The organism is Micromonospora sp. NBC_00362 (genome assembly GCF_026342155.1).
Taxonomy (GTDB): Bacteria; Actinomycetota; Actinomycetes; order Mycobacteriales; family Micromonosporaceae; genus Micromonospora; species Micromonospora hortensis.
Genome location: NZ_JAPENH010000001.1, coordinates 6,691,159 through 6,805,997, shown reverse-complemented (window position 1 = coordinate 6,805,997; position 114,839 = coordinate 6,691,159). Strand labels below are relative to the sequence as shown.

At 71.5% G+C, this 114,839-nt stretch carries 103 protein-coding genes (2 of these 103 only partly in view); 51 read left to right on the top strand and 52 right to left on the bottom strand.

All coding sequences use genetic code 11. The annotated features are described in order from the left end of the window. A protein-coding gene (locus tag OG992_RS31445; RefSeq protein ID WP_238686704.1) for a nitrate- and nitrite sensing domain-containing protein crosses the window boundary here: on the bottom strand, positions 1-1,917 show its 5' portion. 621 nt of this gene lie to the left of the window's left edge; the window shows 1,917 of its 2,538 coding nt (coding positions 1-1,917); its start codon is at positions 1,915-1,917; its stop codon lies off the left edge, out of view. A gap of 99 nt (positions 1,918-2,016) precedes the next feature. Beyond that, entirely contained in the window at positions 2,017-3,429 is a 1,413-nt protein-coding gene (locus tag OG992_RS31440; protein WP_266305032.1) for an FGGY family carbohydrate kinase, read from the bottom strand. A gap of 204 nt (positions 3,430-3,633) precedes the next feature. Here OG992_RS31440 and OG992_RS31435 point away from each other — a divergent pair, with 204 nt between their 5' ends. Then, a complete protein-coding gene (locus OG992_RS31435) occupies positions 3,634-5,556 on the top strand; it encodes an anthranilate synthase family protein (protein ID WP_266305031.1) in 1,923 nt (640 codons plus the stop codon). 95 nt (positions 5,557-5,651) lie between these two features. On the opposite strand, the gene wrbA is transcribed toward OG992_RS31435, so the two are convergent. The 4 genes from wrbA to OG992_RS31415 form a co-directional block, all read right to left on the bottom strand. Further along, on the bottom strand, positions 5,652-6,269 hold the full coding sequence (gene wrbA, locus OG992_RS31430; RefSeq protein ID WP_238686701.1) for an NAD(P)H:quinone oxidoreductase: 618 nt from the start codon (positions 6,267-6,269) through the stop codon (positions 5,652-5,654). Positions 6,270-6,615: 346 nt separating this feature from the next. Then, entirely contained in the window at positions 6,616-6,984 is a 369-nt protein-coding gene (locus tag OG992_RS31425; RefSeq protein WP_266305030.1) for a DUF3037 domain-containing protein, read from the bottom strand. Then, positions 6,981-7,739 (bottom strand): HipA family kinase, encoded by a 759-nt coding sequence (locus OG992_RS31420; RefSeq protein WP_238686699.1) that lies wholly within the window; start codon positions 7,737-7,739, stop codon positions 6,981-6,983. Before OG992_RS31420 ends, OG992_RS31425 begins: the two co-directional genes overlap by 4 nt. Positions 7,740-7,802: 63 nt before the next feature. Next, complete coding sequence (locus tag OG992_RS31415) at positions 7,803-8,195, bottom strand: hypothetical protein (protein WP_238686698.1); 393 nt, start codon at positions 8,193-8,195, stop codon at positions 7,803-7,805. A gap of 138 nt (positions 8,196-8,333) precedes the next feature. Here OG992_RS31415 and OG992_RS31410 point away from each other — a divergent pair, with 138 nt between their 5' ends. Beyond that, entirely contained in the window at positions 8,334-9,443 is a 1,110-nt protein-coding gene (locus OG992_RS31410; protein WP_266305029.1) for a winged helix DNA-binding domain-containing protein, read from the top strand. Between the two features lie 10 nt (positions 9,444-9,453). On the opposite strand, the gene malQ is transcribed toward OG992_RS31410, so the two are convergent. From malQ to OG992_RS31385, 5 genes are all read right to left on the bottom strand, one after another. After that, a complete protein-coding gene (gene malQ, locus OG992_RS31405) occupies positions 9,454-11,454 on the bottom strand; it encodes a 4-alpha-glucanotransferase (RefSeq protein WP_266305028.1) in 2,001 nt (666 codons plus the stop codon). 177 nt (positions 11,455-11,631) lie between these two features. Next, a complete protein-coding gene (locus tag OG992_RS31400) occupies positions 11,632-12,840 on the bottom strand; it encodes an ABC transporter ATP-binding protein (protein WP_124858596.1) in 1,209 nt (402 codons plus the stop codon). 10 nt (positions 12,841-12,850) lie between these two features. Next, positions 12,851-13,687, bottom strand: coding sequence for a carbohydrate ABC transporter permease (locus OG992_RS31395; protein WP_238686695.1), 837 nt, complete (start codon positions 13,685-13,687; stop codon positions 12,851-12,853). Position 13,688: 1 nt separating this feature from the next. After that, positions 13,689-14,672, bottom strand: a complete 984-nt coding sequence (locus OG992_RS31390; protein ID WP_308193742.1) for a sugar ABC transporter permease — start codon at positions 14,670-14,672, stop codon at positions 13,689-13,691. Then, entirely contained in the window at positions 14,669-15,955 is a 1,287-nt protein-coding gene (locus OG992_RS31385; RefSeq protein ID WP_238686694.1) for an ABC transporter substrate-binding protein, read from the bottom strand. The genes OG992_RS31390 and OG992_RS31385 overlap by 4 nt, the downstream gene beginning before the upstream one ends. 213 nt (positions 15,956-16,168) lie before the next feature. Here OG992_RS31385 and OG992_RS31380 point away from each other — a divergent pair, with 213 nt between their 5' ends. The 4 genes from OG992_RS31380 to OG992_RS31365 are packed head-to-tail and all read left to right on the top strand — an operon-like array spanning position 16,169 to position 18,012. Then, entirely contained in the window at positions 16,169-16,546 is a 378-nt protein-coding gene (locus OG992_RS31380; RefSeq protein ID WP_238686693.1) for a PadR family transcriptional regulator, read from the top strand. Between the two features lie 3 nt (positions 16,547-16,549). Next, the gene (locus tag OG992_RS31375) at positions 16,550-17,245 is read left to right on the top strand and encodes a hypothetical protein (protein WP_266305027.1); all 696 of its coding nucleotides are present in this window, start codon (positions 16,550-16,552) and stop codon (positions 17,243-17,245) included. Between the two features lie 48 nt (positions 17,246-17,293). Beyond that, entirely contained in the window at positions 17,294-17,617 is a 324-nt protein-coding gene (locus tag OG992_RS31370) for a hypothetical protein (protein ID WP_266305026.1), read from the top strand. Next, positions 17,614-18,012: a hypothetical protein gene (locus OG992_RS31365; RefSeq protein WP_238686690.1), complete on the top strand. Its 399-nt coding sequence runs from the start codon at positions 17,614-17,616 to the stop codon at positions 18,010-18,012. The genes OG992_RS31370 and OG992_RS31365 overlap by 4 nt, the downstream gene beginning before the upstream one ends. A gap of 18 nt (positions 18,013-18,030) precedes the next feature. On the opposite strand, the gene OG992_RS31360 is transcribed toward OG992_RS31365, so the two are convergent. Beyond that, a complete protein-coding gene (locus OG992_RS31360) occupies positions 18,031-18,285 on the bottom strand; it encodes a flavin reductase (protein WP_266305025.1) in 255 nt (84 codons plus the stop codon). A 280-nt stretch (positions 18,286-18,565) separates the two neighbouring features. On the opposite strand from OG992_RS31360, the gene OG992_RS31355 reads away from it, so the two are divergent. The 5 genes from OG992_RS31355 to OG992_RS31335 all read left to right on the top strand — a co-directional run bounded on the left by OG992_RS31355 (position 18,566) and on the right by OG992_RS31335 (position 21,844). Beyond that, positions 18,566-19,366, top strand: coding sequence for a helix-turn-helix transcriptional regulator (locus OG992_RS31355; protein WP_266305024.1), 801 nt, complete (start codon positions 18,566-18,568; stop codon positions 19,364-19,366). Then, on the top strand, positions 19,360-19,542 hold the full coding sequence (locus OG992_RS31350) for a DUF397 domain-containing protein (RefSeq protein ID WP_112583309.1): 183 nt from the start codon (positions 19,360-19,362) through the stop codon (positions 19,540-19,542). Before OG992_RS31355 ends, OG992_RS31350 begins: the two co-directional genes overlap by 7 nt. A gap of 657 nt (positions 19,543-20,199) precedes the next feature. Continuing rightward, entirely contained in the window at positions 20,200-20,904 is a 705-nt protein-coding gene (locus OG992_RS31345; protein ID WP_238686686.1) for a VOC family protein, read from the top strand. 185 nt (positions 20,905-21,089) lie between these two features. Then, positions 21,090-21,521 carry a hypothetical protein gene (locus OG992_RS31340; RefSeq protein ID WP_210781928.1) on the top strand — a complete coding sequence of 144 codons (432 nt, stop codon included), beginning with the start codon at positions 21,090-21,092 and terminating at the stop codon, positions 21,519-21,521. 47 nt (positions 21,522-21,568) lie between these two features. Then, positions 21,569-21,844, top strand: coding sequence for a hypothetical protein (locus OG992_RS31335; RefSeq protein ID WP_238686685.1), 276 nt, complete (start codon positions 21,569-21,571; stop codon positions 21,842-21,844). A 13-nt stretch (positions 21,845-21,857) separates the two neighbouring features. Here the strand turns inward: OG992_RS31335 and OG992_RS31330 are convergent, their stop codons facing one another. Both OG992_RS31330 and OG992_RS31325 read right to left on the bottom strand, forming a co-directional pair. Next, positions 21,858-22,643, bottom strand: a complete 786-nt coding sequence (locus OG992_RS31330; protein WP_266305023.1) for a L,D-transpeptidase family protein — start codon at positions 22,641-22,643, stop codon at positions 21,858-21,860. Positions 22,644-23,052: 409 nt separating this feature from the next. Beyond that, the gene (locus tag OG992_RS31325) at positions 23,053-23,763 is read right to left on the bottom strand and encodes an HAD family hydrolase (RefSeq protein WP_238686683.1); all 711 of its coding nucleotides are present in this window, start codon (positions 23,761-23,763) and stop codon (positions 23,053-23,055) included. A 170-nt stretch (positions 23,764-23,933) separates the two neighbouring features. Between OG992_RS31325 and OG992_RS31320 the strand changes: the two genes are divergently transcribed. Continuing rightward, positions 23,934-24,578 (top strand): hypothetical protein, encoded by a 645-nt coding sequence (locus tag OG992_RS31320; RefSeq protein ID WP_266305022.1) that lies wholly within the window; start codon positions 23,934-23,936, stop codon positions 24,576-24,578. A 30-nt stretch (positions 24,579-24,608) separates the two neighbouring features. On the opposite strand, the gene OG992_RS31315 is transcribed toward OG992_RS31320, so the two are convergent. Then, complete coding sequence (locus OG992_RS31315; RefSeq protein ID WP_266305021.1) at positions 24,609-25,187, bottom strand: TetR/AcrR family transcriptional regulator; 579 nt, start codon at positions 25,185-25,187, stop codon at positions 24,609-24,611. A gap of 178 nt (positions 25,188-25,365) precedes the next feature. Between OG992_RS31315 and OG992_RS31310 the strand changes: the two genes are divergently transcribed. Next, positions 25,366-26,565 carry a low temperature requirement protein A gene (locus OG992_RS31310; RefSeq protein ID WP_238686681.1) on the top strand — a complete coding sequence of 400 codons (1,200 nt, stop codon included), beginning with the start codon at positions 25,366-25,368 and terminating at the stop codon, positions 26,563-26,565. Between the two features lie 41 nt (positions 26,566-26,606). Here the strand turns inward: OG992_RS31310 and OG992_RS31305 are convergent, their stop codons facing one another. Then, complete coding sequence (locus OG992_RS31305) at positions 26,607-27,500, bottom strand: RNA polymerase sigma-70 factor (RefSeq protein ID WP_266305020.1); 894 nt, start codon at positions 27,498-27,500, stop codon at positions 26,607-26,609. Positions 27,501-27,678: 178 nt separating this feature from the next. Between OG992_RS31305 and OG992_RS31300 the strand changes: the two genes are divergently transcribed. Together OG992_RS31300 and OG992_RS31295 are read left to right on the top strand one after the other, a co-directional pair. Further along, positions 27,679-28,062, top strand: a complete 384-nt coding sequence (locus OG992_RS31300) for a DoxX family protein (RefSeq protein WP_238686679.1) — start codon at positions 27,679-27,681, stop codon at positions 28,060-28,062. 53 nt (positions 28,063-28,115) lie between these two features. Beyond that, positions 28,116-28,505: a hypothetical protein gene (locus OG992_RS31295; RefSeq protein ID WP_238686678.1), complete on the top strand. Its 390-nt coding sequence runs from the start codon at positions 28,116-28,118 to the stop codon at positions 28,503-28,505. A gap of 58 nt (positions 28,506-28,563) precedes the next feature. Here OG992_RS31295 and OG992_RS31290 read toward each other — a convergent pair whose 3' ends face one another. Next, on the bottom strand, positions 28,564-29,163 hold the full coding sequence (locus tag OG992_RS31290) for a TetR/AcrR family transcriptional regulator (protein ID WP_266305019.1): 600 nt from the start codon (positions 29,161-29,163) through the stop codon (positions 28,564-28,566). A gap of 99 nt (positions 29,164-29,262) precedes the next feature. On the opposite strand from OG992_RS31290, the gene OG992_RS31285 reads away from it, so the two are divergent. The 3 genes from OG992_RS31285 to OG992_RS31275 are packed head-to-tail and all read left to right on the top strand — an operon-like array spanning position 29,263 to position 32,012. Continuing rightward, on the top strand, positions 29,263-30,420 hold the full coding sequence (locus OG992_RS31285) for an FAD-dependent oxidoreductase (RefSeq protein WP_266305018.1): 1,158 nt from the start codon (positions 29,263-29,265) through the stop codon (positions 30,418-30,420). A gap of 59 nt (positions 30,421-30,479) precedes the next feature. Further along, positions 30,480-30,941, top strand: coding sequence for a MerR family transcriptional regulator (locus OG992_RS31280; RefSeq protein ID WP_238686675.1), 462 nt, complete (start codon positions 30,480-30,482; stop codon positions 30,939-30,941). An 18-nt stretch (positions 30,942-30,959) separates the two neighbouring features. After that, the gene (locus tag OG992_RS31275; protein ID WP_266305017.1) at positions 30,960-32,012 is read left to right on the top strand and encodes an NAD-dependent epimerase/dehydratase family protein; all 1,053 of its coding nucleotides are present in this window, start codon (positions 30,960-30,962) and stop codon (positions 32,010-32,012) included. A 227-nt stretch (positions 32,013-32,239) separates the two neighbouring features. Here OG992_RS31275 and OG992_RS31270 read toward each other — a convergent pair whose 3' ends face one another. Continuing rightward, entirely contained in the window at positions 32,240-34,948 is a 2,709-nt protein-coding gene (locus tag OG992_RS31270) for a glucosidase (protein WP_266305016.1), read from the bottom strand. 42 nt (positions 34,949-34,990) lie between these two features. Here OG992_RS31270 and OG992_RS31265 point away from each other — a divergent pair, with 42 nt between their 5' ends. The 13 genes from OG992_RS31265 (at position 34,991) to OG992_RS31205 (ending at position 52,339) form a co-directional block, all read left to right on the top strand. Beyond that, positions 34,991-36,934, top strand: coding sequence for an amylo-alpha-1,6-glucosidase (locus OG992_RS31265; RefSeq protein ID WP_266305015.1), 1,944 nt, complete (start codon positions 34,991-34,993; stop codon positions 36,932-36,934). 136 nt (positions 36,935-37,070) lie between these two features. Further along, on the top strand, positions 37,071-38,408 hold the full coding sequence (locus tag OG992_RS31260; RefSeq protein WP_238686671.1) for a glycosyltransferase family 4 protein: 1,338 nt from the start codon (positions 37,071-37,073) through the stop codon (positions 38,406-38,408). 83 nt (positions 38,409-38,491) lie between these two features. Beyond that, positions 38,492-40,177, top strand: coding sequence for a serine/threonine-protein kinase (locus tag OG992_RS31255; protein WP_266305014.1), 1,686 nt, complete (start codon positions 38,492-38,494; stop codon positions 40,175-40,177). Between the two features lie 119 nt (positions 40,178-40,296). Further along, entirely contained in the window at positions 40,297-41,928 is a 1,632-nt protein-coding gene (locus OG992_RS31250) for a serine/threonine-protein kinase (protein WP_266305013.1), read from the top strand. A 103-nt stretch (positions 41,929-42,031) separates the two neighbouring features. After that, the gene (locus OG992_RS31245; protein ID WP_238686669.1) at positions 42,032-42,841 is read left to right on the top strand and encodes a metal-dependent hydrolase; all 810 of its coding nucleotides are present in this window, start codon (positions 42,032-42,034) and stop codon (positions 42,839-42,841) included. Next, positions 42,838-43,746, top strand: coding sequence for an amidohydrolase family protein (locus OG992_RS31240; RefSeq protein ID WP_238686668.1), 909 nt, complete (start codon positions 42,838-42,840; stop codon positions 43,744-43,746). Before OG992_RS31245 ends, OG992_RS31240 begins: the two co-directional genes overlap by 4 nt. Positions 43,747-44,057: 311 nt before the next feature. Beyond that, a complete protein-coding gene (locus tag OG992_RS31235) occupies positions 44,058-44,234 on the top strand; it encodes a hypothetical protein (RefSeq protein ID WP_238687083.1) in 177 nt (58 codons plus the stop codon). A gap of 134 nt (positions 44,235-44,368) precedes the next feature. Next, on the top strand, positions 44,369-45,400 hold the full coding sequence (locus OG992_RS31230; protein ID WP_238687088.1) for a LacI family DNA-binding transcriptional regulator: 1,032 nt from the start codon (positions 44,369-44,371) through the stop codon (positions 45,398-45,400). 75 nt (positions 45,401-45,475) lie between these two features. Next, positions 45,476-46,780 (top strand): ABC transporter substrate-binding protein, encoded by a 1,305-nt coding sequence (locus tag OG992_RS31225; protein WP_266305012.1) that lies wholly within the window; start codon positions 45,476-45,478, stop codon positions 46,778-46,780. Between the two features lie 67 nt (positions 46,781-46,847). Then, positions 46,848-47,816: a carbohydrate ABC transporter permease gene (locus OG992_RS31220; protein WP_266305011.1), complete on the top strand. Its 969-nt coding sequence runs from the start codon at positions 46,848-46,850 to the stop codon at positions 47,814-47,816. Position 47,817: 1 nt separating this feature from the next. Continuing rightward, the gene (locus OG992_RS31215; protein ID WP_238687081.1) at positions 47,818-48,705 is read left to right on the top strand and encodes a carbohydrate ABC transporter permease; all 888 of its coding nucleotides are present in this window, start codon (positions 47,818-47,820) and stop codon (positions 48,703-48,705) included. Beyond that, on the top strand, positions 48,702-50,933 hold the full coding sequence (gene yicI, locus OG992_RS31210; RefSeq protein WP_238687080.1) for an alpha-xylosidase: 2,232 nt from the start codon (positions 48,702-48,704) through the stop codon (positions 50,931-50,933). Before OG992_RS31215 ends, yicI begins: the two co-directional genes overlap by 4 nt. Then, on the top strand, positions 50,930-52,339 hold the full coding sequence (locus tag OG992_RS31205) for a GH1 family beta-glucosidase (protein ID WP_266305010.1): 1,410 nt from the start codon (positions 50,930-50,932) through the stop codon (positions 52,337-52,339). The genes yicI and OG992_RS31205 overlap by 4 nt, the downstream gene beginning before the upstream one ends. A 79-nt stretch (positions 52,340-52,418) precedes the next feature. Here the strand turns inward: OG992_RS31205 and OG992_RS31200 are convergent, their stop codons facing one another. Continuing rightward, positions 52,419-53,012 carry an NTP transferase domain-containing protein gene (locus OG992_RS31200; RefSeq protein ID WP_238687087.1) on the bottom strand — a complete coding sequence of 198 codons (594 nt, stop codon included), beginning with the start codon at positions 53,010-53,012 and terminating at the stop codon, positions 52,419-52,421. Positions 53,013-53,183: 171 nt separating this feature from the next. Then, positions 53,184-54,893 carry a bifunctional 3'-5' exonuclease/DNA polymerase gene (locus OG992_RS31195; protein ID WP_266305308.1) on the bottom strand — a complete coding sequence of 570 codons (1,710 nt, stop codon included), beginning with the start codon at positions 54,891-54,893 and terminating at the stop codon, positions 53,184-53,186. Between the two features lie 120 nt (positions 54,894-55,013). Between OG992_RS31195 and OG992_RS31190 the strand changes: the two genes are divergently transcribed. Together OG992_RS31190 and OG992_RS31185 are read left to right on the top strand one after the other, a co-directional pair. Next, positions 55,014-56,720, top strand: coding sequence for an ABC transporter ATP-binding protein (locus OG992_RS31190; protein WP_266305307.1), 1,707 nt, complete (start codon positions 55,014-55,016; stop codon positions 56,718-56,720). A 50-nt stretch (positions 56,721-56,770) separates the two neighbouring features. Further along, complete coding sequence (locus OG992_RS31185; protein ID WP_238687084.1) at positions 56,771-58,462, top strand: ABC transporter ATP-binding protein; 1,692 nt, start codon at positions 56,771-56,773, stop codon at positions 58,460-58,462. A 6-nt stretch (positions 58,463-58,468) separates the two neighbouring features. Here OG992_RS31185 and OG992_RS31180 read toward each other — a convergent pair whose 3' ends face one another. From OG992_RS31180 to OG992_RS31160, 5 genes are read right to left on the bottom strand one after another with little or no spacing between them, the layout of a single operon-like run. Beyond that, positions 58,469-59,398, bottom strand: a complete 930-nt coding sequence (locus tag OG992_RS31180; RefSeq protein ID WP_266305009.1) for a carbohydrate ABC transporter permease — start codon at positions 59,396-59,398, stop codon at positions 58,469-58,471. After that, entirely contained in the window at positions 59,398-60,306 is a 909-nt protein-coding gene (locus OG992_RS31175; RefSeq protein ID WP_091403976.1) for a carbohydrate ABC transporter permease, read from the bottom strand. The genes OG992_RS31180 and OG992_RS31175 overlap by 1 nt, the downstream gene beginning before the upstream one ends. 18 nt (positions 60,307-60,324) lie before the next feature. After that, on the bottom strand, positions 60,325-61,761 hold the full coding sequence (ngcE, locus tag OG992_RS31170) for an N-acetylglucosamine/diacetylchitobiose ABC transporter substrate-binding protein (protein ID WP_238687077.1): 1,437 nt from the start codon (positions 61,759-61,761) through the stop codon (positions 60,325-60,327). A 26-nt stretch (positions 61,762-61,787) separates the two neighbouring features. Beyond that, the gene (locus tag OG992_RS31165) at positions 61,788-62,537 is read right to left on the bottom strand and encodes a sugar isomerase domain-containing protein (protein WP_091403970.1); all 750 of its coding nucleotides are present in this window, start codon (positions 62,535-62,537) and stop codon (positions 61,788-61,790) included. Continuing rightward, positions 62,534-63,487, bottom strand: a complete 954-nt coding sequence (locus tag OG992_RS31160) for a MurR/RpiR family transcriptional regulator (RefSeq protein ID WP_238687076.1) — start codon at positions 63,485-63,487, stop codon at positions 62,534-62,536. The genes OG992_RS31165 and OG992_RS31160 overlap by 4 nt, the downstream gene beginning before the upstream one ends. A 206-nt stretch (positions 63,488-63,693) precedes the next feature. On the opposite strand from OG992_RS31160, the gene OG992_RS31155 reads away from it, so the two are divergent. Further along, positions 63,694-64,680 carry an N-acetylglucosamine kinase gene (locus OG992_RS31155; protein ID WP_266305008.1) on the top strand — a complete coding sequence of 329 codons (987 nt, stop codon included), beginning with the start codon at positions 63,694-63,696 and terminating at the stop codon, positions 64,678-64,680. Positions 64,681-64,867: 187 nt separating this feature from the next. Here the strand turns inward: OG992_RS31155 and OG992_RS31150 are convergent, their stop codons facing one another. The 3 genes from OG992_RS31150 to ngcE (OG992_RS31140) form a co-directional block, all read right to left on the bottom strand. Next, positions 64,868-65,767, bottom strand: a complete 900-nt coding sequence (locus tag OG992_RS31150) for a carbohydrate ABC transporter permease (protein ID WP_266305007.1) — start codon at positions 65,765-65,767, stop codon at positions 64,868-64,870. Next, positions 65,764-66,672 (bottom strand): carbohydrate ABC transporter permease, encoded by a 909-nt coding sequence (locus OG992_RS31145; protein ID WP_266305006.1) that lies wholly within the window; start codon positions 66,670-66,672, stop codon positions 65,764-65,766. Before OG992_RS31145 ends, OG992_RS31150 begins: the two co-directional genes overlap by 4 nt. A gap of 65 nt (positions 66,673-66,737) precedes the next feature. Then, complete coding sequence (gene ngcE, locus OG992_RS31140) at positions 66,738-68,153, bottom strand: N-acetylglucosamine/diacetylchitobiose ABC transporter substrate-binding protein (RefSeq protein WP_266305005.1); 1,416 nt, start codon at positions 68,151-68,153, stop codon at positions 66,738-66,740. A 192-nt stretch (positions 68,154-68,345) separates the two neighbouring features. Between ngcE (OG992_RS31140) and OG992_RS31135 the strand changes: the two genes are divergently transcribed. Next, complete coding sequence (locus tag OG992_RS31135) at positions 68,346-69,800, top strand: acyltransferase (RefSeq protein WP_266305004.1); 1,455 nt, start codon at positions 68,346-68,348, stop codon at positions 69,798-69,800. Here the strand turns inward: OG992_RS31135 and OG992_RS31130 are convergent. Together OG992_RS31130 and OG992_RS31125 are read right to left on the bottom strand one after the other, a co-directional pair. Beyond that, complete coding sequence (locus OG992_RS31130; RefSeq protein WP_266305003.1) at positions 69,772-71,259, bottom strand: CoA-acylating methylmalonate-semialdehyde dehydrogenase; 1,488 nt, start codon at positions 71,257-71,259, stop codon at positions 69,772-69,774. The genes OG992_RS31135 and OG992_RS31130 overlap by 29 nt on opposite strands. After that, a complete protein-coding gene (locus OG992_RS31125) occupies positions 71,256-72,554 on the bottom strand; it encodes an aspartate aminotransferase family protein (protein ID WP_266305002.1) in 1,299 nt (432 codons plus the stop codon). Before OG992_RS31125 ends, OG992_RS31130 begins: the two co-directional genes overlap by 4 nt. Before the next feature lie 240 nt (positions 72,555-72,794). Between OG992_RS31125 and OG992_RS31120 the strand changes: the two genes are divergently transcribed. Beyond that, positions 72,795-73,688 (top strand): glutamate cyclase domain-containing protein, encoded by an 894-nt coding sequence (locus OG992_RS31120; RefSeq protein ID WP_266305001.1) that lies wholly within the window; start codon positions 72,795-72,797, stop codon positions 73,686-73,688. Here the strand turns inward: OG992_RS31120 and OG992_RS31115 are convergent. Both OG992_RS31115 and OG992_RS31110 read right to left on the bottom strand, forming a co-directional pair. Further along, the gene (locus OG992_RS31115) at positions 73,672-74,484 is read right to left on the bottom strand and encodes a hypothetical protein (protein WP_266305000.1); all 813 of its coding nucleotides are present in this window, start codon (positions 74,482-74,484) and stop codon (positions 73,672-73,674) included. The two genes, OG992_RS31120 and OG992_RS31115, sit on opposite strands and share 17 nt — an antisense overlap. Before the next feature lie 31 nt (positions 74,485-74,515). After that, a complete protein-coding gene (locus tag OG992_RS31110; protein WP_266304999.1) occupies positions 74,516-75,388 on the bottom strand; it encodes a hypothetical protein in 873 nt (290 codons plus the stop codon). Positions 75,389-75,474: 86 nt separating this feature from the next. On the opposite strand from OG992_RS31110, the gene OG992_RS31105 reads away from it, so the two are divergent. Then, positions 75,475-76,443: a hypothetical protein gene (locus OG992_RS31105; RefSeq protein ID WP_238687066.1), complete on the top strand. Its 969-nt coding sequence runs from the start codon at positions 75,475-75,477 to the stop codon at positions 76,441-76,443. Between the two features lie 33 nt (positions 76,444-76,476). On the opposite strand, the gene murD is transcribed toward OG992_RS31105, so the two are convergent. After that, positions 76,477-77,823 carry a UDP-N-acetylmuramoyl-L-alanine--D-glutamate ligase gene (gene murD, locus OG992_RS31100; RefSeq protein WP_266304998.1) on the bottom strand — a complete coding sequence of 449 codons (1,347 nt, stop codon included), beginning with the start codon at positions 77,821-77,823 and terminating at the stop codon, positions 76,477-76,479. A gap of 82 nt (positions 77,824-77,905) precedes the next feature. Here murD and OG992_RS31095 point away from each other — a divergent pair, with 82 nt between their 5' ends. Continuing rightward, positions 77,906-79,255 (top strand): hypothetical protein, encoded by a 1,350-nt coding sequence (locus OG992_RS31095; protein WP_238687064.1) that lies wholly within the window; start codon positions 77,906-77,908, stop codon positions 79,253-79,255. Positions 79,256-79,701: 446 nt separating this feature from the next. Here the strand turns inward: OG992_RS31095 and OG992_RS31090 are convergent, their stop codons facing one another. Genes OG992_RS31090 through OG992_RS31080 form a run of 3 tightly spaced genes read right to left on the bottom strand, consistent with a single transcriptional unit; the run spans position 79,702 to position 83,977 of the window. Continuing rightward, a complete protein-coding gene (locus tag OG992_RS31090) occupies positions 79,702-81,582 on the bottom strand; it encodes a PucR family transcriptional regulator ligand-binding domain-containing protein (protein ID WP_266304997.1) in 1,881 nt (626 codons plus the stop codon). A 47-nt stretch (positions 81,583-81,629) separates the two neighbouring features. Beyond that, positions 81,630-83,081, bottom strand: a complete 1,452-nt coding sequence (gene argG, locus OG992_RS31085) for an argininosuccinate synthase (protein WP_238682615.1) — start codon at positions 83,079-83,081, stop codon at positions 81,630-81,632. Positions 83,082-83,128: 47 nt separating this feature from the next. Then, entirely contained in the window at positions 83,129-83,977 is an 849-nt protein-coding gene (locus tag OG992_RS31080; RefSeq protein WP_238682682.1) for an RNA methyltransferase, read from the bottom strand. A gap of 91 nt (positions 83,978-84,068) precedes the next feature. On the opposite strand from OG992_RS31080, the gene OG992_RS31075 reads away from it, so the two are divergent. Continuing rightward, a complete protein-coding gene (locus OG992_RS31075; RefSeq protein WP_266304996.1) occupies positions 84,069-85,916 on the top strand; it encodes a thiamine pyrophosphate-requiring protein in 1,848 nt (615 codons plus the stop codon). A 208-nt stretch (positions 85,917-86,124) separates the two neighbouring features. Here OG992_RS31075 and OG992_RS31070 read toward each other — a convergent pair whose 3' ends face one another. From OG992_RS31070 to OG992_RS31055, 4 genes are all read right to left on the bottom strand, one after another. After that, entirely contained in the window at positions 86,125-88,326 is a 2,202-nt protein-coding gene (locus tag OG992_RS31070) for a transglycosylase domain-containing protein (protein WP_266304995.1), read from the bottom strand. 211 nt (positions 88,327-88,537) lie between these two features. Continuing rightward, positions 88,538-89,305, bottom strand: a complete 768-nt coding sequence (locus tag OG992_RS31065; protein ID WP_266304994.1) for a hypothetical protein — start codon at positions 89,303-89,305, stop codon at positions 88,538-88,540. A 150-nt stretch (positions 89,306-89,455) separates the two neighbouring features. After that, complete coding sequence (locus OG992_RS31060; RefSeq protein ID WP_238682619.1) at positions 89,456-90,562, bottom strand: SPFH domain-containing protein; 1,107 nt, start codon at positions 90,560-90,562, stop codon at positions 89,456-89,458. Between the two features lie 5 nt (positions 90,563-90,567). Further along, positions 90,568-91,041, bottom strand: coding sequence for an NfeD family protein (locus tag OG992_RS31055; protein WP_238682620.1), 474 nt, complete (start codon positions 91,039-91,041; stop codon positions 90,568-90,570). A gap of 120 nt (positions 91,042-91,161) precedes the next feature. Here OG992_RS31055 and OG992_RS31050 point away from each other — a divergent pair, with 120 nt between their 5' ends. After that, positions 91,162-92,463: a serine hydrolase gene (locus OG992_RS31050; protein ID WP_266304993.1), complete on the top strand. Its 1,302-nt coding sequence runs from the start codon at positions 91,162-91,164 to the stop codon at positions 92,461-92,463. A gap of 36 nt (positions 92,464-92,499) precedes the next feature. On the opposite strand, the gene OG992_RS31045 is transcribed toward OG992_RS31050, so the two are convergent. After that, complete coding sequence (locus OG992_RS31045) at positions 92,500-93,312, bottom strand: DUF3097 domain-containing protein (RefSeq protein ID WP_238682622.1); 813 nt, start codon at positions 93,310-93,312, stop codon at positions 92,500-92,502. 184 nt (positions 93,313-93,496) lie between these two features. Between OG992_RS31045 and OG992_RS31040 the strand changes: the two genes are divergently transcribed. Next, the gene (locus tag OG992_RS31040) at positions 93,497-94,291 is read left to right on the top strand and encodes a hypothetical protein (RefSeq protein WP_091403871.1); all 795 of its coding nucleotides are present in this window, start codon (positions 93,497-93,499) and stop codon (positions 94,289-94,291) included. A gap of 290 nt (positions 94,292-94,581) precedes the next feature. On the opposite strand, the gene OG992_RS31035 is transcribed toward OG992_RS31040, so the two are convergent. The 4 genes from OG992_RS31035 to fabG form a co-directional block, all read right to left on the bottom strand. Then, the gene (locus tag OG992_RS31035; protein WP_091403868.1) at positions 94,582-95,361 is read right to left on the bottom strand and encodes an HAD-IIA family hydrolase; all 780 of its coding nucleotides are present in this window, start codon (positions 95,359-95,361) and stop codon (positions 94,582-94,584) included. A gap of 15 nt (positions 95,362-95,376) precedes the next feature. Beyond that, positions 95,377-96,405 (bottom strand): ferrochelatase, encoded by a 1,029-nt coding sequence (locus OG992_RS31030; protein WP_266304992.1) that lies wholly within the window; start codon positions 96,403-96,405, stop codon positions 95,377-95,379. A 100-nt stretch (positions 96,406-96,505) separates the two neighbouring features. Beyond that, positions 96,506-97,273 carry an enoyl-ACP reductase FabI gene (gene fabI, locus OG992_RS31025; RefSeq protein ID WP_238682148.1) on the bottom strand — a complete coding sequence of 256 codons (768 nt, stop codon included), beginning with the start codon at positions 97,271-97,273 and terminating at the stop codon, positions 96,506-96,508. Positions 97,274-97,300: 27 nt separating this feature from the next. Further along, positions 97,301-98,005 (bottom strand): 3-oxoacyl-ACP reductase FabG, encoded by a 705-nt coding sequence (gene fabG, locus OG992_RS31020; RefSeq protein ID WP_238682624.1) that lies wholly within the window; start codon positions 98,003-98,005, stop codon positions 97,301-97,303. A gap of 155 nt (positions 98,006-98,160) precedes the next feature. Here fabG and OG992_RS31015 point away from each other — a divergent pair, with 155 nt between their 5' ends. From OG992_RS31015 to OG992_RS30995, 5 genes are all read left to right on the top strand, one after another. Continuing rightward, the gene (locus OG992_RS31015) at positions 98,161-99,390 is read left to right on the top strand and encodes a sensor histidine kinase (RefSeq protein WP_266304991.1); all 1,230 of its coding nucleotides are present in this window, start codon (positions 98,161-98,163) and stop codon (positions 99,388-99,390) included. After that, positions 99,387-100,049 (top strand): response regulator transcription factor, encoded by a 663-nt coding sequence (locus OG992_RS31010; RefSeq protein ID WP_238682145.1) that lies wholly within the window; start codon positions 99,387-99,389, stop codon positions 100,047-100,049. The genes OG992_RS31015 and OG992_RS31010 overlap by 4 nt, the downstream gene beginning before the upstream one ends. 99 nt (positions 100,050-100,148) lie before the next feature. Further along, entirely contained in the window at positions 100,149-101,054 is a 906-nt protein-coding gene (locus OG992_RS31005) for an alpha/beta hydrolase (protein ID WP_266304990.1), read from the top strand. Then, complete coding sequence (locus OG992_RS31000) at positions 101,051-102,316, top strand: acyltransferase family protein (protein ID WP_266304989.1); 1,266 nt, start codon at positions 101,051-101,053, stop codon at positions 102,314-102,316. Before OG992_RS31005 ends, OG992_RS31000 begins: the two co-directional genes overlap by 4 nt. A 67-nt stretch (positions 102,317-102,383) precedes the next feature. Next, positions 102,384-102,599 carry a hypothetical protein gene (locus OG992_RS30995; protein ID WP_196925116.1) on the top strand — a complete coding sequence of 72 codons (216 nt, stop codon included), beginning with the start codon at positions 102,384-102,386 and terminating at the stop codon, positions 102,597-102,599. A gap of 92 nt (positions 102,600-102,691) precedes the next feature. Here the strand turns inward: OG992_RS30995 and OG992_RS30990 are convergent, their stop codons facing one another. The 3 genes from OG992_RS30990 to OG992_RS30980 are packed head-to-tail and all read right to left on the bottom strand — an operon-like array spanning position 102,692 to position 105,716. Beyond that, positions 102,692-103,642, bottom strand: a complete 951-nt coding sequence (locus tag OG992_RS30990) for a VWA domain-containing protein (RefSeq protein WP_091403838.1) — start codon at positions 103,640-103,642, stop codon at positions 102,692-102,694. Next, entirely contained in the window at positions 103,639-104,640 is a 1,002-nt protein-coding gene (locus OG992_RS30985; RefSeq protein ID WP_266305306.1) for a DUF58 domain-containing protein, read from the bottom strand. Before OG992_RS30985 ends, OG992_RS30990 begins: the two co-directional genes overlap by 4 nt. Next, positions 104,619-105,716, bottom strand: a complete 1,098-nt coding sequence (locus OG992_RS30980; RefSeq protein ID WP_196924350.1) for a MoxR family ATPase — start codon at positions 105,714-105,716, stop codon at positions 104,619-104,621. Before OG992_RS30980 ends, OG992_RS30985 begins: the two co-directional genes overlap by 22 nt. 241 nt (positions 105,717-105,957) lie before the next feature. Here OG992_RS30980 and OG992_RS30975 point away from each other — a divergent pair, with 241 nt between their 5' ends. The 3 genes from OG992_RS30975 to OG992_RS30965 all read left to right on the top strand — a co-directional run bounded on the left by OG992_RS30975 (position 105,958) and on the right by OG992_RS30965 (position 108,519). Then, positions 105,958-106,188, top strand: a complete 231-nt coding sequence (locus OG992_RS30975; RefSeq protein WP_238682628.1) for a hypothetical protein — start codon at positions 105,958-105,960, stop codon at positions 106,186-106,188. A gap of 242 nt (positions 106,189-106,430) precedes the next feature. After that, entirely contained in the window at positions 106,431-106,964 is a 534-nt protein-coding gene (locus OG992_RS30970) for a PH domain-containing protein (protein WP_266305305.1), read from the top strand. Between the two features lie 43 nt (positions 106,965-107,007). Then, positions 107,008-108,519: a PH domain-containing protein gene (locus tag OG992_RS30965; RefSeq protein WP_266304988.1), complete on the top strand. Its 1,512-nt coding sequence runs from the start codon at positions 107,008-107,010 to the stop codon at positions 108,517-108,519. A gap of 166 nt (positions 108,520-108,685) precedes the next feature. On the opposite strand, the gene OG992_RS30960 is transcribed toward OG992_RS30965, so the two are convergent. Beyond that, on the bottom strand, positions 108,686-109,774 hold the full coding sequence (locus tag OG992_RS30960) for a phosphatase PAP2 family protein (protein WP_266304987.1): 1,089 nt from the start codon (positions 109,772-109,774) through the stop codon (positions 108,686-108,688). A gap of 127 nt (positions 109,775-109,901) precedes the next feature. Between OG992_RS30960 and OG992_RS30955 the strand changes: the two genes are divergently transcribed. Further along, complete coding sequence (locus OG992_RS30955; protein ID WP_238682630.1) at positions 109,902-110,306, top strand: thioesterase family protein; 405 nt, start codon at positions 109,902-109,904, stop codon at positions 110,304-110,306. After that, complete coding sequence (locus OG992_RS30950) at positions 110,303-111,133, top strand: MBL fold metallo-hydrolase (RefSeq protein ID WP_266304986.1); 831 nt, start codon at positions 110,303-110,305, stop codon at positions 111,131-111,133. Before OG992_RS30955 ends, OG992_RS30950 begins: the two co-directional genes overlap by 4 nt. Positions 111,134-111,140: 7 nt before the next feature. Here OG992_RS30950 and OG992_RS30945 read toward each other — a convergent pair whose 3' ends face one another. The 3 genes from OG992_RS30945 to OG992_RS30935 all read right to left on the bottom strand — a co-directional run. Then, a complete protein-coding gene (locus OG992_RS30945) occupies positions 111,141-112,967 on the bottom strand; it encodes an alpha-galactosidase (protein ID WP_266304985.1) in 1,827 nt (608 codons plus the stop codon). A gap of 215 nt (positions 112,968-113,182) precedes the next feature. After that, positions 113,183-114,118, bottom strand: a complete 936-nt coding sequence (locus OG992_RS30940; RefSeq protein ID WP_266304984.1) for a carbohydrate kinase — start codon at positions 114,116-114,118, stop codon at positions 113,183-113,185. Between the two features lie 114 nt (positions 114,119-114,232). Continuing rightward, positions 114,233-114,839, bottom strand: the end of a protein-coding gene (locus OG992_RS30935; protein WP_323181929.1) for an XdhC/CoxI family protein. The gene runs 647 nt beyond the window's last position; 607 of the gene's 1,254 nt are visible here — the last part of the coding sequence; its start codon lies off the right edge, out of view; its stop codon occupies positions 114,233-114,235.

Below are 114,839 nucleotides of genomic sequence, written 5' to 3'. Positions count from 1 at the left end.
GCGGACGCCCAACCGGGCCGCCAGGTGACTGACCACGAAGAGCCCCATCCGCTCCACCGCCGCGACGTCCGCGGCCGGAGGGCTGGCCAGCACCTCGTTCGCCTGCACCAACGCGGTCGGGCTCATACCCAGACCCCGGTCGACGATCTCGATCAGCGCACCCCCCGCCTCGACCCGGGCGGTCACCACCACGACGGTGTCCGGGCGGGAGAAGGCAGTGGCGTTCTCCAGAAGCTCGGCCAGCAGGTGCACCGACTCCCCCACCGCGTGCCCGACCACGTGCACGTCGGCGACCGACTCGATCCGGACCCGCTGGTACTGCTCGATCTCCGCGGCGGCGGCCAACAGCACCGCGCCGAGCCCGACCGGCCGGTTCCACCGGCGGGTCGAGTCGGTGCCGGCGAGCACCAGCAGGCTCTCGTCGTTACGGCGCATCCGGGCGGCCAGGTGATCGAGCTTGAACAGGTTCTCCAGCTGGTCCGGGTCGCTCTCCTCGCGCTCCAGGTCGTCCAGCAGCTCCAGCTGACGCTCCACCAGCACCTGGCTGCGGCGAGCCAGGTTGACGAACATCGCGTTGACGTTGCGCCGCATCAGCGCCTGCTCGACGGCGACAGTGACCGCGCTGCGGTGCACCGCCACGAACGCCTCGGCCAGCTCGCCGATCTCGTCGAGTGAGCGGACCACCGCCGGCGCGACATCGATGCGCGGCACCCCACCGGTGACGGTCTTCAGGCGGTCCAGGGCGTCCGGCAACTCGACCTGGGCGATCCGCAGCGCCTGGCTGCGCAGCAGCCGCATCGACCGGGCGACCGATCGCCCGATCAGCAACGAGATCAGCAGGGCGGCCAGCAGGACCGTGACCACCCCGCCGACGACCAGCAGCGTCGTCCGCAGCTGATCGTCGCTGGCATCCTCGGCCTGCCGTACGGCGTCGTCGAGCACACCCGCCTCAAGCTGACGCAGCAGCTCCTGACGCTGCTGGCTGGCCGACCACCACTGCTCCGACGGCAGCACCTGCGGCGACGCGGCGCCGGAGGACAGGCTGCGCTCCTCCAACCCGGTGGCGACCAGGAAACTCGGCGACACCGAGGTCTCGTCGTAGCGGCGGATCTGCGCACTGGTCGCTGCCACCCGGAACGCGCCGAGCGCGGTGAGTTGCTGACCGCGCAGGTCGGCGAGGACCACCCGGTCCTCGGTGCCGTACGCACCGGCGCGGGCGGCGGCGTAGAGCTGGCCCCGCACCCGGGAGGAGAGCTCCTTGACCCGGGCCAACTGGACGTAGCGCAGCACCGCGTCGTTCAACGCCGGCTGGTTCTGCCCGGGCGTCGGTTCGGCGAGCAGGTCGAGCAACGCCCCGACGGCCCGGTGGTAGTTGCTCAGGATGGTCTCGGTGCTGAGCACCGCCGGCGGGATCGCCGAGCGGATGTCCACCACCTGGTCGTACGCCTCCAGCGCCTCGGAGAAGGCCACCCGCCAGGACGCGTCCGCGTCCGCCAGGGGCTCGGCGGCCCGGCTCAAATCCACGATGGCCTTGTCGGTGGCCGCCTGCAACGGCTTCAGGTCGTTCGCGGCGGCCTGTCGGTCACCACCCTTACGCAGCTCACCCAGCTCCCCGGCCGAACGGTCACGCTCCTGCTGGAGCTGGTGCACCGCCGCGGTGATCTGCCGGCCGATGCCGACCTGACTGGAGAAGTCGTTCAACGCCGTCGTCCGCCCCACCAGGGTGCTGGTCTGCACCCCGGCGAGCAGGAGGAACGCCATCGACGGCACCAGCAGCACGGTGGCGAGCTTCGTGCTCATCCGCCAGTCGCGCAGCCGGAACGGCGACCGCCGTCGATGCGGAACGACTCGGACATCGAAGCGGCGTCGGCGATGGTTCGACACCGCGCCGTTCGCCGGGTCGGGACCTGCCGCCACCCTGCCTCCTCCGTCCTACCGCGTCCACCGCGGTCGGGGGAGCGCAGTCCATCCAACCAGGCTCGGTACCGCTGTCAACGGCCCGGGCGAGGCCGAGGTTCAGGAAGGATACTGCGGGTGGGAACGTCCTGCCGTGGTCGGTAAAACCAGCTCGTCCGTCCGGCCGATGTCGGCGAGCTCGATCGCGTCACCGAAGCGCCCCAGCGCCACCAACGCGGCACCGGTGGCACCGATCTCCGGGTTGCGTTGATGCGACACCGGTCGCGGGGCGAGCGCGGTCGCGAAGGCCTGCCGCCACCACACCGAGGCGGCCACCGCACCGCCGCCCAGCACCACCCCGACCGGTTTGTCGATGGTGGACTCCAGCACCCCGAGATCCTCGGCGACCAGCTCGCACAACCCCTGCATCAGCCCGGCCAGGATGTCGACCGAGGTGGTGCTGAAACTCAGACCGCGCAGCTCGCCGCTGCCCGCCGGCGCCAGCCCGGGCGCCCGGTCGCCACCGAAGCGGGGATCCGACGGCCGGCCACCGCCCGCCGGCACCAGCGCCAGCGCCGCGTCCAGCTCGGCGCCCCGAGGCAACCGCAGCTCCCGGTCCGCCCAGGCGAAGAGGTTGCCGCCGTTGGCGTACGCGGCCCCGGTCACCACGTGGTCGTGGTCGACCCGGTACCGCCACAACCGTTCGGGCAGGCGCGGCATGGGCTCGCCCGCCGGAATCCGCTGCATCAGCCGTACGGCCGCGGAGGTACCCACAGTGACCGCGGCCCGGCTGGGGTCGACGCAGCCCGAGCCGACGTTCGAGGCCCCACCGTCGCCCACCGGAGGTGACCACCGGGCCTGCGCCAACTGCGGCCACCGACGAGCCAGGTCGACCCGGAGCCGGCCGTGCCAGTCCAGCTCGCCCAGCGGCGGCAGCTCCGCCTGTCGCGCCTCGGCCAGCGTCAGCGCCTCCTCGTCCCAGCGCAGGGTGCGCAGATCCAGCAGCCCGGTCCCGGAGGCCTGGGAGATCGACATGGGCGCCGAGTCGAGCAACTCGCCCAGCACGTACTCGGGCAGACCCACGAACCGGGCGATCGGGGTGCCGGACTGCTCACGCAACCAGGGCAACCGCATCGACCAGTACGAACGGTGCCACCAGCAGCCGGTGCGCTGGTGGAAGCCGTCCGGGTCGGCCGGCCCGGCGGTGCGCCCGACCGGGGCGGGCCGGGTGTCCAGCCAGGTGACCACCGGGCCCATGGGGGCGCCGTCGCGGTCCAGCGGGAGCACCGAGTGCCACTGGGCGGAGACCGCCACCAGGCCGACGTCGTGCAGGTGCCCCGAGTCGGCCAACTCGTCCAGGCACTCGACCAGGCTTGCCAGATAGTCCCGACCGGACAGCGTGCCGGTGCCGTCGTCGCCGATGGCGAGGTCGACCTTGCGGCGGGCCAGTGCGCCGGGCAGCGGCTGGGTGTCCGCGTCCAGCACCAGCCCGCGTACCGAGGAGGTGCCCAGGTCGAGCGCGAGAATGTTCATCGCCGGTCAAGTTACCCCGTGCCAGCCGGCCGACGGGCGCGTAGGGTGGATCACATGCTCGCGCAGTTGACCAGTTGGTGGCCCGCCGACCCGGCGGCCATCTCCCGCGCGTAGCTCCATCCACGCGGCCGCCATCGAGGCGGTCGCCGGATCTCCCGGCTCCGGGGCCGCCCGACGGCGGCACCCAGCCCGACGGAGACTCCGATGACCCACCTGACCGACCTGCTCGCCGCTGTCGCGCGCGGCGTCGACCCCGGACCCTTCGCACTGCTGCGCCGCGAGGGCGCGGACGACCTGGACCTGTTCACCGGCCCGGTCGGCACCGTCGAAGCGCTCACCGACCTTCCGCTGCCGGCGGGCGTGCCCGGGGCACGGACGCTGGCCCTGGTGCCGTACCGGCAGATCACCGAACGCGGGTTCGCGTGCGTCGACGACGGCGCCCCACTGGAGTTCCTCCAGGTCCGCGAGCACCAACGGATCACCCTGACCGACGCCCTCACCGCGCTGCCCGACGAACCGGTGCACACCACCGACGCCGGCTTCGACGTCAGCGACGAGGAGTACGCGCGGACCGTGCAGCGGGTGCTGTCCGAGGAGATCGGCCGCGGCGAGGGCGCGAACTTCGTCATCCACCGCGCCCTGCACGCCACGGTGCAGGGCCCACCGCTGGGGGCCGCGCTGGCCGCACTGCGCCGGCTACTGATCGCCGAACGCGGCGCGTACTGGACGTTCGTGGTGCACACCGGCACCCGGACGCTGGTCGGCGCCAGCCCGGAGCGGCACGTCAGCGTCGACGACGGACTGGTGATGATGAACCCGATCAGCGGCACCTTCCGCTGCCCCGGTGGCGTCGTGGACCGGGCTGCCCTGCTGCGTTTCCTCGCCGATGAGAAGGAGATCGAAGAGCTGTACATGGTGCTCGACGAGGAGCTGAAGATGATGGCCACCGTCGCTGAGCACGGCGGGCAGGTGATCGGCCCGCAGCTGAAGGAGATGTCGCACCTGGCGCACACCGAGTACCTGCTCGCCGGGCGGGGTACCCGCGACGTGCGGGAGGTGCTGCGCGAGACGATGTTCGCCCCCACCGTCACCGGCAGCCCGATCGAGAACGCCTGCCGGGTGATCGCCCGGCACGAACGCCGGGGCCGGGGCTACTACGGGGGCGTGCTGGCGCTGCTCGGCCACGACGAGGCCGGCCGGCAGACGCTCGACGCCCCGATCTTGATCCGGACCGCCGAGATCTCCCCCACCGGCCGTCTGCGGGTGCCGGTCGGCGCGACACTGGTCCGGCACTCGACGGCGGCCGGCGAGGTGGCTGAGACGCACGCGAAGGCTGCCGGGGTGCTGGCCGCGCTCGGTCTCGGGCCGGCGGCGTCCGTCGGCGACACCGGGCCGGTCACGCGGCTGGCCGACGACCCGGCGGTACGCGACGCGCTGGCCGCGCGCAACGCGCCGCTGGCACGGTTCTGGCTGGACCAGCGCTCACCGGACGCACCCGGACTGCCCGGACTGGTCGGCCGCCGAGTGTTGATCGTGGACGCCGAGGACACCTTCACCGGAATGCTGGCCCACCAACTGAGCGCGTTGGGCCTCGCGGTGACCACCCGTCCCTGGCACGCGAGCGGCCCGGTCGACGACTACGACCTGGTGGTCGCCGGTCCCGGGCCGGGCGATCCGGGCAGCGCGGACGAGCCGAAGATGGTGGCGCTGCGCAAACTGCTGACCGGGCTGCTGACCACCGGCCGCCCCACCCTCGCGGTCTGCCTCGGCCATCAGGTGCTGGCCGGGCTGCTGGGGCTGACACTGCACCGCCGGGACGCGCCCTACCAGGGGTTGCAGCGGGAGGTGACGCTGTTCGGCCGGATCCGCCGGGTCGGGTTCTACTCGACGTTCACCGCCCGCGCCGACGCCGATCGGCTGACCACCGCGTACGGGCCGGTGGAACTGGCCCGGGACCCGGACGACGGCGCCGTGCACGCCCTGCGGGGGCGCGGCTTCGCCGGAGTGCAGTTCCACGCGGAGTCGGTGCTCAGCCCGGACGGGCTCGCCGTGCTCAGCGAGCTGTTGACCGGGCTGTTGCCCGCGTCGCGTCCGGACGAGCTGTCCGCGACGCGCCCAGGCGCATAGTCGCCCCGGCCCGGGGGTAGGGCTGGATGGACCGGTGGCGCGGCCGGGTCGAGAGCCCCCGCCCGCGCCGCCGGTCGCCCTCGTCTGTCGGCCGGTCAGCCGGCGAGGCCCGCCTTCAGCGCGGCACCCAGCTGCACGGCACGCCGGGCGGTCAGCGCGCAGGCCCCGAGCGCCACGGCGTCCGGGGCGATCTCGCCGTTGTTGCTGGTGTGCGAGGCGCCATACGGGTTGCCGGCGATGAACTGGCTGGTGTCGGTGTAACCGGGGGTGACCACGACACCGCCCCAGTGGTAGAAGACGTTGAAGAGCGAGGTCAGCGTGGTCTCCTGCCCGCCGTGCGAGGTGCCCGTCGAGGTGAAGGCGGAGTAGACCTTGTTGACCAGCCCGCCCTGGCTCCAGAGCGGGCCGGTGGTGTCGATGAACTGCTTCAACTGGGCGGCGATCATGCCGTACCGGGTCGGCGCACCAAAGATCGCCACGTCGGCCCAGGTGAGGTCGTCGAGCATCGCCTCGGGCACGTCCTGGGTCTCCAGGTGGTGCGCCTGCCAGCCGGAGTTGGAGCGGATCGCCTCGTCCGGCGCCAACTCGCGCACCTTGCGCAGGCGCACGTCGGCGCCGGCGTCCCCAGCGGCCTCACACACGGCCTGCGCCATCTGGTAGGTGGTGCCGGTGGCGCTGTAGTAGATCACCGCTACCTTGGTCTGGGCAGCCATCAGAGTGTCCCCTCATCGTCTCGGATCAGCTCCCGCGACTACCCGCTGCGGACGCGCTCTAACGACCGCCTCCGGCGCTGCCGGCTACCGGTCCGCCGGCTCAAGTTTTCCGCAACTTCCCGGTCGTTCCGGCCCGACGTCGCGCCCGGACGACGATCCTGATGCCATCGGTGCCGGCGGGATCGAGCCGCCGCCCCGCACCGGGCACCTGAACGGGGGATCGCGCTCCGCCGGCAACGGCGCTGGCGTAGCGCGATCAGGGGACGATCACCGCTTCCGCACCCGCTCCGGCTCCGGCTCCGGCTCCGGCTCCGGCTCCGGCTCCGGCTCCGGCTCCGGCTCCGGCTCAGTGGACCAGGGTCGCCATCAGCCGGTCCAGTTCGGCCGCCGGGTCGGCGGTGAGACCGGTGTGCACCGGTCCCGTCTGGATCATCGTGCTGCGCGGCGCGGCCAGCCAGTGGAAGCGCTCACCGAGCCGCATCCGGGTCGCCGGCCCGTCACCGGAGCAGGTCCGGTCCCAGGAGTCGAGCACCGCGGCCACCGCCGGCAGGTCGACGTCGGGGGCCAGCGCGCGAACCCGGTCGGCGTCCAGGTGCGTCCGCGCGGCCAGGAAGTCGCGCTGCTGGCAGTAGAGCAACACCCCGACGTTGATCTGCTCACCGCGCTCGATGCGGGGCACGAGCCGGATCAACGCGTACTCGAAGGGTTTCCTCATGCCCCGCTCCCCGATGGCAGCCAGTCGGCCGTGCGGGCGACGCGGCGGGACAGGTGATCCAGGTACGCGCCGCGCGCCGCGTCGGCCGTCTCGAAGTCGGCGGCGGTCAACCACTCCCCCGGCACCAGGGCCAGCACCTCGGTGAGCAGCTCCGGGGTGACCTGGGGGGCCAACTCGGCGTCGGCCTCGGCCAGCCGCGACGCGTACGGCGCCAGCACGTGGTCCTCCGCGCGGTAGGCCCGGTGCACGGCGGCCTCAGCGCGCGGCCAGTTGTGGTGGAAGTACAGCGAGGCGCCGTGGTCGATCAACCACAGCTCCCGATGCCAGACGAGCAGGTTCGGGTTGCGCCAACTCCGGTCGACGTTCTCCACGTACGCGTCGAACCACAGCACCCGGGAGGCCAGCGCCGGGTCGACGGGGTGCGCCACCGGGTCGAAGCCCAGCGCCCCGGGCAGGAAGTCCATTCCGAGGTTGGCGCCGCCGCTGTTGCGCAGCAGCTCCTGCACCTCCTGGTCGGGCTCGGCCCGCCCGATCACCGGGTCGATGTCGAGGACCACCAGCGGCGGCACCCGCAACCCCAGCCGGCGCGCCAACTCACCGCAGATCACCTCGGCGATCAGCGCCTTGGGCCCCTGCCCGGCGCCTCGGAACTTCGCCACGTAGGTGCCCAGGTCGTCGGCCTCCACCACGCCCGGCAGCGACCCACCCTCGCGCAGCGGGGTGACGTAACGGATCGCGGTGACCTGGCGGAGCACGCCGCCCACCTTACTGTGGCCCTCCGGGCCGGGTGGCGGGCCGGCCCAGACCGGCACGCGCGGTCAGTCGATCTTGTCGCGCAGCTTGTCGACCTGGGTCTGCAGGCGGTCCACGGCGTTCTCGTTGTTGACGAACGTGGTGATGCCCGCGGCCAGACCGAGCCCGATCAGCACCGCCAGGATGCTGAGCACCAGGCCACCGATCGACACGCCACGACCGGTGACCCCGGGTCGGCGCGCCATCTTGAGGCCGACGATGCCGAGGATGATCCCGATGATGCCGAGCACCAACCCCAGCCAGGCGAGGATCGCCGTCAACACACTGAACAGACCGGCCACCCCGAACACCAGGGCGAAGGTCGCCGCGGCGCTCGTCTTCGCGCGGGCGTCCCCCCGATGGCCACGGGACCCGGCCGTTACGCCGGCGCCCCGCGCCGGCTCGCTTGCGGCAGTCATGAGATTCCCTTCCGTACGCGCGGCGCGCGCACTTCCGGCGAGGCGCATTCCCACGGCGACCGCCGTTACGCCTCCCACCAGCAGGAGTGTCGGTGGTCGGCCCTAGGCTGGCCGCCCGGTCACGAAAAGGAGCGCAGGATGCCTGTCGACCTCAGCGCTGCCGACGCGCTGGCGCTGCGGATGGCCAGCCTGCTGCTGCGCCCGCACCCGAGCACCCAACCCGGCACCGTCGCCGAGGTGGTCGAGTGGTTCGGCGCGATGCAGGCACAGGACCTGGCCAGCGGGCTGTGGTCGTTGGGCGCCCGGTTACCCGGTCGCAGCGTGGCCGACGTGCAGGCGGCGTTGGAGCGGCGTGAAGCGCTGCGCACCTGGCCGATGCGGGGCACAGTGCACCTCGTCCCGCCCGCCGACGCGCGCTGGATGCTGGAGTTGACCGGCGTACGATCCCTGGCCGGCGTGGCGACCCGGCGGGCGCAGCTCGGGCTCACCGAGGCCGACGCGGACCGGGCGGTGGACGTCCTCGGCGCCGCGTTGGCCGGCGGCGGTCGGCTCACCCGCGCGCAGTGCCTGACCACCCTGCGGGCGGCCGGCCTGGGCACCGACGGGCAGCGTGGCTACCACCTGCTGTGGTATGCGAGCGTTCGCGGCGTGACCTGCGTGGCGCCGAACGTCGGCACCGAGCAGACCTTCGCCCTGCTCGACGAGTGGGCGCCCACGTCCCACCGGCTGGAGCGGGACGAGGCGCTGGCAGTGCTCGCCCACCGCTACGTTCGCGGGCACGGCCCGGTCACCGACCGCGAATTCGCCGGGTGGAGCGGCCTCACCCTGACCGACGCCCGGCGCGGCCTGGCCGCCGCCGACGACGCCCTGAGCACGGTACGCGTCGAGGGCATTCCGATGTACGTCGACGCGACGGTGGCCGACGCGCCACGCACCGCGCCGGACGACGTGCTGGCGCTGCCCGGCTTCGACGAGTACCTGCTCGGCTTCCGGGACCGCACGTTGATGCTCGACCCCGCCCACCAGGCGGCCGTCGTGCCGGGCAACAACGGCATCTTCCAGGCCACAGTGGTCCGCTCCGGGCGCGTGGTGGGCGTGTGGAAACGCAAGGTCGGCCGCACCGCTGTCACAGTGACGATCCAGCCGCTCACGACCCTCGACGTCGCCACGCGGGCCCGGGTGGAGCAGGCGCTCGGGTGCTACGCCGACTTCCTCGGGCTGCCGGCCCGCTTCGACTGGCTGACCTGACCCGGCGGTGTCACTGCTGCGGCGGCGCCGGGTCGGCCGGTCGTGGGCGGGCGGCGCTGAGCAGGTCGACGATCCGGGCCACCCGGGGGTCAGCGCGGATCTGCGCCACGCTGGCCGGCAGCGGCAGACGCCAGTTCGGATACTCGTCGACGGTGCCCGGCATGTTGGGTTGGCGCACCTCCCCCAGCACGTCGTAGAGGGAGACGCCGAGCAGCCGGGTCGGGCTGGCCGCGAGCGCGGCGTGCATCGCCACCACCACCTCACCGTCGTCGGGTGTCTTCGCCGGTTCGGCAGGCTCAGACCCCGGCGTCGGCTCGGGCAGCAGGTTCTCGGCAGCCAACATCGTGAGCAGCCGGTCCCGGTCGGCGGCGGCGCGGGCCCGCTCCACCGCCACGTCGGTGCCGAGCAGCTTCAACTCGTCACGCACCCGCACGTGCTCACCGGTCAGGAAGCCCGGCGCGGTGGGCAGGTCGTGGGTGGAGATGGTGGCCAGGGCGTTTCGCGGCCACCGGGCCGGCGGGACGAAGTCACCGGCCTCGTCGCGTGCGAACCACAGCACTGTCGAGCCGAGCATGTTGCGCCCCCGCAACCCTCGGGTCACCGCGGGTTGGACAGTGCCGAGATCCTCACCGACGACCACCGCGCCGGCCCGGTGCGCCTCCAACGCGAGGATGCCGAGCATCGCCTCGGCGTCGTAGCGCACGTAGGTGCCCTCGGCCGCACCGCCGCCCGGAGGCACCCACCACAGTCGCCACAGGCCGGCGACGTGGTCGACCCGCAGGCCACCGGCGTGCCGCAGGACGCGGCGCAGCATGTCCCGGTACGCGGCGTACCCGGTGGCGGCGAGCCGGTCCGGGCGCCACGCGGCGAGCCCCCAGTCCTGACCGAGCTGGTTGAAGTCGTCCGGTGGCGCGCCCACCCGCACGCCCTGGGCCAGCACGTCGGCGAGCTGCCACCCGTCCGCGCCGCCCGGGTCGATGCCGACGGCCAGGTCGTGCACGACGCCGACCGGCATCCCCGCCGAGCGGGCCGCCGCCGTGACGGCGTCGAGTTGCTCGTCGCAGAGATGTTGCAGCCAGGCGTGGAAGGCGACCCGGTCGGCGAGACGCCGACGCTGCTCGGCGACCGCCGGCGCGTCGGGGTGGTGCAGCTCCGCCGGCCAGGCGCGCCAGTCGTTGCCGTGCCGCTCGGCGAGCGCGCACCAGGTGGCGAAGCTGGTCAGCGCCGGGTCCGCGGCAAGATCCACCGGCTGGGCGTACGGGTGCAGCAACTCCAGGGCGCGCCGCTTCGCCGCCCACACCTCGTCGTAGTCGATCAGGGGCCCCCGGTCGGGACGCAACGCGTCGACCACCGCCCGGGTGGCCGCGTCGGCCTCCCGGTACGCGGCGGTGTCGCTGACCCGCAGGTACAGCGGATTGACGAAGCGTCGACTGGCCGGCGAATACGGTGAGGTGGCCACCGGGTGCGCCGGCCCGACCGCGTGCAGTGGGTTGAGCAGCACCAGCCCCGCCCCGGTGGCACCGGCCCACCCGGTGAACTCGGCGAGGTCACCGATGTCGCCCATGCCCCAGGATCGCTCCGAGGTGAGCGCGTAGAGCTGGAGCATCCACCCCCAGCTCGACGGCGGCACCGGCAGCCGGCGCGGCACCACCACCAGTGTCACCTCGCGGTCGGCGCAGGCCAGCCGATGCCAACCCAGCGGCAGGTCGGCCGGCAGCTCACCGTCGACCGCGCGGCGGCCACCGTCCTCCAGGGTCACCACCCCCGGGCCGGGCAGCGCCCGGCCGCGACCGTGGGTGAGCACGACCGTCTCCGGCAGGGCGCTCCGGTCGACCGCACGGGCCGCGGCGAGTGCGTCGGCGATCGCCGACGGGCTGGTGGCGTCCACGCCGAGCAGCCCCAGCACACCCACCACGGTCTCCGGTGCGACGGCGACGCGGCGGTGCCGCCAATCCTCGTACCAGGTGGAAACACCGTGCGCGTTTGCCAGCGCGGCCAATCGTCGATTCATCCCGCCCCCGCTCCACGACGAAACCTGCGACCACCCTGCCACGCCAGCCCCCACGCCGCAGGACACGGCGCCCCGCGCGCCCTCGCCGCGCCGATCTTGCACTTTCTGTCCCGACAGAAGGGGCAATCCATCTCATGCCGACAACCGAAAGTGCAAGATCGGCGCGAAAATGGGGCGTCAGTCGGCGAGCGCGCCGGCGGCCCGACCCTCGTGCAGGGTCAGGTTGCGGCCGTTGGCCGGGTCGAACAGGTGGATCTTCTCCAGGTTGAACCAGACTCGGCGCGTCTGCCCCTCGGCTACCGGGGACTCGGCGGACAACCGGGTCACCAGGTTGCCGCCGGCGCCGGCGAAGTCGGCGGCACCCGCGTCGGCGGCCAACTCCTCCAACTCGGCGGCGCTGGCCTTCTCCCCCTCGACGGTGAAGTAGACGTACTTGTCCGAGCCCATCGACTCGACGATGTCCACCGGCGCCTCGAACTCCATGCCCCGCCGACGGGTGTCGTCGTCGACCAGTTCGGCGTCCTCGAAGTGCTCGGGTCGGATGCCGAGGATCAGCTCGCGGGGCGCGTCGGCCGCCTCCAACTCCCGACGGACCCGGTCACCGATCGGCACCGTGCCCAGGGCGGTGTGCAGCTCGCCGTCCTGCACTGCGGCGTGCAGGAAGTTCATCGACGGAGAGCCGATGAAGCCGGCCACGAAGAGGTTCTTCGGGTGGTCGTACAGCTCCTGTGGCGGCCCGACCTGCTGCACCGCACCCCCGCGCATGATCACCACACGGTCGCCGAGGGTCATCGCCTCGGTCTGGTCGTGGGTGACGTAGACGGTGGTGGTGCCGAGCTGCTTCTGCAGGCGGGACACCACTGTGCGCATCTGCACCCGCAGCTTGGCGTCGAGGTTGGACAGCGGCTCGTCCATCAGGAACGCCTTCGGCTGGCGGACGATCGCCCGGCCCATCGCCACCCGCTGACGCTGGCCACCGGAGAGGTTGGCCGGCTTGCGGTCCAGCAGCGAGGTCAGCTCCAGCACCTTCGCCGCCTCGTCGACCTTGCGGTCGATGGTCTCCTTGTCGAGCTTCGCCAGCCGCAGCGGGAACGCCATGTTCTCCCGCACTGTCATGTTCGGGTACAGCGCGTACGACTGGAACACCATGGCGATGTCCCGGTCCCGGGGGGCCTTGTCGTTGACCCGCTGCCCGGCGATGCGTAGCTCACCGGAGCTGATGTCCTCCAGCCCGGCGATCATGTTGAGGGTGGTGGACTTTCCGCAGCCCGAGGGCCCGACCAGGATCACGAACTCGCCGTCGGCGATCTCCAGGTCGACGTCCTGCACGGCGACGGTCCCGTCCGGGAAGCTCTTGCTCACCTTGTCCAGCACGATGTCAGCCATGACTACCCACCTATCCCTTGACCGCGCCGGAGGTCAGACCGGACACGATGCGACGCTGGAAGAAGAGAACGAACAGGATGATCGGAACGGTGATCACCACGGCGGCGGCGCAGATCGCCCCGGTGGGGTCCTCGAACTGCGACGCGCCGGTGAAGAACGACAACGCGGCCGGCACCGTGCGGGACCGCTCGGTCGAGGTCAGCGAGATGGCGAACAGGAAGTCGTTCCAGCAGAAGATGAAGACCAGGATCGCGGTGGTGAACAGCCCGGGCGCGGCCAGTGGCGCGATCACCCGCCGGAACGCCTGGGCCTGGGTGGCGCCGTCCATCTTCGCTGCCTTCTCCAGATCCCACGGGATCTGCTTGAAGAACGCCGACAGCGTGTAGATCGCCAGCGGCAGCGCGAAGGTGATGTACGGCAGGATCAGCCCCAGCCAGGTGTCGAAGATCTTGAGCTGACGCTCGATCTCGAACAGCGGCGACACCAGTGACACCTGCGGGAACATCGCGATCAGCAGGGAGACGCCGACCAGCAGCTTCTTACCGGGGAAGTCCAGCCGGCTGATCGCGTACGCGGCCATCGCGCCGAGCACCACAGCGATCAGCGTGGCGATCAGCGCGACGCCGATCGAGTTGACCAGCGCCCGGACGAACTGGTCGGTGTCGAAGATGGTCCGGTAGTTGTCCAGCGTCCATTCGCGGGGGATGAAGTTCCCGTCGGTGAGGGTGGCCGGCGTCTTGAACGACAGCGACGCGATCCACAGCACCGGGACCAGCGCGAAGACGACCACGAGGACGTCGAGCAGACCCCAGCGCAGCTTTGCCCTGGTAGTGGTTTCGACAGCCATGTCAGCGCCTCTCTCCGTCGTCGCTGCCCGGAGCAGCGGTGCCGAACAGCTTCACGAAGACGAAGGCGATGATCGCCACGGTGATGAAGATCAGCACCGACATCGTCGAACCGATGCCGAGGTTGAGGCCCCGGATCAGGTTGTTGTAGGCGAGCATCGACACCGACGACGTCTCGTTGCCTCCGGCGGTGAGCACGAAAATGTTGTCGAAGACCCGGAACGCGTCCAGGGTGCGGAACAGCAACGCGACAAGGATCGCCGGCTTCATCACCGGCAGCATCACCTTGGTGAACTTCTGCCAGGCGGTCGCGCCGTCGGTGGAGGCCGCCTTGAGCAGGTCCTCGGGGACCAGCGCCAGGCCGGCCATCAGCAGGAGCGCCATGAACGGGGTGGTCTTCCAGATCTCCGCCAGCATGATGATCGCCAGGGAGCTGGCCCGTTCGGTGAGCGGCGCGCCGTCGCTGAACAGGTCGGCCAGGTAGCCGGTGCCGGGCGTCCAGGCGTACCGCCAGGAGAACGCGGCGACCACTGTGACGATCCCGTACGGGATCAGCGCCGAGGTCCGGACCAAACCGCGCCCGATGATGGTGCGGTGCATGATGATCGCCAGGCCCATGCCGAGCACCAGCTCGATGGCCACGGTGACCACCGTGATCAGCGTGGTCACCCCGAACGCGGTCCACCAGAACTCGTTGGTGAGCACAGTGACGTAGTTCTCCAGCCCGATGAACTCACGCTGGTCGGGGAAACGCAGGTCGAAGCGCTGCAACGACAGCCAGACCGAGTAGATGATCGGGTACGCGGTCACCGCGATCATGACCAGCGCGGCCGGCGCGCAGAGCAGCAGACCGAGCCGGCGTTCGGCCTTCTTGTTCTCGCTCAACGGGGGCTTGCGACGGCCTCCGCGTTGCTTCGGTACGGCGGCGGGCCGGCGGGTCTCTTCTGCGGCGACGTCGGCGCCGGTCGGCGTGGCGTTGATGCTCACGGCAGGACCCCCTTGGATTGGAGGGCGTCGGCGATGGCGTCGCGCAGCTCGTCGGCGGTCTGCTGCGGGCGGATGCCGGACGGCGGCGACAGGATCGCCGACATCACTGTGGAGATGCTCTGGTAGGCGGGGGTCAGCGGACGCGTCGCCGGTTCCTTCAGCTCCTCCAGGATGGTGTCCTTCATCGGGTACGCCTCGGTCATCTCCGGGTCGTCGAAGACCGCCTCGATGGTCGGCGGCACACCGTCGTTGATGGCGGAGAACTTCTGGTGCTCGGCGCTGCGGATGCACCGGGCCGCTTCGAAGGACTGCTCCGGGTGCTTGGAGTAGGAGCTGACCGCCAGGTTGACCCCACCGATGGTGACCTTGCTGGGGGTGCCCTCGTCGATGCCCGGAATCCGAGCCCAGCCGACCTGCTTGGCCAGCTCCGGGTTCGCCTCCTGAAGAGCCGGGTAGACGAACGGCCAGTTCACCTGGAACGCGCCCGCGCCGGACTGGAACTCCAGCCGAACCGGGTCCTCGGTGGCGTTGCTGAACGACGGCGAGGTCACGCCCGACGTGGCGAACGTCTTCAGTTGCTCCAACGCCCGGACCGTGCCCTCGTCCATCACGGCCTTCGTACCGTCGTCGTTGAGGATCTTCCCGCCGGCGCTCTCGGCCAGGGTGTTGTAGAGGACGACCAGACCCTCGTACTGCGCGCCCATGGTGAGCACCTGGTACGGCTTGCCCTGGTCCTTGAGCTGCTGGGCCGCGCTGATCATCTGGTCCCAGGTGGTCGGCGGCTGCGGCACCAGGTCCTTGCGGTACCAGAGCAACTGGACGTTGGTGTTCTTCGGCGCCGCGTACAACTTGTCCTCGTACCGGGCGGTGTCCAACGGCCCGGCGAGGGTGCCCTGCTCGACCTCGGCCTTGTCCTGACCGGTCCACTCGCGGATCCAGTCGGCGCTGGCGAACTCCTGGGTCCAGGTGACGTCCAGCCCGAGCAGATCCATCCCGCTGTCCTCGGCGGCCAGCCGGCGCACCATCTGCACCCGCTGGTCGTCGGCCTGCCGGGGCAGCACCCGGTAGGCGATCTCGTACCGTCCCTGGGCCTGCGCGTTGCAGTCGTCGACGACCTTCTGCAGGTTCTGCTCGGGCGGGTAGTACAGGTTGATCGTCGGTGGGCCACCAGCGTCGTCCGCGCCGCACGCGGCCAGCGGTGCCACGAGTGCCAGCGCGGCAGCCGCCGCGCCCAGCCGAACAACTGGCCGGCGTCGGTGTCGAGCCGTTTCGGGGTCCGTCATCGCCCTCCCCCTCTCCTCGGCGAAAGACCGGGGAGGGCATCCGTGCCCCGGCGCACGGCGAGCCGGTTCCGAGTCGGCAAGCTGCGGAAACTCCGGCCCGGATGCTCTGTAGCGGCTACTCTGCCCCACCCGTGAAGTCGCGAAACCTGGCTGTCACAGCGGAAGTCGACGCCGGTATATCGTGACGCCGAATAGCAAGGTAGTATGTGTCGCATGGTAGCGGCGGAGAGCCAGTCCATCGACGACAACGACCGGCAGACCCAACTCCTGCGGGGCGCGCTGGACATGTGCCTGCTGGCGCTGCTGGCACGCGAGCCAGCGCACGGCTACGAGCTGGTTCGGCGAATGGAGACGGCCGGCTTCGGCGCCATCAGCTACGGCACCATCTATCCCCTGCTGACTCGCATGCGCCGACTTGGCCTTGTCGCTCACGAACAGCAGGTGAGCCCAACCGGCCCACCCCGAAAGGTCTACGCGCTGACCGGGTCCGGTCGGATCCACCTGGATGCCTGGCACAACCAGTGGAACCGCTTCACCGACACCGTCGACGCCGTTCTCCGCCCGCTCGACCACACCCCCACGAGGAGTTGACCCATGGACACCATCGACCGCCTTCTGGGCGAAGCCGACCAGGCGTGGCGCGGGGACGGAGTCGGCTCGGCCGATCGGGCGGCACTCGCCGCGGACCTGCGCCTCGACCTGCGGGCAGCGGCTGCCGACGGGGGCGATCCCGCACAGTTGATCGGCGGTGACGTGGCCGGCTTCGCGCGGCGGCTCGCCGACGAGGCTGGCGTCCAACGGGTGCGTGGCGACTACGGCCGCATTCTCGGCACCGCGCTGATCGGCGCGGTGCTCGGTGTCGTGCTCGGCTACGGCCTCCTGATGGCGGCCTACCCGGTCTTCGTCCGCATGGTCGACATCCCCCGCTCGATCGACGTACCGGTCCAGCTCGCCGTCGCCGTCTACTACGGCATACCGGCCGCCGTGGTCGTCACGGGAGCGGTCATCGCGGTGCGGACCCGGCTCCGCGACCTGCCCAGGATCCGGCGGACGGCTCAGTTGATGAGCGTCCTCCTGCCGGTGGCCGGCATCGTCATCACGCCGATCACCGTCACCTTCGCCTGGACCACCGACTACAGCGCGGCACCACCGGTGGTGGTCACGGAGATCGCCATGGTCCTGGCCGCGCTCGCGGGCGCCACGGTGCTGGCGCGTCGCTTGTCACTGCGCGAGGGCCGGACCGCCGCCGACAGCCCGCACCCGGACGCCACCAGAGTCAAACCCGCCTGACGGTACGAGCAGCGCCAGGCCGGAGTATGACAGGTGTAAGCTGCGCGTATGACAGAGCCCCAGCGCCGCTTCACGATCTCCGTCCCCCCAGACGTGAGTCAGATCCTGGAGAGCCAGGGCAACCGCATGGCCAGTGCCTACGTCACCGAGTCGGTGCGTCGGCGCAAGCGGGTGGAGCAGCACAAGGAGTTGTTGCTCGCCGCCGGCATTCACATCACTGAGCAGGGTGTGGCCGAGGCTCGGGCCCGCCGCCTGGGCGTGGAGGCTGAGTGGCCTGCGGAGCGGTTCGAGGCGGAGCGCGCCAAGATCCGCGCCGCCATGGAGGCCGAGATGAACGGTGACGACACCGCGCCCCGCGCCGACGCCGCATGACCTCGGAGACAACACCACCAGTTCGGCTCATCCTGGACCGGTCGGCCCTGCTGGGATACGCCGTCCTCCGGACGGTGCACGTGGGCGAGCCCGTCCACGAGGTGATTGAGGACGGGGTGCGGTTCGGGGTGCCGGTGGTGGCAGCGACCGAAGCGTTGACCATGGCGACCGGCAAGGACCTGGCCCTGCTGCACAAGCTGCTGGCCTTGACTTCCTGCGCGCTTCTGCCCGAGCAGGCGGAGGATCTACCGGAGCTGACCTTCTGGCAGCGCAGGACCCGCCGTTTCGACCTGGCCGCAGCCGCCGTGGCGGGCCTGACCCACGACGCCGCGGTGCTGACCAGTGAGGGGCCCGGATACTCCGACGGGGTGCCACTGATCCCCTTTCCGGGATGAACGACGGCTGCCCGAGCGTCAACCCCGGGCCCTGGCCCAGGAGAGGAAGCGCTCGGTCATCCCGGTCGGCGGATGATCCGGGTGGAGTTGGGTGAGCTGGTTCGTCGCCTCGTGCATCAGAGTGCCGAGGTAGATCAGCAGCGCGGTCCGGCTGGTCCGGTACTCCGTCAGCAGGGCGAGCTTGGCCGGTTGGCAGGGCCACTCGGCGCCACAGTTGCGGCACCGCCACAGCGGGCGCATGGCGACATGCGGGACGGGCGGCCGAACCACCATCACCGCCACCACGTCGAGGGCTGCTGGCCTGTCGGGGTGAGCACATCGACCTCCTCGGGGACGGGGACGGGGCCGCTCCCGCAAGGGGGAAACGGGAGCGACCCCGGAGGGCAGGGCCCACCGCCGCCATTCCGGCCACCAGCGGACCCGCCACTGGTGACAGTCTGGTGATGAGGCGACTACCGTCGATACGTGCTCGCGCCATTTGTGCAGCTCAGCGGTCCAGGTGAGCACCCATGACGGACACGCCGAGCCAGACCGAGCGAAGGTTGGGGAATCGATGGGGACCGTCACCGACTACGTGCTGGAGGAACTGCGTCTGTTCCGGACGGGGTCCGGGCTCAGTCAGGACGACTTCGGCCGGGGCATCGGCTATTCGGGTTCGCACGTCAGCTCGGTGGAGACCGGCGGGCGACCGCCCACGAAGGAGTACATGAGGGCTGTCGACACGCACCACCAGACCGGCGGACGCTTCCTCCGCATGCTGGACGGGTTGGCCCGGCTCGACGCCGAGCCGGCCTGGCTGCGCGAGTGGATCGAGTTCGAACGGGAGGCGACCACGCTGCGCTGGTTCGAGTTGGCGTACGTGCCGGGCCTGCTCCAGACCGAGCGGTACGCCCGCGCGACGTTGGCCGGTGGCCGGTTCGACGCCGAGGACGTGGACCGGATCGTCGCCTCCCGGCTGGAGCGGCAGGCGATCCTGCACCGCCCACGCCCGCCGCAGCTCATCGCCGTGCTGGACGAGGCGGTGCTGCGCCGGCCGGTGCTCGACCAGCCGGGCCTCATGGTCGAGCAGTGCGAGCACCTGGTCCAGTTGGCGACGGCGGAGCATATCCAGGTGCACATCGTGCCGGTGGATGCTGGGATGTATCTGGGGCTGGCCGGTCAGTTCATCATCGCCGAGATGCCGGACGGTGAGCGGGTGGCTCACGCCGACAACCAGCTCACCGCGCAGTTCGTCGATGCGCCCACCGACGTCGCTAAGCTGGCGAAGACGTGGGAGATCGTGCGGAACGAGGCGCTCCCCCGCCGGCAGTCAACCGAGCTGATCAAGGAAGTGGCGAAGTCATGGGCATGCTGACCCCACAGTGGCGAAAGTCGACCCGGTCCGGCGGCAACGGCGGATCCTGCGTCGAGGTCGCCGACAACCTGCCGAGCGTCGTGCTGGTGCGCGACACCAAGGACCGCGACGGCGGCACCCTGCACGTCGACCCGACGGCCTGGAAAGCGTTCGTCGCGTACGCCAAGCAGCACTGAACACGAAGCTCGGAGAAGACCCCTCGACCTAGGGCACTCTGAGATCTTGGACAGTTTCCGTTATGACAGAACGGAAACTGTCCAAGATCTACCCGGAAAGGTCCCGCGACCGCCGGCAGTCAGTTCGATGACGAACTACCGCCCCGGCCATCGGACAGCGGCGGCCTGACCTCAGCTTGCTATCGCTGCTTCCTGCGTTTCCGGCTGGGTGCCCGGACGGGCGAGCCGGGTCGCGGCACCCGCGAGTACGGCACCGGCGATGGCCAGGGCGAGAATCTGCCAGGCCGGCCCCAACGGGTAGGAGGGGCCGGGTGTGAATGCGCTTGCACGGTGAAGACCGGACCGACGTCGCCGTGATCTCGGAATGTCCGCAACACGTTGCCGTACAGGGCTACTGCCGGCAGAGCGAGCGCGATCAGAGCGACGGCCCAGAGCCCGGCGGAGGCGCGTCGCCGTTCGGCCGACGCCTCCACGATCCGGTAGGCGAGTGCCGCTGCGAACAGCCACCCAACGACAAGTCCGATCAGGATGCCCATCACGATCAGAGGTAGGAACAGGGGCCTGCTCTGCGCCCAGCCGTCGTTGAGTTGCGCAACGGAAGGTCGGCGAAGGACCTTCTGCCCGGACACGTTCGCCCGGACCAGGCATGCTGGGACGATGATCGCGCGCTTCAAGGACCTCTGCCTGGACGCCACCGACCCGCTCGCGCTGGGTGCCTTCTGGGCCCGGATACTCGACGGCGACGTGGCCGATGCCGGTGACGACGACACCCGGGTGGACCCGCGCTCGGCGCGCTCGAACGCCGAGTCCATCTGGGTGAACAAGGTGCCCGAGCCACGGGTCGGCACGACCCGCGTACACCTGGATCTGCGGTTGGCCGGCGCGGACCCGGCGGCGTTGCTCGCGGACGGCGCCCGGCTGGTCCGCGAACCGGGCGGCGAGGCGACCTGGTGGGTGCTCGACGACCCGGAGGGCAACGAGTTCTGCGCGTTCCCGGCCCGAGAGGGCACCCGACCGGGCCCGTTCGAGCTGGTGGTGGCCTCGACCGACCCGGCGTCGCAGGCGACCTGGTGGGCCGGGGTGGTCGGCGGCACCGTCGAGCACGAGTCGAGCACCTCGTCGGTGGTCGGCGCGTCCGGGTTCCCGTGGGACTACTGGGTGTTCGTCGGGGTGTCCGAGCCCAAGGTGGTCAAGAACCGGCTGCACTGGGACGTCGACCTGGTCGACCCGGAGCCGATGGCACTGATCGCGGCGGGCGCGACGCTGCTGAGCGAGCCTCTCGACGAGGCGCACTGGTGGTGGGTGCTGGCTGACCCCGAGGGCAACGAGTTCTGCGCCTTCGCCCCACGCCCCACCGGGTGAACGACCGACTACCGAGCGCGGGCGTCGTCGGCTAGCGTTTTCCTAGCGCCGTAGCCGGCGCGTTCGCCGCCGCCGTCGACACGCCTCCGGCCGGCCCATGCCTGCCCGATCGGTTGGTAATCGCGGGAACGTCCCACCGCCGCTCCCCCGGTTCGGCAGGATCGTCCCAACGAGGAGGTGCCGTCGTGCAGGACACCCGCGCTCTCGCCCTGACGTTCGAGGTGAGCGGCCTGCCACCGGTCAAGACCGAAGCGTTGTCCATCTTCGCCGCCGGGCACCGGCAGGCGACGAGGGTCCGCACCCTGCTCCAGGCCGCCCTCGCCGCGGCCCAGCGCACCGGCTGGACGCCGTTGCCCGGGCCGATCGAGGTGGACCTGGTGTTGCGTTGCCCGCCGGGGCACCGTACGTCCGACGCCAGCACCCTTCTCGGCGGCGTCTGCGCGGTGTTGCAGGACAAGAAGCGGGTGTCGAACATCGGCCTCGCCCACCTCGGCGTGCTGGTGGACGTCGCCCTCTACGACGACGACCGGCAGATCCGCCGGCTATCGTACCACGAGGAGCCGGCGGAGGAATTCTCGTACCAGGTGCGGGTCGCCGCCGTACCGACCGGGGTTTGACCGACGTCCGCGGTGGGGTATCGCGGACGCCGACGAAGGGAGCACCGATGTCGGAGCCACATGTCACGCTCGACCCTCGCGGGCTCGATCCTGTGCAGCAGAAGCTGCGCGGCCCGCTGGAGGAGCAGCTGACCTCGGCGCTTCAGGCGGCCACCGATCGGGTCCGCTCCGGTTACGCCGGCGAACCGGTCGAGCAGGTCTGCCAGCGACTGTTGGAGGAGACCCGCTCCGGGTTGCACCCCGACATCGCTGCCGGGTTCAACCCGGACATGGACGAGTTCTGCCGGGTCGCGGTGGCGATCGTTCGACGCGAGGCCGGCTGAGCCGGGGCGGCTCTCAGTATCGGCTGAGCTGGGCGTACGGGCTGAGCACGATGCGGGGTGACAGCGCCGGGTCCAGCCAGTTGAGCACGTCGACCAGGTGATCGTGGGCGAGGGAGACGCAACCAGCCGTGGCGTTGCCGGCGCTGGTGCTGAACTGGTGCAGGAAGATCCCGCTGCCCGCGTTCGGCACCGGCTTCGGCACGTTCGGCGGCATGTTGTAGGTGATCACCGCGAAGTGCGTGTACGCGGGGATTTCCTTCCACAGTGCCTCGCTGGCCCCGCCCGGGTTGGTCGCACTCTGCTGGAAGGTGTTGTAGAGCGGAGACGATGGGTTCTCGTTCCACCAGTCACCGCTGACCAGCCGGTGGTAGGGGAATCGCAGGCCCGGGTTGGCGGCGATGCCGTACATGGTGGGGCCGATCGAGTAGACGCCGGTCGGCGTGGTCGGCACACCCTCCACGTGGTTGTCGCTGAAGCCCTTCGAGCCGATCCGGGCGGGCAACGACGCCGAGGCCGGCCACCAGTTGCTCCGGACCCGCACGAACGCCTCCAGCGTGGCGTAGGTGGTGGTGTAGCTGCTGGCGCCGACGATGATCACCTGCTTCGTCTCCGCCGGCAGCGTGGTCAACGCGCTGGCGCGGGCCCGGGGCTGCCACTTCGGCAAGGGTCGCTTCGCCGAGGCCGTGCCCCAGCCCGGCCGCAGCGGCCGGTCCGCCGCGAGCGCGGGCGCGGGCGGGGTGAGCACGGCCGGGGTGACCAGACCGGCCGCCGCGCCGAGCAGGAGAGATCTGCGCTTCATGCCGCCATCCTGACAGTCGAACCGGCGTGCGGTCTGCCCCGCTCGCAGCGGTCGAACGATTCGCGGGCCGGGTCAGGACCGGGTCCGCAACTACCCGGCCCTGACCCTCGGCCGTCCGGCAGGGAAGCGGACAGCTCCGGCACCCCGCCGCGCGGGCGTGGCACGACGCCACGCGCGAGAACGGGGTGAGCCAGCCACTTCGCACTCAGCTCCACGGTGCTCACCCGCCGAACGCCGACGCGCCCCGACACACCCCGAGGGGCCGTGAGCGCCGGACCAGGTTAGGCGCGCTCCTACCGGCCGGACAAGCCGCGGCGGACGAACGGCGGCAGGACTGATCCCACGCTGAAAATCGGGCAGGTTGGCGTAACGCGACCATGATCGCCGACGCTGTTTGCCTTCGGTACGGTCAGAAGTGGCGCAGCAGGTCCCGGAACGCGGCGAGCCGCAGTACCCCGCCGTCTGTCGGGTCCAACTCGTCGTCCTCCAGCACCCAGGTGTTCGCGTTCGGAATGAACACCGCGTTCAACCCAGCGGCCCGCGCCGGCAGGATGTCCGACTTCGGAGAGTTGCCGATCATCCAGGCGCCGTCCGGAGCGAAGTCGTGCTCCCGAGTGAGCCACCGGTACGTGTCGACGTTCTTCTCGGCGACGATGTGCGCGGCCCCGAAGTGGTGCAGGAGACCGCAGGCGTCCAGCTTGCGCTGCTGCTCCTCCCGGTCGCCCTTGGTGAGCAGCAGCAACTCGTGCCGGCCGGCCAGCTCGTCGAGCGCGTCGGCCACCCCGGGCATCAGCTCCACCTGGTGCTCGACGAGGGCAACCGCCAACCGGTCGATCTCCTGACGCTCGGAGTCGGTGGCCGGCCGCTCGCGCAGCCGCTCCAGGCACTCCGCCAGGCTGCGCAGGAAGACCTTGCTGCCGTACCCGTGCGCCACCGCGTTGGCCCGCTCGATGTCGTCGAGGACGGCCCGCAGCGCGTTCCGGTCCAGGGTGGGGTGGTCCAGCCAGCCCAGGAAGTCGTCGATCACCCGCTCGAAGACGACGTTGTTCTCCCACAACGTGTCGTCCGCATCGAAGATCAACACCTGCGCCTGTCGTCGCGCCGCCACGCCAACCGTCATGCCATGCCCTCCCCGTGCCACCGCCTCCAAGGCCGAGAGACAGGATAGGTGGGAGATCGATGTGAGATCTTCCGGATTTTCGTGAACCGCTCCAGAGCGGCCGTCGTCAAGCGGAGGCGACATCCATGATGATTCCCGCCAGGTTCGGGACGGCTCTTGAGGAGTACGGCATGGTCACCATGAAGTGGGTCACCGGCGCGGCGATGCTGGCCTGCACCAGCGCGCTGATGGCCTGCCAGGGCGGTGCGGACAAGGCGCCGGACACCGCGGCGGGCACGCCGACGCCGTCGGGCACCGTGACCGGCGCGCCGACGCCGACGGCAGCGGCGCCAACCACGTCATCGGCAGCGGCGACCGACCCACTGCTGTCCGGCAAGCGCGAGGTCACGATCACCCGGGTGCGGGGTTCGGGGCAGCCGTTGGAGATCAGCGGGCGGCTCGAGGAGGGCGGCGACACGGGCGGTCGCATCCTGTTCGTGCCGACACCGATCGGCGGTGACCGATACGTGATCCGGGCCTTCGGCACCAGGGACGACCACCCCGCCAATGACGACCCATCCTGCTGGCAGGTGAACGGCCTGGACATCGAACCCGAGCTGACCATCGGGGCCGTCGTCTGCGACCAGGACGACCCGATCCAGCGGTTCACCATCATCGCCAAGGGCGACGGCACGTACGCGATCGGCAGCGAGACCCGATTCCTCCAGCACCTCCCCGGCAACGGCCTCGTCCTCAAGGAGTTGGGCAACGCCAAGCTGAACACCACGTTCCGGTTCACCGACAAGGGCCCGGCCGACCGCCAGCCCATCAACTGACCACGACCGGGGGCGTCGGCGGTGGCCTGGTCAGGGCCACCGCAGCAACCGTTGCGCGATCAACGCTTCGCGGTCCTCCTGCCCCTCGGGTCGCAGCCGGCCGCCACGGGTGAGCATCACCACGCCGTGCAGCAGGCTCCAACCCACCTCGGCCAGGGTGTCCGGGTCCCGCCCCTCGGCCAGCGGGGTCAGGGCCGCCCGCAGCTCGGCGAAGACCGCCCGCGGCGCGGCCGGCACACCATCCACGCCGAGGGCCAGGTCAGGGGTCAGCGCGAGCATCGCGTCATAGACCTCAGGATTCGTGTACGCGAAGTCGAGGTACGCGGTCGCGACCGCCGGCCAGACCCCCTCGGGGCTCCCGGCGGTCTCCGCGTGCGCCTCGGCGAGGTCGGCGGCCAGATCGGCGAAGGCGCACACCGCGACGGCGGCGATCAGCGCCTCCAGGTCGGCGAAGTTCCGATAGATGTCGCCCATGTCGATCTCGGTGCGTTCGGCGAGCCGTCGGGTGGTCACACCCGCCCAGCCCTCCGTCTCGGCCAACTCTCGCGCGACAGTGACGATGAGGTCACGCCGGTCCTGTTCAGTGGCCTTCTCGGCAGGTCCGGGCACGCCCACGAGCGTAGAGGCGTACACCTGCCGTAGCGGTCGGGTGACGGATTGGTGACTCATGTGGTGGGCCGGCTGCCTCGCTCCACGTGCCACAGCCGCCCCCTGGCTCGTTAGGCGAGGAGATCACCGCGACGGGAGGGCCCGTGATCGTTCGGCGGCACCGGCGCGTGACGAGCCGATGAGGAACACCCCCGACAGACTGTTGCGCAGCGAAGTCACTCGCCAGCGGGCCACCTTCCTGGAGCTCTTCCTCGACCTGGTCTTCGTCTTCGCCCTCACCCGGATCTCCGCGCGGCTGATCGCTGACTTCACCGACGGCCAACGCGGCGTGTACGCGGGCCTCGGCCAGGCTCTGCTGCTGTTCCTGGCGCTGTGGGCGGTCTGGTCGGTGACGGTCTGGTCGACAAGTTGGCTGGACCCGGACGCCCCGATTGTCCAGACCGTCATCATCATGACGTTGGTCGGCGCCATGACGATGGCCGTCGCCGTGCCGCACGGCTTCGGCGCACGGGCCTCCCTTTTCGCCATCACCCTGGTGACCCTCCAGATCGGCCGAGTGGTGTTCTTCCACGTCGCCGGGCACGGCCGGCCGGACCCCCAACAGTCCATCCGGATCCTGTTCTGGTTCGGCCTGAGCGCACCGCTCTGGGTCGTCGGCGGGCTGGTCAACGACGGCACTCTTCGCGGGGCACTCTGGACCCTCGCCATACTGACCGACTACACCGGGCTGTTCCTCGGCTGGCCGACCCCCCGACTCGGCGCGCACCGGCTCGGCGTCCAGATGATCGCGGCCGAGCACCTGGCCGAGCGGTACCAACAGTTCCTCCTCATCGCTCTCGGCGAGGCGATCTTCGTCATCGGCCTCGCCTTCAGCGGCAGCGAGTTCCACACCGACCAGACCTGTGGGTTCGTCCTGGCGCTGGCGAGCACCGTCCTGCTCTGGCGGATCTACTTCCACGTCGCGGGAGGGATGCTGAGCACCGCCGTCGACCGTTCCCGTAACCCCGCCCGACTCGCTACCGACATGGCGTTCGCCCACATGGTCATGATCGCGGGGATCGTGCTCACCGGCGTCGGCTTCGAGCTGTTCATCGCCGAGCCGCTCGGGCACCTCCCGGCGACCTGGCTCATCGCCATCTTCGGCGGCCCGGTGCTCTTCCTCGCCGGACGATCGGCGCTCGAATACCAGGTCTTCGGTCGGGTCTCCCGGTCCCGGCTGGCCGGCCTGGTGGCCTTCGGCCTGCTGATCCCGGCAGCACTGCACCTCCAGCCGCTCAGCGCCGGCGCGGTCGCCGCCGTGGTGCTGCTCGGCGTCGCCGCGGCGGACGCGCGACGCTCCCGCCACCGGTCGCCGGAGACGCCCACGCCCCCGTACTAGGAGCTGCGTCAAGGCGAGAGTCAGCGGAACCCAGCGGTCAATCAGCGGCGCAGGGCCGCTTCGCTTCGCATGTGCGACAACTTCTCGGGGTTCCGCACGGCGTAGACCCCGCTGATCAGACCGTCGTCGATACGCAGCGCGAGGACCGTGTCGACCGCGCCGTCGAGCCGCAGAACCAGCGCCGGGTGTCCGTTGACCTGGGCTGGGTGCAGCGACATGGTCGCGACCCTGGCGTGTGTGCTGCACAGTAGGCGGGCCACCTTGTCGGCCCCGGCGACAGGCCGCAGCACGACCTGCTTGATGCCGCCGCCATCGCCGAGGAGCACGACATCCGGCGCGAGGACGTCGAGCAGGCCCTGCACGTCGCCGGTCTCGACCGCCAGCCGGAACGCGTCCAACGCCCGCCGGGTGTCCGCCGGGGAGACCATCCCGCGCGGCCGGCGCGCGGCGACATGCGCCCGCGCACGGTGGGCGATCTGACGGACCGCTGCCGAACTCTTGTCGACCGCCCCGGCGATCTCGTCGTATCCAATGTCGAAGACCTCACGGAGGACGAACACCGCCCGCTCGGTCGGCGCCAGCGTCTCCAGCACCAGCAGCATCGCCATCGAGACGCTCTCGGCGAGTTCGACGTCGTCGGCGACGTCGGGCGCTGTCAACAGCGGCTCGGGTAGCCAGGAGCCGACGTAGGACTCCCTGCGCCGGCCGACCGCACGCAGCCGGTTGAGCGACAGTCGGGTGGTGATCCGGACCAGGTACGCGCGCTGGTCCCGCACCGTCGTGAGGTCCGCGTCCGCCCACCGCAGCCAGGTCTCCTGGAGGACGTCCTCCGCGTCGGCAGCCGAACCGAGCATCTCGTACGCGACGGTGAAGAGGAGGTTGCGGTGGTTGACGAACGCGTCGACCGCGCCGTCCCCCCGGCCGTCCTCACCCACGATTCCGCCTCCCGCATCCATGCGTCCTCCAGTCTCGCCGAACTCGACCGCGTCGCTCACCAGACACCGGCCTCCCGACTTCTGTGACACCGGGCGTCGGTGCTCCTCGTCACTTCATGAGCTGTCACAGCGCACCGGCCGGCGGTGTCTCCTGTGCGAACCGATACGGAGGCAAATCATGAACCTGGCACTGTGGATCGTGGCCGGCCTGTTGGCCACAATTGCCTTGGCCGGCGGCATCACCAAGACATTCGTACCCAAGCAGAGGTTGTCCGCCGCCAACGGCGGCGGGTGGACCGGCGACGCCAGCGTCGGCTTCGTCAAGACCCTCGGAGTTCTCGAACTCCTGGCCGCTGTCGGCCTCATCCTGCCCGGCGTGCTCGACATCGCACCGGTGCTCGTGCCGGTGACCGCGATGTGCTGGATTCTGCTGATGGTCGGCGCGATGATCACCCACCTGCGCTACGGCGAGGCGAGGTTCATGGTGCTGAATCTCGCCTATCTCGCGCTGGCCGCGTTCGTGGCCTGGGGTCGCCTCGGACCCGAGCCCTTCACCGGCTGACCCGGGCCCACTCCCGCTCCGGCTGGCCGACGGTGCCCCGCTATCCTCGCGCGATGACGTCGCGGACCGCGCCGAGGAGGCGCACCAGGCGCACCCTCGTGGCCGTGTCCGTCACGCTGGGCCTGCTGTCGTGCCTGTGGTGCCTGTCGTTCCTGTGGTTGCAGATGTCCAAGACCGAGGGCGCGTTGCCACCGGAGTCACGGACGCCGCGGGTGCCATCCGGAGCGACGGTCGCCGACGAGAGCATGGAGTGCGCCTCGGGCGGATGCTGGCGGACGATCACGCTGGTGCCGGCGGCGGGGCAGTCTCCGGAGGACCTGGCACACGAGATGGGTCTCTCCGAGGGCCTGCGCCTGCCGCCGACACTGCTCGACCCGGCGACCGTCTACGTGGGGGCCCGCCCCAAGGAGGGCAAGCTGATCGTCCACGTCGGTTATCAGTGAGTCCTTCCGGGCCTCGGCGGTGCCGCTGGATGGGCGAGCCCGCTCCACCGCGCGGCGCTCAGGAGGGTGCGGCGGCGGGGAAACCGTCGGTGAGCGCGCCGATCACCCGCTGGATCCGGTGCTCCGCTGTCGAGTCGGTGGGGCCGGTCAGCGCGACGTGGTGCAGCACGCTGACCACCGCCAGGGCCAGTGCCTCGGTGTCGACGCCGGCCGGCACCCGCCCACGGCTTTGCTCGGCGGCCAGGTAGTCGGCGACCGCGCGTTCGACCCCCCGCAGCCCCGACATCCCGCTGCCCAGGACTGCTTCGACGTTCGCCGTCAACTCCGGGCGGAAGGCGGTGAGCCGGGTCAACGCCGTCAGCGTGCCCAGCGGTGTCGCCAGGACGGCCTGGCGCAGGTTGTCCGCGACAGTGCCGGACCCGGCGCGCTCCGGCAGGTTGGCCACCTCGCCGGTGATGTGGAAGACGCGGTCGACAGCGAACCCGGTCAGGAAGTCGTCGAAGTTCGCGAAGTGCGCGTAGAGCAGGCCGGTCGCGACGCCGGCCTCGCGCGTGACGGCTCGGCCGGTGAGCCGGCTCGGCCCCTCTTCCACGATCAACCGCTCGACGGCAGCGAAGAGCTGCTGTCGAAGCGCTGGGATGGCGACTCCGCGCGGCATGGCTGAAGTCTAGGCGGTTCCGCAGCCGCCGTTTGCGCCAGTATGAACACACGCTCATACTGGTTTGAGCAGCTGCTCATTCCAGTGGTGAGGTGCAGGATGAAACGTGCGGTGATCGTGGGCGCGGGGATAGCCGGGCTGGCCACAGCCCTCCGACTCGACCAGGACGGGTGGCAGGTCCTCGTGGCCGAACGGGCGCCGGCCCGGCGCAGCAGCGGCTACATGGTGAACCTGATCGGGCCGGGCTACACCGCCGCCGAACGCCTCGGCCTGCTCCCCGCGCTGTCCGCCACCGACCTGGGGCTGTTCACCACAGTGCTGGTCCACGCCGACGGACGGCCCAAGTTCACAGTGCCGTCCGCCATCGCCGAGGCGGCACTCGGCAAGCGAGCCCTCTCGGTGTTCCGCGGCGACCTGGAATCCAGCCTCTACGAAGCGGTGCGGGACCGAGTCGACATCCGCTTCGGCACCACCGTCACCTCCGTCGACCAGGACACCGACCAGGTACGCGTGGAGTTGAGCGACGGCACCGTCGAGCAGGCCGACCTGCTGGTCGGGGCCGACGGGGTGCACTCGGCCACCCGCACCGCCGTGTTCGGCCCCGACTTCCGGGTGGACCTCCCGTACCTCGTGGCCGCCTTTCCGCTGCCCCACCCGGTGCCCGGCGTGCCCGAGTCGTCCGCCACCACCTACATCGGCCCCGGACGCACCGCGGCGATGGTCAACCTGGGCCCGAAGCGGTCATCGGCGTTCTTCACCTACCGCAGCGCGGAGCCCGCCGCCGACCTGGGTCGCGGGCCGGTCGACGCGCTGCGGGCCGCGTTCGGAGATCTGTCGGGTGGCGTGCCCGACGCGATCGACCACCTGGAGGCCGACCCGGCCAGCGCCTACTTCGACGCGGTCAGCCAGGTGGTCATGCCGCGCTGGAGCAGCGGACGCGTCGTCCTGCTCGGAGACGCGGCGTGGTGCGTGACGCTCTTCGCCGGACACGGCGCGGCCCTCGCCCTGGCCGGCGCCGACCAGCTCGGCGCCGCCCTACGCCGACACGCCGCCAACCTCCCGGCCGCACTCGCCGAGTGGGAGACCGGACTGCGCCCGGAGGTCAGCAAACGACAGGCACTCGCCCGGCGGGGAATGGCCCAGTACGCGCCGCCCAGCCGATTCCACGTCTGGATGGGCGATCTGACCATCCGGGCGATCACAGTGCCCGGCGTCAGCGGCCTCGTCCGACGAGGAATCGAACGGGCGAACCGCTGAGTGGTGCTCCGCGCCACATCCCTTGACTTGAAGCGCTTGAAGTTGGGGACGCTTCACCCATGGCAGCGACGAAGGAAGGCCATGAGCAGGCCGAAGGGCCTCTGACCATCCAGGAGATGGCCCAGCGGTCAGGCTTCAGCGAGCCGACGCTGCGCTACTACGAGAAGGCCGGGCTGCTCGGCGCGGTGCCCCGCGACGACAGCAGCGGCCACCGCCGTTACGACACCCCACTCGCCGAGCGGATCGACGCCCTGGCCTGCCTGCGGTCCGCCGGGATGAGCGTCGCGGACATGCGCCGGTACCTGACGCTGCTCGACGAGGGCGACCTGGCGGCCGCCGCCGAACAGCGCGACCTCTTCGCCCGGCACGCCGACCGGCTCTCCGCCGAGATCGAGCGCCTACGGGTACGCCAGGCGTACCTGCGCGCCAAGGCGGACATGTGGGATGCCCGACACCGAAGCGACACCGCTGCGGAGACCCGCGCGCTCACACACGTCAAGCGCGCTCTTGAGAAATTCTGAGCAACGATGGGACACACCATGCCAAACGATCTACAGCTTCGCTCCACCGACGATGCCCTGGTGCTGGTGACCGGTGCGACCGGCCATCTCGGCGGGCATTCCGTCGCCCGACTGCTCGACGAGGGCTACCGGGTACGGGTCACTGTCCGCGAGCCGGGCCAGGGCGACGAGGTGCTCGACCGGATCCGGCAGTCGGGCGTGAACCCGGACGGCCGGGTCGAAGTCCGCACCGCGGCCCTCTCCGCCGACGAGGGCTGGGCCGAGGCGGTCGCCGGGGCACGGTACGTGCTGCACCACGCGTCGCCGTTCCCGTTCACCCCGCCCGCTGACGACGACGAGGTGGTCCGGCCGGCCCGCGACGGAGCGCTGCGCGTCGTGCGGGCCGCCCGCGAGGCCGGGGTACGGCGGGTGGTGCTGACCTCGTCGTACGCGGCGGTGGGCTACACCGTCAGGCCCGACGGCCGCTACAGCGAGGCGGACTGGACGAACGTCGACGACGACATCCCGGCGTACCACCGGTCGAAGACGCTCGCCGAACGTGCGGCCTGGGACGACGTCCGAAACAACGGTGGGGTCGAGCTCAGCGTCGTCAACCCGACCGGCATCTTCGGGCCACTCCTGGGGACGCGGACGTCCGCGACCATCGGCCTGGTGCAGGGGTTCCTCCAGGGGGCGACGCCGGTCGTACCCCGGATGTACTTCGGGGTGGTCGACGTCCGGGACGTGGTCGACCTGCACCTACGCGCGATGCTGCACCCGGACGCCGCCGGTGAGCGGTTCATCGGGGTCAGTGGCAAGTCGATCAGCTTCCTCGACATGGCGAAGATGCTCGCGCGGCACCTGCCGAGCCTGGCCGACCGGGTTCCGGCCCGAGAGTTGAACAACGAGGAGGTCCGGGAGGGCGCGAAGACCGAGCCGGCGCTGCGTGAGGCCGCCGTCCTCGGTGGTCAGGTCCCGGTGATCAGCAACGACAAGGCCCGCACCGTTCTCGGCTGGCGGCCCCGCCCGGTGGAGACGACCATCACCGACACCGCGGACAGCCTCATCAAGCTCGGCGTAGTCACCACCTGACCGTCGCCCGTCGCCCGTCGCCCGTCGCCCGTCGCCCGTCGCCCGTCGCCCGTCGCCCGTCGCCCGTCGCCCGTCGCCCGTCGCCCGCATGATCGTGCTCGATCCAGGATCGAGTGGCCTCCCGATGCCAGCGACACCACTACACCAAGGATCGAGCACGATCATGCGGGCCTGAGCCACAGGCCGGGCTCGGGCACGCCCGCGAGCGAGGGCGTGAGCGGGCGGGGTCAGCGGCGCAGGGTGAGGATCAGGTCGGCTACCAGGGCGGTCCAGCCGGTCTGGTGCCAGGCGCCCAGACCGGCCCCGTTGTCGCCGTGGAAGTACTCGGGGAAGGCGATCAGGTCGCGCCAGTCCGGGTGGGTCTGGAACATCTGAGCGGCGCCGTAGATCGGCCGTCGACCCCAGTCGTCCTGGGTGAAGAGCGAGATCAACCGGGCGGAGAGGTCGTCGGCGATCTCGTCCAGTGTGTGCTTCACCCCGGAGCGGGTCGGGTACTCCACCTGGAGGTCGTCGCCGAAGAAGGCCGCGTAGTCGCGCAGCGCGCTGATCAGCAGGAAGTTCGTCGGCATCCAGATCGGACCCCGCCAGTTCGAGTTGCCTCCGAACAGCCCGCTGGTCGACTCGGCCGGCTCGTAGCCGACGGAGAACTCCTGCCCGCCGAGGGTGACCGAGAACGGCTTGTCCAGGTGCGCGCGCGACAGCGTACGGAGGCCGAAGTCGGAGAGGAACTCGTCGGGGTCGAGCATCCGGGCGAGCAGGCGGACCACCTGCTCCGGGCCGACCATGGACAGCAGCCGCTGCTGCCGGCCGTCGGGGCCGAGTCGCCGGGTGCCGATCACCTGGGCGTACTCCGGGCGGTTGGTCAGGAACCAGCGCAGCCGAGCGCCCAACTCCGGTAGGTGGTGCAGGGTCCGGGCGGTGAGCCGGGTGGTGGCGGCCAACGGCAGCAGCCCGACGACGGAGCGGACCTTCAGTGGCACCTTCGTGCCGTCGGCGAGGCGCAGCACGTCGTAGAAGAAGGCGTCCTCCTCGTCCCACAACCCCTGCTCGTACGCGGCTGCGGCGATGTAGGCGAAGTGCTCGAAGAACTTGGTGGCGGTGTCCACCCAGGTCCGGTCGTGTTCGGCGAGCACGATCGCCATGTCCAGCAGGTTGAGCGCGTACATGCCCATCCAGCCGGTGCCGTCGGACTGTTCCAGCACACCGGCGACCGGCAGCGCCGCCGAGCGGTCGAACGGCCCGACGTTGTCCAGCCCGAGAAAGCCGCCCTCGAAGACGTTGTTGCCGCCGGTGTCCTTGCGGTTGACCCACCAGGTGAAGTTGAGCAGCAGCTTGTGCATCACCCGGGCCAGGAACTCGTAGTCCCGGCCGCCGTCGATCTCGAACACCTTCAGCGCGGCCCACGCGTGCACCGGCGGGTTCACGTCGCCAAAAGCCCACTCGTACGCCGGGATCTGCCCGTTGGGGTGCAGGTACCACTCGCGGAGCAGGAGCAGGATCTGCTCCTTGGCGAAGCCCGGGTCGACCCGGGCGATGCTCACGCAGTGGAAGGCCAGGTCCCAGGCCGCGTACCAGGGGTATTCCCACGGGTCGGGCATGGAGATGACGTCGAAGCTGGTCATGTGCCACCAGGCGCTGTTGCGCCCGTGCCGACGTCCGGCCGGCGGCGGGGTCGAGCCCGGGTCGCCTTCGAGCCAGCGTTTGACATCGAAGTGGTAGAACTGCTTGCCCCACATCAGCCCGGCGATGGCCTGCCGGGCGACCAGCGCCTCGTCGGGTGTGGCGGCCGGCGGGATCACGCCGGCGAAGAACCGGTTCGCCTCGGCCCGCCGGGCCCACACCACTGACTCGAAGCCGTCGCTGAGGTCGGCCGGGGGCGGCGGCGCGGCGGCCGGCGGCGACGCGGTGCGGGTCAGCCGCAACCGGATCTGGCGCTGCTCGCCGGCGGGCACGTCGAGCACGTAGTGCAGCGCGCCCTTGGTGCCCTCCCGGGCCGGGTTGACGGTGGCCGCGCCGTTGACGACGTGGTCGTTGATGCCGTCCTTCGGGTACGGGGAGCGGCCGGGCAGGCCCCACAGCCGTTCGGCGTTGGTGTCGTTGTCGCAGAGCAGCGGCACCGGGCCGCCGTCACCCTCCAGCAGCAGTTGGCCGAGCACCCGGTGCTCGCCGACGAGTCGGGTGCCCTGGCCGGTCAGCCGGGGGATCCGGTCGCCGCCGGGCAGGCCCCAGGACCAGGTGTTACGGAACCACAGGGTGGGCAGGACGTGCAGGGTGGCCGCCTGGTCGCCCCGGTTGGCGACGGTCACCACCATGCAGAGGTCGGTCGGGGACGCCTTGGCGTAGTCGACTGTCACCGCCCAGTACCTGTCGTCGTCGAAGATCCCGGTGTCCACCAGCTCGTACTCGGTGTCGTCGCGGCCGCGCAACGCGTTCACCGCGACGAGTTCGTCGTACGGGAAGGCTGCCTGCGGGTAGTGGTAGCGCCAGCGCATCCAGGAGTGGGTGGGTGTGGAGTCCTCGTACCACCAGTACTCCTTGACGTCCTCGCCGTGGTTGCCGCCGTCGCCGCCGAGGCCGAACATCCGCTCCTTGAGGATCGGGTCCTTGCCGTTCCAGAGGGCCAGGGCGAACGCGAAGGTCTGTCGTTCGTCGCAGACGCCGGCCATCCCGTCTTCGTTCCACCGGTAGGCTCTGGACCGCGCGTGGTCATGCGGGAAGTAGTCCCAGGCCGTACCGTGCTCGCTGTAGTCCTCACGTACCGTCCCCCACGCCCGTTCGGACAGATAGGGACCCCATGCACGCCAGTCCTGCTCCCCCGAGTCGGCCTGGGCGAGCCGGAGCCGCTCAGCGTCGGGTGGCGAGGCGTCGGAGGACGATCGGTCAGTGATCACGTGCACATCTTTGACGTCGCCGCGGTACTTGACCACAGCGGCCATTCTCGTCGTGGCGTGTTACACCCCGCCGCCGGTGGAGGAAAGTTGATCGACATTCACTTCGGCCCGCAGATCTGCGGCGACCTGACCAGCGCGGCCAGCCGGGAGTGGCTGGTCCCCGACGGCCTCGGCGGCTATGCGATGGGCACTGTCGGCGGGCTGCGGACACGTCGCTACCACGGTCTGTTGGTGGTTCCCGGCGAAACGCCGGCGTCCCGCCAGGTGGGACTGGTCAGCCTCGATCCGGCGGTCACAGTGCCGTCCGGCGCGCGGGTGCGCCTCGGCGCGCACGAGTGGGCCTCCGGCGACGTGGACCCGCGCGGCTTCGAGCTGTTGGAACGCTTCGACCTGGTCGACGGGCTACCCCGGTGGCGGTGGCGGATCGGCGCGGTCGTGATCGAACGGGAGCTGGCCATGCTGCCCGGCCGCTCCTGCGTCGCCGTGGTGCACCGGCTGGTCGCCGGTGGTCCGGTCCGGCTGGAGCTGTCGGCCGCCTGCACTTGGCGGGACGCGCACGGCGAACGGCGGGCCGACGGCCCGATCCCGCAGGTCGAGGCGGTGGCCGACGGCGCTGTGGTCGAGGGCGCGTACCGGCTCGCCGGCCCGGGCTGGGCGCCCGAGGGGCAGTGGTGGCTGGGCGTGCATCACCGCGAGGAGGCCAACCGTGGCCTCAACGCCGACGAGGACCTCTGGTACGCGGGCCGCTTCTCCGGTGAGCTGGAACGCCCCGGCGACACGGTGTCGGTGCGGGCCTGGGCCGGTCGACTCGACGAGGAGCCTCCGCCGGCGGAGGAGATCGTGGCGACCGCGAGGCGGCGTAACCGGCGGGTGATGGCGACGGCGAAACCGGCCGACGACGTGGACGCCACACTGGCGCTGGCCGCCGACGCGTTCGTGGTGCGCACCAACCAGGCGGCGGTGGACGTGGTGGCCGGCTACCCGTGGTTCGGGGCGTGGTCGCGGGACACGATGATCTCGTACGAGGGGTTGTTCCTCTGCACGGGTCGCGTCGACGAGGGTCGGGAGCTGCTGCGGGCGTACGCGGCGACGCTGTCCGAGGGGATGCTCGCCAACACGGCCGACACCGGTCGGGTGGAGTACAACACCGTCGACGGGACGCTGTGGTTCCTGCACGCGGTGAGCCGGCACGTCACCGTCACCGGCGACACCGACCTCGGCGACGAGCTGCTGCCGGCGCTGCGCGCCGTGATCGACGCCCACACCGCCGGCACCCGGTACGGGATCCGGGTCGACCCGGCCGACGGGCTGCTCACCCAGGGCGCCGCCGGCACCGCGTTGACCTGGATGGACGCCCGGGTGTACGGGGTGCCGGTCACCCCCCGGACCGGCAAGCCGGTCGAGGTCAACGCGCTGTGGATCAACGGGCTGGCCGGGCTCGCGGAGCTGACCGAGCTGGCCGGGCAGGACGCCGACGAGCTGTGGCGACACCACCGGCAGGCCAGCGTCTCGTTCCGGGAGCGGTTCCCGGCCCCGACCGGCTGGCTGCACGACGTGCTGGACGCGCCCGCGCCGGCGTACCCGTTGGGTGGCGCCGCCCTGCACGACGACGACGCGTTGCGCCCCAACCAGTTGCTGGCCTGGTCGCTGCCGTACGCGCCGTTGGAGCTGGACGAGGCGACGCTGCGGCGGGTCGGGGGCGGGCTGCTCACCCCGCTCGGGCCGCGCAGTCTGGCCCCGGATTCCGCGGAGTTCGTGGGCCGGCACCGGGGCGGCCCGGCGGACCGGGACGGGGGCTACCACCAGGGCACGGTCTGGCCGTGGTTGCTCGGCCCGTATGTGGACGCCGCACGCCGGGGAAAGATGTCCGTCGATGACGTTTTCGTCGGCATTGAGGCCCATTTGATGGAATATGGGTTAGGCTCGGTAAGCGAGACGGCCGATGGCCTCGCGCCGCACACCGCTACCGGGTGCCCGTTCCAGGCATGGTCGGTGGCCGAGCTGCTGCGGGTGCGGCGAAAGAGCCAGTAGCGCTTTACACGACCGCAACGGTGGTGTCGCCGCTGGTTATCGCGATCCCGGCAGGATTGGCCTCGATCCAGACGCGACGGCGACATCGATTCGGTGTCGGTCGGCGCGCGCCCGGGGACAACTCAAAGGGGGCCGCATGTCACTCGATGCCCACGTGATCGACATCAACCCCGCCCGACAGCTGCGGGTGCTGATGCTCTCCTGGGAGTACCCGCCGGTGCTCGTCGGCGGTCTCGGTCGACACGTGCACGCCCTCTCCGTCGCCCTCGCCGCCGCCGGCCACGAGGTCACCGTCGTCACCCGTCACAGCGACGGCGCACCCCTGGAGGAATACGCCGAGGGCGTGCGCATCCTGCGCGCCCCCGAGGACCCGGTCACCTTCCCCCTCGCCACCAACTCGCTGCTGGCCTGGACGATGGCCTTCAACCACACCCTCACCCGCACCGCCCTACGCGCCACCGAGGCCGGCTCCTACGACGTCATCCACGCCCACGACTGGCTCGTCGCCCACACGGCCGTCACCCTCGCCGAGCACCTGGATCTCCCCCTGGTCACCACCATGCACGCCACCGAGGCCGGGCGGCACCAGGGCTGGCTGCCGGAGGAGATGAACCGCACCATCCACGGCGTCGAGCACTGGCTCAGCAGCTCGTCCATTCGGGTGATCACCTGTTCCGGGTACATGCGCGACCAGGTGACCGCCCTGTTCGACGTACCGGCCGCCCAGGTCGACGTGGTGCCCAACGGGGTCGACGACAGGGCATGGCGGGCCCGCCCCCGAGCTGTCGCGTCGGCCCGAGCACGGTTCGCCGGGGACGGCCCGCTGGTCGGGTACGCCGGACGGCTGGTCTACGAGAAGGGCGTCCAGCACCTGGTACACGCCGTACCCCGGCTGCGCGAACGACACCCGGGGCTACGCGTGGTGATCGCCGGCGACGGCCCGTACCGCGCCGAGTTGGAGGCCGAGGCCCGGCGGCTGGCGCTCAGCTCGACCGTCCGGTTCACCGGGTTCCTCGACTCCACCCAACTACCGGCGATGCTCGGCGCCACCGACGCGACAGTGGTGCCCAGCCTCTACGAGCCGTTCGGCATGGTGGCGCTGGAGGCGGCGGCCGCAGGAGCGCCCCTCGCGGTGGCCCGTACCGGCGGCCTCGCCGAGATCGTGGAACCCGGCGTGACCGGGGTGACGTTCCCGCACAGCGACCCGGACGCGCTCGCCGGCGCGGTCGGCCAACTGCTCGGCGACGAGGTCTTCGCCCGGCGGTTGGCCCGCCGAGCCCGCACGATGGTCGGCGAGCGGTACGGCTGGGCCACCATCGCGGCCCGCACCGCCGCCAGCTACGCCACCGCTCGCCGCGAACACGGCCCGGTGCAGGCCAGGCGCGCCGCCGCCCGACTGAGCGGCGGGCGGACCCGGATCGCCATCCCGGAAGGGAACCTGCTCGCCGCCGCCGCCGACCACGCCGCCTGCTGAGCCGAGTCGGACGACCGATAGGTGACTTCCGATCCGCTGGTTAGGGTGTAGCCCGGACAGCGGCTGAGGAGGAGCGTGCACAGGTGCTGATCGCCGGTCGGTACCGACTGCTCGACCTGGTGGGTCGCGGGGGCATGGGTCGGGTGTGGCGCGCCCGCGACGAGATGCTGCACCGCGAGGTGGCGGTCAAGGAGATCGTTCCACCGAGTTGGTTGGCCGATCATGAACGGGCCGAGGTGCGCTCACGCACCATGCGGGAGGCGCGCGCCGCGGCCCGACTCAACCACCCCTCCGTGGTCCGGCTCTACGACGTCGTCGCGGTCGAGGGCAGCCCATGGATCATCATGGAGTACGTCCCGTCCCGCACCCTGCAGGACGTCGTGGACGCCGAGGGGCCGCTGGAGCCGGCCCGCGCGGCCCGGATCGGGCTGGCCGTGCTCGACGCGTTGCAGGCCGCGCACACCGCCGGGGTGCTGCACCGCGACATCAAACCGCAGAACGTGCTCGTGGCGCACGACGGGCGGGTGATGCTCACCGACTTCGGGCTCGCCACCTTCGACGGTGGCGACGGCGCGATGACCCGCCCCGGCATGGTCTTCGGCTCCCCGCAGTACGTGGCCCCCGAGCGGGCCGCCGAGGGGGTGTCCACGGTGGCCGCCGATCTGTGGTCGCTCGGGGCGACCCTGCACGCCGCAGTGGAGGGTCAGTCCCCGTACGCCCGCAGCACCGCGATGGCCACCCTCAGCGCGCTTGCCGCCGGCCCGCCGGACCCCGCCCCGCACGCCGGGACGCTCGCACCGGTGCTGGACGGGTTGCTGCGCCGCGACCCACACGAGCGCCTCGACCACGAGACGGCCCGTCGGTTGCTCAAGACGGCCGCGACCGGCCGCGCCGACCCGCCGTCGGCGACCGACCGTCCCTCGGCCGACCGGCCGGGGCTGGTTGGCCAGCCCGCCACGGGGGACGACCCCGACGACCAGGACCCCACAGTTCCGCTGCCCGACCCGGCCGCACCCGGTGGCGCCTCCCCCACGCCGGCCCCACATCCGGCGGCCGCCGGGCGTACCGCGCGTCGGGTGGCGGTGGTCGCCGTGGCGCTGCTGGTGGCCGTCGTGGCCGGCGTCGGCACCGCGCTGACCCTCGCCGGCGACAAGCCCAGCAACCCCACCGGCTGGTCCACCCCGCCGCCGAACCGTCCCCCGAACGAAGGGCCGTTCGGCCCGGGCCCGCCGCCCGGCCCTCCGCCGAATGGGCGCAACGTCCCGCCGCCCCCGTTCGCCTGTGTCCGCCCGGACGTCGGCGGTTCACCGGTGCGGGCCGGCACGCCGAGCCCGGGCGAAGAACTCCGGCCGCCGCCCGGCTGGGTCTGGCACGCCGACACCGCCGGCTTCCGGGTCTCCGTACCGGCGACGTGGCTGACCTCCCGCGACGGCACTGTGGCGTGCTTCCAGGACCCGGCGACCGGCCGGGCCTTCAGCGTCGCCGAAGGCGGCGCCGCCGATCCCCTGGAACTCCTGCGGACCGCCCGCGACGCGGCGGCCGGGAAAGGCTCCCTGCCGGGGTACGACGAGATCCGGCTCGCCGCGGGTGACGGCGGAGCCGAGTGGGAGTTGCGCTGGCAGACGCCGCACAACACGTGGCTGCACGCCCGACAACAGGTCCTCGGCGCCGATCGCTGGACGTTGGGTTGGATCACCCGGGACGAGGACTGGGCCGGGGCCGCCGCCGACTGGGAACTGGTGCGAAAGAGTTTCCGACCACCCCGCTGACCTGCACCGTATGGCCATGATCGGGACCACCGTCCGTCGTGGATCGAGGCCGCTCAGTGGATGAGAAAGCCGGCATTGGTGGCTATCGTGGATCCCGGGGTGACCGAGGGGGAGCGACCGTGCATCAGTTGCTGATCGCGGGTCGGTACCGGCTGCTCGACCTGGTCGGCACCGGCGGGATGGGCCGGGTGTGGCTTGCTCGCGACGAGATGTTGCATCGCGACGTGGCGGTGAAGGAAGTCGTGCCGCCGTCCTGGCTGGCCGAGACCGAGCGTGAGGAGTTGCGGCTCCGAACCCTGCGTGAGGCACGCACCGCCGCCCGGCTCAACCATCCCAACGTGGTCCGCCTCTACGACGTGGTCCACGACCGGGAGAGCCCCTGGATCGTGATGGAGTACGTGCCGTCGCGGTCGGTGCAGCAGATCATCAGCGCCGAGGGGCCGCTGAGCCCACAGCGCACCGCCCGGATCGGGCTGGCGGTGCTCGCCGCGTTGCGGGCCGCGCACGCCGCCGGGGTGCTGCACCGCGACGTGAAGCCGCACAACGTGCTGGTGGCCGACGACGGACGGGTGGTGCTCACCGACTTCGGGCTTGCCACCTTCGATGGCGGTGAGGGTGTGATGACCGGGCCCGGCACGGTGCTCGGCTCGCCGCAGTTCGTCGCCCCCGAACGGGCCCGCGAAGGGGTGTCCGACGCCCGCACCGACATGTGGTCGCTGGGCGCGACGCTCTACGCGACGGTCGAGGGCCAGTCACCGTACGCACGGTCGAGCGCGATGGCGACGCTCAGCGCGCTGGCCACCGAACCACCGGATCCGATGCGTCGAGCAGGCCCGATGCGTCCCGCCATCCTCGGCCTGTTGCAGCGCGACCCCTGGCGGCGGTTGACGGCAGCCGAGGCGGAGCCGCTGTTGCGCAGCGCCGCGGCGAGCGACGAGGAGCCCGCCGGGTCGGTCCGCTCGTCGGCGGTCGCGGCGATCCGCAGCGCCGGGCGGGCCATCGCGCCGCACCCGGTCGCACCGGTGGCCCCGTCGGGCGAGCCGGCCACGCCAGCCCGGAGCCCGCGCCCTCGGCGCCCACCTGGCCGGCGAGGGCGCCTGATCGCCCTGGGCTGCGTGACCACCGCTGTGCTCGCCGCGGGTGGCGTCGCGCTGGCGCTTGTCAACCGGCACGACGACCGGACCCCACCGTCCGGCGCGGGCGGTGGCGCCCCGACCTCCCGTCCGGCGGCGTTCGCCTGCACGTCGTCCCCGCCACCGTCGGCGACCCCGGTGGTGGCGGTGTCACCGCCACCCGACGTGAAGTACGGGCTGCGCGAGGGCTGGACCTGGTACGACGACCCGACCGGGTTCCGGATCGCCGCGCCGGTCGGGTGGGCGCGCTGGACCGAGGGCTCGGTGACCTGCTTCCGGAAATCCGGCGGGTCCCGGGTGCTCAGCGTCGAGGTGGGGCCGGCCCGCCCGGATCCGGTGGCGCACTGGAAGGCCGAGGAGGCTCGGCTGACAGCGAGTGCCGCTCTGCCGGACTATCGCAAGGTGGACATCTCCGCCATGGACATCTTCGAGGGTGGCGCTGTGTGGGAGTGCGGCTGGCAGAACGCCGCCGGCGTTCCGGTGCACAGCTTCCGGCTGTTGGCCAACACCTCGGCCGACCGCTCCTACACCGTCTCGTGGTTGACAGAAGAGTTCGACTGGCAGGTCAACGCGGCATACTTGCCGATGATCCGGCAGAGCTTCACCCCCACCCAGTAACACAGTCCGATGTGGACTTCCCGGGTGATGCCCCTGCGGCGCCGACGCTGACTACAGTGGCGTAGTTTTGGGCGCTCAAGATCCCTGGGGAGGGTGAGCCGAGATGATGGGACCGCAACACGCGCTGTCCGGCGCGGCGGTGTGGCTGGCTGGCTCCTGGGCACTGGAGCAGTTCGCCGACTACCACCAGTCGCCGCTCGCGTTGGCGGTGGGCACCGCTGTGTGCGCCGGCGGCGCGCTCTTTCCCGACCTCGACATGTCGGGCAAGGTGACCAAGAACCAGGGTGGGGCCACCGTGGCCCGCACCTTCGGAGTCTTCTCGCTCTTCGCCGCCGAGGTGATGGAGAAGATCTCTCTCGGGGTCTACTACGCCACCAAGCTCAGCAGGGACCCACGCCGCAGCAACGGGCACCGGACGCTGACCCACACGCTGCCGTTCACACTGCTGGTCGGCTGGGGCACCACGGCGCTCTGCGCCGCGTACGGCAAGTGGGCGGTCATCACCATCCTGTTCTTCATGTTCGGCCTGGCGCTGCGCGGGCTGTTCGACGAGTGGGCCGAGCGGGCCGGGTGGGTGATCATCACTCTCGCGTCGGCCGGGGCGGCCTGGTTCACCTTCGCCAACCTGCCGGGCGGACGCGGCTATCCGCTGATCGGCACCGCGCTGGGCGTGGGCTGCTTCGTGCACATCCTCGGCGACATGATCACCAGAGCGGGCGTGCCGATCCTCTGGCCGATCCCCATCAAGCGGCGCATGTGGATGATGATCGGCCTGCCGAACAGCATCGCCCTACGCGTCGGCAGCAAGGCCGAAGTGGTCGGGATGCGCATCGCGCTGACGGTCGTCTCCGCGCTCGCCACCGTCGGCCTGATCGCGCCCTCGGTGCTGAGCCGTTTCGACATCGACATATGACCGATCCGGCGTCGGCGATCCCGCCGGCTGAGGACGACCGCGTACCGGAGTTCTGCCGCGCCCTGGGGCTGCCCGGCCTCGCCGACGTGCACGTGCACTTCCTGCCGCCGCGCCTGCTGCGCCGGGTGTGGGCCTACTTCGACGCCGCCGGGCCACTGGTCGGCACCGAGTGGCCGATCCGCTACCGGTGGAGCGACGCCGACCGGGTCGCGCACCTGCGCCGGCTCGGGGTGCTGGCGTTCAGTGCCCTGGCGTACGCGCACCGACCGGGCATGGCGGCGGAACTCAACCGCTGGACGCTGGACTTCGCCCGCGACACCCCCGGGTGCCTGGCCTCGGCCACGTTCTACCCCGAGCCGGACGCCCCCGGGTACGTCGAGGCGGCCCTCGCCGAAGGCGCACGGGTGTTCAAGTTGCACCTACAGGTCGGCGGTTTCGCGCCGACCGATCCGGCGCTGGACCCGGTGTGGGGGATGCTGTCCGACGCGAATGTGCCGGTGGTGGTGCACGCCGGGCACGCCCCGGTGGGAACCGCCAACACCGGCCCGGACCCGTTCGCCGCCCTGCTCGCCCGCCACCCTCGGCTGACCGCAGTGGTGGCGCACATGGGCGCCCCGGACTACCGGGCCTTCCTGGCCCTCGCCGAGACGTACGAGCGGGTCCGGCTGGACACCACAATGGCCTTCACGCCCTTCTTCGACCAGTTCGTGCCCTTCCCGGCCGAGGAGTTGCCCCGGTTACGCGAGTTGGGGCTGGCCGGCAAGGTGCTGCTGGGCAGCGACTTCCCGAACATCCCGTACCCGTACGCCGACCAGGTGACCGGGCTGGCCCGACTGGACCTGGGCGACGACTGGCTACGCGCGGTCTGCTGGACCAGCGCCGCCACCCTCTTCAACCTGCCCTGACCCGCGCCCCGCCCCACGGCGCCGGGCACTCACCCGCGCCCCGCGCCCCGCGCCCCGCGCCCCGCGCCCCGCGCCCTGCGCCCTGCGCCCTGCGCCCTGCGCCCTGCGCCCTGCGCCCTGCGCCCTGCGCCCAAGATCGTGCTCGATCCTTGATGTAGTGGCCTCCGCGACGATCCGAGGGAACTACATCCAGGATCGAGCACGATCTTGCCGTCGCACCCCTTGATCGGCGGCCAAGATCCGCGCAACTTCCCGGATGTAGCTGCCTGCGGCGGCTGGGAGGCCGCAACATCCCCGATGTTGCGCGGATCTTGGCCGCGACCATCACCGACCGACCGAACCGGGCGCAGCGCGGCGCGGCGCACCGCGGCGCGGCGCACCGCAGCGCGGCGCACCGCGGCGCACCGCACCGCAGCGCGGCGCACCGCAGCGCACCGCAGCGCACCGCGGCGCGGCGCGGCTGGATGAGCGCCGCACGCGCCCGCTGAATTGTTTTCGACATCGGCTATTGACGTCGCCGTAACAGGTGGCCTAGCGTCCTGTCGAACCGCTTCGTCGAAACGCTTCGACGACGTTCGGGAGCGGTCCCACCCCAGGCCGGAGGAGGTGCGCGGTGGCCACCATGCACGACGTCGCCCGCCTCGCACAGGTCTCGGTCAGCACCGTCTCGTACGTGCTCACCGGCACTCGGCCGATCTCGCAGGCCACCCGCAACAAGGTGCTCGCCGCGATGGCGCAGCTCGACTACCAGCCCAACGCGATGGCCCGTGGGCTGGCCAGTCGTCGCAGCCGGATCCTCGGCCTGCTGATGCCGATGGACGAACGCGGCCTCGGTGCCACCGAAACCGCCTTCGTCACCGGTGCCGCCGCGGCGGCCAGCGTCGCCGGCTATCACCTGGTGCTCTCGCCGGTTGGCGGGGGCGACCTCGACGACCTGCGTCGGCTGGCCAGTCAGCGGATGCTCGACGGCGTCGTGCTGATGGAGGTCCAGTTGGCCGACAAGCGGGTCACAGTGCTCCAGGAGACGGGGGTGCCGCTGGTGCTGATCGGCCGTACCGGCGACACCAGCACGCTCTCCTACGTCGACATCGACTTCGACCAGACCGTCCGGGAGGCCGTCGCGCACCTGGTCGACCTCGGGCACCGGCGCATCGTCTACGTCAACCACTCGGCCGCCACGCTGGCCAGCGGTTACGGGCCCGCGTTGCGTACCCGGGACGCCTTCACCGCGGCGATGACCGGACACGGCCTGGAGCCGGTGATGATCGCGGCCGAGGACAGCGCCGCCGGCGGGCGGGCCGCCCTGGCCGCCGCGTTCGCGCAGGCCCCGGAGCTGACCGCGGTGCTGGCCATGAACGAGACGGCGATCTTCGGCATCCTCGGCGAGCTGACCGGCCGAGGGTTGTCAGTGCCCGACGACGTCTCCGTCGTCTCGATGGTCACCTCGCCGCAGGTCGCCGAGTTGGCCACCCCGGCGCTGACCGCCATGACGTCGCCCGGTTCGGCGCTCGGCCGGATCGCGATCGAGGCGCTGACGCGCCACCTGGACGGCCCCGCAGACCTTCGTCACCAGCAACTGCTGCCGTGCGCGTTGGAGATCCGGGGGTCGACCGCCGCGCCCCGAAGCCGCCAGCCAATGGGGGCCGATCAGTAAATGGCCCGCCGCCGCGCTGCAACGCGACGACGGGCCCCGTGAAGTACCGGCTAGTACTCAACGAGGAGGATGCTAATGCAGCGATTCCGCCGGCTCGTCGCCGCGATCGCCCTGGCGGCGACTGCGACGACCACCGTGGCCGCCTGCGGCAGTGGTGACAACGGGGACAACAGCGACGCCAAGGTTCTCAAGCTCTGGCACTACGAGAGCGAGAACAGCGCCATGGGCATCGGCTGGGACCGGGCGATCGAGATCTTCAAGTCCGAGCACCCGGGCGTCGAGGTGCGCTTCGAGCGCAAGGCGTTCGAGCAGATCCAGCAGAACGCGGGCATGATCATCAACTCGTCCGAGGGCCCGGACATCATGGAGTACAACAAGGGCAACGCGACCGCCGGGCTGCTCTCCTCCCAGGGCCTGCTGGCCGACCTGAGCAGCGAGGCCGACAAGCGCGGCTGGGCCGGCAAGCTCAGCTCCAGCCTGCAGACCACCGCCCGGTACAGCGACAAGGGCGTGATGGGCTCCGGCAAGTGGTTCGGTGTGCCGAACTACGGCGAGTACGTCACTGTCTACTACAACAAGGACCTGTTCCAGAGCAACGGCGTCAAGGTCCCGACCACGATGGCCGAGATGACCGCCGCGATGGACACCTTCGTCGGCAAGGGCGTCACCCCGCTGGGCATGGCCGGCGCCGAGTACCCGGCCGGGCAGCTCTTCTACCAGCTCGCCCTCTCCAAGGGCGACCGGCAGTTCGTCGACAACTACCAGCTCTACAAGAACCCTGTCGACTTCAAGGCCGATCCGCTCAAGTACGGCGCGGACACCTTCGCCCAGTGGGTGCAGAAGGGCTACGTCGCGAAGAACTCGGCCAGCCTCAAGGCCGAGGACATGGGCACCGCCTTCATCGGCGGCAAGGTTCCGATGATCGTCTCGGGTAGCTGGTGGTACGGCCGGTTCAAGACCGAGATGAAGGCCAACTGGGACACCTTCCTCTTCCCCGGCAACACCCTGCAGGCCGGCTCCTCCGGCAACCTCTGGGTGGTCCCGGAGAACAGCAAGGCCAAGAGCCTGGCGTACGACTTCATCGACATCACCCTGCGTCCGGAGATCCAGGACCTGATCGGCAACAACGGTGGCGTTCCGGTCGCCGCTGACGCGTCGAAGATCAGCGACCCGAAGGACCGCAAGCTGATCGAGGACTTCAACACGGTCAGCAAGGCCGACGGGCTCGCCTTCTACCCGGACTGGCCGGTCCCCGGCTACTACGACGTGCTGGTCTCCGGCTTCCAGGGCCTGATCAACGGCTCGAAGTCGCCCGACCAGGTTCTCGACACGATCGCCAAGCCGTACGCCGATGGCGTCAAGGAGATCACCGGCAAGTGACACGGCGAGCGGCGGGCGCGACCGGCACCACCGGCGCGCCCGCCCGCCCCGCCGGGAAGGATCTTCCATGGCAGTCTCCGAGACGGTCGCCGCCCCACCGCCGGCCGCGACCCCCACCCCGCCCGCGCCCAGCCGCGGACGCCGCGGCCGCAACGCGGCGTACTGGCTCTACCTGCTCCCCGGAGCTGTGCTCTTCCTCCTGGTCATCGGCGCGCCGCTGGTCGGCACCCTCTACCTGTCGCTGACCAAGTGGTCCGGCATCGGCGACCCCCGGTGGGTCGGCCTGGACAACTACCAGCAGTTGCTGCAGGACGACGTGTTCTGGGCGTCGTTCCGCAACACCGTCTGGATGCTCGTCGCGATGGTGGTGGTGCCCACAGTGCTCGGGCTGCTGCTCGCCGCTGTGCTCTTCGACGTCATCGGCCGCCGGTTCAAGCCCCGCACCGCCGCCGCGCTGCGGGCCGCGTTCTACCTCCCGCAGGTGCTGCCCGTGGTGGTCGCCGGCATCGTCTGGGGTTGGATCCTGCGCCCCGACGGCGCGTTCAACAGCCTCCTCGACGCGGTCGGTCTCGGCGCGTTACGCCACGACTGGCTCGGCGACCCGGGCACCGCCCTGCCGGCCGTGATGGCGGTGATGATCTGGGTGCAGATCGGCTACCCGGTGGTCGTCTTCATGGCGGCGTTGCAGCGGGTCGACCCCGAGCTGTACGAGGCAGCCGAGGTCGACGGCGCGAACTGGCTGCACCGGTTCCGGGCGATCACCCTTCCGCAGATCCGGCCGGAAACCTTCGTGGTGGCCCTGACCTGCACGATCGCCGCGTTGAAGGTGTTCGGGCCGATCTTCGCCCTGACCCGGGGTGGCCCGGACAATGCCACGAACGTGCCGTCGTACTTCGCCTACTACACGTTCTTCAAGAAGCTGCAGGTCGGCTACGGCTCCGCGATCTCCATGGTGCTGACACTGATCATCGTGGTGGTGGCCGGGATCTTCATCTGGATGCAGGCCCGCAGCGAGCGCCGGGACCGGGGGTTCTGACATGGCCGTCACGCTCACACCGAGCACCGCGCCGGTGCGGCCGGCCCGGCCCGTACGCGATCGACACCACCGCGGCGTCAGCCGCTGGGTGGTGCTCGCCCTGGTCACCCTCGGCGCGCTCGTCATGCTGGTGCCGTTCGCGTTCATGCTGCTCAACGCGTTCAAGTCGCCCGGCGACTACTCCTCGGGCGGCCCGCTGAGCTGGCCGACGGAGTTCTACACGAAGGGCCTGCGCACGTACTGGACCGAAGTGAACTTCCCGCTGAAGTTCTGGAACTCGGCGATCATCGCCGGCTCGGTGGCAGTGTTCGGCGTCGCCGTGTCACTGCTCAACGCGTACGCGCTGGGTATCGGCCGGGTCCGGGGCCGGCTGTGGATCGTCGGTCTGTTCCTGCTGGCCAACATGCTGCCGCAGGAGGCGCTGATCTACCCGCTGTACTACGCGGCGAAGCAGGTCGGCCTCTACAACACCCAGCTCTCGGTGATCATCATCTTCACCGTGATCCAGAGCGCGTTCGGCACGTACCTGCTCGCCTCGGTGATGGGCACGTTCCCGCGCTCGCTGCTGGAGGCCGCCGCGCTGGACGGCGCCGGCAAGTGGACGGTGCTGTGGCGGGTGGTCTTCCCCAACCTGCGACCCACCCTCGCGGTGCTGCTCATCTTCTTCTTCATCTGGACGTGGAACGAGTTCCTCATCCCGCTGGTCATGCTGATCGACAACCAGACGCAGACCATTCCGGTTGCGCTCGCGTCGTTGCAGGGCGACCGGCTGATGGACGCTCCGACCACAAACGCCGGCGCGCTGATCAGCCTGGTGCCGGCCATCCTCTTCTTCCTCATCTTCCAGCGCACTCTGGCGCGCGGCATCACGGCAGGAGCCGAGAAGTGAAGTTCACCGACGGGTACTGGCAGCTGCGCCCCGGCGTCAGCGTCCTGCGGCCCGGCACCGTGGAGTCGGTCGAGCCGGACGAGCGCGGCTTCACCGTCTTCGCACCGACCGGTCAGATCACCGGCCGCGGCGACACCCTCAACCGCCCCCTGGTCACCGTCCGGTTCTTCTCCCCCGCCCCCGGCGTCATCGGGGTGACCGTCGCCCACCACACCGGAGGGCTGCCCCGCGAGCCGCACTTCGGGCTGAGCACCGACGAGACGCACCCGGTCACCGTCGACGTCACCGGGCTCAGCGCGACCCTGACCACCGGCGAGCTGACCGCGCGGGTCGCGCTCATCGACGGGTGGCGGGTCGACTTCCTGCACGGCGACCGGCTGCTCACCGCGTCCACCGCCCGCAGCATCGGCGTCGTCACCGACGCCGAGGGCCGCCGGCACGTACACGAACGGCTCGCCCTCGGTGTCGGTGAGACGGTGTACGGGTTGGGCGAGCGTTTCGGCCCGTTCGTCAAGAACGGGCAGACAGTCGACATCTGGAACGCCGATGGCGGCACCGCCAGCGAGCAGGCGTACAAGAACGTGCCGTTCTACCTGAGCAGCGCCGGCTACGGGGTCTTCGTGGACCACCCGGAGCACGTGTCGTTCGAGGTCGGCTCCGAGGTCGTCACGCAGACCCAGTTCAGCGTCGAGGGCCAGTCGCTCACCTACTACGTCGTCGACGGGCCCCAACCGAAGGACGTGCTGCGCCGGTACACCGCCCTCACCGGCCGTCCGGCCCGAATTCCCGCCTGGTCGTACGGCCTGTGGTTGTCCACCTCGTTCACCACCTCGTACGACGAGAAGACGGTGACCGAGTTCGTCGACGGGATGGCCGAGCGCGGGCTGCCGCTGTCGGTGTTCCACTTCGACTGTTTCTGGATGCGTCAGTTCCACTGGGTCGACTTCATCTGGGACCCGGCGACCTTCCCCGACCCGGAGGGGATGCTGCGCCGGCTGCGCGAGCGCGACCTGAAGGTGTGCGTCTGGATCAACCCGTACATCGCGCAGCGCTCGTACCTCTTCGAGGAGGGCCGCGAGGCTGGTTACCTGGTGCGCAACCCGGACGGTTCGGTCTGGCAGTGGGACAAGTGGCAGGCCGGCATGGCGCTTGTCGACTTCACCAACCCGGACGCGGTCCGCTGGTTCACCGGCAAGCTCAAGGCCCTGCTGGACATGGGCGTCGACTGCTTCAAGACCGACTTCGGCGAGCGCATCCCTACCGACGTGGTGTGGCACGACGGCTCGGACCCGCAGCGGATGCACAACTACTACTCGTACCTCTACAACAAGGCGGTCTTCGAGCTGCTGGAGACCGAGCGCGGCGAGGGCGAGGCGGTGCTGTTCGCCCGCTCGGCCACTGCCGGCGGGCAGCAGTTCCCGGTGCACTGGGGCGGCGACTGCGAGTCGACGTTCGTCGCGATGGCCGAGTCGCTGCGCGGCGGGTTGTCCCTGGCGGCGTCCGGCTTCGGCTACTGGAGCCACGACATCGGCGGCTTCGAGGGCACTCCCGACCCGGCGGTGTTCAAGCGGTGGGTCGCCTTCGGGCTGCTCTCCTCGCACTCCCGGCTGCACGGGTCCGGCTCGTACCGGGTGCCGTGGGCCTACGACGAGGAGGCGGTGGACGTGCTGCGGCACTTCACCCACCTCAAGCTCGGCCTGATGCCGTACCTGGCGGCCGCCGCCCAGGACGCACACCGCGACGGGACTCCGGTGATGCGGCCGATGTTCCTGGAGTTCCCGGACGACCCGGCGACGGCGCACCTGGACCGGCAGTACATGCTCGGCCCGGACGTGCTGGTCGCCCCGGTGCTCAGCGCCGACGGCGACGTCACGTACTACGTTCCCGCCGGCACCTGGACGCACCTGGTCACCGGCGCGCAGGTCACCGGCCCGGCCTGGTTGACCGAGAAGCACGGCTTCGACAGCCTGCCGGTGCTGGCCCGACCGGGCGCTGTCATCCCGTTCGGCTCGCGCACCGACCGACCGGACTACGAGTGGGCCGACGATGTGCGGCTGCGGGTGTACGCACCGACCGAGGGGCAGCGGACCCGAGTACGGGTACCGTCACCCGGCAACGGGCCGGGCGCCGAGTTCGACGTGCGCTACGAGGGTGGGACGGCCAGCGCCGAGCTGGTAGCCGGCACCTCGACGGGTTACATCTGCGAGATCCAGGGGACGGAACGATGACGCAACACCACTTCCCGGAGAGCTTCGTCTGGGGCTCGGCTACCGCCGCGTACCAGATCGAGGGCGCGGCGACCGAGGACGGGCGCGGGCCGTCCATCTGGGACACCTACAGCCACACACCGGGTCGGACCCTCAACGGTGACACCGGTGACGTGGCCGCCGACCACTACCACCGGTGGGCCGACGACCTCGGGCACATCGCCGACCTGGGGCTCGGCGCGTACCGGTTCTCCATCTCCTGGCCCCGGGTGCAGCCGGGCGGCTCGGGCCGGTTCAACCAGGCCGGCATCGACTTCTACTCGCGGCTGGTGGACGGGCTGCTGGAGCGGGGCGTCCGCCCGGTGGCCACCATGTACCACTGGGACCTGCCGCAGGAGTTGGAGGACGCCGGCGGGTGGGCGGCGCGGGAGACCGCGTTGCGCTTCCAGGAGTACGCGGCGGGCATCGTCGGCGCGCTGGGCGACCGGGTGCACACCTGGACGACGCTCAACGAGCCGTGGTGCTCCGCGTACCTGGGCTACGCCTCCGGCGTGCACGCGCCGGGTCGGACCGAACCGGCGGCGGCGCTGGCCGCGGTGCACCACCTCAACCTCGCGCACGGCCTGGCCGGTCGGGTGGTCCGGGAGCTGGCCCCGTCCGCGGAGCTGTCGGTGACGCTGAACCTGCACGTCATCCGGGGCGCGTCCGACTCGGCCGCCGACCAGGACGCGGTCCGGCGGATCGACGCCCTGGCCAACCGGGCGTTCCTCGGCCCGATGCTGGACGGGGAGTACCCGGCCGACCTGCTGGCCGACACCGCCTCCGTCACCGACTGGTCGTTCGTCCGCGAGGGCGACGAGAAGCTGATCGCGGTGCCGCTGGACGTGCTCGGGGTCAACTACTACTCCAGCACCCTGGTCCGGGCCTGGGACGGGGTGTCGGCCCGCTCGGACGCCGACGGGCACGGCGCGTCGACCTGGACGCCGTGGGTCGCCGCGGCGAACGTCGACTTCCTGCCGCAGCCCGGCCCGTACACGGCGATGGGGTGGAACATCGACCCGCCGGCGCTGACCGAGCTGCTGCTGCGCCTCCAGCGTGAATACCCCCACCAGCCCATGATGATCACCGAGAACGGCGCGGCGTTCGACGATGTGGTGTCGGCCGACGGCCGCATCTACGACGAGCGGCGGATCGACTACCTGCGGCGACACATCGGCGCGATGGCCGACGCCCGCGCGCAGGGCGCGGATGTGCGCGGCTACTTCGTCTGGTCGTTGCTGGACAACTTCGAGTGGGGCTACGGCTACGACCGTCGCTTCGGCATCATCCGGGTCGACTACGACACCCAGGTCCGCACCTGGAAGGACAGCGCCCACTGGTACCAGCGCCTCGCCGCCACCGGTGAGCTGGACCAGGCACAGGACTAACTGAGGAGCGTGATGTCTGTGAGTCATCGTGGTGACTCACAGACATCACGCACTTCGGGGAGCCCGGCAGGACGCGTCCTCAGACCCCGACGCGCTGCGGCGGGACGGTGAGCCCGTACATCTCCATCAGCTCCGGAGTGTCGACCCGGCTGCCGTCGGCCACCGAGTCGCAGGCGATGTCGACGATCTGGTCCTTGTGCGCCAACAGGTACGGCCGGGCGCCCACGTCGGCGCTGGCCAGGGTGGCGATGCCGGGCCAGTGCCGGCGGCCGAACAGCATCGGGTAGCCGCGCAACCCGTCGTAGGTGGCGCAGACCAGCACGTCCGGGTACGGCAGCGCGGCCACCCGGCTGACCGCCTCGGCGGTCAGGCCCGGCATGTCGACAGGGACCACCACCACCGCCTCGATCCCCTCGTCGTCCATGGCGGCCAGGCCGGCCCGGATGGACGAGCCGACTCCGGTGCCCCACGCCTTGTTGATCACAACGGTCGCCTTGCCCAGGTCGGCGGTTTCCTGGACCTGCTCGGCGGCAGCGCCCAGGACGACCACGATCTGCTCGCAGCCCGCCTCGGTCATCGTGTCGATCATCTGATTCACCAGGGGCTTGTCACCCTGGTGCAGCAGCGCCTCGGGACCACCGATCCGTCGTCCCCCGCCTGCGGCGATGATCATTCCTGCGATCCGGTTCAGCTGCGCCCCCTCCAGCACGGGACGGACCGTGACCGTTCCGTCCCCTCCTACGGACACTGCAACGAGGACGGCCAGCCGGGGGTGGCGGGGCGAAAAGGAGAAATAGCACAACCGTTACACGACCGGCATCCGCCGCCACGGACACTGCGCAGGTCAGGCCGCGTCGGCGTAGCAGTCGACGATGGACAGGTCCAGTGGAAAGCGGACCGGCGTCGCACCGAAGAGCAACGCGGAGGCGCGCTCGCCCGACCGATTGACAGCCTCGGCGACCGCATCGGCCTGATCGGCGGGCGCGTGCACGACCACCTCGTCGTGCTGGAAGAAGACCAGCTCGGCGTCGGTGCCGGACAGCTCCGTGCGCAGCGTGGCCAGCAACGTGGAGGCCCACTCCGCCGCCGTGGCCTGAATGACGAAGTTGCGGGTGAAGCGCCCCCGGGACCGGGCGGCACGCGCCCGCGGACTGTGCGGGTCACCCGCCCCCTCCGGATCGGAGGGCTCGTCGTCGAGATCACCGAACCCGGCCGAGCCGGGCGGACACGTCCGCCCCAGCCACGACCGCACCAGCCCGCCGTTCTCACCGGTACGCGCCGCCGCCTCCACGTAACCGAACGCCGTCGGGTAGCTGCGCTTGAGCACCGCCAACGCGGGCACCGCGGCCCCGCCGGTCTGCCCGTACATCGCGCCGAGCAACGCCACCTTGGCCTTGGCCCGGTCGCCGCCGAACGAGTCCCGGGCCAGGGCCGCGTAGAGGTCACCGGCACCACCCGCCGCCGCCAACCGCGCGTCGCCGGAGACCGCGGCCAGCACCCGGGGCTCCAACTGGCCGGCATCGGCGACCACCAGCCGCCAGCCCGGATCGGCCACCACCGCCCGCCGGATCACCTTGGGGATCTGCAACGCTCCACCACCCCGGGTGGCCCACCGGCCGGAGACGACACCGGCCGGCACGTACTCCGGTTGGAACCGGCCGCCCCGCGCCCACTGATCGAGCCAGGACCAGCCGTGCGCCGTCCAGATCCGGTAGAGCTCCTTGTATTCCAGCACCAGCGGCACCGCCGGATGGTCCACCCCGCGCAGCACCCAGGCCCGGGTGTTGGGCAGCTCCACCCCGACCCGGGCGAACGCCTTCAGCAGCTCCGCCGGGGAGTCGGTGTGCAGGCCGCGTACGCCGAGCGCGTCGGCGATCCGGGCGGCCAGCTCGGCGAGTCGGCGTGGCGGACCACCGACCGGGGACGCCTCGCCGAGCAGCTCGTGCAGGATCTCGTTGTGCACGTCGGCACGCCAGGGCAGCCCGGCGGCGCCCATCTCCGCCGCGATCAGCGCGCCGGCCGACTCGGCGGCCACCAGCAACCGGAACCGGCCGGGGTGCTCGGTCGCGGCGACGCGGGTGAGCTGGTCGGCGTACACCTGGGTCAGTGCCTCGATGCCCGGGCCCGACGGACCGGGCAGTGTGTCGAAGAGCGCCCCCTGCCCGTGCCCGGGCGGCGCGGCGGCGCGCGGCGGCGGGTCGGGCGGCACCGCCGCGCCGGTCAGCCGGGCCCAGGCGGCGGCCAGCGAGCGGGGCTCACCCCAACGGCCGACGTGCCCGAGCAGCAACGCCTCGGTCAACTCCACGTCGTGACACCGATCGACCCGGACGCCGGCGCGCAGCAGCGTCGGGTAGATCGCCGTGGCGGTCGACCAGACCCAGCGCGGGTGCTCGGCGGCCTCGCGGGCGGCGACCGCGGCGACCAGATCGGTGACGACCTCGGGCGGGCCGGTCGGCCGGCCGGTGGCGTCCAGCGGGCACAGCACTCCCCCACCCCGCTCGTCGGACACCACCGCCACCAGCACGAACGTGATTCTGCCTCTCCCGTCCGACAGAAACGGAGGCGCACCTCACCATGATCGGGCCGGTGGGGTGTCAGGGCCGGTCGGTAGCGTGACCGGGTGCCTCCGCAGATCCCGCATCCCGATCCTGGCACCCCCGACGCCCGCGGTCCGATGCGCTACCTCTGGTGGCTGGTCCGCTGCCAACCCTGGCGGGTGCTGCGCGGCAGCCTGATCGGCACGGCCTGGATGATCGGGCTCTCGGTGCGGCCCTACCTGATCGCCCGCGCCGTCGACGACGGGCTGCGCGCACGCGACACCCAGGCCCTGGCGCTCTGGGTCGCGGCCATCGTCGTCGCCGGCGTGGCCCTGTCCTACCTCGGCATCATGCGGCACCGCACGATGACCTTCCTCCGGGAGGACGCCAAGGCCCGCTCGGCGGAGGTTCTGCTGCGTCACCTGTCCCGCATCGGCGCGGTCCTACCCCGTCGGGTCGGGGCGGGCGAGGTGTCCACCATCGGCGGCTCCGACATCGACTGGACGGCGCAGGTGCTGACGCTGACCGGGCCGGGCGTCGGCGCGGTCATCGCGTACGGGGTGATCGCCGTGGTGCTCTGGTCGATCTCCCCAATGCTCGCGCTCTGCGTGCTGGTGGGGGTGCCTGTCGTCGGTCTGATCGTGGGGCCGCTGCTGCGCCGCCTGGAGCAGGTCGAATCGGTCTACCGCCGGCAACAGGGCGCGCTCACCGCCCGATCCGGTGACATCGTGGCCGGGCTGCGGGTGCTCGCCGGGGTGGGCGGCCGGGACCTGTTCGCCCGGCGGTACGCGGCCCGGTCCCAGGAGCTACGCGCCGAGGGCTACCGGGTCGGCGCCGTCAACAGCTGGATCGACGCGGCGACGGTCGCCATCCCCGGGTTGTTCCTGGCGGCGGTGGTGTGGCTGACCGCCCGGATGGCGGTGACCGGTGACGTCACGATCGGCGAGTTGGTCGCCGTCTACGGCTACGTGGCGACCCTGATCGTGCCGGTCTGGTTTCTGCTGGAGGGCAGTTACCAGCTCATCCGCGGTCGGGTCGCCGCCCGACGGATCACGGACCTGCTCAACGTGACACCGGACGACGTCGGTGGCCCGGGCCGCCGGTGGCCGGGCGCCGTACCCGAGACACGCCGGCCGGACGACCCGGCCGGGCCGGAAGACCCGGCCGACCTGCACGACCCGGTGACCGGCCTGACAGTGCGCGCCGGCCAGCTGACCGCTGTGGCGGCAGACGACCCGGCGGCGGCCGTGGCGTTGGCCGACCGGCTCGGCCGATACGTCGCCAGCGACGTCACCTGGGGCGGCGTGCCGCTGCGCGAGGTCGCCCTGGACGAGGTCCGCGCGCGGATCCTCGTCGCCGACCACGACTCCTACCTCTTCGCCGGCACGCTGCGCGACATCCTGCGCGCCGGGGCCGACGGCGACGACCAACGGATCGGCGCGGCCCTGCGGACCGCCTCGGCGCAAGACGTCGTCGACGCCCTGCCCGCCGGGCTGGACACCCCGATCGACGCCCGAGCCCGGACGCTCTCCGGCGGTCAGCGCCAACGGCTGCGCCTGGCCCGGGCGCTGAGCAGCGAACCGGAGGTGCTGATCCTCGTCGACCCGACGTCGGCGGTGGACGCGCACACCGAGGCGCGGATCGCCGAGCGGCTGCGGGCAGCGCGGGCCGGGCGGACCACAGTGGTGATCGCCACGTCACCGCTGCTGCTCGGCCGGGCCGACGTGGTCGCGCTCCTGAGCGCCGGCCGGATCACCGCCACCGGCAGCCACGCCGACCTGCTCGACGACGACCCGGCCTACCGGCACCTGGTTGCCCGCGGCAGCGAGGAGGCGTACCGGTGAGCCGGCTGCCCGTCGCCGACCGGGGCACCGTACGCCGGGCCCTGCGGGACATGATCAGCCGGCATCGACGCGCCGTCGGGGTCGTGCTGGCGCTGCACAGCGCCGCCGCGGTCGCCGGGCTCGCCCCGCCGTGGCTGCTGGGCACCATCGTCGACCGGGTCACGGCGGGCGCGAGCGTGGCCACTGTGGACCGTCTGGCGTTGGCCATCGCCGGCTGCGTCCTGGTCAGCGCCCTGCTCTCCCGGTACGCCCAGTACGCCGGCCACCGCTTCGGCGAACGGGCCGTCGCCGAGCTGCGCGAGGAGTTCGTCTCCCGGACTCTCGGGCTGCCCGTCTCGGTCGTCGAGCGTGCCGGCTCCGGGGACCTGGCCACCCGCAGCTCGGTCGACGTGTCGACTGTCGGCACCACCGTCCGGGACGTGGTGCCCACCATCGTCATCGCCGGGGTGCAGTTGACGTTGCTGTTCGGCGCCGTCTTCCTGCTGCACCCGCTGCTCGGGCTGGCGGCGCTGGCCGGGCTCCCGTCGATCGTGGCGGTGACCCGCTGGTACCTGCGCCGGGCCAGCTCCGCCTACCTCACCGAGGGCGCAGCGGCGGCCGAGCTGACCGAGACGCTGACCACCACCGCCGAGGGCGCGCGCACCGTGGAGGCGCTGCGGCTGGCCGACGACCGGATCCGGCACGGCACCACCCGCGTCACGCTGGTGTGGCGGGCCCGTCGGGCGACCCTCGCGCTGCGTACCGTGTTCTTCTCGGTCGTCGAGGCCAGCTATCCGCTGCCGGTCGCCATGGTCCTGCTCGTCGGGGGCTACCTGCTCTCCCGCGACATGGTGTCGCTCGGCGCGGTGGTCGCCGCCGCGCTCTACCTGCAACAGGCGATCGACCCGTTGGACCGGCTGTTGCAGTGGACCGAGCAGGCGCAACGCGGCTTCGCGTCGTACGCGCGGCTGCTCGGCGTCGGCATGGTCCCGCCCGAAGCACCCGGCACGACCGCCTCGTCGCGAGGCGAGCGGCTCGTCGTCAGTGGCGCGCGGTTCTCCTACTCCGACGGGCCGGACGTGCTGCACGGCATCGACCTGGAGGTGCAGCCCGGTGAGCGGCTGGCCGTCGTCGGCCCGTCCGGCGCCGGCAAGTCCACCCTGGCTCGGCTGCTGGCCGGGATCGACGCGCCACGCCAGGGCGTCGTCAGCATCGGCGGCTGCCCGGTCACCGACCTCGACCCGGCCGAGCGACGCCGCCGGATCGCCCTGGTCACCCAGGAGCACCACGTCTTCATCGGCTCGGTACGCGACAACCTCTCCTTCGCCGCGCCCGACGCCTCCGACGACCAGATGCGCGCCGCGCTGCTCACAGTGGGCGCCGATTGGTTTGCCGAGTTACCCGACGACCTGGACACCCAGCTCGGTGACGGGGCCCGTCAACTCGGTGCGGCCGAGGCCCAACAGGTCGCGCTGGCCCGGTTGGTGCTCGCCGACCCGCACACGCTGATCCTGGACGAGGCGACCGCCGCGCTCGACCCGTCCACCGCCCGCCGGACCGAACGCGCGCTGGCCGCCGTACTGGTCGGGCGGACCGTCATCGCTATCGCGCACCGGCTCAACACCGCCCACGACGCCGACCGGGTCGCCGTGCTCGCCGACGGTCGGATCACCGAGGTCGGCAGCCACGACGAGCTGGTGGCGGCCGGCGGGGCGTACGCGGCCCTGTGGCGCTCCTGGCACACCCGCGTCGACGAGCGGTGAGACGCCCTACTTCACCGCTCCGGAGGTGAGGCCGGCCTGGATCTGACGCTGGAACACCGCGTACACGAGGATCATCGGGAGGATGGCGATGGTCAGCGCGGCGAACAGCCCGGACCAGTCCGCCTCGTAGCCGGCGTTGACGGAGATGTCCGCGATGCCCTGGGTGAGCACCCACTTGTCCTTGGCGTTGGAGAGCAGCACCAGCGGGAGCTGGTACTGCGCCCACTGGCCGATGATGTTGAAGATCGCGACGCTGATCAGACCCGGCTTCGCCATCGGCATCATCACCTGGAAGAACAGCCGGCTGTGCCCGCAGCCGTCGATCATCCCCGCCTCGGCCACCGACGACGGCAGCGTCTTGAAGAACGCGGCCAGGAAGAACACGGTGAACGGCAACGAGTACGCGGTGTAGACCAGCACCACGCCGGTGTGGGTGTCCAGCAGACCGAGGTTCTTCACCACGAAGAAGAGCGGCACCAGCGCCAGGAAGACCGGGAAGGCCAACCCCGAGACGAAGAGAAAGTAGACCGCCCGGTTGCCCCAGAACTTGTAGCGGGCCAGCACGTACGCGGCCATCGAGCCGAGCAGCATGGTGAGGAACGTGCTGCACGACACCACGATCACGCTGTTGAGGAAGTACCGCCCGACGTGCGCCTTGGTCCAGGCCCGCCCGAAGTTCTCCCAGCGCAGCTCGGCCGGCAGCGTCCACGGGCTGCTGAAGATCTCGCTGGTGTTCTTGAACGCGGCGAGGAAGGTCCAGAGGATCGGCACGATCACGATCACCGCCCACACGGCGAGCGCGACGTGCCCCAGGCCGGCGAACAGCTTGACCTCCGAGCGGGGGCCCTTGCTCCCCGACCCGGCGGGGCCGGACGGGTCACCGGTCTTCGGCGGCAGCGCCGCCGGCGTCGGCGGCAGCGTCGACTGCGGATTCATCAGTACTCCACGCTTTCCCGCTTGGTGAGCCGCAGCGTCAGCGCCGCGAACGTGAGGGTGAGGAAGAACAGCGCCACGCCCATCGCCGAGGCGTAGCCGTACTTCGAGTAGACGAACGCGTTGCGGTAGATCTCCATGGCGAGCACCGTGGTGGCGCCGTCCGGGCCGCCACCGTCCACCGAGAGCACCGCCACGATGGCGAACGCGTCGAACGCCGCGATCCCGAGGTACACCCAGGCCACCTGGAGGGTGTCCCACAGCAGCGGCAGGGTGACCCGGAAGAACAGGGTCACCTTCGTCGCCCCGTCCATCTCGGCGGCCTCGTAGATCTCACCGGGGATGGAGGCCATCCCGGCCGAGAAGAGCACCACGTAGAAGCCGACCGCCTGCCAGACCAGCACCGCGATGATCGACCAGAGGGCCAGGTTCGGCTTGACCAGGAAGAGGATCGGCTCGATGCCGAACTTCATCAACACGCCGTTGATCAGTCCGGACTCGTTCGGCCGGTACACCATCTGGAACAACACGGCGATAATGGCCACCGCCAGGACCTGGGGGAAGAAGAACACCACCCGGTAGAACTTCGCCCCCCAGACCCCCTGGCGTTGACCACCGCTGCTCTTGCCACCCACGTTGAGCAGGAAGGCGAAGAACAGGGCGATGGCAATGGTGATCAGCGGCAGGGCAAGCAGCAGTACGCCGTGGTGCTGGACCGCTTTCCAGAAGGCCCCGTCGTCGAGCAACCTCCGGTAGTTGTCGAAGCCCACCCACTGCGGGGCCGACAGCCCCCGCCAGTTGGTCATCGAGATCTGGAACGCCTGCGCGTACGGCCAGATCACGAATGTCACGTACAGCGCGACCGGGGCGAACAGGAACCCGATCACGAATGGATACTTGCCGTGCCGCATGACCCTAGCTCCGATCGATCAGCGCTTGAACTTGGTGACGGAGCTGTCCTTCTTGATGGCGTCGGCGCGCTTCTGGATCCGCTCCACGAAGGCGTCCGCGTTGATCCGGCCGAACATCAGCTCGTTGGTGGCGGTACGCGCCTCCGTGTCGAGCTCCTTGTACCAACCGTCGAAGTACAGGTTGAACACGTCCTGGCCGGCCGCCTTGAGCGCGGCCTGGGAGCTGGCCACACCGGGCGGGAAGGCGAAGCCCTCCGAGCCGGCGGTGACCACGGTCGGGGCCTTGACCACCTCGGTGAAGCCCTTCGCGCCCGCCGTCGAGAGCATCTGACGCATGTACTCCAGCCCGCCCTTGGGGTTCTTGCTCTTCGCCGAGACAAAGTAGCCCTCACCGGCGGTGGCGCGCAGCGCGGTGGCCGGCAGCTTGTCCGAGGCGGACAGGCTCGGCACCGGCATGAGCTGGTAGTCGAAGCCGGCCGGCGTGTCCTTCTTCTGCTCACCCTCCAGCCAGTCACCGCTGGGGTACATGGCCACCTTGTACTGGTTCTGCCGCAGCTGCACGTCGGTGTGCTTGAGACCCTCGAAGCTCTTGTCGCTGAACTTCGCGCCGACCTCGGCCCACGCCGCGGCAGCCTGCTTGACGGCGTCCTGCTTCCAGGCGCCGTCCTCCAGGTTGTCGATGTTCTTCAGCACGTCCGTGCCGCCGATCTTGGCGGCGTGGGTGAGGATCACGTTCCACTGGTAGTAGGCGGCGTTCGCCCCGGCGTAGCCGTACGGGGTGATGCCCTTGGCCTTGATGTTCGTGAGCAGGGCGATGAACTCGTCCCAGTTCTTCGCCGGCGCCCAGCCGTTGTCCTTGAACAGCTTGCCCGAGTACCAGATGCCGAAGACGGTGGAGACGTAGTACAGGACGAACGGCTTGCCGTTGAACGAACCGGCCTCGATGGTCCCCGGCACCACCGTGTCGCGGACCTTCTTCGTCGGGTCGTCGACCGACGGCGCGTCCCACAGCTCGGTGAGGTCCTGGAGCTGACCGTCGGCCACGAGCGCGCCGAAGTCCATCAGCTTCTCGCCCGAGTTGTTCACGAACTCCGGCGGGTTACCGGAGGCGAACCGCGGCTGGAGCACAGTGGAGACGGCCTGGGTGGCCTGGTGCTTGACCTCGGCCTTGGGGAACGCCTTCTTGTACAGCGGCTCGTGCACGTCGGTGGCGTACTTCTCGCCGTAGCCACCGTTGAAGATGACCACCTCGATCGCGGCGTCCTCCTTGACGCCCAGCGGGTTCTTCTCGCTCTTGGTGCCGCCGGCGACCTGCTCGTTGTCACCGTCGCTGCCGCTGGTGGCGCAGGCGCCGAGCAGGCCGATGGCCGGAGTGGCGAGCATGCCCACGGCGGCGGCGCGACGCAGCACCGTGCGACGGTCGAGTGCGGCCGGGTGTTCGGGGGTAATCGACATCGTCGTCTCTCCTTGTGGAATTCGGGTCATGCGGTACGCCGGAGACGTCCGGCGTACCGCGACTCGAGGGCGAGGTTGTGCTCGTCCCCGCCGGGGACGTTGGCGGAGAGGTAGATAGGGGGTACCTCCCCGGCCTGGTGGAACCGTCGTACGACCTCCGCGGTCAGCAACTGCGCCAGCAGCGCCGTGGTGACCGAGGAGACCGCACAGACCGCGCCGCCGCCCTCGAGCGGCAGCAGTGCATCGCCGTACGGCGCGCCGTTGTCCAGCACGACGTCGGCGAGGTCGGCGAGCCGGTGCCCGGACGGGTGCCGTGGGGCGACCCGCGCGGTGTGCTCGACCGAGGTGACCGCGATCAACGGGTGACCGCGCTCGGTGACCAGCGCCGCCAGCTCGACCACCGAGCCGTTGATGCCGGATTGGGACGCCACCACGAACACGTCGCGCGGCTGGGGCGCCGCGAGCGCGTAGATCTGGTGGGCGATGGAGGGATCACGTTCCAGCTTGGGGTCGGCGAGCACGTCACGCGGGGCGTCACCGTGCATCACCAGGTCCCGTACCGAGAGCCGGTTGGTGGGGACCAACCCGCCGGCCCGGGCGACCAGCTCGGCGGCGAACGCCTCGGAGTGCCCGGCGCCGAACGCCTGGAGCACGCCGCCGTCGCGCAGGCTGTCGGCGATCAGGTCGGCGGCTCGGGTGATCCCGTCGGCCTCCGAGTCGAGCAGCCGGTCGAGCACCGGGCGGACGGCGTCCGCGTACCCCTGGGCGCTGATCATGAGTGGACTCCCTTCGCTGCCTTGTGCCCGTCGACGGCCTGCGCTGTCCGCCGGAAGGCCGCGTGCGCGCGGTCGTGCGTGCGCTGGGCGACGGCGATGTAGAGCAGGTCGAGCACCACCAGTTGGGGGTGCCGGGCGGAGAGCGCGTCCGGCCGGAAGGTGGTCGCCTGGCTGGCCGTGAGCAGCACGATGTCGGCCAGCTCGGCCAACGGGGAGCGGGGGAAGCCGGTGAGCGCGAGAGTGGTGGCGCCCCGGCTGCCCGCCTCGGCGAGCATCTCGATCGTCTCCCGGGTCTGCCCGGTGTGCGAGATGCCGAGCGCCACGTCCCCCGATCGCAGCAACGCGGCGCTGGCCAGCCCCTCGTGCACGTCGTTCCACGCCCACGCCGCCACACCGATGCGGTGCAGGCTGAACTGCATCTCCTCACCGACCAGGGCGCTGCCGCTGGCACCGAAGATGTTCACCCTGCTGGCCCCGGCGATCGCCACCGCGGCCCGCTCCACCTCGGTGAGGTCGAGCAGGGTGGCGGTGTCGTGCATGGCCCGGGTGTCGGCGGCCATGATCTGGTCGAGCACCCGGGCGAGCGGGTCACTCGGTTGGATCTCCCGTCCGATGTCGACGGTCCAACCCGCCGAGCGGGCCCGGCCGGTCTCGGAGGCGATGCCCAGTCGCAGGTCGGCGTACCCCTCGAAGCCCATCGCCCGGCAGAAGCGGGTGATGGTCGCGGGTGACGTGCCACTGCGCTCGGCAAGCTCGACGATGGTCGAGCGGGCGGCGGCCTCCGGGTCGCTGAGCACGTGCTCGGCGACCCGGCGCAGGGCGCCGGTCAGCTCGCCGAGCCCGTTGCGAACCCGGGCCAACACCCCGTCGGAGGCCGAGCTCCGTCGCTCGATCACGTCGGCGTCGACCACCGCGGTCCCCGCGGCGGTGTCCACCTCGTGATCAACCATGAGACGCCTCAGCTTTCCGAAAAGACTGTTAACTGTTAGTGGTAAAAGTTCTTACTGAACGACCCTCTGTGTCAAGACTGTGGGCGAAGTTTTCAAACTGTTACCTGGCGCACTGCCCTCAACGGCCCCCACAACTTGCCCCGCACGACCCCGCCGACCAGCATGAACAAGCCAGATCGCCGTTTCGCCCAAGGAGACCCGTGCCGATGTCCGACAGCGTCGTGGTGGGTCTCGATATCGGCGGTACGTCCACCCGAGCGACCGTCCTCACCCTCACCGGGCACCGCGTCGGCACCGGCCGCGCCGGCGGCGGCAACCCCACCAGTCACGGCGCTGAACGCGCCGCCGCCGAACTGCTGACCGCGCTCCGCGAGGCGCTCGCCGACGTCGACCCCACGCGGGCGGCCGCGGGCACCATCGGGCTCGCCGGAGCCGGCCGGCTGCTCGCCGACCCCGCCGGGCGGGCCGCCTTCGACAGCGCCTGGCACGACGCCGGACTGCGCTGCCCGTACGAGGTGCACGGCGACGCCCTGGTCGCGTACGCCTCCGGCACCGCCGCCACCGACGGAACCATCCTCATCGCCGGCACCGGCGCGATCACCGCCCAGGTCCACGAACTGCGGCTCGACCGGATCGCCGACGGCCACGGCTGGCTCCTCGGCGACGCCGGCTCGGGCTTCTGGCTCGGTCGGGAAGCCGTACGTCGGCTGCTCGCCGACCTCGACGCCGGCCGTGGGCTGGGCGCGCTGACCACTACCGTGCTCACCGAGATTCTGGGCAGCGCCGACGTCGCCACCCGCCCCCGGGACACCGTCGACGCCACCATCCAGACGGTGACCCGTCGACCCCCCATCGAACTGGCCCGGCTCGCGCCGCTGGTCGTCGACGCCGCCACCCACGGCGACCCGGTCGCCACCGCGCTGATCACCGAAGCCGCCGGGCACCTCACCGAGAGCGTGAGCCGCATCCGCCCCGCCGGGGCGGTGACACCGATCGTGCTCGGCGGCGGGCTGCTCACCGCGGACACCCCGCTCGCCGTCGCCGTCCGGTCCGAGATCGCGCGACACTGGCCGGACGCGCCACTGCGCACCGCCGGAGACGGGGCCGCCGCCGCAGCCTGGCTCGCCGCCCGTGGCCTACCCGAGGTGACCGACCCGGCCGCCCTGCACGCCCGCCTCTTCCCCACCCCCTGAAGCCCTGGGCGCTGGGCGCGCTGCCCCGCCCCGCCCACGCGGCGACGCTTCCGGCCACGATCGTGCTCGACCCAGGATGGAGTGGCCTCGCGCCGCGAGGAGGGAACCACATCCAGGATCGAGCGCGATCAAGGCGCTGGTCGGCACGCCGGGGTGGTGATCGGGATCGGTCAGAGGTGGGTGAATCCTACTTGAGTTGACCTGCGGTGAGGCCGGACTGCACCTGCCGCTGGAAGGCCACGTAGACAGCGAGCACCGGCAGCACAGCGATACTCAACCCGGCGAAGAGCCGAGCGTAGTCGCCGGCGTACCCCTGGCTGACCGACAGCGCGAACAGCCCCTGCGCCAGCATCCACTTGGACTCGTCGCCCTGCAACAACACCTGCGGCAGCAGGAACTGGTTCCAGTGGCTGAGGAAGTTGAAGATCGCCACGCTGATCAGTCCCGGACGCGCCATGGGCAGCATCACCCGGAAGAAGAGCCGGAAGTGACCGCAGCCGTCGACCAGTGCGGCCTCCGCCACCGAGGTCGGCAGGGTCCGGAAGAACGCGGTCAGGAAGAACACGGTGAACGGCAGCGAGTAGGCCGCGTACACGAGGATCAGCCCGAGCCAGGTGTTGAAGAGACCGGCGTTGCGCACCACGAAGAACAGCGGCACCAGGGCGAGGAACACCGGGAACATCAGGCCGCCGACGAACAGGTAGTAGACGACCTGGCGGCCGCGGAACTCGTACCGGGCGAAGACGTACGCGGCGGTGGCGCCCATCAGCATGGTGAGGCTGACCGAGCCGGTCACCACCACCAGGCTGTTGATGAAGTACCGGCCGATGTGCGCGCCGGTCCAGGCCCGCGCCCAGTTGTCCAGGTGCAGCGCGCCGGGAAGCCCCCACGGGTCGGCGAGGATCTCACCGTTGGTCTTGAACGAACTGATGAACATCCACAACAGCGGCAGTACGGTGAGCAGGCCCCAGAGCAGCAGGAAGCCGTGCGAGAGGGCGTTGGCCACGCCGAGTTCCCGGCGTACCGGGCGGTCCCCGCTGGTGACCGGGGTCGGGGCGGTCGCGGTGGGCTGATCCAGAGTGGTCACGAGTACTCGATCCGTTCGCGCCGGCCGACCCGCAGCGACAGCACCGCCACCGAGAGGGTCAGGAAGAACATCACCACGCCGATCGCCGAGGCGTAGCCGAACTTGGTCTCGCTGCCGAAGGCGGTGTCGTACATCCGTACGCCGATCACGTCGGTGGAGAAGTTCGGCCCGCCGTTGGTCATCAACTGCACGAGGATGAACCCGTCCAGGGCGAAGATGGCCAGGTAGACCCAGGCGACCTGGACGGTGTCCCAGAGCAGCGGCAGGGTGACCCGGCGCAGGATGGTGAACCGGGACGCGCCGTCGAGCAGCACGGCCTCGTAGATCTCCTTCGGCACTGCCGACATCGCCGCGCCGAACAGCACCACGTAGAAGCCGACGTTGCTCCAGACCATCACCGCCAGCACGCACCAGAAGGCGGTCGCCGGGTCGCCGAGCCAGGTCGGCGCGGGCAGGCCGACCGCGTGTGCGGCGCTGGTGAGCAGCCCCTGGTTGGGGTGGTACACCTCCTTCCACAGCAACGCGATGATCACCACGGAGAGCACCTGCGGGAAGAAGTAGACGGTGCGGTAGAGCGCGCCGCCGCGTACGCCGGTGACGCCGGCGCTGCCCTTGCGCCCGCCCATGGCGAGCATGGTGGCGAAGAAGAGCCCGAGCACGATGGTCAGCACCGGGACCAGTCCCAGCAGGATCGCGTTGTTCTTCAGCGCGTTCCACACGTAGTCGTCGTGCCAGAGGGTCTTGAAGTTGGCCAGCCCGACGGAGTTGGCGTCGGCGGAGTAGCCGAGCCAGTCGGTGGTGGAGATCTGGAACGCCTGGAGGTACGGCGAGACGACGAAGAACACGTACAGCAGCACCGGTGGCACCAGGAACGTGACGATCAGCGGCCACTTGCCATGTTTCACGAGAGGGACCTCTCCGTTGGGGTACGGCCGGTGGGGGCGGATCTCTCCCCCACCGGCCGGGCGGGTCAGGCCGCTCGCTTGTACTTCTTGATCGAGCTGTCCTGGGCGATCGAGTCGGCGCCCTTCTGGCACTGGTCGAGGAACTCGGCGGGGCCGATCCGGCCGCTGAAGAACTCGCCGCACGCGGCGTCGACGAGGTTGCGCTCCAACTTGCGGTAGAAGTTGTTGTAGACCCAGTTGAAGCCGTTGGCACCGGACGCGTCGAGGGCCTTGACCACCGTGCTCAGCCCGTACGGCAGCTCGACGCCCTCGGTGGCGCCGGCGACAACGGTGAGGCTGGCGACCTTCTTCGTGAAGTCCTGGGCGCCCTTCTTGGAGAGCATGGTCCGGAAGTACTCCAGGCCACCGGCGACGTTGCGGGCCTTGGCGGGCACCATGAACGGCTCCCCGGCGGTGCCCCGGATCGCCTCGAACGGCAGTTTGTCGCCGCTGCCCAGGCTCGGCGTCGGCGCGATGGTCATGTTGAACCCGGCCGGGGTGACGTCCTTCTGCTCGCTCTCCAGCCAGGAGCCGCAGGAGATGAAGGCGGCCTTGCCCTGACACCAGGCGGTCTGCGACTGCTTGTGGTCCAGGCCGGGCGAGCCGTCCAGGATGTACTTGTCCTTGACGATCTGGTGCCAGGCGTCGGCGGCGGCACGCATGGAGTCGGACTTCCAGGCGTTCGGTTCCAGGTTGTCGATGGCGGTGGCCACGGACGGGCCGCCGAACTTGATGGCCGTGGAGATCAGCGGCCAGCTCATGTAGCGCGGGTGCAGGCCGGCGTACGTCCAGGGGGCGATGCCGGCGGCCTTGATCTGCTTGCAGAGCGCGATGTGCTCGTCCCAGGTCTTCGCGTACGACCAGCCGCGGTCGGCGAAGAGCTTGGCGGAGTGCCAGATGCCGTAGGCGGTGTAGGTGTAGTTGAGCACCAGGAACTTGCCGTCGTAGGAGCCGACCTCGACCGCGCCGGGCAGCAGGGTGTCCTTGACCGTCTTGCCGGGGATGTCGAGGCTCGGGGCGGCCAGCAGTTCGTCGAGGCCGGCGAGGGCGTTCTGGCTGACCAGGCCGTTGAAGTCGATCTGGCTGGACCCGGAGTTGTTGACCACGTCCGGCGGGGTGCCGTCGACGAAGCGCGGCTGGAGGGTCTTGCTGATCTCCTGGGTGGAGGAGTGCTTGATCTTCGCCTTCGGGTACTTCTCGGTGTACATGGCCTCGTGGGCCTTGGCGTACTCCTCACCGAACCCGCCGCCGAAGATCACCACCTCGAGTGGGGCGTCCTCCTTCACGCCGAGCGGGTTCTGGGCGCTCTTGGTGCCCTGGTAGGTCTCGGCATCCTTCTTGTCACCGCCACCGCTGGTGGCGCAGCCGGACAGCAGGCCGGCGGCGGGGGTGGCCAGGAGGCCGGCGGCGGCGCTGCGCCGCAGGATGTCACGCCTGTTCATGGGTTCTCCTCGGGTCGGGTCGGGCGGATCGCCGGTCTGTGGGGGAGGCGTCCGCCGCGCGAGGGACGGTAGTTCTCTTCAGTTCATGCTCTGTTGCTGAAGAATTTCTACGACAGCCGGGCTCGGACTTCAAGTCCTGAGGGCCGAACCGTTATCACCACCAGCCGCCGCCGGGTCGCCTAACCTGAGGCGATGCGCCGTCTGCGCCAGCTGGCCGAGCGCACCCCGGCTGGGCGGGAACGGTACGTCGACCTGCTCCGCGCGCTCGCCATCACCATGGTCGTTCTCGGACACTGGAGCGTCACGGTGGTCGGGCGCGACCCCGACGGGCAGGCCACCGGGCACTCCGCGCTCGGCGACCTGCGCTGGGCGTACCCGCTGACCTGGCTGGCCCAGGTGATGCCGGTCTTCTTCCTGGTCGGGGGGTACGCCAACGCGGCCTCGCTGACCCGGCTGCGGGCCCGCGGCGGCGACTCCGCCGGCTGGCTGATCGACCGCAGTGCCCGCCTGGTCCGCCCCACCAGCACGCTGCTGCTGGTGCTCACCGCGGTCGCGGCGGTCGCTTGGCTGCGCGGCGCCGACCCGACCCAGATTCGCGAGGTGTTCTGGTTCGCCACCATTCCGCTCTGGTTCCTGGTCGCCTACCTGGCGGCGGTCGTGCTCACCCCACCGATGTACGCGCTGCACCGCCGCCTCGGCCTGGCCGTGCCGCTGGCGCTCGTCGCGGTGGTCGGCCTCGGCGACCTCGGCCGACTGAACGGGCCGGAGGAGCTGAGTTACGGCAACTACCTGTTCGGTTGGCTCGCCGTCCACCAGCTCGGCTTCGCCTGGCACGACGCCCGCGCCACGCCACCACCTGCCGACCCGAAGACGCCACCGCCCGCGAAGGCCGGCGCAACCGCGCCACCACCTGCCGCGACCGACGCTGCCGGGCCGCCGACTCCCGACCGTCCGGGGGTACGCCGACGGCGGCTGCCCACCTCCCACCGGGCCGGTCTGGCCTTCCTGGGCGGCGGGCTGGGCGCGGTGCTGCTGCTCACCGTCCTCGGCCCCTGGCCGGTGGCCATGCTCAAGGTGCCCGACGAGCGGCTCGACAACGCCGCACCACCCAGCCTCGCGTTGCTGGCCGTCGCCGCCGGCCAGCTCGGTCTGATCCTGCTGCTGCGCGGCCCTGCCGAACGACTGCTGCGCCGCAGCGGGCCGTGGCAGGTGGTGATCGGGGTCAACCTGGTGGTGCTGACCGTCTTCCTCTGGCACCTGACCGCCGCGATCCTGCTGATCGGGTTGCTCGACGCGGTCGGGACGCTGCCCACCCCGACGGTCGACACGGCCGCCTGGTGGGCCTGGCGGGTGCCCTGGTTGCTGCTGCTCAGCGCCGTTCTGGCGGTGCTGGTCGCCATCTTCGGAACGGTGGAGGCGCGCAGCGGCCGCCACCGCACCGGACGGGGGACCCCTCGGGGCACCCCGGCCCGGGCGGCATTGGCGGTGGCCGGCTACGCCGCCGTGGTGGCCGCGCTGCTGATCAACAGCACCACGCCGCAGCAGGCCCCGGAGCCGCTCGGCACGCCCGTCCCGGCGCTGGTGGCGTACCTGGCCGGGGCGGGCGTGCTGCGACTGCTCAGGTCTGGGTGGGGAACCCGAGGTTGACCCCGCCGTGGCGCGGATCCAACCAGCGGCTGGTGACGACCTTGCCCCGGGTGAAGAAGCGCACCCCGTCCTCGCCGTGCGCGTGCAGGTCACCGAAGAGCGACGACTTCCAGCCGCCGAACGAGTGGTACGCCATCGGCACCGGGATGGGCACGTTGATCCCGACCATGCCCACCTCCACCTCGTGCTGGTAGCGCCGGGCCGCCCCACCGTCGTTGGTGAAGATCGCCGTGCCGTTGCCGTACGGGCTGGCGTTGACCAGGTCAACCGCCTCGTCGTACGAGCCGACCCGCACCACGCTCAGCACCGGCCCGAAGATCTCGTCGGTGTAGATCGACATGTCAGGGGTCACCCGGTCGAACAGCGTCGGGCCGAGCCAGAAACCGTCCGGGTCGCCGTCGGGCGTCACGTCCCGCCCGTCCACCACCGGCACCGCGCCGGCGGCGACACCAGCGTCCACGTAGGAGCGCACCTTCACCGCGTGCGCGGCGGTCACCAACGGGCCCATGTCGCAGCCCCGTCGGCCGTCGCCGATGCGCAGACCGGTCACTCTCGCCGCGATCCGCTCGACCAGCGCGTCCGCCACCGGCTCCACAGCCACCAGCACCGAGATGGCCATGCACCGCTCCCCCGCCGAGCCGAACCCGGCGTTGACCGCCGCGTCGGCGGCCAGGTCCAGATCGGCGTCCGGGAGCACCACCATGTGGTTCTTCGCCCCACCGAGCGCCTGCACCCGCTTGCCGGCGGCAGTTCCGCGTTGGTAGACGTACCTGGCGATCGGGGTGGAGCCGACGAACGACACCGCCCGCACCTCCGGGTGATCCAGCAACGCGTCGACCGCCTCGGAGTCGCCGTTGACCACGGTGAGCACCCCGTCGGGCAGGCCCGCCTCGGCGAACCACTCGGCCAGCAGCAGCGCCGCGCTCGGGTCCTTCTCGCTCGGCTTGAGCACCACCGCGTTGCCGCAGGCCACCGCCACCGGCACGAACCACAGCGGCACCATCACCGGGAAGTTGAACGGGGAGATCACCGCGACCACCCCGAGCGGCTGCCGGATGGTGTACGAGTCGACCTCGGTGGACACGTTCTCGCTGAACGCGCCGCGCAGCGCCGACGGCAGGCCGCACGCGTACTCGATGACCTCAAGGCCGCGCTGCACCTCGCCGGCGGCGTCGGCGAGCACCTTGCCGTGCTCGGCGGTGACCACCTCCGCGAGCCGGTCCCGCCGGGTGTGCACCAACTCCCGGAAGGCGAACAGCACAGCGGACCGCCGGGCCAGCGACGCGTCCCGCCAGGCCCGCGCCGCGCGGACGGCGGCCCGCACCGCCACGTCGACGTCCGCTGCCGAGGCCAGCTCGACCTCGGCGGTACGCCGACCTGTCGCCGGGTCGAACACGTCACCGCGCCGCCGCGACGTGCCGTCGACCCGCTTGCCGTCGATGAAGTGACCGATGCTCATGCCGCCACCCCCGCAGCCGTTCGGATCGCGTCGACGAGGATCGCCAGGCCCTCACGGGCCTCCTCCTCGGTCAGCGTCAACGGTGGACCCATCCGCAGCACGTTGCCGTGGAGGCCGCCCTTGCCGGTGAGCAGGCCACCGTCGCGGGCGGCTTCGAAGACCCGGTTGGTCAGCGCCGGATCCGGCTCACTGCCGCCCGGCCGGACGAACTCGACGCCGAGCATCAGCCCCTTTCCGCGTACCTCGGCGACGCAGTCGAGCCCGCCCACCGCGGACCGCAGGCCGTCGGCGAGGATCACGCCGACGCGGGCCGCGTTCGCCTGGAGGTCGTGGGCGATCAGGTAGTCGAGCACCGCGTTGCCGGCCGCCGTGGAGATCGGATTGCCGCCGAAGGTGGAGAAGCTGATGGCCGGCACCGACTCCAGCACCTCGGCCCGGCCGACCACCCCGGCCAGGGCGAACCCGTTGCCGATGCCCTTGGCGAAGGTGAGCAGGTCGGGGGTGACGCCGTGCGCCTGGTAACCCCAGAAGTGCTCCCCGGTACGCCCCCAGCCGGTCTGCACCTCGTCGGCGATGAACAGGATGCCGTGCTCGTCGAGGACCTTCTTCCAGCCGGCGAAGAGCCCGTCCGGCGGGTGCACGAAACCGCCAACGCCCTGGATCGGCTCGGCGATGAGCGCTGCCACGTCACCGGCGGTCTGGGTGGCCAAGACCTCACGCAGGTCCTCCACCGCCGCGTCGACCTGCTCGTCGGCGCTGAGCCGGGCCAGCAGACCACGCACCCGGTCACCGGAGTGCAGCCAGGCCACCTGGAGCGGGTTGAGGCCGCTGGCCGACCAGTTGCGGTTGCCGGTGACGCCCATCGCCGCGTACGACCGGCCGTGGTAACTGTTGCGCACGGCCAGGATCTGGTGCGAGCGGCGGTGGTTGGTGGCGACCAGCAGCGCCGCCTCGTTCGCCTCCGTGCCGGAGTTGGTGAAGAACACCCGGGCGTCCGGGATGCCGGAGCGCTGGGCGATCTTCTCGGCCAGCTCCACCTGTTGGCGGATCAGGTAGAGCGTCGAGGTGTGCGCGATGCCGGTGGCGAGCTGCCGCTCGACGGCCTCCCGGATCTCCGGAATGTCGTACCCGATCATGTTGGTCAGCACGCCGCCGAAGAAGTCCAGGTAGCTGCGCCCCTGCGCGTCGGTGACCCGGCGGCCCGAGCCGGAGACCAACTCGAGCGGCTCGGCGTAGTACAACGGCATCCAGGACGGGAGCACGGCCCGGTGCCGGGCCAGCAGGTCGTCGGTCATCGTGGCAACCCTTCAGCGGCGTTCGTGGATACCGCACGCTCCCACCGCCGGTCGATGCGAACAACTGTCAGCCTGTAGCGCATGGGAGTCCCAACCTGACAGCACGTCAACGGTTTCCACGGCAAGGGTTGGCCTTGACCCATGATTTCCGCAGCACTCATGGGAAAATCCCACTGAATCCGCAGTATGGTCACCCGCCGCTACCCTGGGTCGGTCCACTGTCGCCGGGGAGGCCACACGGTGCGCATCGAAGAGACGGTCGCCGAACTGGAGCGCGTCGCCGCACGCGAGGTGGGCCGGGGCAGCGAGGCGCTGGCCGAACCCGCGGCCGGCGGACTGTTGGCCGCCGCCCGGTCGCTCGCCGCCGGGGCGCCGGACGCCGCGGTGTTCACCGGGTTCTTCATCCCCGGCGCCGAGCCACCCGCCGCGGAGACCGACGGCCCGCTCGGCGCGGTCCAGATCGCCGCCGCGCTGCGCCAGCTCGGTGGCCGGTGCCGGCTCGTCACCGACGAACCCTGCGCCCCGGTGGTCGAGGCGGCCGTCGCCGCCGCCGCGCCGGGCCTGCCGGTCGACGTCGCGCCGCTGCGGGGGTACGAGGAGTGGGCCGCCGCCCTGCTCCCCGAGTACGGCCGGCTGACCCACCTCGTCGCCTGCGAACGGGTCGGGCCCGGGGTGGACGGTCGGCCCCGCAACATGCGCGGCGAGGACATCGGCGCGCACACCGCACCCCTGGACCGGCTCTACACCTCCGGGTCGGCCTACCGGATCGGCATCGGCGACGGCGGCAACGAACTCGGCATGGGCCTTCTGCCGGCGGACCTGATCGGACGGGTGGTCGCCTCGGGCGAGCGGATCCGGTGCGTGGTGGGCGCTGACGCGCTGCTCGTCGGCGGCACGTCCAACTGGGCCGCAGCCGCCCTCGTCGGCGCGCTGTCACTGCTCCGCCCGGATGTGCCCCAGCTTCGGACGCTGCTGGAGCCCGCCTGGTCGTACGACCTGCTGACCGCGATAGTGCGCGCGGGCGCGGTGGACGGCGTACGCCGACGCCCCACGCTCAGCGTCGACGGCCTCGACTGGCCCGCGTACGCCGAACCGCTCATCCGGATCGCCGAGCTGGTCAGGGAAGCCCGGTAGGTGTCTGTGGCTCGGTAGCCGGCCGCAGTGACCTCGGCGGGCGGCTCGCCGCTCGCGCGTGCGCAACCTGTCGGGGGCGCAACGGCAGGTGCAGGGCGGCTGCGACCACAGCGAAGGCCGCCCAGCCGGCGCCCAGCGCCGCGGCCGACGAGACGTCCTGGAGGTAGTGGTACGCGGTGAGGAAGCCGACCAGCGCGAGGCTGTTGCGAGCGAAGTGCCGACTGAACTCGGCCAACTGCCGGCGGGCCTCGACGGCGACCAGCACCCCCGAGTACGGGAACGTCACCACCATGCCGCGCAGCACCGCGCCGAGCAGTTGGGTGAGGACCGCCCCAACGAAGATCACCACCAGCTTGAGCAACGCCGGCAGCCCGTCCGGGCGGGTCTCCGCGACGGCGACCGTCTCCTCAGTGGGAGCACCACGTCGGCGGGCACGGCGGCGCAGCCACAGGATGGCCGCCAGCCAGAGCACGAGCGTGCCGGCGAGGGCCACCTCGAACGGAATGTGGACGGCCAACAGGCCGGCGCTCAGCGCCACGTAGACGCCGATCCCCGCGACGTCGGCGAGCAGGATCGGCCAACGCCACCGCCGGTGGGTGACCGCCACTGTGACGAAGAAGAGATTGAGCCCGAGCACACCGAGCACCTGCGCGCCGTCCACCCGATAGTCGGTGGTGAGCAGGGCGAGCGTCATCGGCAGCGGCAGGCTGTAGACCAGCGCGCGGAGCCGGACGGAGCGGATCACGCTGACCGCCCATACCACTGCCGTCACCAGCAGGACCGCGCTCAACGTCATGGCTCACCCGTTCCCGCCCCGGTGGGGGCCGTCAGTCCTGGAAGGTCGCGGCGTTCGCGCAGCTGTCGAACACGCGGGTGAGCCGAGCGACGTCCGTCCGGTTGACCGAGAACTGATTCTCGCCGATCTCGCCGTGCGCGGTCATGTGGGCCTCCCAACAGCTCGACCCGTCCCAGAGCGTCAAGTTCACGTGCAGGTGCGGACTCACCACCCCGATAGGCAGCAAACCCACCCGCGCCCCGGCCGCGCGTTGCTTCTCCACCAGGGCGGACAGATCGTCGGTCAGCGTGGCGTAGACGAAGACCCGGGTGATCTGGACACCCCGTTGCAGGGCCTCCACGTTGGCCTCCCAGTAGCGCCGGCCGATCTCACTGCGCCACCAGCTCAGCTCCCCGCTCACCCGAGGCATCACGTTCGTCAACCCGTCCAGCCGGCGTACGCAGGCGCGGGTCGCGCCGACCAGATCCTCGTCCTCGTCACCGCGCCGGATGATCCGACCGTCAGCGAGCTGCTCGGCCTCCAACCGGAACTGCTCGTAGCGCCGCTGCGCCTCCACCGCGACCCGGGTGCCCGCGTGCTGCTCGGCCGCCTCCCGCATCGCCCCGGCCAGCTCAGTGGTGGTGCGGACCAGCCAGGGCGGGCCGTCCAGCAGCGTGCGCAGGTGGAAGCGGCGCTCCGCGCGGGCCAGCGAGTCGACCAACAGCGAGATGGTGATGCCCATCAGACCGGCCAGCAGCGACTCCACCCCGGAGGCGGCGTTGCTGAGGTCGAGCACGATGCTGAGGGTGATCGACAGCGTGATGCCGACCAACGCCACCGGGTCGGTGTGCGCCACCAGCCGGACGAAGCCGGCGGTGGAACCGCCGCCCTCCCGTAACCGCTGACGGGCCACGTCACGGTTCATCGAGATCCCCCAATCAGCCGCTCTCGCCAGCGTAGACAGCAACCACAAGCACCGGCCCCACCGCGGCGGGCCGGTAGCATCCGGCTGTGCACAGAGCGGACGCGGCGCCGTCGACCGGAACGGACGACGAGCGGATCACGGCGGAGATCCAGACCTGGGTCTGCTCCACCCCGCTCCGCGGCCTCGTCGCCCACTTCGGTGGCCGCTGGCCCGACGGTGACCTCACCGACGTGCTCCGCTTCCTCGACGACTTCTCCGCCCGCCACTGGGACTTCCGAGGCGGCCGGGAACGGCCCGACGCCCGGGAGCCCGACCTCGACCCGGCCACCGCGACACTGGTGCTCGACGCGGCTGCCACGCTCGGGCTGATCCACCCGGTGCCACCGGCCCGGTCGGCGTACGCCCACCTGGTGGTGCTCGGCGGCCTGGCGCACGCCTGCGTACGCCGCGTCGGCTACGCCGCGCACCTGCTCCGCGCCGGCCTACCGGTGAGCGGCGAGGTCGCCGTCCTGGGCAGCTTCCGGCCGCTGTCGAACGGGGAACGACGCACGCTCGCCGAGGCGGGCCTGCCGGCCGACGAGACCGAGGTGGACGTGCTGGACACGGCCGTCCGCCGGGTGTTCGAGGTGGCCGCCCCGGCCGAGCAGGCCGGCGTCGACGCCGGCCACCCACACCACTCCTGGTCGTCGCGGACCTACCGACCGGACGGGCTGCCGCCGATCCGGGTGCTGGCCGCGCCGTCCAGCGAACCCGACCAGCGGCGGGCCCACACCGCCGACACCCAGCGGTTCTGGGCCGGCCACGTCCGGCTCGCGCCGGGCGACAAGGTCCTGATGGTCACCGCGCCGATCTACGTGCCGTTCCAGCACTGCGACGCGCTACGCACGCTGGCCGTGCCGTACGGGTGCGCCATCGACACGGTCGGCGTGGACCCGACGCTCGCCGACCTGGCGGTGCTGCCCGAGCAGACGCTCACGCCGGGGCGCTACCTCCAGGAGATCCGCTCGGCGATCCGCTCGATGCGTGCCCTGCACGCCGGGCTTCACCCGCGCTGACGTGGAAGGCCAGGCCCGTCGGCTGAGCCGGGCTCAGCGGGCGGTGTCGGCGACGGCCTGGGCGAAGACCTCGGAGCGGTGCTCGAAGTTGCGGAACCGGCCGTAGCTGGGCGCGGCCGGGGACAGCAGCACCACCCCGCCGGCCGGGGTCACCTCGCGGGACAGCCGGACCGCGTCCACCAGGTCGTCGACCAGTTCGGTACGCACCTTCGGCAGGCCGGCGAGCACCTCGACGATCCGGGTGCCGCTGTCCGGAATCCCGATGACTGTCAGCTCCCGCTCGGCCAGGTGCTCGGCCAACGGCGTGTAGTCCAGCCCTCTGTCGTTGCCTCCGACGATCACCGTCAACGGCCGCCCGTCGTACGCGTCGATGGCGTGCATGGCCGCGTACGGGCTGGTGGCCAGTGTGTCGTCGACGAACGTCAGCCCGGACGGGTCGGTGATCTCGGTGAGCCGGTGGGCCAGCCCCTGGAACTCGGCGACCGCGACGGCCAGGTGGTCCTTGCCGGCTACCACGTCCACGCCGAGCGCGTCGAGCACGGCGAGCGCGACACAGAGGTTGCCCTCGTTGTGCCGGCCGACCAGCGGCAGCACGGCACGCGGGAAGAGCGGCTGGTCACCGACGTGGAACCACTGCGTGCCGTCGACGCCGGTGGCGACGTGGGTGGTGTCGGGGCGACCGGCCCGGATCGCCGACAGCTCACCCAGCTCCGCGGCGAGCCGGGGGTCGCCGCCGTTGACCACGATCGTCTGCGGGTCGTGGGCGAGCAGGTTGAGCTTGTCCCGGTAGTACTCCCGTTCCCCACCGTGCGCGTCCAGGTGCTCGGGGAAGAGCGCGGTGACCACCGCCACCCGGGGCGAGTCGGTGAGGTCGCTGCACTGGTAGCTGGACAGCTCCAGCACGTACAGCTCCGCGTCCGGCAGGTCCAGGGTCGGCACCCCGATGTTGCCGCCGAAGACGTTCGGTTTGCCCATCGCGGTGAGCAGGTGACTGATCAGGCTGGAGGTGGTGCTCTTGCCCTTGCTGCCGGTGACCCCGACGGTGCGCGCGGCGTGGTCGGCCATCCACAACGCGGTGCCCTGGGTCACCAGGATCCCGCGGCGACGCAGCTCGATCAGCCACGGGTGGGTCTGGGGCACGCCCGGGGAGCGGACCACCACGTCGGCGGCGGCCAGCCGTTCGAAGCCCGCCTCGCCGGTGACCAACGGCGCCGCCTCGGCCAGGGGGCCGTCCCAGGGCAGCGACAGGAAGTTCGCGCTGTCGTCCACGGCGACCAGCTCGGCCGGGCCGTGCGCGGCGATGGCGGTCACAGCGGCCCGGCCCTCCCGACCGGTGCCCCAGACGGCGACGGTACGTCCGCGCAGGTCAGAAAGGCGCACGGGGCTCTCCTCGTGGGTCACGGCGGCGGCAGGGCGGGCCCGGTCCGGACACGGCCGGACGAACCAGGGCCTAGTATGGCGTGTGCCCAACGAGCAGCTCCGGCGGATGGACGCCTTCACCTTCCCGTCCTACTCGATCGACTTCGCCACCGGCGAGGTGTTGTTCGACTACGCCCTGACCGGCCCGGCCGGTGAGCAGCGGTTCACCGAGGTGATCACGCTCCCGCTGCCGGCGGAACCGCCCTCCGACGAGACGGTGGCGACCCTCGACCGGGTGTTGGAGGTGCTGCACCTCGTCGCCGGGGTCAGCTACTACAAGGCCGCCGCGCCGCCCCGACTCGTGCTGCCGGCGCCGCTGGGCGCGGCCACCGTCGACTACGTCACGACCGTCTACACCAAGGGCCTCGCTGAGTACGCGTACCGCAACCAACTGCCGCACGTGCTCGAGCTGCGCCCGGAGGTTCCGGCCGGCACCCCGGAGTCGCCCCGGGTGTACGACGACTCGGACCGTCGCCCGCTCTCGGCGGTCGGCGGCGGTAAGGACTCGATCGTCAGCCTGGAGGCGCTGCGCCGCGCCGAGCTGGACCCGGTGCCGTTCTCGGTCAACCCGAACCACGTGATCGTCGCTGTCAACGAGGCGTCCGGGCTGGTCCCGCTGGCCGCCCGGCGGCGCATCGACCCGGTGCTGTTCGACCTGAACGCGGCCGGCGCGTTGAACGGGCACATTCCGGTCACCGCCATCAACTCCCTGATCGCGGTGGCCACCGCCGTCCTGCACGGGCTGGGCCCGGTGGTGATGTCCAACGAGCGTTCGGCGTCCGACCCGAACCTGGTCTGGAACGGCCACGAGATCAACCACCAGTGGTCCAAGGGCGTCGAGGCGGAGGGGCTGCTGCGCGCGTCGCTGGCCGAGCACGCCGGCCTGACCGACCCGTACTTCTCCCTGCTGCGTTCGTTGTCCGAGCTGCACATCGCGCGGCTGTTCGCCGAGTTCACCAGGTACGACGACGTGGTGACCAGCTGCAACCAGGCGTTCAAGCTGCGCGACGCGAGTGAGCGCTGGTGCCGTGACTGCCCGAAGTGCCGCTTCGTCTTCCTGGCCATGGCGCCGTTCATGCCGCGCGAGCGGGTGGTGGGCATCTTCGGGGGTGACCTGCTGGCCGACGAGTCGCAGATCCCCGGCTACCGCGAGTTGCTGGGCGTGGACGGGCACAAGCCGTTCGAGTGCGTGGGCGAGGTCGAGGAGTCGGTGGTGGCCCTCGGCCTGCTCGCCGAGCAAGACCAGTGGCGCGACGCCCCGGTGATCCAGGCCCTGGTCGACGCCGTCCCGGAGACGGCCTGGTCCGCGGTGGCCCACTCGGACGTCTTCACCCCCGGCGGCCCCAACCACATCCCACCCACGTACGCCAAAGCCCTGAATTCCCTCACCTGACTCGGAAGTGGGCCCACTTTCCCCAGTCGGCCCCGCCCCGCCCCGCCCCGCCCCGCCCCGCCCCGCCCCGCCCCGCCCCGCCCCGCCCCGCCCCGCCCCTGGGGAGTGTGCCCCTGCTCCTTTGGAGCTGATGTCGTAAACGAATCAGGGCGCGGTTGAGCCGAGCCGGGCCGGGCCGACCCGAGCCGACCCGAGCCGAGCCGAGCCGACCCGACCCGAGCCGAGCCGAGCCGAGCCGGGCCGGGCCGGGCCGGGCCGCGCGATTCGTTCACGACATCAACTCGATAGCGTGCCGGCCCTCTATGCCACCACTACGCCAGGCCGACCCCGCCCCCGTCGATCATGGCGTTCTGGTGGGCGCAATAGACGTTTTCGCGCCTTCTGCCGCCCACCACAACTCCTTGATCGACGCGGGCGGGGCTTGGGTGGGGTGGGGTGGGGTGGGGTTAGGGGGTGCGGACTGCTTCCAGGGCAAGTAGGGCTACGTGTAGGGAGAGGCTGGCCTCCACCGAATCCAGGTCCACGTCGAGGATGCGGGCGATGCGGGCCAGGCGTTCGTAGAAGGCCGGCCGGGACAGGTGGGCGGCGGCGGCGCCGGCAGACTTGTTACGGCCCTGCTCCAGGTACGCGCGCAAGGTGTCGAGCAACTGTTCCCGGGGGTGCCGAGCGTCGTACTCCAGTAGCGCGCCGAGTTCGCGTTCCACGAACGTCTGCAGGCGGGGCTCGTCGCGCAGCAGGTGCAGCAGCCCGGCCAGGCCGACGTGCGGCAGCCGGAAGGTCGGTAGGTCACGCCGGTCCCGACGGGCCGCCTCGGCGATCTGCCGCGCCTCGACCAGCGACCGGCGGGCCTCCCGCAGGGTGCCCACCCCGGAACCGGCGGCCACGATCACGGCACCCGGGCCAGCGCCCCGGAACGGGTCGACACCGACCCCCGACCGAGCGGCCTCGACACCGGACGCCGCGCGGGACGCATCTACGCCGAAGCCCGTACGGGCCGGATCGGCGCCGACCGCCGCACGGGAAGCGTCGGATGCGGGACGGGACACGTCGACGCCGGAGGCGGCCCGCGCCGGTTCGACACCGGGCGCCGGTCGGCCGGTGCCGGCGTCGAGGCGTACCCGACGAAGGGCGCTGGCGAACGCGGACAGCGCGCGATCCTCGGCGGCCGGGTCCGGCAGGGCCAGCAGCGCGCCCACCGAGTGGTCGTCGACGGCGCTGGTCAGCGCGGTCAGCTTCGCCTCCCGCAGGGCCTGGCCGACCGCCTCGGAGAGATCACGTAGCCGGGCCTGACCGGCCTCGGGGCCGACCTCCCCCGCAGGGTCGTCGGCGCGGTGCCGGACCATCACGCCGACCAGGTGCCGTCGGTCGAGCACCACGCCGAGCGCCTTGGCCCGCAGCCCCACCTCGTCCACCGGACGGGAGTGGTCCAGCAGCGCGGTGAGCAGGGTGCGGTGGATCTGCCGTTCCAGGCCCTCGGCGTCGCGGCGGATCAGCCGGCCCAGCGCGAGGGTGGACGCGGCCCGCTCGATCAGGATGGTGAGCCGGGTCGGCGAGCCCGCTGCCGGTTCGACGGCCCGGGCGCTGGGCACGTCCCCGCTGGCCGGCCAGCGCAGCAGCAGCCGACCCCAGTCCTGCCCCCGAGCGCCGACGGTGGTCACCAGCCAGCCGCTGTCCGCGTCGTACGCGGTCCGCCCGGCCGGGCGGATCCGCCGGGAGTGCTGCTCCCAGCCGTCCAGCAGCAGCTCAGCGCTCTCGCCCGCCGGGTCGTACCCGAGCACCTGCCGGGACAGGTTCTCCAGCACCACTGGGCAACCGGACAGCTCGGCGGCCTGGCGGATCACCTCGGCGGCGTCGGCGCCCTCGACGGACAGGTCGTTGAACCGCTGGTGGATCTCCTCGGTGGCGCGTAGCTCGGTGAGCTGCGCGTCGACGATGAGCGCGTGCACCGCCTCGGTGATCCGGACGAACGGGGTGGCCCGGCGCAGCTCCACCAGGGGCAGCCCACGCCGTTCGGCGGCGGCGGCCATCACCCGCGGCACACCGCTGACGTACCGGCGGCCCAACTCGACGACGAGCCCGGAGACTCCGACGTCGGCGAGATCACCGATGAAGGCGCGTAACCCGGCGTCGTCCCCGGGCAGACCGATGCCGGTGGTGAGCACCAGTTCGCCACCGCCGAGCAGGGTGGCGATGTCCGGCACCTCGGCGACATGCACCCAGCGGACGGGTCGGTCCAGCCCTTCGTCGCCGGCGACGACGCGTGGCGCGCCGTGGCGGACCGGGTCCAGGGCGAGGACCTCACGGACGGTAGGGAACACGGCCGCCACGCTACCGTCCGTGACGCCGGAACTCGACTTGCCACCGGCGCGAGGGGTCAGTCGACGCCGAACTCCATGGCGGCGCGGTCGAGCGCCTCGTCCTCCGCCGAGGCGACGCCCCGGGACGCGATGGCTTCCGCGCCACCCTCGGGCATCGCGCCGATCAACCCGGTCGAGGCGGCCTGCGCGGCCCCGATCATCCGCTGCGGGTTCCCGCCGCCGACCAGGCCGAGGGAGGCGTACTGCTCCAGCTTCGACCGCGAGTCGGCGATGTCCAGGTTGCGCATGGTGAGCTGACCGATCCGGTCCGACGGGCCGAACGCCGAGTCCTCGGTACGCTCCATCGACAGCTTGTCCGGGTGGTAGCTGAACGACGGGCCGGTGGTGTCCAGGATCGAGTAGTCCTCGCCCCGGCGCAGCCGCAACGTCACCTCGCCGGTGACCGCCGTGCCGACCCACCGCTGCAACGACTCGCGCAGCATCAGCGCCTGCGGGTCCAGCCAGCGGCCCTCGTACATCAGCCGACCGAGGCGGCGACCCTCGTTGTGGTAGTTCGCCAGGGTGTCCTCGTTGTGGATGGCGTTGACCAGCCGCTCGTACGCGTAGTGCAGCAGCGCCATCCCGGGCGCCTCGTAGATTCCCCGGCTCTTGGCCTCGATGATCCGGTTCTCGATCTGGTCCGACATGCCCAGGCCGTGCCGGCCGCCGATGGCGTTGGCCTCCAGCACCAGGTCGACGGCGCTGCCGAACTCCTTGCCGTTGATCGTGACCGGGCGACCCTGGTCGAAGCCGACGGTGACGTCCTCGGCCTGGATCTCCACCGACGGGTCCCAGAACCGCACACCCATGATCGGGTTGACAGTCTCGATGCCGGTGTCGAGGTGCTCCAGGGTCTTCGCCTCGTGCGTGGCGCCCCAGATGTTGGCGTCTGTCGAGTACGCCTTCTCGGTGCTGTCCCGGTAGGGCAGGCCGCGTTCGAGCAGCCACTCGGACATCTCCTTGCGCCCACCCAGCTCGGTGACGAAGGCGGTGTCGAGCCACGGCTTGTAGATGCGCAGCATCGGGTTGGCCAGTAGGCCGTACCGGTAGAACCGCTCGATGTCGTTGCCCTTGAAGGTCGAGCCGTCGCCCCAAATCTGGACGTCGTCGGCGACCATCGCCCGCACCAGCAGGGTGCCGGTCACGGCGCGGCCCAGCGGGGTGGTGTTGAAGTACGCCCGCCCGCCGGTGCGGATGTGGAAGGCGCCGCAGGTCAACGCGGCCAGGCCCTCCTCGACCAGGGCGGCGCGGCAGTCGACCAGGCGGGCGACCTCGGCGCCGTAGCTGAGCGCGCGGCCGGGCACCGAGGCGATGTCGGGCTCGTCGTACTGGCCGATGTCGGCGGTATAGGCGCAGGGAATGGCGCCCTTGTCGCGCATCCACGCGACCGCGACCGAGGTGTCGAGGCCGCCGGAGAAGGCGATGCCGACACGTTCGCCGGTGGGCAGGGAGGTGAGAACCTTGGACACGGGGAAAATTATGCAATAGAACGCATGGCCATGCAAGCCGAAGGGGTCTACTCGCCGCCGAAAGGCGGATCCTCGCGGCCCAGCTCCCAGAACGCCACCGCCGCCGCGGCGGCCACGTTCAACGAATCCACGCCACGCCGCATCGGAAGGACCACCCGCACGTCGCTGGCGGCCTGGGCCGCCGCGGTGAGCCCTGGCCCCTCGGCGCCGAGCAGCAGGGCCGCCCGCTCACGCTGCGCCGGGGTCAACCGCTGGATCGGTACGGCGTCCGGCGCGGGCGTCATGGCGAGCACCGTGAAGCCGGCCTCCCGCACCTGGTCCAGGCCCTCGGGCCAGCGGTCGAGCTTCGCGTACGGCATCGCGAAGACCTCACCCATGCTGACCCGGACACTGCGCCGGTACAGCGGGTCGGCGCAGGACGGCGACAGCAGCACCGCGTCGATGCCGAGCGCGGCGGCGCCCCGGAAGACCGCCCCGAGGTTGGTGTGGTTGTTCACGTCCTCCAAGAGCACGACCCGGCGCGCGGCGGCGAGCACCTCGGCCGCCGTCGGCAGCGGCCGGCGGTGGAACGACGCCAGCACCCCCCGGTGTACGTGGAAGCCGGTGGCCCGTTGCAGCACGTCCTGTGTCGCGGCGTAGACCGGCGCGTCGCCGGTGTCCAGGTCGGCGAGCTGGTCGACGCGCTTGGCGTCGACCAGGTACGACCGGGCCGGGTAGCCCGCGCGCAGCGCCCGGCGCAGCACCAGCTCCCCCTCGGCGATGAACAGGCCGTGCGGTGGTTCCCAGCGGGTGCGCAGCTCGACGTCGGTGAGCGCTCGGTAGTCGGCGATCCGGTCGTCGTCGGGGTCGGTGATCTGGTGGACGGGCACCCGACGATTCTGCCGGACGCGGAGCAGTGCGCTTCGACGCCCGTCCGGCGGGGTGTTTTGTCCGAAGAAGAAGGGGAATGACCGGCGGGCATCGGACGGAACGGGAAGGACCAGCCAGGTGAGCGCAGACGACACCACGGCGGGCGAAGCGGGCACTCTGCCCCGGCGTCCGACCGTCGCCGACCACATCGTGTCGCGACTGTTCAGCTGGGGCGTACACCGTTACTTCGGCTATCCCGGTGACGGCATCAACGGCATGACCTCCGCGCTGCAACGCACCAACGGCCGCGCCCAGTTCATCCAGGTCCGCCACGAGGAGACCGCCGGCTTCGCCGCCTCCGCGCACGTCAAGTACGGCGGCGGGCCGCTGGGCTGCGCGCTCGTGACCAGCGGACCGGGCGCCATCCACCTGCTCAACGGCCTGTACGACGCGAAGCTCGACCACCAGCCGGTGATCGCCCTGGTCGGGCACACCGCGACCACCGCCGAGGGTGGCGGCTACTACCAGGAGGTCGACCTGCTCGCCCTCTACAAGGACGTGGCAGCGGCGTTCCTGGCCCAGCTCGACCACCCGGCGCAGGTACGCCACCTGGTCGACCGGGCGTGCCGGACGGCGCTGGCCCGGCGCACCGTCACCGCCCTGATCCTGCCCCTGGACCTCCAGGACGAGCCGGCCGTACCGAACCCGCCGCACGCGCACGGCTACTACCAGACCAGCAACGCGCCGAGCAGCACGCCGACGGTGCCGCCCGAGGCGGACGTACGCCGGGCGGCCGAGGTGCTGCGCGGCGGGCAGCGGGTGGCCATGCTGGTCGGCCAGGGTGCCCTCGGCGCGCGCGACGAGGTCCGCGAGATCGCTGATCGGCTCGGGGCCGGCGTGGCCACAGCGCTGCTCGGCTTCACCGCCGTCGACCACCGCGAACCCTGGGTAACCGGCGCGATCGGGCTGCTCGGCACCCGACCGAGCTGGCAGCTGATGAGCGGCTGCGACCGGCTGCTGATCGTGGGCAGCAACATGCCGTACTCGGAGTTCTATCCGCAGCCCGGGCAGGCCCGCGCGGTGCAGATCGACCTGGACGGCACCCAGCTCGGGCTGCGCTACCCAACCGAGGTGAACCTGACCGGCGACGCCCGCCCCACGCTGCGGGCGTTGCTGAACGAGCTGGGCCCCGGCCCCGGGCCGACCGCCTGGCGGGCGGAGGTCACCGAGGCCACCTCGGCGTGGCGTCGGGTGCAACACGACCTGGCCGAGCAGGCCGCCGACCCGGTCAACCCGCAGTTGCTCTTCCACACGCTGAACGAACGGCTGCCCGACGACGTGCTGCTCACTGTCGACTGCGGCACTACCACCGCCTGGTACGCCCGACACATCCAGGTACGCCCCAGCATGCTGGCCAGCCTCTCCGGCACGCTGCTGTCCATGGGCGGCGCCATGCCGTACGCGTTGAGCGCCAAGTTCGCCCACCCGGACCGGCCGCTGGTCGCGCTGATCGGCGACGGCGCCATGCAGATGAACGGCGTCAACGAGCTGATCACCGTGGCGAAGTACTGGCGCAGCTGGACCGACCCACGCTTCGTGGTGCTGGTTCTCAACAACCGGGATCTGGCGTTCGTCAGCTGGGAACAGCGCTCCACCGAGGGGACGCCGATGTTCCCGGACAGCCAGCAGTTGCCGGACATCGCCTACCACCAGTGGGCGGAAGTGCTCGGGCTGCACGGCGAGTTGATCGACTCACCGGATCAGGTACGCGACGTCTGGGACCGGGCGCTCACCGCCGACCGGCCGGTGGTGATCAACGCCCTGGTCGACCCGGCGGAGCTGATGCTGCCACCGCACTTCACCGTCGAGCAGGCCCGCAAGACCGCAGCGGCGGTGCTGCGCGGCGACACCGACTGGGCCGGAATCACCCGCCGCGGCCTGCCAGCCACCCTAACCAGCTACCGCCCCCGCCGCCGCGACCGCTAACCCCGCCCCCGCCCCCGCCCCCGCCCCGGCCCCGGCCCCGGCCCCGGCCCCGGCCCCGGCCCCGGCCCCGGCCCCGGCCCCGGCCCCGGCCCCGCGATCTTGCACTTTCTGCGCCGACAAAAGGGGGCAAACGAGTCCTTGTCGACAACCGAAAGTGCAAGATCGCGGGGGTGAGGGCGGCAGGGCGGGAGGGCGGGAGGGCGGGGGGTTAGCCTCGGCGGTCTAGCCAGCGCTGGAGGGCTGAGCGGGGGTCGTCGGTGGTGGGGTCCTGCCGACGTTCCGGGACCTTTGGGCGCTCCACCGGGCGGTGCGGGTCGCCGGCCAGCTCGTGGCTCGGGGCGGCGAACGCCTTCTCCGGCTGACCCTTGACGGCGGTGGCGATGACTCGGGCGACCGCGTCGATCACCTTCGTCTGCACCGCCGAGCCCACCGAGTCGGCCGGGTCGTCCGGGTTGGCGGCGATACCGGCAACAGCGACCTGCGGGGTGAAGCCGACGAACGTCTCGGTGGAGTTCTGCTCCGAGCTACCCGTCTTACCGGCCACCGGTCGGCCGTCGAGGATGTCGTTCACACCGGTGGCGGTGCCGCCGTTGCACTGCCCGAACGCCGACTGCTGACCCACCGGGCAGCGCGCCGCGTCGGTCGCGGCACGGGCGACGTCGGCGTCGAGCACCCGCTTGCAGGAGGGCTGCCCCACCGGCACCTTCGTGCCGTCCGCGCCGGTCACGGAAACCACCGGCACCGGCGTGCAGTAGGTGCCCTCGGCGGCCACCGTGGCGTACGCGTTGGCCAGGTCCAGCGGGGTGGTCGCCGCCACACCCAGGGTGAACGAACCCCAGTTCGCGGCGTTGTTCTTGGCGAAGGCGGCGTCCGAGTCGGCGCGGAACGTGATGCCGAGCCGCTGCGCCATCTGGACCACCTTGTCCTGGCCGACCTGCTCGGCCAGCCAGACGAAGTAGGTGTTCACCGAGCGGCCGAAGCCGTCCCACATCATCCGGTACCCGTCCATCCAGTCCGGGTTGGCGTTCGCCGGGCACCAGTGGCCGTCACAACTGCCCGGCCCCTCGGCGGCGTACCGGGTGGGCAGCTTGGCGGGCGCGTCGAAACCGGTGGAGAGGGTACGGCCCGACTCCAGCGCGGCGAGCATCGTGAACAGCTTGAACGTCGAACCCGCCTGGTACCCGTCGACGCTGGCACCGCCGGAGATCAGCGGGTTGACGGTGTTCGGGTAGTTAGCCTGCCCGGCCGGGTTGTCGGCGAGGCTGTAGTGCCTGTTGACCGCCATCGCCAACACCCGCCCGGTGCCCGGCTGGACCGCCGCGATCGGCAGGGCGCGCTTGTTGTCGTAGGAGTAGACCTTGGTGGCCTGCTGCTGCGCGGTGGCCTGGATCTTCGGGTCCAGCGAGGTGACCACCGTGTAGCCGCCCGAACGCAGTGCCTGCTCGCGCTCCGCGACGGTGGCCCCGAAGGCCGGCTGGGTCAGCCACCACTGGCGCAGGTAGTCGCAGAAGAAACCCCAGTCGTCGTGGCCCTGGGAGACAGCGGTGCAGCCGTTGGGCTGAGCGGTGGCGTGCAGGGCCAGCGGCTCCGCCTTGGCCTGGGCGGCCTGCGCGGCGGTGATCGTGTTGGTGGCGACCATCGAGTCCAGCACGTACGACCGGCGGGTCAGCGCCTCGTCCTTGTCGCCGCTGATCGGGCTGTACGCGTCCGGGGACTGCACCAGACCGGCCAACAGGGCCGACTCGGCGAGGGTCAACTGCGCCGGGGGCTTACCGAAGTACCGCTGGCTGGCCGCCGCGATCCCGTAGGCGCCGGAGCCGAAGTAGGCGATGTTCAGGTACCGGTCGAGGATCTCGTCCTTGCCGAGGCTCTTGTCCAGCGCGCTCGCGTACCGGATCTCCTGGATCTTGCGGCCCACCGTGGGATCGGTGGCGGCGGCGCGCTCCTCGGCGGTGCGCGTGGGGTCAGTCTTGAGCACGTTACGGACGTACTGCATGGTCAGCGTCGAGCCGCCCTGCTCGGTGCCGCCGCCCTTGACGTTGGCCACCAGCGCCCGGGCCAGACCGCGAAGGTCCGCGCCACCGTGGTCGTAGAAGCGTCGGTCCTCGGCCGCCACGATCGCCTGCCGCATGACCGGGGCGATCTCCGAGAGGGGGACGTCGGTGCGGTTCACGTCGTAGAACGTGGTGATCAGCGTCTTGCCGTCGTTGGCGTAGAGGTACGAACGCTGCGGCGTGGCGGGGGTCTTCAGCGAGGCCGGCAACGCGGCGTACGACCCGAGCGCGGAGCGGGCGGTGAGCCCGAGCAGCAGGTTGCCCGGCAGCGCGGCGACGGCCAGGACAAGCCCGGCCAACACGCCGGCGAGCAGCACTGTGAACAGCCGCGACAGCGGCGAGCGGGGGGCGGCCATGCTCCCCAGGATTGCCATGAAAGCCGCCAACCGACCACCCCCACCCCGCGATTGTCAGCAACTTCACGCCCACCCACCAGCCAACTCCCACCCCCGCGCCCTGCACCAGTTGCTCAGGGTGATCAAGAGGTTTGCGTCAGGAAAGGGCCTTCGGCTGACGCAAACCTCTTGATCACCGGCCAGTAGGCGAGGCTTAAGGCAGGTGGGTGGGTTAGGGGTTGGGGGTACTTAGGCTGGCGGTGGCGGCGTCTCTGGCGGTTTCGCGGGGCATCAGGCGGCCGGAGCGGTAGCCGATGCCGATGCCGGCGATCAGCACGAAGATCGCGCCGAAGGTCTGCAACGAGCCGATCAGGGCTCCGCCGAGACCGAGCAGCGGTGCGGCGATGATCAGCATGACGCCGTCGCCGAGGCTGAAGGTGCCCGAGCGGGCCACCGCCCATCCGGTGAGGAACCAGCCCGCGCTGTAGAACGTCGCCCCGAGCAGGACCAGCGACCGCGCGGTGGCGCCGAAGACCGGCGTCTGCTCCTCGAATCCCGCGAACGGCAGCATCAGCACGGTGCCGGCGATGCTGACCAGCAGTCCGGCGGCGGCCACCCGGCGGCTGCGGGTCGCGGCCAGCAGCCCGGTGAGGGCCAGCAGCGCGAGCAGGCCGAGCCAGACCGCTGCCACCCAGCCGATCAGGTACACCGCCTGGCCGTCGGCCGGGTAGGGGTCGTTGCCCACCCCTCCGTCGCTGGCCATCGCCACCGCGCCGTAGAGGATGGCGTACGCGGGCAGCAGCCAGACCGCCGCTCGTGCGAACCGACGTACCGAGAAGGCCCAACTGGCGTTCGTGGCGGGGGCGCCCGGGGTCGGCTCGCCGACGAAGGGCAGTACGCCGAAACCGCCACCGCTGCGGCGGGAGCCCAGCGGGCCGACCGGGTCGTGCGCGCCGGGCACCGGGGCCGAGGACCACATCCGATTCGCCGGATCCTTCATGCGTCACCTCGCTCGTCGTCGGGCTGCACCGACGCGCCGGGGCGCCCCGATTGCCTGGTCACCACCCGTCCTAGGACCGATCGTGGCAGGCGTCGGAGCGCCCCATGAGTCTTTCTCGTATTTAGCCGACCGGGCGGCCGGCGTACCGGATCAGCCGCGCTCGCGCTGGTCGGCCGGGTCCTCGGTCAGGCTGGCCGGAGACACCGGCTCCGGTGCCGGCAGCCCCTGCGGCTTGTTGCCGCCGGTGGCCTGCGCCTCGGCGACGCGTACCTCGTCGTGGATCTGCTGAGCGGCGTCCGCCGCGGCCTGCGCCGCCTCCGCGGCCTCGCGCTCCACCTGGCTCGCGTGTTCGGCCGCCTCCGGAGCGGGCAGGTCCCCCACCATCTGGCTCAACCCACCGAGCGCGCCGCCCATCCCCTCCAGGGCCTTGGTCAGCTCGGCCGGAACGATCCAGACCTTGTTGGCGCTGCCCTGGGCGATCTGCGGCAGAGCCTGCAGGTACTGGTAGGCGAGCACCTTCTGGCTCGGGTTGGCCTGGTGGATCGCGTCGAAGACCGTACGGATCGCCTTCGCCTGACCCTCGGCCTGGAGGATCCGAGCCTGCCGGTCACCGTCGGCGCGCAGCACCGCCGACTGCTTGTCACCCTCGGCGGTGAGGATCACCGACTGCTTGTGCCCCTCGGCGGTCAGGATCGCCGCACGGCGGTCCCGCTCGGCGCGCATCTGCTTCTCCATCGAGTCGCGGATGCTGGCCGGCGGCTCGATCGCCTTGATCTCGACCCGGGTCACCTTGATGCCCCAGCGGCCGGTGGTCTCGTCCAGCACACCCGAGAGGTGCCTGTTGATCTCGTCCCGGCTGGTCAGCGCCCGCTCCAGATCGAGCGAACCGATCACGTTACGCAACGTGGTGACGGTCAGCTGCTCGATGGCCTGGAGGAAGCTGGAGATCTCGTAGGTAGCCCGGACCGAGTCGACCACCTTGAAGTAGAGGACCGTGTCGATCGAGACCACCAGGTTGTCCGAGGTGATCACCGGCTGCGGCGGGAAGCTGACCACCTGCTCCCGCATGTCGACCTTGGTACGGACCGCGTCGATGAACGGCACCAACAGGTTGAGGCCGGGGCTGAGGGTGCGCTTGTACTTGCCGAGCCGTTCCACCACGTCCTGGCGTTGCTGCGGAACGATCCGCACCGCCTTGGCCAGCGTTATCACGGCGATCAACGCCACCGCGATCACCACCACCCCGATTAAGGTCATCCCGTTCACCCTCTCGATTCCGGCAGCTCGCCGGAGGAAGAAACATCGTCCTGCCACACCAGGGCGGTCGCGCCCCGGACCTTTATCACCCGAACCCGTTGACCGGGGTCGTAGACCTGCGTCGTGTCGTACGACCGGGCGCTCCACAACTCACCGTCGATCTTGACGAGGCCGTGCTCGGCGTCCACCCGTTCCAGCACCAGCGCCGTGGAGCCCTCGATCGCCTCCACGCCGAACGGCTGCTCACCGCTCTCCAACGCGGAGCGGCGGTGCCGCCGGATGACCGGCCGGACCACCACCAGGCTCAACGCCGACACCACGGCGAAGACCAGCGCCTGCACGGCGACCGGCGCGCCCAGGGCGGCCGCACCGGCGGCGGCGAACGCACCGGCCCCGAACATGATCAGAAATAGCGTCGTCGTGAAAATCTCGGCGACGGCCAGCAGCACACCCAAAACGATCCACACCACGGCGTCCACCCCCCGATCGTGACACGCAAATGCACGCGCGGCCTCCCCACGAAGATCAGTAGGCTCTGCGGGACCCTTTCCGGCCCGTCAAAACACCACGAATCGGCGGCCCGACCCGAGGAGATCCCGTTGACCCTGTTACCCGAGACCGCCCGACAGATCGACACCCGGGCCGCCCAGGCACAGGCCGACGGTCACACCCCGTCGCTGGTGCTGGGCGTGGTCCGCGACGGCACGCTGGCGCACGTGGCAGTCGCCGGCGAACACCCTCGCCCAGATGTCGACCTGCAGTACCGGGTGGGCTCGATCAGCAAGACGATGACCGCCACCCTGATCATGCAGTTGCGCGACGCCGGACGACTGGCCCTGGACGACCGGCTGGAGCAACACCTGCCGGGTACCGGTGTGGGCGCGCTCACAGTACGTCAACTGCTCGGCCACGCCAGCGGCATCCAACGCGAACCCGATGGCGACTGGTGGGAGCGGGCGGCGGGCGTCGACCTCACCACACTGCTCGCCGCTGTCGACGCCGACAAGATCGCCTACCCGTCGCACCGCGCGTACCACTACTCCAACCTGGCGTACGGACTGCTCGGCGGGTTGCTCGAACGGCTCACCGGGACACAGTGGGCCGACCTGCTCGACGAACGGATCCTCACCCCGCTGGGCCTGCGCCGCACCACCTACGCGGCCACCGAGCCGTACGCCCGCGGATACGTCGTCCACCCCTGGCACGGCACGTTGCGTGAGGAACCCCGTACCGACACCGGCGCCATGGCCCCCGCAGGCCAGCTCTGGTCGACGATCGAGGACCTGGGTCGCTGGGCCGCGTTCCTGGCCGACCCGGACCCGTCGGTGCTGGCCGCCGAGACGCTGACCGAGATGTGCGCCCCCGTGGTGATCAGCGACCTCGACTCCTGGACCGGCGGACACGGCCTGGGGCTGGAGCTCTACCGCGACGGCGAGCGCGTGTACGTCGGGCACGGCGGCTCGATGCCCGGGTACGTGGCCGCCCTCATGGTGCACCGGCCCACCCGAACCGCGGTGGTCGGCTTCGCCAACTCGTACGGCTTTCCGATCACCGGGCTCGGCCGCCAACTGCTGACCACAGTGCTGGACACCGAGCCGGCGTTCCCGCAGCCGTGGCTGCCGACCACCGCCGCGCCTGACCCCGAACTCGCCGAGCTGACCGGCCGCTGGTGGTGGATGGGCACGTCGCTGGACCTGAGCTGGGACGCGGGTGACCTGGTGGCCCACGTACGCGGTGAGCGGGTGAGTCGGTTCACCGCCGAGGGGACGGACCGCTGGCGGGGACGCTCCGGCCCGGAGAACGGCGAGATCCTGTCGGTGCTGCGCGACGACGACGGACGGGCGCGAGCGGTCGACATCGCCACGTTCGTCTTCACGCGCAGCCCGGACGAGGTTCCCTGAACCGAACCGCCGCTGGGCGGCCGGAGAACCAGGCGGTCAGGCCGGCTCGGTGACGAAGTCGATGAGGCGCTCCATGGCGTTGATCAGGGGGGTCTCCACGTCGGCGAAGCTGTTCACCCGGGACAGGATGTGCCGCCACATGTCGGCCGGCTCGGCCACCCCGAGGGCCGCGCAGACCCCCTCCTTCCACGGCCGCCCCGGCGGCACCACCGGCCAGGCAGCGATGCCCAACGCGGCCGGCTTGACCGCCTGCCACACGTCCACGTAGGGGTGCCCGGTCACCAGCACGTGCGGCGAGTTCACCCGGGCGACGATCCGGCTCTCCTTGCTGCCCGGCACCAGGTGGTCGACGAGCACGCCGAGTCGTCGGGTCGGGCCGGGGCCGAAGTCGCGTACCTCGGCGTCGAGGGCGTCGATGCCGTCCAACGGCTCGACCACCACGCCCTCGATCCGTAGGTCGTCGCCCCAGATCCGCTCGACCAGCGCGGCGTCGTGGATGCCCTCCACCCAGATTCGGCTGGCCTTCGCCACCTGGGCCCGGACGTTGTCCACGGCGACCGAACCGGACGCGGTCCGCCGACGGGCCGCCGGCACCGGGGCGCGGGTCGGACGGCGCAGCGTCACCGGGCTGCCGTCGAGCAGGAACGCCGCCGGCAGCAGCGGGAAGTTGCGCCGTCTACCGTGCCGGTCCTCCAACACCACAGCGCCGGCCTCGAAGCCCACCACCGCTCCGCAGAACCCGGAGTCGGCGTCCTCGACCACGAGATCCGGTTCGGCGTCCACCTCGGGGGTGACCTTGCGCCGTCGCCAGTCGCCCGCCAACACGTCCTCGCCGTATCGCCCCGCCATGTCGATCACGCTAAACCCAGCCCGCGCCCACCCGGGCCCCCGACACACCGCTCCGCCCTCCGACCGCCGACCACACACCCGCGCCAGGGAGCGGGGATTGGGGCGAACAGGGCAGTTGGGGGCAGGCCGGGCGACCGGAGCGGCAGCCGAGACAGGGCCGGTCGTGACCACGTACCCTTTCGGCATGTCCACCCCCGCAACGGGCGCGGCCACACTCGCGCCGCGCCGGTCCAGCCGGTTCGTTGCCTGGGTGCGCGCGTGGCGCGCCGGGTTGGTGCCCTACGACGAGGTCGCCGACGCCATCGCCGGCGACGAGGAACACCTCGTTGCGGACGCCCCGGGCACCTGGACCGACGTGCCGCTGGGCGCCGCGCTGCCCACCCTGGCCAAGCTCTCCCCGGACGAGATCCGCCTGGTGCTGCCCGCGCCGGGCGACCCGAGGGGTTTGCCCGGCCCCGGCGACTTCGCCGGTGCGGCGCTGGTCACTGGCGAGGCGGTGGTCGCCGGCGGGCTCGGGTTGATCCCCCAGGTGCGGCTGCACACCTCCGGCTCCGGGGACTGTTTCGAGACGGTGCTCTGGCGGGTCTACCCGCTGCCGGCCAACGCCGCCGCCGCGTCACTCTCGTTGCCCGGCGCCGCCGAGGCGGAGGCCGAGTTGGCCGCCGCGCTGGCCGAGACGACCGCCGTGCTGACCCGCCTCGACGTCGCCCAGTGGCGGCCCGAGTTGGCCGGCGCGCTGGCCGCGCTCCGCCGCCCGGACGGCACCACCGACCTCCCACCGGGCTTCGACCCGCGGGCCCGCCGGCTCTTCGCCCGGGCCGCGGTGCTCGACCGGGTGCTGGCGTTGGCCGGGCACGCCGCCCCGGGCGGCGCGATCAACAACTACGAGGCACAGCAACGGGACGCGGCACTACGGCCGCTCACCGCTGCCTGCCGGCAGGCGCTGGTGGCCGCCTGCAACGCCCCCCTGCGCCCCTGACCAGACCGCGCCACGGCACCGCCACAAGCGCCACGGCACCGCCACAAGCGCCACGGCACCGCCCCGCCGCCCATGATCGTGCTCGATCCAGGTTGTAGTGGCCTGCTACGGGACGGTGACCACTACAACCTGGTTACAGCGCGATCATCAGCGCCGGCGCGGCGCGATCAAGCAAGCACCGCCCGACCAGCGCCGCCCGACCAGCGCCGCCCCGACCAGCGCCGGCACCACACGGCCGCGCGGCGGGCCGAGGGCCGAGGGGACGAGGGACGAGGGGCGACCGGGGCTGGTCAGATCTCGTCGAGCAGGTCCGCCACCGAGTTGATGATCCGCGACGGGCGGTACGGGTAGCGCTCCGCCTCGGTGCGGCTGCTGATCCCGGTGAGCACCAGGATCGTCTCCAGCCCAGCCTCCAGGCCACACAGGATGTCGGTGTCCATCCGGTCACCGATCATCGCGGTGCTCTCCGAGTGCGCGTTGATGGTGTTCAGCGCCGAGCGCATCATCATCGGGTTGGGCTTGCCGACGAAGTACGGTTCGACCCCTGTCGCCTTGGAGATCATGGCGGCTACCGAGCCGGCGGCGGGTAGCGCGCCCTCCACGGACGGGCCGGTCACGTCGGGGTTGGTGCAGATGAACCGGGCGCCGTCGTTGATCAGGCGGACGGCTTTGGTGATCGCCTCGAAGCTGTAGGTGCGGGTCTCGCCGAGCACCACATAGTCGGGGGCGAAGTCGGTCAGCACGTAACCGACGGCGTGCAGCGCCGTGGTCAGTCCGGCCTCACCGATGACGTACGCGGTGCCACCCGGCCGCTGGTCGGCGAGGAACTGGCCGGTGGCCAGGGCGGAGGACCAGATCGACTCCTCCGGCACGTCCAGCCCCATCCGGCTGAGCCGGGCCGTCAGGTCCCGAGGTGTGTAGATCGAGTTGTTGGTCAGCACCAGGAACGGCTTGCCGGAGGCGCGCATCCGGTTGATGAACTCCGGCGCGCCGGGCACCGGCTGGCCCTCGTGCACCAGCACGCCGTCCATGTCGGTCAGCCAACTCTGCACGGGCTTACGGTCATGCATGATGATCCTCAGAGGTCAGGGGCGAGGGGTCGGCACGCAACAGACGGTGGGGCAGGTGTCCCACAAGGGCAGCTCGCCCAGGCGGCGACGCAGCTGCGCGCCGTCCGGGTCGGTCCGCTCGGTGACCAGCTCACGCACCATGGTCACGAAGCGCGGGTCGGTGCCCGGCGTGCCGGCCCGGACGAAGTCCAGGCCGAGCTGCTTCGCCGTCTCCAGCGCTTCGGTGTCCAGGTCCCACACGACCTCCAGGTGATCGGAGACGAACCCGATCGGGCTGACCACCACACCGGTGGTGCCGCCCTGCGCGAGGGCGGCCAGGTGGTCGTTGATGTCCGGTTCCAGCCACGGCACCTGCGGCGGGCCGGAGCGGCTCTGCCAGACCAGGTCGTACGCCAGGTCGGGTGCGGCGGCCGCGGCGACGAGCCGGGCGGTCTCGTGTAGCTGCGCCTCGTACCGGCCGCCGTGCGGGCCGGCGTTCGCCGCCATCGAGGTGGGGATGGAGTGGGCGGTGAAGACCAGCCGGGTGGTGTCCCGCTTCGCCGGGTCGAGCTGGCCCAGCGCCGCCCTGACGGCGTCGACGTGCGGCTCGACGAAGCCGGGGTGGTCCCAGAACTGACGCAGCTTCTCGATCACCGGGGCGTCCGGGCCGACCGCGGCACGGGCTGCGGCGATGTCCTCCTGGTACTGCCGGCAGGACGAGTAGCCGCCGTACGCGCTGGTGACGAAGGCCAACGCCCGGGTGATCCCGTCGTCGCGCATCTGGGTCACGGTGTCGGCGAGCATCGGGTCCCAGTTGCGGTTGCCCCAGTAGATGGGCAGGTCGACACCGTGCGCGTCGAAGTCGGCGCGGACGGCGGCCAGCAGGTCACGGCACTGCTGGTTGATCGGGGACACCCCACCGAAGTGCTGGTAGTGCTCGGCGACCTCGACCAGTCGTTCGGGAGGCACACCCCGGCCCCGGGTCACGTTCTGCAGAAACGGCATCACGTCCTCGGGCCGCTCGGGACCGCCGAAGGACACCAGCACCACCGCGTCGTACGACATGGGGTCATTCTTGCCCCTCGGCCGGGACGTCCCGGCGACGCCCCCTGGTCCGGACGCGTAGATCACGCGGACGGTGACCAGGGAGCGTCACGGCACAGCGTCAGGAGCCGATGGCGTGGTAGCCGCCGTCGACGTGGACGATCTCGCCGGTGGTGGCCGGGAACCAGTCGGAGAGCAGCGCCAGGCAGGCCCGCGCGGCGGGCTCCTGGTCGGTGAGGCTCCAGCCCAGCGGGGCACGCTCGGCCCAGGCGTCCTCGAACTGGTCGAAGCCGGGGATCGACTTCGCGGCGATGGTGCGCAGCGGCCCGGCGGCGACCAGGTTGCTGCGGATGCCCTGCTTGCCCAGGTGCATGGCGAGGTAGCGGGACGCGGACTCCAGGCCGGCCTTGGCCACGCCCATCCAGTCGTAGACCGGCCACGCCTTCGTCGCGTCGAAGGTCAGGCCGACCACCGCGCCGCCGGGCGACATCAGTGGCAGCGCCGCCATGGCCAGCGACTTGTACGAGAAGGTGGAGACGTGCAGGGCGGTCGCCACGTCCTCCCAGGGCGCGTCGAGGAAGCCGCCGCCGAGGCAGCTCTGCGGGGCGAAGCCGATCGAGTGCACGACACCGTCGAGGCCGTCGACGTGCTCGCGTACCCGGTCGGCGAGGCCGGCCAGATGCTCGGTGTTGGTGACGTCCACCTCGATGACCGGCGCCGGCTCGGGCAGCCGCTTGGCGATCCGCTCGACCAGGGAGAGCCGGCCGTAGCCGGTGAGCACGACCTGCGCGCCATTTTCCTGAGCGAGCTTCGCCACCGAGAAGGCGATCGAGGCGTCGGTGATGACACCGGTGACGAGCAGTCGCTTACCGGCGAGCAGTCCGGACATCGCTGATTTCCTCCGTAGTCAAAAGGGTTAGTGGCCCATGCCGAGGCCGCCGTCGACCGGGATGACGGCGCCGGAGACGTACCCGGCGCTGTCCGAGGCCAGCCAGGTGACCACGGCGGCGACCTCGTCCGGGCTGGCCATCCGGCCCGCCGGGATGGACTTGAGGATCTCCGCCTTGCGGTCGCCGGTGAGGCCGGCGGTCATGTCGGTGTCGATGAAGCCGGGCGCCACCACGTTCGCGGTGATGTTGCGGCTGCCCAGCTCCCGGGTGATCGAGCGGGCGACGCCGACAAGGCCGGCCTTGCTGGCGGCGTAGTTGACCTGCCCGGCGCCACCGGCGAGGCCGACCACCGAGGAGATGAAGATCATCCGGCCCCACTTGGCGCGGAGCATCTTGCCGGACGCCCGCTTCGCGACCCGGAACGCGCCGGTGAGGTTGGTGTTCACCACGTCGGTGAACTGCTCCTCGGTCATGCGCAGCAGCAGCGTGTCGGCGGTCATGCCGGCGTTGGCGACCAGCACCTCGACCGGACCCAGCTCGGCCTCGACGGCGGCGAACGCGGCGTCGATCGAGGCGGCGTCGGTGACGTCGGCGCGGACGCCGAACAGCCCGTCGGGCGCCTCGCCGCTGCGGTGGGTGACCGCCACCCGGTCGCCCTGCTTGGCGAAGGCCTGCGCGATGGCCAGGCCGATTCCCCGGTTGCCCCCGGTCACCAGCACGGTACGGGCCACTGTTCCCCCTTGCGAATGGTCAGCACGGACGCGTCGGAGCCTAGGCGTTACCGGCAGGTAAGCGCTAACGGGAGTCGCGTCACACTGGGGTACGACACCGGGATCAACCCCTGGTGGCACGCCTCGTGGCGGGGTGGGCCCGTAGCCTGCGGATGGTGAACCGGCATCCGATCGCGGTGGCAGTGCGGGCCCTGCGGCAGACAGTGCTCGGGCCCGACGTCCGGCCCGAACGGCCGCTGCTGGCGCGTTGGCCCGGGCCGGCCCGCTACGCCGCGCCGGCCGGCCTGCTCGCCGCGCTCGGCCTCTTCCTGATCACGTTGACGGTGGAGAGCGACTGGGGCCTGCCGCCACCGATCGCGCTGCTGTTCGCGGCGATGACGGTGGCGCCGCTGCTGGCGCTGCCCCGGCGTCCACTGCTGGCCTGGCGGCTGACGGTGCTGGCCCTGCTGGTCTGCACGTTCAACGCCCCGGACGACCAGGCCTGGCCGTGGACCCCGCCGCTGGCGCTCGGGTCGGTCGCGGTGCTGGCGGTGGTCGTCGCACGGGTCGATCGACCGGTGCTGGTCTGGGTGGTGGCGATCAGCACCGTGCCGGTGCTCACCCTGGTCCACCCCGACAACCGGGTCCCCGTTCTGCTGCTGGTCGGCGCGCTGGCGATCGTCGGCGACCTGATCCGGCGCAACCGGCTGTCCCGGCACGCCCTCGACGCGCAGGCCGAGCTGAGCGAACGGGAGCAGGAGCGCCGCGCGGTGCTGGAGGAACGCACCCGAATCGCCCGGGAGCTGCACGACGTGGTGGCCCACCACATGTCGCTCATCGCGGTGCAGGCGGAAACCGCCCCGTACCGGCTGACGGACGTGCCGGCCCCGGCAGCCGCGGAGTTCGTCGCCATCGCCGCGTCGGCCCGCGACGCGCTCACCGACATGCGGCGGCTACTGGGGGTGCTGCGCAGCGAGACGAGCGGGCCGCAGACCGCGCCGCAGCCGGACCTGACCGACCTGGGCGCGATGGTGGACGCGGCACGCCGGGCCGGGCTGCCGGTCACAGTGGACGCCGAGCCGGTGGACGACGACCGGGTGCCCGCGCCGGTCGGACTGGCCGCGTACCGCATCGTGCAGGAGGGCCTGGCCAACGCGGCCCGCCACGCGGCCGGCGCCGCGGTGCGGGTCACCGTCCGCGCCGGCCGGTCCGGTCTGGGGGTACGCGTCGAAAACTCCCCGGCCGACGTCCGACCGACCGCCGACGGCGGCTCCGGGCACGGGCTGACCGGCATGCGGGAGCGGGCCACCTCGCTGGGCGGTACGTTCACCGCCGGGCCGCTGCCCGACGGGGGTTACGCGGTGGCGGCCGAGTTGCCGTACGACGCGGAGGGCGGGGACCGATGATCCGGGTGCTGATCGCCGACGACCAGGCGATGGTCCGGCAGGGTTTCGGCGCGCTGCTCGCCGCCCAACCGGATCTGCTGGTGGTGGGGGACGCCGCCGACGGCGCGCAGGCGGTGGCCGCCGCCCGCCACCTCGACCCGGACGTGGTGCTGATGGACGTGCGGATGCCGGTCATGGACGGGCTGGAGGCCACCCGCAAGCTGCTCGGTGACCGGTCGACGCAGCGACCCCGGGTGCTCATCCTCACCACCTTCGACCTGGACGACTACGTGTACGAGGCGTTGCGCGCCGGGGCCAGCGGGTTCCTGCTCAAGGACGCCCCGGCGGCCGACCTGGTGCAGGCGGTGCGGGTGGTGGCGGCCGGCGACGCGCTGCTCGCCCCGGGGGTCACCCGCCGGCTGATCGCCGAGTTCGCGAACCGTCCGGACCGCCGCCGCCCGCGCCCCACCGACCTGGCCGGGCTCACCCCGCGCGAGACCGAGGTGCTGCGGTTGATCGCCCGGGGCCGCAACAACGCGGAGATCGCTGGTGACCTGGTGGTGGCCGAGCAGACAGTGAAGACGCACGTCGGGCGGATCCTGGCCAAGTTGGGTCTGCGCGACCGGGCCCAGGCAGTGGTGCTGGCGTACGAGACGGGTCTGGTGGCCGCCGGCGAGTAGCCCCGTGGAGCCAGCCCGGCAACGGCTCTGCGGGCTGACGACCGGGCCCCGCCCCTGGGCGCACTCTCCCTCCGGACGACATTCCGGAGGGAGACCGTGATGCGACGACGAGGTGCCAGCCGGGTGGCGATGGCCGCGCTGCTCGGCGTGAACCTGGTTCTGCCGACCCGACCCGAGCCGGCCACGGCGGCCGGGTTCGTCGAGGCGTACCCAGTGATGGCGGTGGCGATGCGCGCGGCCGGCCCCCCGTACGCGGACTGGGCTGCCGACGGACGCCGGTTCCTGCTGTTCGACGAGCGCGGTGATGGCCGCGCTGTCGAGGTTTTCGGCGACCTCGCCGACGCGGACCGGATCGCGGTGCTGGTGCCGGGGGTCGGCAGCACCCTCGCCGACTTCGACAGGGGGTTGGGCGGGGTGGCCCGGCGGGCGCCGGCGGTGCAGGCTGGGCAGCTCTACCGGGAACTGCTGGCGACCGACCCGGCGGCGCGGGTCGCGGTGCTGGCCTGGCTCGGCTACGACCCGCCCGACGGGGTGTTGACCGCCGCCGGTGGCGTCAGCGCGCGGCGCGGCGCGGCCGGGCTGGCCGCACTGCTGAGGGAGCTGGCCGAGCGGCGTCCGGCGGCGACGATCACGCTGGTCGGGCACAGCTACGGGTCGCTGGTGGTGTCGCTGGCGGCGGCGGACGCCCCGACCCAGGTCACCGACGTGGTCAGCCTCGGCGGCGTCGGCGCCGGGGTGCAGCGCGCCGACGACCTGCCCGGCGGGCGGCGGTTCTGGGCGGCCGAGGCGCCGTCCGACTGGATCCGTCGGGTACCGCCGGTGCGGCTGCCCGGCCTGGGTTTCGGCCGGCGACCCGGCGACCCGGCGTTCGGCGCCCGAGCGCTGCCGGTGGGTGGGGTGGCGGGGCACGACGGCTACCTCGCGCCGGGCAGCGCCGCGCTGGTAGCGGTGGCGGCTGTCGTGCTGGGCGGCGTCGACACCGACCGGATCGGGGACGCCCGGTGAGCCGGGACCGTGCCGTCGACGCGCTGCGGGCGTACGCCATCGGCGGTGTGGTGCTGGGGCACTGGCTGGTCACCGGGTTGGTGCTGGCCGGAGACGGCGGGCTGCACCAGGCGAGTCCGCTGACCGCTCTGCCCGACCTGGCCCCGGTGACCTGGGTGTTGCAGACGCTCGGGTTGTTCTTCTTCACCGCCGGGTTCGGCTCGACCCGGTCGCTGGCCCGCTACCCCGGCGGCGCGGGCGGTTGGCTGGCCGGGCGGCTGCGCCGGCTGCTGCTGCCCACCGTGGCGCTGCTCGGTGTCGGTGCCGCGGTGCTGCTCGCCGCCACAGTCGTCGGCACCTCGGACGACACGCTCGCCGTCGCGCTGCGGCTGGCGGTCAGCCCGCTGTGGTTCCTGCTACCGCTGGTGGTCCTGGTCGCGCTGACCGGCCCGCTACGCGTCGCCGTACGCCGGTGGGGGGTGGCGCGGTGCGGGGCGCCGGCGGTGGTCGTGGTGGCCGCTGTCGACCTGGCCGTCCGGCTGCTGCCGGCCGGCACCGACCTGCCCCCGGTCACCGTACTGGCGGCCTGGTCGGTGCCGTACCTGCTGGGTGTGGCGCACGCCGACGGGCGGCTGGACGGCCGGCGGGCGGGCGGCACGTTGGCGGCCGGTGGGGCGGTCGCGCTGGCGGCGCTGCTGGCGCTGGGCTACCCGGTGAGCGCGGTCGGCGTGCCCGGGGCCGGGGTGTCCAACCTGAATCCACCGTCGCTGCTGGTCGTGGCGCTGGCGGTGACCCAGGTCGGGCTGGGACTGCTCGCCCGGCCGGCACTGCACCGGCTGCTGACCCGGCCGCTGCCGGGCCGGGCGGTGACCGATGTGAACCGCTCCGCCGTCCGGATCTACCTGTGGCACCAGCCGGTACTGGTGGCGGTGACAGCGCTCACCGCCCGCGGCGGGCTGGCAGTGCCCGGTCTGCACACCGCCCCGGACGGCCCGGGGTGGGTGCTGGCGCGCTGCTGCTGGCTGCCGCTGCTCGCCGTGGTGCTGGTCAGTGTGGTGCGGGTGGGGCAGCCGCGCTCGTCACCCGAAGGCGTACGTGCTGGTGGCGAGCGGCGTCGCCAACCGGGCGGTGGAGGGGTCGCCAGCCGGTCGGCCGAGTGCGTTCCGTCGGCACCGCAGGTGTACGATCATCGACGTTCCGGCCCGCCCGACTTGCAGGAGGTGATCGCTGTGCGAGATAGCGATCCTCCCAGTCGTGGCCGGGCCGATGGTCAGTCCCGCTGAGCCACGACTCAGTCTGGTGAGCTGACCCCGCTCCGCTCCGCTCCCCACCACCTCGGCGCCTGCCGAGGTGAGTGTGCCGCGCCGCCCGATCCCGGGCGGTCGCCGGGAGCCGCCCGGTCACGACTTCGTGTGCGCGTCCCCACCCCCTGCGGTCCGCCCCCGCACGCGGACCGTCCAGCCGCCACCCGGAGCCGTCATGAGCCGCTACGTCGCCCCGCTGGGCTTCACCCTCGCCGCCGTCTGGGTGGCCATCGTCTTCGTGCTCGCCGGTGGCGGTCACTGACCGCTCCGGGCCGTCCGCGGTCGCCGACCGCTGGCTGACGCTGCCTCGTGCTGGTGCCGGCGGCGGTCGTCGCCCGCCGCCGGCGCACCGGTTCACAGCATCCGGGACGACCAGAGCAGACTGAACGCGCCCGCGCAGAGCGCCAGCAGCAACGCCACCCCGGCGTACCACTGGGTCACCTCCCGCGGCTCGGTGCGGAACCCGATCGAGCTGCCCATGTCCTGATAGACCTGCTTCAGCTCGCTCACCGAGGCCGCCTCGTAGAAGTAACCCTCGGTGGTCTCGGCCAGCTCGGCGAGGGCCAACCGGTCCACCGGCACCCGCTGCAACTGCCCGCCGATGTCGACCTGGCCGGTGTCGGTGCCGAAGGCGATGGTGGAGACCGGAACGTTCGCTGCCTGCGCGGCTGCCGCCGCCTCCTCCACCGCCCGACCGGAGGTCCGGAAGCCGTCGGAGAGCAGCACGATCCGTGCCGGCGGAATGCCCGCCGCGCCGTCGGTCGGCACCGACCGGATCGCCTCCAGGCAGGTGAACACCGCCTCACCGGTCGCTGTCGCCTCGGCCAGCACCAGCCCGTCGATGGCGCTGGTCACCGCGTCCCGGTCCTTGCCCGGCGGCACCAGCACGTTGGCCGCCTTGGCGAACGACACGAGACCCAGGTTGTAGCTCTCCGGCAGCTCACTGACGAACTGCTTGGCCGCCTCCTGGGCCGCCTCCAGCCGATTCGGCGCCACATCGTCGGCCTGCATCGACAACGACACGTCGATGGCGAGCATCACTGTGGCCCGCTCCAGCGGCTCCTTGGTGTCCACGGCGGGACGGGCCAGCGCGGTGGCCAGCACCAGCAGGCAGAGCAGGAACGCGGTCGCCGGGACGTGCCGACGCCAGCCCAGGCCCTTCGGCGCGACAGTACGCAGCAGGTCCACATTGGTGAACCGCATCGCATACGCCCGACGGTGCAACTGCCGCCAGACGTAGAACGCGGCGAGGGCGAAGACCGGCAGCACAGCCAGCAGCCACCACGGTTGCAGAAAACGGATCATCGTGTCGTCCCCCTGGTACGCGCGTGCCGCTGCGCGGCCACGAATCGCACCATGTCCAGCAGCCAGTCTCGGTCGGTACGCAGACGCAGGTGGGCCGCGCCAGCGCCGCGCAGGGCGGCGGCGATAGCGGCCCGTTGGGCGGTGGCGGCCTCGGCGTAGCGCTGCCGCAGCCGCGGGTCGGCGGTCTGCACCTCGTGCAGCTCACCGCTCTCCGGGTCGACCACCGGCAACACGCCCACGTCGGGCAGCTCCAGCTCACGCGGATCGACCACCTCGATCGCCAGCACGTCGTGGCGGACGCGCAGCTTGCGCATCGGCCGCGCCCACTGCTCGGCCGGCGCGAGGAAGTCCGAGACCACCACTGCCACCCCACGACGACGGGGCGGACGGTTGAGCATCTCGATCAGGGCGCCCAGATCACCACGGCCGGGCTGGATGGCGGTGCCGGCGACGGCACGCAGCAGGCCCTGCGCCTCCTTGCGCCCGGAGCGGGCCGGCAGCCGGGTGAGCACCCCGGGGCCGGCCGACGGTGGTCCGCCCCGCCACCGTCGCGCCGGCGCGGACGCCCCGCCACCGGTACCGATCACGGCGCCGATCCGGTTGCCCCCGCGCACTGTCAGGTGGGTGATGGCGGCCGCGGCGGCCACCACTACCTCCCGCTTGAGCCACTGACCGGTCCCGAAGTCGAGGCTGGCGGAGAGGTCCAGCGCGAGCCAGGTCTCCAGCTCCCGGTCGGCGACCGTACGCCGCACGTGCGGTGTGGTGGTCCGGGCCGTGACCGGCCAGTCCATCCGGCGCACGTCGTCGCCGGGGCGGTACTCCCGGGACTCACCCGCCTCACTGCCCGGTCCGGGCAGCAGGCCGGCGTAGTCGCCCTGCAGCAGACCGTCGAGCTTACGGGTGACGAGCAGCTGAAGCCGGGACAGCACGGCCTCGCTACGGTCGCCGAGGGGGGCCGGACGAGGGGTGGGTGAGGTCACGGGCGCTGCCCGGGCCAGCCAGCGCCCGGCGGCGGCGCGATCGACGGCGGAGTGGCCTGCTGCCGGGGAGCGACCGCCGGGAGCGGGATCGTCGACATCACCCGCTGCACGATGTGGTCGGCGGGTACGTCGTCGGCGAGCGCGTCGTAGCTGAGCACCAACCGGTGCCGCAGGATGTCCGGTGCGATGTCCTGCACGTCCTGCGGCAGCGCGTAGTCACGCCCACGCAGCAGCGCCAGGGCGCGGGTGGCCCGGACCAGACCGAGCGAGGCACGCGGGCTGGCCCCGTACTGGATCAGTTGCGCGACGTCGGGCATGCCGTGCTCGGCCGGGGCCCGGGTGGCCAGCACCAAGCGGACCGCGTAGTCGACCAGCGCGTTGTGGACGAAGACCTGGTCCGCCTTGCGTTGCAGGGCGATCAGCTCCGGGGTGTCGAACACCGCTGTCGGCTCGGGCGCGGCCACGCCCATCCGGTAGACGATCTCCCGTTCCTCCGCGTCGGTCGGATAGCCCACCACGATCTTCATGAGGAACCGGTCCCGCTGCGCCTCCGGCAGCGGGTAGACACCCTCCTGCTCGATCGGGTTCTGGGTGGCCATCACCAGGAACGGGTCCGGCACCCGGTGGCTCTCCCCACCGATGGACACCTGCCGCTCGCTCATGACCTCCAGCAGCGCGGACTGCACCTTCGCCGGTGCCCGGTTGATCTCGTCGGCGAGCAGGAAGTTGACGAAGACCGGGCCCAACTCGACGTCGAACTTCTCGCTCGACTGCCGGTAGATCCGGGTGCCCATGATGTCGGCGGGCACCAGGTCCGGGGTGAACTGGACCCGGGCGAAGGACCCACCGACGACCTTGGCGAGGGTCTCCACCGCCAGGGTCTTGGCCACCCCGGGCACGCCTTCGAGCAGGCAGTGACCGCGGGCGAGCAGCGCGACGAACATCCGCTCCACCATCCGGTCCTGCCCGACGATCACACGTTTGATCTCGAACAGGCCCTTCTCCAGCAGGGTGGCGTCCTGCGCGGGTGTGGTCACCGGGGCAGGTGCCGCTCCGTTCGGCGTCGGGGCGTCGGGCATGGTCGGCTGGGCCACCGGTCCTCCACAGCGTTTGTCGGTCGTCGCGGCTCGTGCGGTATCAAGACTCGCACGCCTTGCTGAGTGTCGAGGTGGGGAGAAGCCGATTTTGACAGCGCCGTCCCCAGCGGCCGATTCACGCATCGCGGGTGTGCACGGACCGGCCCGCCGCGTGTACGATTCACCCCGTCGCCGGGCGGCTCCCCCCGTGGTCGCCCGGCGCTCAAACTTTCCATCCCGCCGCCCTAGACTGGCCGGGATGAGCATCCCCTCCCCCACCGACGAGGCCCTGATCTGTTCGGCCCGGGGCTGCCGGTCCGCCGCCGTCTGGGCGCTGGAGTGGAACAATCCCCGCCTGCACGACGCCGATCGGCGCAAGACCTGGTTGGCCTGCGACTCCCACCGGGGCAGCCTCGGTGACTTCCTCGACGCTCGAGGCTTCCTGCGTGCCGTCACTCCGGTGCCCGGATCGCCTACGCTCGACCTGTGAGCGGCGACCCTCCGGCTTCCCCCGGCCCCACCTCCCCGTCCTGGCCGCCCACCCCGGCCACCGCACCGCCCGGCGTCGACCCGCCGCCCGGCGCGTTCCCGGCACCCGGCACGCTCGGCCCGGAGCCCACCGCGCCGGATGTCTCGACGCCCGCCCCGCTGCCACCGGGCGCGCTGCCGCCCGGTCACCGGCCGGCACCAGCCGCCGACCACCGCGCTCCCGACCTGCCCCCGCCCGGCCTCCTGCCGCCCGACCCCGGCGCGCTGCTGACGGCTGCGCCGGCTGGTCGGGGTCCGCTGGAGCCCTGGCCGGACACTGTCACCTGGCAGCCGATCTCCACTGACCTGATCTGGGTGGAGCTGATCCGGCTGGCGATCGTGGTCGCCGTCGGGCTGGCGGTGACCGGTGTCGGCTGGGCGCTCAGCGGTCACTGGTTGTTCGGGCTCGCCGTGGCCGTCGTGCTGGTGCTCGGCGCGTGGCGGGCCGTCGCGATCGTCCGCGCGGTCCGCGCCTGGGGGTACGCCGAGCGGGAGAACGACCTGCTGGTCCGGCACGGGCTGCTGGTCCGCCGGCTCTCCATCGTGCCGTACTCGCGGATGCAGTTCGTCGACGTGAGCGCCGGGCCGTTGGAGCGCGCCTTCGACCTGGCCACCGTGCAGTTGCACACCGCGGCGGCGGCGAGCGACGCCCGGGTGCCCGGGCTACGTCCGGCGGAGGCGTCCCGGCTGCGCGATCGACTCACAGCGCTCGGCGAGGACCGGGCGGAGGGGCTGTGAGCGCCCGCGCGGGCAGCCGCCGGCCGCGCCGAGGGCCGCTCCGATGAGCGACGGGCCCGCCGAGCCGAGCACCGTGCCACCCACCGGCCCGACGCCACCGGGGCCGGCGCTGCCCGCTGACTCGGCATTCGCTGGCGCGGCAGCGCCTGGGCCGGTGCCGACCGGCGTGGCACCTGGTGGGCCGGTGCCGCCCGGCACGCCCGCGCCGTGGCCGGCACCACCGGGCGGCGGCGAGGGCGAGCCCCGGCAACGACTGCACCCGCTCAGCCCGGTGCTGCACGGCGCCAAGTCCCTGGTCGTGGTGATCGCCGGGCTGTCCTGGTCGACGCTGTCCCGGGTGGGCTTCGGCTGGTTCGCCGCCATGGTGGCGGTGCTGGCGCTCGGCGCGACAGTGCTGTCGGTGATCAGCTGGTACAACACTGGCTACCACGTCGTCGGCCGGGAACTACGGGTGTACGAGGGGCTGCTCTGGCGGCGTACCCGGGCCATCCCGTTGGAACGGTTGCAGGCCGTGGAGGTGGTCCGGCCGCTGCTCGCCCAGCTCACCGGCCTGGCCGAGCTGCGCCTGGAAGTGGTCGGCGGTGGCAAGACCGAGGCGCCACTGGCGTACCTCGGGGTGGCCGACGCGGCACTGTTGCGCGAGCGCCTGCTGGCGCTGGCCGGGCGGGTGGCGCAGCAGCCCGCGCCCGGCGACGCGGCGACCCCGGTGGCCCCGGGTGCGACGGCGCCACCGGCTGCCGTGCCGGGCCGGCCACTGCACGCGGTACGCAACCAGAACCTGCTGATCAGCCAACTACTCACCCCGCAGGCGTTCCTGCTCCCGTTCGGTGTGGCCTTCGTCGTGGTGCAGTTCCTCACCGCCGGTTCGTGGTCGTTCGTCGCGGTGGCGAGCACCCTGACCGCGATGGCGGGTGTGCTGCTGCAACCGATCCGCCGGGTCCTCGACGACTGGAACTTCCGGCTGGCCCGCGACGGCGGCACGCTGCGGGTGCACAACGGCCTGCTGGAGACACGGGCGCAGACCGTGCCCCTGGAGCGGGTGCAGACCGTGCGGGCCACCTGGCCGTTGCTGTGGCGGATGAAGGGCTGGCTGCGGCTACGGCTGGAGGTGGCCGGTTACTCCGTCGCGGAGGCCGACGACCGCAACCGGCCCGATCGGCTGCTGCCGGTCGGCGACCTGCCGACGGCGACGATGATCGTCGCCGAGGTGCTACCCGGGGTACGCCTCGACACGCTCACGCTGAGCCCGCCGCCGCACCGCACCCGTTGGTTGCACCCGCTGGGCCGTACCGCGTTCGGCGCGGGGCTGTTCGAGCGGGTGTTCGCCACCCGGTCCGGGCGGCTCACCCGGCAGTTGGTGATCGTGCCGTACGCCCGGATCCAAAGCGTGCGAGTGGTCCAGGGGCCCATCCAGCGCCGGCTGGGGTTGGCCTCCGTACACGCGGACACCGCAGGGGGTTCCGGCGCCACCGCCCAGGACCGCGATCTGGCAGAGGCCTGGGCCCTGGCAGCCGAGCTGACCACGAGAGCACACCAGGCCCGCACCCAATCCTGACCCCCACCCACCCCACCCACTCCCCCGCGCGCCGCTCCCCCCGCGCGCCCCACTCCTCCCTGCGTTGATCATGAAGTTGTTGCCCCGACACGCCGCGCGGGAGGGCAATAACTTCATGATCACCGGGCCGGAGCCTGGGGGCCGGAGCCCGGGGGCCGGGGTGGGGTCAGTGGTCGGCGGGGACCGCGGGGTGGGTGGTGGTGGTGTCTGGTTCCCGTGGCGTTGGGGGCTCGGGTTGGCCGGGCGGGGGGTCGGTGGGCGTCGGTGGAAGTTCCGTGGCCGGTTCCGACTTGGCGCTCGGGTGCCGGACGCGCCACGCTGCCCAGCCGCGCTCCGCCAGACCGACCACCAGGAAGGTCAGCCCCACGTAGGCCCAGCCGACCAGCACGTCGATCACGTAGTGCTCACCCGAGTAGACCAGGGTGAAGGTCATCGCCAGCGGGTACGCGAGCAGCAGCGGCCACCAGCGACGACGGGTGGCGGTCAGGAAGAACAACACCACGAACAACGCCCACGCCGTGTGCAGCGACGGCATGGCGGCGACCGGGTTGGAGGCGATCTGACCGGCGTTGAGGACGTTTCCGGCGCCGTGCATGCCGAACGCCTTCCAACCCCGTGTCGAGATCCGGGCGACCTCGGTGAGCAGGCCGTTCTGCGCCGCCCACCAGGGCGGGGCGGCCGGGTAGATGAAGTAGGTCACCAGGCCGGCCGCGCAGAGGAAACCCCACCGCCTCATGTACGCGGCCCAGCGGTGCCGGTCGCGCAGCCAGAGCACAGCGGCGGCGGCCAGCGCCACCACGAAGTGGGAGAAGTACACCCAGCTCGCCGCGACATCCCACCAGTGCACCTGCGGGTGGTAGAAGTGCTGCTGCAACCAGACGGTGGGCACCTCACCCCCGGTGGCCCAGCCGAACATGAACCGGTCGGCGACGATCAACTCCATCGCGTGCGGCGTGGCCCCGTTGTCGGCGAACCCGCGCGAGAGGTTGTAGATCACGAACAGCAGCACCACCGGCACCCAGTCCCGGGCGAAGCGCAGGTGGCTACGCCACGGCCGTTCGCTGTTCCAGGCGATGGTCGCGAGCCAGATCCAGACGAAGGCGTACGCGGGATCGGTGGGCAGCCCGATGCCCAGCCACGCACCGACGAAGGCGACCGCCCAGACGGTCATGGCGACGACGCGCCGACGACCCCCGTCCGGGGACGCGGGCGGGTCGGTCCGGGCGGGGGGCTGGGGGTCAGTCACGACGGCCATCGTGGTCAAGGTTAACGACGGGTACGGCATCGACGGACGGGGACCACCCGTTGCACGTCGGGGGTGGTCGCGTCCGGATCGTCGGGCGCGTGCTCGTCGCGTCCAGCGAGCACCTAGGCTGACGACCATGCAGGAGCAGCCCGAGCCGGCCTTCGCGCCGGGTCTGACCGCCCAGATCGAGTTGACAGTCACCGACGCGGACACCGCCCAGGCGGTCGGTTCCGGTGACGTACCCGTGCTGGGCACTCCCCGGGTGCTGGCACTGGCCGAGGCGGCCACCGTCGCGGCGACGGCGACCGGGATGCCGCCCGGTTCGACGACAGTGGGCACCCGGGTCGAGTTGGAGCACCTGGCGCCGACAGTGGTCGGCCGGACGGTCCGCGCGCAGGCGCTGCTGGCGACCGTCGACGGTCGCCGGCTGTCGTTCGAGGTCACTGTCAGCGACGGCGACCAGACGGTGGCTCGGGGCCGGGTGGACCGGATCCTGGTCGACCGGGGACGCTTCGTCGAACGGGCCGGGCGGGCGTCGTGAACGCCGGTTTCGTCGAGGTCGCCGACCGGGTGCACGTGCTGGCCGAACCGCTGCTGCGAGTCAACGTCACTCTGGTCGTCGGCGACGACGAGGCGCTACTGGTGGACACGCTCTCCTCGGCCGCCCAGGCCACCGAGCTGGCCGCTGCCGTCCGGGCGGTCACCGACCGTCCGTTGACGCTGGTCAACACCCACCACCACTACGACCACTGCTTCGGCAACGCCGTCCTGGCCGGCGACCCACCCCGCCCGGTGTACGCGCACGACCTGGCCGCCGCCGCCCTGCGCGAGGAGCCGGAGCGGCTGCGCCGGGAGGCGTACGAGGAGTTGCGCACGGAGCACCCGGCGCTCGCCGCCGAGCTGGCCGACACCCCGCTGCTCGCCCCCACGCACACAGTGCACGTCGAGACGGTCCTCGACCTGGGTGGTCGACGGGTGCTGCTGCGCCACCCGGGGCGGGGGCACACCGAGGCCGACCTGGTGGTTCACGTGCCGGACGCCGACGTGTTGGTGGCCGGGGACCTGGTGGAGCAGAGCGGCCCGCCCGCCTTCGAGGACTCGTACCCCCTGCAGTGGCCGGACGCGGTCGCGGACCTGCTGCGGCTGACCACCGCGCGCACCGTGGTGATCCCGGGCCACGGCGACCCGGTGGACGTCGACTTCGTCCGGGCCCAGCACGCGGAGCTGGCGAAGCTGGCCTGGCTGATCCGGGCCGCGCACACCGGCAGCGCCCCGCCGGAGCGGGTGGCCGCCGAGGCACCCTTCGGGGCCCACCCGGCCCTGGTCGCCGCCCACCGCGGTTACCAGGAACTGACCGGCACGGGCTAACCCGGTTCTACGCCGCGGTACGCCGCCACTGCTGGTGGGTGCCGGTGCCGCACGTCCACTGGGCCAGGCGGGCACCGTCGGTGGTGGCGGCGTTGAGCACCTCCAGGCACTTGCCGCTGTGCCGGGCGACGAGCTGCACGTACCCCGAGCCGACATCCTGTACGCGCCACTGCTGGTTGGTGCCGCCGTTGCAGCCCCACTGGATCACGCGGACCCCGTCCGCGGTAGCGGTCGCGCCACCGTTGACGTCGAGGCACTTGCCGCTGTGCACGCTGACCACCGTCTGGTAGCCGCCACCCGCGTCCTGGAAGCGCCACCGCTGGTTGGGCTGACCGTTCGCGGCCCACTGCACCATCTCGGCACCGTCGGTGGTCGCGTTGTTGTAGACGTCCAACAGCTTGCCGCTGTGCCGCGCGGCGAGGGTGTGGGTGGTCGGCACCGGCACAGTGGTGTCCGGGGTCAGCCGGTACAGCCCGGAACCGTGGGCCGCAAGCGACCGGGTGAGGGTGCCGGTCACCGTGCCGAGGGCCGCGCCGGACCACAGGTCGGTCACGGCGGCCGCTCCGATTCCGAGGTCGGCGAGGTTCACCGACACCTGCCCCGCGCTGCCGTCCCGGTTGAACAGGGCGACGTACCGATCGTCGCTGCCCGGCACGTCGGCGACCCACACCTGCCGGCTGCCACCGTAGAGCTGACGGTTGTTAGCGCTGTTCTGGTTGACCCCGATGACCGCGGCGTTGGTCATCAACGCCAGCTCCGCGGCACGGTTCTCGACCAGGTTGCCACCCCACATCAGTGGTGCCCGATTGATCGCCCAGAGTGACATCAGGGTGCGCTGCTCGTCGGGGGTCAGGTTGGAATATCGCGGCGAGCCGACCGGCCCGTACTTGGAGAGCCGGCCGATCGGGATCATGTCGGCGTCGGGCCAGGCGCCGGTGGTGCGGTACGGGGTCCAGTTGCGCAGTTGGTCGAAGAGCGCGTCCACCGACGACCAGTTGTCCCACAGGTCGTTGACGATCCGCCACATGTGCGCGTTGGCCTGGACGTGTGCGCCGCTGGCCAGCGAGGTCGGGCCGGGCGACAGGCTCAGCACCATCGGGCGGCCGCTGCGCTGGATGGCCAGTCGGTATCCCTCGACCTCCGACTGCCGGTACGTCGGGGCGGCGATGTCGTCCACCTTCACGTAGTCGACCCCCCAGGACGCCAGCAACTGGAACATCGAGTCCAGGTAGGTCTGCGCGCAGGGGTTGGACATGTTCAGGCCCCACATCAGGTTGAGCCAGTTCGCGGTGGTGGTGTTGTTGATCTGGTTGGCGCGGCAGGTGGTGCCGAGGATCGGGACGTTGTCGGCGACCGCCTGGCGGGGAATGCCGCGCATCAGGTGGACGCCGAACTTCAGCCCCTTCGCGTGGACGTAGTCGGCGAGCGGCTTGAACCCGTTCTCACCGGCGGCGGAGGGGAACCGGGTGGTGTCCGGCAGCAGCCGTCCGTTGGCGTCCATCCGGAGCCGGGGTTGCAGGTTCGCGTCCTGGTTGGGGCTGTTGTTGTGCCGACCGGGGTAGTACCAGGCCCAGTCGATCACCACGTACTCCCACCCGAACTGCCGCAGGTTGGCGCCCATGTAGTCGGCGTTGGCCCGGACGTCGGTCTCGGTGACGCTCCAGTTGAACGAGTCGTAGCTGTTCCACCCCATCGGCGGGGTGTCGGCCACCCCGTTGTCCCACGCGACTGCCCGCTCCGGCGGGTCGGCGACGACCATCCCGGCGGCCACGAGAAGCAGGGCCAAAAGGGCCGCGACGCGGCGGAACACCAGAGGTACCAGAACCACCCGCATCAGAGCCTCCCGACGATGCCCACGTTTCCATCGTGATTCATCGATGTTAACGCTCACAAACCCCGAGGTCAACCAACGCCCCCCGCCCCACCCCGCCCCCCTGCTGCCGCGATCTTGCACTTTCTGCGGCGTCAAAGACGAGCAAAGCGGACCAAACGTCGACCGAAACTGCAAGATCGGCGCGGGGTGGGGGTGGGGGTGGGCGGGGCGGGGGGTTAGGTGTTGAAGCGGTTTTGGACGGCGGCGCGGGTGGGCATGGCGGTGGCACCGCCCGGGGATTCGCAGACCAGGCCGGCGACCCGCAGCGCGAAGGCGACGCGGTCGGCCCAGCCCGACGGGACCGCCGGCTCGCCGTCGCGAAGCAGGTCGGCGATCAGCGCGGCCATCACGGAGTCACCAGCGCCGGTGGCGTCGATCGCGGTGACCTTGGGGGCGGGCACCCGGACCGGGTCGGCGTCGGCGGCGGCCAGCACCGCACCGGCCGCGCCGAGCGTCACCACCACGGTGGCCGCCCCCAACTCCCGCAGGTACGCCGCCACCCCCTCGACCGGCTCACCGGGATAGAGCAGCACAGCGTCGGCGGCACTCAGCTTGACCAGGTGCGCGCCGGCGGCGAACTCGGCCACCACCTCGCGCAGCCCTTCCAGCGCGGCCGGCCCGTTCAGCAGCCGAGGGCGGACGTTCGGGTCGAAGACCCGCAGGCCGGGGGCGAGCGACCAGGCACGGCGGGCGGCCGCCAGCGTGTCGGGTCGGAGCAGCACTATCGAGCCGCAGTAGAGCACGTCGGCACCCTCCAGCAACGCCAGGTCCAGATCGTCGGGGCCGAGCAGTCCGTAGGAGGCCGGCTCGCCGTAGAAACGGAAGTCCGGTTCGGGCCCGGCGTACGTGACCACAGCGAGCGTGGTCGGCGCGGGGACCGTGATCGCACCTGCCACCCCGACGTCGGCAGCGGTGAGGAAGTCGCGGATCCGGCCGCCCAGCGCGTCGTCACCGAGCGAGCCGACGAACTGTGCCGCACCGCCGAGTCGGGCCACCCCGACGGCGACGTTCAGCGGCCCGCCGCCGATGGCCTGCCGGTAGACCCGCTCCCCGTCGAGCTCGCTGTCGAGCAGGTCGACGAGCGCTTCACCGACCACCACCGCGTATCCCATGCCGATCCTCTCGTCGTCGCCACCGGCCGCCGGTCGCCGAGCCGATCTCCGTGGCACCAGGCTGGCACAGCGCGCGCCCCGATGGGCGCCGAAGGCCAGGCACCGACGTGCGCGCTACCCCGGCTGGTGGATCGGCCCGTCGAGCACCGCGAGGGAGCGGCCGGTACCGCCCCACCGGGCCGCGACGATCTCCGCGGCCACACTCACGGCGGTCTCCTCGGGGGTACGACCACCGAGATCCAACCCGATCGGGGAGGCGAGCCGGGCGAGCTGCGCCGGGCTGAGCCCCGCCTCGCTCAGCAGCTTGTGTCGCTCGTCGTGGGTGCGCCGTGAGCCCATCGCGCCGACGTACGCCAGCGGGTGGCGCAGCGCCAGCTCCAGCAACGGCACGTCGAACCTGGGGTCGTGGGTGAGCACGCACAGCACCGTCCGCTCGTCGAGCCGATCGGCCGCCAACTCGGTACGCAGGTAGCGGTGCGGCCACTGCACCACCACCTCGTCCGCCTCGGGAAAGCGTCGCGCGGTGGCGAAGACCGGCCGGGCGTCGCAGACGGTGACCCGGTAGCCGAGGAACGCGCCGATCCGGGCCACCGCGGCGGCGAAGTCGATCGCCCCGAAGACGATCATGCGGGGCGGGGTGGCGTACGCGGTCACGAAGAGGCTGACGCCGCCGCCTCGGCGCTGCCCGTGGTACCCGTACCGGAGCATTCCGCTGCGTCCG

Bases quoted from the DNA above. Each gene is read 5' to 3' on its own strand.
- OG992_RS31045 (WP_238682622.1), bottom strand. From the start codon at position 93,312: ATGGCGGGGCGATACGGCGAGGACGTGTTGGCGGGCGACTGGCGACGG.
- OG992_RS30955 (WP_238682630.1), top strand. From the start codon at position 109,902: ATGCAGGAGCAGCCCGAGCCGGCCTTCGCGCCGGGTCTGACCGCCCAG.
- OG992_RS31035 (WP_091403868.1), bottom strand. From the start codon at position 95,361: ATGCATGACCGTAAGCCCGTGCAGAGTTGGCTGACCGACATGGACGGC.
- OG992_RS31185 (WP_238687084.1), top strand. From the start codon at position 56,771: ATGATCAGCCGGCATCGACGCGCCGTCGGGGTCGTGCTGGCGCTGCAC.
- OG992_RS31155 (WP_266305008.1), top strand. From the start codon at position 63,694: ATGTCCGACAGCGTCGTGGTGGGTCTCGATATCGGCGGTACGTCCACC.
- OG992_RS31180 (WP_266305009.1), bottom strand. From the start codon at position 59,398: ATGAATCCGCAGTCGACGCTGCCGCCGACGCCGGCGGCGCTGCCGCCG.
- OG992_RS31385 (WP_238686694.1), bottom strand. From the start codon at position 15,955: ATGACGGACCCCGAAACGGCTCGACACCGACGCCGGCCAGTTGTTCGG.
- OG992_RS31440 (WP_266305032.1), bottom strand. From the start codon at position 3,429: ATGAACATTCTCGCGCTCGACCTGGGCACCTCCTCGGTACGCGGGCTG.
- OG992_RS31030 (WP_266304992.1), bottom strand. From the start codon at position 96,405: ATGTCGTACGACGCGGTGGTGCTGGTGTCCTTCGGCGGTCCCGAGCGG.
- OG992_RS31345 (WP_238686686.1), top strand. From the start codon at position 20,200: ATGATCGCGCGCTTCAAGGACCTCTGCCTGGACGCCACCGACCCGCTC.
- OG992_RS31425 (WP_266305030.1), bottom strand. From the start codon at position 6,984: ATGAGGAAACCCTTCGAGTACGCGTTGATCCGGCTCGTGCCCCGCATC.
- OG992_RS31295 (WP_238686678.1), top strand. From the start codon at position 28,116: ATGACGTCGCGGACCGCGCCGAGGAGGCGCACCAGGCGCACCCTCGTG.
- wrbA (WP_238686701.1), bottom strand. From the start codon at position 6,269: ATGGCTGCCCAGACCAAGGTAGCGGTGATCTACTACAGCGCCACCGGC.
- OG992_RS31395 (WP_238686695.1), bottom strand. From the start codon at position 13,687: ATGGCTGTCGAAACCACTACCAGGGCAAAGCTGCGCTGGGGTCTGCTC.
- OG992_RS31415 (WP_238686698.1), bottom strand. From the start codon at position 8,195: ATGACTGCCGCAAGCGAGCCGGCGCGGGGCGCCGGCGTAACGGCCGGG.
- OG992_RS30945 (WP_266304985.1), bottom strand. From the start codon at position 112,967: ATGCGGGTGGTTCTGGTACCTCTGGTGTTCCGCCGCGTCGCGGCCCTT.
- OG992_RS31325 (WP_238686683.1), bottom strand. From the start codon at position 23,763: ATGACGGTTGGCGTGGCGGCGCGACGACAGGCGCAGGTGTTGATCTTC.
- OG992_RS31165 (WP_091403970.1), bottom strand. From the start codon at position 62,537: ATGATCAGCGCCCAGGGGTACGCGGACGCCGTCCGCCCGGTGCTCGAC.
- OG992_RS31240 (WP_238686668.1), top strand. From the start codon at position 42,838: ATGACCGATCCGGCGTCGGCGATCCCGCCGGCTGAGGACGACCGCGTA.
- OG992_RS31375 (WP_266305027.1), top strand. From the start codon at position 16,550: ATGGACACCATCGACCGCCTTCTGGGCGAAGCCGACCAGGCGTGGCGC.
- OG992_RS31270 (WP_266305016.1), bottom strand. From the start codon at position 34,948: ATGGCCGCTGTGGTCAAGTACCGCGGCGACGTCAAAGATGTGCACGTG.
- OG992_RS31125 (WP_266305002.1), bottom strand. From the start codon at position 72,554: ATGACCGACGACCTGCTGGCCCGGCACCGGGCCGTGCTCCCGTCCTGG.
- OG992_RS31435 (WP_266305031.1), top strand. From the start codon at position 3,634: ATGACCCACCTGACCGACCTGCTCGCCGCTGTCGCGCGCGGCGTCGAC.
- OG992_RS31115 (WP_266305000.1), bottom strand. From the start codon at position 74,484: ATGACGTTGAGCGCGGTCCTGCTGGTGACGGCAGTGGTATGGGCGGTC.
- OG992_RS31360 (WP_266305025.1), bottom strand. From the start codon at position 18,285: ATGGTGGTTCGGCCGCCCGTCCCGCATGTCGCCATGCGCCCGCTGTGG.
- OG992_RS31380 (WP_238686693.1), top strand. From the start codon at position 16,169: ATGGTAGCGGCGGAGAGCCAGTCCATCGACGACAACGACCGGCAGACC.
- OG992_RS31330 (WP_266305023.1), bottom strand. From the start codon at position 22,643: ATGAAGCGCAGATCTCTCCTGCTCGGCGCGGCGGCCGGTCTGGTCACC.
- OG992_RS31130 (WP_266305003.1), bottom strand. From the start codon at position 71,259: ATGAGCATCGGTCACTTCATCGACGGCAAGCGGGTCGACGGCACGTCG.
- OG992_RS31070 (WP_266304995.1), bottom strand. From the start codon at position 88,326: ATGGCCGCCCCCCGCTCGCCGCTGTCGCGGCTGTTCACAGTGCTGCTC.
- OG992_RS31110 (WP_266304999.1), bottom strand. From the start codon at position 75,388: ATGAACCGTGACGTGGCCCGTCAGCGGTTACGGGAGGGCGGCGGTTCC.
- OG992_RS31065 (WP_266304994.1), bottom strand. From the start codon at position 89,305: ATGAAGGATCCGGCGAATCGGATGTGGTCCTCGGCCCCGGTGCCCGGC.
- OG992_RS31225 (WP_266305012.1), top strand. From the start codon at position 45,476: ATGCAGCGATTCCGCCGGCTCGTCGCCGCGATCGCCCTGGCGGCGACT.
- OG992_RS31260 (WP_238686671.1), top strand. From the start codon at position 37,071: ATGTCACTCGATGCCCACGTGATCGACATCAACCCCGCCCGACAGCTG.
- OG992_RS31060 (WP_238682619.1), bottom strand. From the start codon at position 90,562: ATGACCTTAATCGGGGTGGTGGTGATCGCGGTGGCGTTGATCGCCGTG.
- OG992_RS31350 (WP_112583309.1), top strand. From the start codon at position 19,360: ATGCTGACCCCACAGTGGCGAAAGTCGACCCGGTCCGGCGGCAACGGC.
- OG992_RS31200 (WP_238687087.1), bottom strand. From the start codon at position 53,012: ATGATCATCGCCGCAGGCGGGGGACGACGGATCGGTGGTCCCGAGGCG.
- OG992_RS31010 (WP_238682145.1), top strand. From the start codon at position 99,387: ATGATCCGGGTGCTGATCGCCGACGACCAGGCGATGGTCCGGCAGGGT.
- OG992_RS31245 (WP_238686669.1), top strand. From the start codon at position 42,032: ATGATGGGACCGCAACACGCGCTGTCCGGCGCGGCGGTGTGGCTGGCT.
- OG992_RS30960 (WP_266304987.1), bottom strand. From the start codon at position 109,774: ATGGCCGTCGTGACTGACCCCCAGCCCCCCGCCCGGACCGACCCGCCC.
- OG992_RS31215 (WP_238687081.1), top strand. From the start codon at position 47,818: ATGGCCGTCACGCTCACACCGAGCACCGCGCCGGTGCGGCCGGCCCGG.
- ngcE (WP_238687077.1), bottom strand. From the start codon at position 61,761: ATGTCGATTACCCCCGAACACCCGGCCGCACTCGACCGTCGCACGGTG.
- OG992_RS31300 (WP_238686679.1), top strand. From the start codon at position 27,679: ATGAACCTGGCACTGTGGATCGTGGCCGGCCTGTTGGCCACAATTGCC.
- ngcE (WP_266305005.1), bottom strand. From the start codon at position 68,153: ATGAACAGGCGTGACATCCTGCGGCGCAGCGCCGCCGCCGGCCTCCTG.
- malQ (WP_266305028.1), bottom strand. From the start codon at position 11,454: ATGAATCGACGATTGGCCGCGCTGGCAAACGCGCACGGTGTTTCCACC.
- OG992_RS31205 (WP_266305010.1), top strand. From the start codon at position 50,930: ATGACGCAACACCACTTCCCGGAGAGCTTCGTCTGGGGCTCGGCTACC.
- OG992_RS31190 (WP_266305307.1), top strand. From the start codon at position 55,014: ATGCGCTACCTCTGGTGGCTGGTCCGCTGCCAACCCTGGCGGGTGCTG.
- OG992_RS31410 (WP_266305029.1), top strand. From the start codon at position 8,334: ATGCCTGTCGACCTCAGCGCTGCCGACGCGCTGGCGCTGCGGATGGCC.
- OG992_RS31400 (WP_124858596.1), bottom strand. From the start codon at position 12,840: ATGGCTGACATCGTGCTGGACAAGGTGAGCAAGAGCTTCCCGGACGGG.
- OG992_RS30965 (WP_266304988.1), top strand. From the start codon at position 107,008: ATGAGCGACGGGCCCGCCGAGCCGAGCACCGTGCCACCCACCGGCCCG.
- OG992_RS31220 (WP_266305011.1), top strand. From the start codon at position 46,848: ATGGCAGTCTCCGAGACGGTCGCCGCCCCACCGCCGGCCGCGACCCCC.
- OG992_RS31365 (WP_238686690.1), top strand. From the start codon at position 17,614: ATGACCTCGGAGACAACACCACCAGTTCGGCTCATCCTGGACCGGTCG.
- OG992_RS30975 (WP_238682628.1), top strand. From the start codon at position 105,958: ATGAGCATCCCCTCCCCCACCGACGAGGCCCTGATCTGTTCGGCCCGG.
- OG992_RS31285 (WP_266305018.1), top strand. From the start codon at position 29,263: ATGAAACGTGCGGTGATCGTGGGCGCGGGGATAGCCGGGCTGGCCACA.
- OG992_RS31310 (WP_238686681.1), top strand. From the start codon at position 25,366: ATGAGGAACACCCCCGACAGACTGTTGCGCAGCGAAGTCACTCGCCAG.
- OG992_RS30940 (WP_266304984.1), bottom strand. From the start codon at position 114,118: ATGGGATACGCGGTGGTGGTCGGTGAAGCGCTCGTCGACCTGCTCGAC.
- OG992_RS31040 (WP_091403871.1), top strand. From the start codon at position 93,497: ATGTCCACCCCCGCAACGGGCGCGGCCACACTCGCGCCGCGCCGGTCC.
- OG992_RS31135 (WP_266305004.1), top strand. From the start codon at position 68,346: ATGCGCCGTCTGCGCCAGCTGGCCGAGCGCACCCCGGCTGGGCGGGAA.
- OG992_RS31175 (WP_091403976.1), bottom strand. From the start codon at position 60,306: ATGCGGCACGGCAAGTATCCATTCGTGATCGGGTTCCTGTTCGCCCCG.
- OG992_RS31160 (WP_238687076.1), bottom strand. From the start codon at position 63,487: ATGGTTGATCACGAGGTGGACACCGCCGCGGGGACCGCGGTGGTCGAC.
- OG992_RS31230 (WP_238687088.1), top strand. From the start codon at position 44,369: ATGCACGACGTCGCCCGCCTCGCACAGGTCTCGGTCAGCACCGTCTCG.
- OG992_RS31320 (WP_266305022.1), top strand. From the start codon at position 23,934: ATGGTCACCATGAAGTGGGTCACCGGCGCGGCGATGCTGGCCTGCACC.
- OG992_RS31290 (WP_266305019.1), bottom strand. From the start codon at position 29,163: ATGCCGCGCGGAGTCGCCATCCCAGCGCTTCGACAGCAGCTCTTCGCT.
- OG992_RS30990 (WP_091403838.1), bottom strand. From the start codon at position 103,642: ATGATCCGTTTTCTGCAACCGTGGTGGCTGCTGGCTGTGCTGCCGGTC.
- OG992_RS31335 (WP_238686685.1), top strand. From the start codon at position 21,569: ATGTCGGAGCCACATGTCACGCTCGACCCTCGCGGGCTCGATCCTGTG.
- fabI (WP_238682148.1), bottom strand. From the start codon at position 97,273: ATGTCCGGACTGCTCGCCGGTAAGCGACTGCTCGTCACCGGTGTCATC.
- OG992_RS31355 (WP_266305024.1), top strand. From the start codon at position 18,566: ATGGGGACCGTCACCGACTACGTGCTGGAGGAACTGCGTCTGTTCCGG.
- OG992_RS31275 (WP_266305017.1), top strand. From the start codon at position 30,960: ATGCCAAACGATCTACAGCTTCGCTCCACCGACGATGCCCTGGTGCTG.
- OG992_RS31005 (WP_266304990.1), top strand. From the start codon at position 100,149: ATGCGACGACGAGGTGCCAGCCGGGTGGCGATGGCCGCGCTGCTCGGC.
- OG992_RS31280 (WP_238686675.1), top strand. From the start codon at position 30,480: ATGGCAGCGACGAAGGAAGGCCATGAGCAGGCCGAAGGGCCTCTGACC.
- OG992_RS31370 (WP_266305026.1), top strand. From the start codon at position 17,294: ATGACAGAGCCCCAGCGCCGCTTCACGATCTCCGTCCCCCCAGACGTG.